The organism is Streptomyces sp. NPDC002088 (assembly GCF_040296605.1).
GTDB lineage: Bacteria > Actinomycetota > Actinomycetes > Streptomycetales > Streptomycetaceae > Streptomyces.
On sequence record NZ_JBEOXO010000006.1, the window covers coordinates 342,896 to 450,590 of the forward strand.

The 107,695-nt window shown below is 70.8% G+C and carries 93 protein-coding genes and 2 pseudogenes; 57 read left to right on the forward strand and 38 right to left on the reverse strand.

Annotation, left to right across the window (positions count from 1 at the left end; genetic code table 11):
* Positions 1-137: 137 nt before the first annotated feature.
* The 3 genes from ABT114_RS15960 to ABT114_RS15970 all read left to right on the forward strand — a co-directional run bounded on the left by ABT114_RS15960 (position 138) and on the right by ABT114_RS15970 (position 3,549).
* The gene (locus ABT114_RS15960) at positions 138-728 is read left to right on the forward strand and encodes a winged helix-turn-helix domain-containing protein (protein WP_351142816.1); all 591 of its coding nucleotides are present in this window, start codon (positions 138-140) and stop codon (positions 726-728) included.
* 69 nt (positions 729-797) lie between these two features.
* Entirely contained in the window at positions 798-1,790 is a 993-nt protein-coding gene (locus ABT114_RS15965) for an NAD-dependent epimerase/dehydratase family protein (protein WP_351142818.1), read from the forward strand.
* A gap of 226 nt (positions 1,791-2,016) precedes the next feature.
* Positions 2,017-3,549, forward strand: a complete 1,533-nt coding sequence (locus ABT114_RS15970) for a DUF1996 domain-containing protein (RefSeq protein WP_351142820.1) — start codon at positions 2,017-2,019, stop codon at positions 3,547-3,549.
* A gap of 84 nt (positions 3,550-3,633) precedes the next feature.
* Here the strand turns inward: ABT114_RS15970 and ABT114_RS15975 are convergent, their stop codons facing one another.
* Positions 3,634-4,041 carry a hypothetical protein gene (locus ABT114_RS15975; protein ID WP_351142821.1) on the reverse strand — a complete coding sequence of 136 codons (408 nt, stop codon included), beginning with the start codon at positions 4,039-4,041 and terminating at the stop codon, positions 3,634-3,636.
* A 151-nt stretch (positions 4,042-4,192) separates the two neighbouring features.
* On the opposite strand from ABT114_RS15975, the gene ABT114_RS15980 reads away from it, so the two are divergent.
* The 5 genes from ABT114_RS15980 to ABT114_RS16000 all read left to right on the forward strand — a co-directional run bounded on the left by ABT114_RS15980 (position 4,193) and on the right by ABT114_RS16000 (position 9,475).
* The gene (locus ABT114_RS15980; RefSeq protein ID WP_351142823.1) at positions 4,193-4,702 is read left to right on the forward strand and encodes a tetratricopeptide repeat protein; all 510 of its coding nucleotides are present in this window, start codon (positions 4,193-4,195) and stop codon (positions 4,700-4,702) included.
* A gap of 89 nt (positions 4,703-4,791) precedes the next feature.
* Entirely contained in the window at positions 4,792-6,705 is a 1,914-nt protein-coding gene (locus ABT114_RS15985; RefSeq protein WP_351142825.1) for a hypothetical protein, read from the forward strand.
* Positions 6,706-6,774: 69 nt separating this feature from the next.
* Entirely contained in the window at positions 6,775-7,680 is a 906-nt protein-coding gene (locus ABT114_RS15990) for a metal-dependent hydrolase (protein ID WP_351142827.1), read from the forward strand.
* Positions 7,680-8,729, forward strand: coding sequence for a PDR/VanB family oxidoreductase (locus ABT114_RS15995; RefSeq protein WP_351142829.1), 1,050 nt, complete (start codon positions 7,680-7,682; stop codon positions 8,727-8,729). The genes ABT114_RS15990 and ABT114_RS15995 overlap by 1 nt, the downstream gene beginning before the upstream one ends.
* Positions 8,730-8,785: 56 nt before the next feature.
* Positions 8,786-9,475, forward strand: coding sequence for a TetR/AcrR family transcriptional regulator (locus ABT114_RS16000; RefSeq protein ID WP_351142831.1), 690 nt, complete (start codon positions 8,786-8,788; stop codon positions 9,473-9,475).
* A gap of 9 nt (positions 9,476-9,484) precedes the next feature.
* Here the strand turns inward: ABT114_RS16000 and ABT114_RS16005 are convergent, their stop codons facing one another.
* From ABT114_RS16005 to pulA, 3 genes are all read right to left on the reverse strand, one after another.
* Positions 9,485-9,841: a 5-carboxymethyl-2-hydroxymuconate Delta-isomerase gene (locus ABT114_RS16005; protein WP_351142833.1), complete on the reverse strand. Its 357-nt coding sequence runs from the start codon at positions 9,839-9,841 to the stop codon at positions 9,485-9,487.
* A 27-nt stretch (positions 9,842-9,868) separates the two neighbouring features.
* Positions 9,869-11,491, reverse strand: coding sequence for a SpoIIE family protein phosphatase (locus tag ABT114_RS16010; protein ID WP_351142835.1), 1,623 nt, complete (start codon positions 11,489-11,491; stop codon positions 9,869-9,871).
* Positions 11,492-11,568: 77 nt separating this feature from the next.
* On the reverse strand, positions 11,569-16,992 hold the full coding sequence (pulA, locus tag ABT114_RS16015) for a pullulanase-type alpha-1,6-glucosidase (RefSeq protein ID WP_351142837.1): 5,424 nt from the start codon (positions 16,990-16,992) through the stop codon (positions 11,569-11,571).
* A gap of 273 nt (positions 16,993-17,265) precedes the next feature.
* Here pulA and ABT114_RS16020 point away from each other — a divergent pair.
* A pseudogene (locus tag ABT114_RS16020) lies at positions 17,266-17,469 on the forward strand (hypothetical protein); the annotation flags it as partial.
* 150 nt (positions 17,470-17,619) lie between these two features.
* Here the strand turns inward: ABT114_RS16020 and ABT114_RS16025 are convergent.
* Entirely contained in the window at positions 17,620-19,002 is a 1,383-nt protein-coding gene (locus ABT114_RS16025) for an alpha-amylase (protein WP_351142839.1), read from the reverse strand.
* Positions 19,003-19,405: 403 nt separating this feature from the next.
* Here ABT114_RS16025 and ABT114_RS16030 point away from each other — a divergent pair, with 403 nt between their 5' ends.
* From ABT114_RS16030 to ABT114_RS16070, 9 genes are all read left to right on the forward strand, one after another.
* A complete protein-coding gene (locus ABT114_RS16030) occupies positions 19,406-19,711 on the forward strand; it encodes a hypothetical protein (protein WP_351142841.1) in 306 nt (101 codons plus the stop codon).
* Positions 19,708-19,962, forward strand: coding sequence for a hypothetical protein (locus ABT114_RS16035; RefSeq protein WP_351142843.1), 255 nt, complete (start codon positions 19,708-19,710; stop codon positions 19,960-19,962). Before ABT114_RS16030 ends, ABT114_RS16035 begins: the two co-directional genes overlap by 4 nt.
* A gap of 21 nt (positions 19,963-19,983) precedes the next feature.
* Positions 19,984-20,202 carry a S26 family signal peptidase gene (locus ABT114_RS16040; RefSeq protein ID WP_351142845.1) on the forward strand — a complete coding sequence of 73 codons (219 nt, stop codon included), beginning with the start codon at positions 19,984-19,986 and terminating at the stop codon, positions 20,200-20,202.
* A 168-nt stretch (positions 20,203-20,370) separates the two neighbouring features.
* Positions 20,371-21,660 (forward strand): extracellular solute-binding protein, encoded by a 1,290-nt coding sequence (locus ABT114_RS16045; protein WP_351142847.1) that lies wholly within the window; start codon positions 20,371-20,373, stop codon positions 21,658-21,660.
* 198 nt (positions 21,661-21,858) lie between these two features.
* Positions 21,859-22,857 (forward strand): carbohydrate ABC transporter permease, encoded by a 999-nt coding sequence (locus ABT114_RS16050; protein ID WP_351142849.1) that lies wholly within the window; start codon positions 21,859-21,861, stop codon positions 22,855-22,857.
* A gap of 12 nt (positions 22,858-22,869) precedes the next feature.
* Positions 22,870-23,778 (forward strand): sugar ABC transporter permease, encoded by a 909-nt coding sequence (locus tag ABT114_RS16055; protein ID WP_351142851.1) that lies wholly within the window; start codon positions 22,870-22,872, stop codon positions 23,776-23,778.
* A 68-nt stretch (positions 23,779-23,846) separates the two neighbouring features.
* Positions 23,847-25,496 (forward strand): glycoside hydrolase family 13 protein, encoded by a 1,650-nt coding sequence (locus ABT114_RS16060; protein WP_351142853.1) that lies wholly within the window; start codon positions 23,847-23,849, stop codon positions 25,494-25,496.
* A 25-nt stretch (positions 25,497-25,521) separates the two neighbouring features.
* A complete protein-coding gene (locus ABT114_RS16065; protein WP_351142855.1) occupies positions 25,522-26,556 on the forward strand; it encodes a LacI family DNA-binding transcriptional regulator in 1,035 nt (344 codons plus the stop codon).
* A 132-nt stretch (positions 26,557-26,688) separates the two neighbouring features.
* On the forward strand, positions 26,689-27,543 hold the full coding sequence (locus ABT114_RS16070; protein ID WP_351142857.1) for a phosphatase PAP2 family protein: 855 nt from the start codon (positions 26,689-26,691) through the stop codon (positions 27,541-27,543).
* A gap of 93 nt (positions 27,544-27,636) precedes the next feature.
* On the opposite strand, the gene ABT114_RS16075 is transcribed toward ABT114_RS16070, so the two are convergent.
* Both ABT114_RS16075 and ABT114_RS16080 read right to left on the reverse strand, forming a co-directional pair.
* Positions 27,637-27,936: a hypothetical protein gene (locus ABT114_RS16075; protein WP_351142859.1), complete on the reverse strand. Its 300-nt coding sequence runs from the start codon at positions 27,934-27,936 to the stop codon at positions 27,637-27,639.
* Between the two features lie 105 nt (positions 27,937-28,041).
* Complete coding sequence (locus ABT114_RS16080) at positions 28,042-31,065, reverse strand: bifunctional [glutamine synthetase] adenylyltransferase/[glutamine synthetase]-adenylyl-L-tyrosine phosphorylase (RefSeq protein WP_351142861.1); 3,024 nt, start codon at positions 31,063-31,065, stop codon at positions 28,042-28,044.
* 158 nt (positions 31,066-31,223) lie between these two features.
* Between ABT114_RS16080 and ABT114_RS16085 the strand changes: the two genes are divergently transcribed.
* The 4 genes from ABT114_RS16085 (at position 31,224) to ABT114_RS16100 (ending at position 35,128) form a co-directional block, all read left to right on the forward strand.
* Positions 31,224-31,739: a pyridoxamine 5'-phosphate oxidase family protein gene (locus tag ABT114_RS16085; RefSeq protein ID WP_351142863.1), complete on the forward strand. Its 516-nt coding sequence runs from the start codon at positions 31,224-31,226 to the stop codon at positions 31,737-31,739.
* 203 nt (positions 31,740-31,942) lie between these two features.
* A complete protein-coding gene (locus ABT114_RS16090) occupies positions 31,943-32,833 on the forward strand; it encodes an alkaline phosphatase family protein (RefSeq protein WP_351142865.1) in 891 nt (296 codons plus the stop codon).
* Between the two features lies 1 nt (position 32,834).
* The gene (locus ABT114_RS16095; protein ID WP_351142867.1) at positions 32,835-34,112 is read left to right on the forward strand and encodes an MFS transporter; all 1,278 of its coding nucleotides are present in this window, start codon (positions 32,835-32,837) and stop codon (positions 34,110-34,112) included.
* On the forward strand, positions 34,109-35,128 hold the full coding sequence (locus tag ABT114_RS16100) for a TolB family protein (RefSeq protein ID WP_351142869.1): 1,020 nt from the start codon (positions 34,109-34,111) through the stop codon (positions 35,126-35,128). Before ABT114_RS16095 ends, ABT114_RS16100 begins: the two co-directional genes overlap by 4 nt.
* 10 nt (positions 35,129-35,138) lie before the next feature.
* On the opposite strand, the gene ABT114_RS16105 is transcribed toward ABT114_RS16100, so the two are convergent.
* The gene (locus ABT114_RS16105) at positions 35,139-36,161 is read right to left on the reverse strand and encodes an Lrp/AsnC family transcriptional regulator (protein WP_351142871.1); all 1,023 of its coding nucleotides are present in this window, start codon (positions 36,159-36,161) and stop codon (positions 35,139-35,141) included.
* A 153-nt stretch (positions 36,162-36,314) separates the two neighbouring features.
* Between ABT114_RS16105 and ABT114_RS16110 the strand changes: the two genes are divergently transcribed.
* Positions 36,315-37,532 carry a M20 metallopeptidase family protein gene (locus ABT114_RS16110; RefSeq protein WP_351142873.1) on the forward strand — a complete coding sequence of 406 codons (1,218 nt, stop codon included), beginning with the start codon at positions 36,315-36,317 and terminating at the stop codon, positions 37,530-37,532.
* Positions 37,529-38,956, forward strand: a complete 1,428-nt coding sequence (locus ABT114_RS16115) for an MFS transporter (protein ID WP_351142875.1) — start codon at positions 37,529-37,531, stop codon at positions 38,954-38,956. Before ABT114_RS16110 ends, ABT114_RS16115 begins: the two co-directional genes overlap by 4 nt.
* Before the next feature lie 149 nt (positions 38,957-39,105).
* On the opposite strand, the gene glnA2 is transcribed toward ABT114_RS16115, so the two are convergent.
* A complete protein-coding gene (glnA2, locus tag ABT114_RS16120; RefSeq protein ID WP_351142877.1) occupies positions 39,106-40,467 on the reverse strand; it encodes a gamma-glutamylpolyamine synthetase GlnA2 in 1,362 nt (453 codons plus the stop codon).
* Positions 40,468-40,784: 317 nt separating this feature from the next.
* Between glnA2 and ABT114_RS16125 the strand changes: the two genes are divergently transcribed.
* A complete protein-coding gene (locus ABT114_RS16125) occupies positions 40,785-41,972 on the forward strand; it encodes a globin domain-containing protein (protein WP_351142879.1) in 1,188 nt (395 codons plus the stop codon).
* Here ABT114_RS16125 and ABT114_RS16130 read toward each other — a convergent pair.
* Positions 41,969-42,415, reverse strand: a complete 447-nt coding sequence (locus ABT114_RS16130; protein ID WP_351142881.1) for an RrF2 family transcriptional regulator — start codon at positions 42,413-42,415, stop codon at positions 41,969-41,971. The genes ABT114_RS16125 and ABT114_RS16130 overlap by 4 nt on opposite strands.
* A gap of 169 nt (positions 42,416-42,584) precedes the next feature.
* On the opposite strand from ABT114_RS16130, the gene ABT114_RS16135 reads away from it, so the two are divergent.
* The 4 genes from ABT114_RS16135 to ABT114_RS16150 all read left to right on the forward strand — a co-directional run bounded on the left by ABT114_RS16135 (position 42,585) and on the right by ABT114_RS16150 (position 48,160).
* Positions 42,585-43,247, forward strand: a complete 663-nt coding sequence (locus tag ABT114_RS16135) for a thioredoxin-like domain-containing protein (protein ID WP_351142883.1) — start codon at positions 42,585-42,587, stop codon at positions 43,245-43,247.
* Entirely contained in the window at positions 43,244-43,867 is a 624-nt protein-coding gene (locus ABT114_RS16140; RefSeq protein WP_351142885.1) for a DUF305 domain-containing protein, read from the forward strand. Before ABT114_RS16135 ends, ABT114_RS16140 begins: the two co-directional genes overlap by 4 nt.
* Before the next feature lie 172 nt (positions 43,868-44,039).
* On the forward strand, positions 44,040-45,980 hold the full coding sequence (locus tag ABT114_RS16145; protein WP_351142887.1) for a S53 family peptidase: 1,941 nt from the start codon (positions 44,040-44,042) through the stop codon (positions 45,978-45,980).
* Positions 45,981-46,105: 125 nt separating this feature from the next.
* Positions 46,106-48,160 (forward strand): NAD(+) synthase, encoded by a 2,055-nt coding sequence (locus tag ABT114_RS16150; RefSeq protein ID WP_351142889.1) that lies wholly within the window; start codon positions 46,106-46,108, stop codon positions 48,158-48,160.
* Between the two features lie 28 nt (positions 48,161-48,188).
* Here ABT114_RS16150 and ABT114_RS16155 read toward each other — a convergent pair whose 3' ends face one another.
* The 4 genes from ABT114_RS16155 to ABT114_RS16170 form a co-directional block, all read right to left on the reverse strand.
* Positions 48,189-49,409, reverse strand: a complete 1,221-nt coding sequence (locus tag ABT114_RS16155; RefSeq protein WP_351142891.1) for an MFS transporter — start codon at positions 49,407-49,409, stop codon at positions 48,189-48,191.
* Positions 49,410-49,522: 113 nt separating this feature from the next.
* Positions 49,523-50,575, reverse strand: a complete 1,053-nt coding sequence (locus ABT114_RS16160; RefSeq protein ID WP_351142893.1) for an endonuclease/exonuclease/phosphatase family protein — start codon at positions 50,573-50,575, stop codon at positions 49,523-49,525.
* Between the two features lie 194 nt (positions 50,576-50,769).
* The gene (locus ABT114_RS16165; RefSeq protein ID WP_351142895.1) at positions 50,770-51,399 is read right to left on the reverse strand and encodes a TetR/AcrR family transcriptional regulator; all 630 of its coding nucleotides are present in this window, start codon (positions 51,397-51,399) and stop codon (positions 50,770-50,772) included.
* 80 nt (positions 51,400-51,479) lie between these two features.
* Positions 51,480-53,069, reverse strand: coding sequence for an MFS transporter (locus ABT114_RS16170; protein ID WP_351142896.1), 1,590 nt, complete (start codon positions 53,067-53,069; stop codon positions 51,480-51,482).
* 182 nt (positions 53,070-53,251) lie between these two features.
* Here ABT114_RS16170 and panB point away from each other — a divergent pair, with 182 nt between their 5' ends.
* The 3 genes from panB to ABT114_RS16185 all read left to right on the forward strand — a co-directional run bounded on the left by panB (position 53,252) and on the right by ABT114_RS16185 (position 56,119).
* Positions 53,252-54,118 (forward strand): 3-methyl-2-oxobutanoate hydroxymethyltransferase, encoded by an 867-nt coding sequence (gene panB, locus ABT114_RS16175; RefSeq protein ID WP_351142898.1) that lies wholly within the window; start codon positions 53,252-53,254, stop codon positions 54,116-54,118.
* 154 nt (positions 54,119-54,272) lie between these two features.
* On the forward strand, positions 54,273-55,298 hold the full coding sequence (locus ABT114_RS16180) for an ATP-binding cassette domain-containing protein (protein WP_351142900.1): 1,026 nt from the start codon (positions 54,273-54,275) through the stop codon (positions 55,296-55,298).
* On the forward strand, positions 55,295-56,119 hold the full coding sequence (locus tag ABT114_RS16185) for an ABC transporter permease (protein WP_351142902.1): 825 nt from the start codon (positions 55,295-55,297) through the stop codon (positions 56,117-56,119). The genes ABT114_RS16180 and ABT114_RS16185 overlap by 4 nt, the downstream gene beginning before the upstream one ends.
* Positions 56,120-56,216: 97 nt before the next feature.
* On the opposite strand, the gene ABT114_RS16190 is transcribed toward ABT114_RS16185, so the two are convergent.
* Positions 56,217-59,606, reverse strand: coding sequence for an AfsR/SARP family transcriptional regulator (locus ABT114_RS16190; protein WP_351142904.1), 3,390 nt, complete (start codon positions 59,604-59,606; stop codon positions 56,217-56,219).
* Positions 59,607-59,703: 97 nt separating this feature from the next.
* On the reverse strand, positions 59,704-60,402 hold the full coding sequence (locus tag ABT114_RS16195; protein ID WP_351142906.1) for a DUF6578 domain-containing protein: 699 nt from the start codon (positions 60,400-60,402) through the stop codon (positions 59,704-59,706).
* Positions 60,403-60,521: 119 nt separating this feature from the next.
* Here ABT114_RS16195 and ABT114_RS16200 point away from each other — a divergent pair, with 119 nt between their 5' ends.
* The gene (locus tag ABT114_RS16200) at positions 60,522-61,322 is read left to right on the forward strand and encodes a site-2 protease family protein (RefSeq protein WP_351142908.1); all 801 of its coding nucleotides are present in this window, start codon (positions 60,522-60,524) and stop codon (positions 61,320-61,322) included.
* Here ABT114_RS16200 and ABT114_RS16205 read toward each other — a convergent pair.
* The 3 genes and pseudogenes from ABT114_RS16205 to ABT114_RS16215 form a co-directional block, all read right to left on the reverse strand.
* Positions 61,312-61,500 (reverse strand): hypothetical protein, encoded by a 189-nt coding sequence (locus ABT114_RS16205; RefSeq protein WP_502988330.1) that lies wholly within the window; start codon positions 61,498-61,500, stop codon positions 61,312-61,314. The two genes, ABT114_RS16200 and ABT114_RS16205, sit on opposite strands and share 11 nt — an antisense overlap.
* Before the next feature lie 75 nt (positions 61,501-61,575).
* Complete coding sequence (gene npdG / locus ABT114_RS16210; RefSeq protein ID WP_351142912.1) at positions 61,576-62,280, reverse strand: NADPH-dependent F420 reductase; 705 nt, start codon at positions 62,278-62,280, stop codon at positions 61,576-61,578.
* A gap of 37 nt (positions 62,281-62,317) precedes the next feature.
* Positions 62,318-62,533, reverse strand: a pseudogene (locus ABT114_RS16215) (sialidase family protein); the annotation flags it as partial.
* Positions 62,534-62,624: 91 nt separating this feature from the next.
* Between ABT114_RS16215 and ABT114_RS16220 the strand changes: the two are divergent.
* Positions 62,625-63,227 (forward strand): hypothetical protein, encoded by a 603-nt coding sequence (locus ABT114_RS16220; RefSeq protein ID WP_351142913.1) that lies wholly within the window; start codon positions 62,625-62,627, stop codon positions 63,225-63,227.
* Between the two features lie 105 nt (positions 63,228-63,332).
* Positions 63,333-64,664 carry an MFS transporter gene (locus ABT114_RS16225; RefSeq protein ID WP_351142915.1) on the forward strand — a complete coding sequence of 444 codons (1,332 nt, stop codon included), beginning with the start codon at positions 63,333-63,335 and terminating at the stop codon, positions 64,662-64,664.
* On the opposite strand, the gene ABT114_RS16230 is transcribed toward ABT114_RS16225, so the two are convergent.
* Positions 64,665-64,898: a hypothetical protein gene (locus tag ABT114_RS16230; protein WP_351142917.1), complete on the reverse strand. Its 234-nt coding sequence runs from the start codon at positions 64,896-64,898 to the stop codon at positions 64,665-64,667.
* A 58-nt stretch (positions 64,899-64,956) separates the two neighbouring features.
* Between ABT114_RS16230 and map the strand changes: the two genes are divergently transcribed.
* A complete protein-coding gene (gene map, locus ABT114_RS16235) occupies positions 64,957-65,814 on the forward strand; it encodes a type I methionyl aminopeptidase (protein ID WP_351142919.1) in 858 nt (285 codons plus the stop codon).
* A gap of 150 nt (positions 65,815-65,964) precedes the next feature.
* Positions 65,965-66,612, forward strand: coding sequence for a biliverdin-producing heme oxygenase (locus ABT114_RS16240; RefSeq protein ID WP_351142921.1), 648 nt, complete (start codon positions 65,965-65,967; stop codon positions 66,610-66,612).
* A gap of 96 nt (positions 66,613-66,708) precedes the next feature.
* Here ABT114_RS16240 and ABT114_RS16245 read toward each other — a convergent pair whose 3' ends face one another.
* Positions 66,709-67,377 carry a PhzF family phenazine biosynthesis protein gene (locus ABT114_RS16245; protein WP_351142923.1) on the reverse strand — a complete coding sequence of 223 codons (669 nt, stop codon included), beginning with the start codon at positions 67,375-67,377 and terminating at the stop codon, positions 66,709-66,711.
* 631 nt (positions 67,378-68,008) lie between these two features.
* Here ABT114_RS16245 and efeO point away from each other — a divergent pair.
* Genes efeO through ABT114_RS16270 form a run of 4 tightly spaced genes read left to right on the forward strand, consistent with a single transcriptional unit; the run spans position 68,009 to position 72,303 of the window.
* Positions 68,009-69,145 carry an iron uptake system protein EfeO gene (gene efeO / locus ABT114_RS16255; protein WP_351142925.1) on the forward strand — a complete coding sequence of 379 codons (1,137 nt, stop codon included), beginning with the start codon at positions 68,009-68,011 and terminating at the stop codon, positions 69,143-69,145.
* Positions 69,146-69,158: 13 nt separating this feature from the next.
* The gene (gene efeB, locus ABT114_RS16260; protein ID WP_351142927.1) at positions 69,159-70,466 is read left to right on the forward strand and encodes an iron uptake transporter deferrochelatase/peroxidase subunit; all 1,308 of its coding nucleotides are present in this window, start codon (positions 69,159-69,161) and stop codon (positions 70,464-70,466) included.
* A 3-nt stretch (positions 70,467-70,469) separates the two neighbouring features.
* Positions 70,470-71,342, forward strand: a complete 873-nt coding sequence (efeU, locus tag ABT114_RS16265; protein ID WP_351142930.1) for an iron uptake transporter permease EfeU — start codon at positions 70,470-70,472, stop codon at positions 71,340-71,342.
* Positions 71,302-72,303, forward strand: coding sequence for an SCO2278 family lipoprotein (locus ABT114_RS16270; protein WP_351142932.1), 1,002 nt, complete (start codon positions 71,302-71,304; stop codon positions 72,301-72,303). The genes efeU and ABT114_RS16270 overlap by 41 nt, the downstream gene beginning before the upstream one ends.
* Before the next feature lie 31 nt (positions 72,304-72,334).
* On the opposite strand, the gene ABT114_RS16275 is transcribed toward ABT114_RS16270, so the two are convergent.
* The 5 genes from ABT114_RS16275 to ABT114_RS16295 all read right to left on the reverse strand — a co-directional run bounded on the left by ABT114_RS16275 (position 72,335) and on the right by ABT114_RS16295 (position 77,548).
* Complete coding sequence (locus ABT114_RS16275) at positions 72,335-73,072, reverse strand: bifunctional DNA primase/polymerase (protein WP_351142934.1); 738 nt, start codon at positions 73,070-73,072, stop codon at positions 72,335-72,337.
* A 182-nt stretch (positions 73,073-73,254) separates the two neighbouring features.
* The gene (locus ABT114_RS16280; protein WP_351142936.1) at positions 73,255-73,869 is read right to left on the reverse strand and encodes a TetR/AcrR family transcriptional regulator; all 615 of its coding nucleotides are present in this window, start codon (positions 73,867-73,869) and stop codon (positions 73,255-73,257) included.
* A 117-nt stretch (positions 73,870-73,986) separates the two neighbouring features.
* Entirely contained in the window at positions 73,987-74,982 is a 996-nt protein-coding gene (locus ABT114_RS16285; protein ID WP_351142938.1) for a small ribosomal subunit Rsm22 family protein, read from the reverse strand.
* A gap of 41 nt (positions 74,983-75,023) precedes the next feature.
* Positions 75,024-76,238 (reverse strand): serine hydrolase domain-containing protein, encoded by a 1,215-nt coding sequence (locus tag ABT114_RS16290; protein ID WP_502988333.1) that lies wholly within the window; start codon positions 76,236-76,238, stop codon positions 75,024-75,026.
* On the reverse strand, positions 76,199-77,548 hold the full coding sequence (locus ABT114_RS16295; RefSeq protein WP_351142940.1) for a multidrug effflux MFS transporter: 1,350 nt from the start codon (positions 77,546-77,548) through the stop codon (positions 76,199-76,201). Before ABT114_RS16295 ends, ABT114_RS16290 begins: the two co-directional genes overlap by 40 nt.
* Positions 77,549-77,656: 108 nt before the next feature.
* Between ABT114_RS16295 and ABT114_RS16300 the strand changes: the two genes are divergently transcribed.
* Complete coding sequence (locus ABT114_RS16300; protein WP_351143015.1) at positions 77,657-78,700, forward strand: Gfo/Idh/MocA family protein; 1,044 nt, start codon at positions 77,657-77,659, stop codon at positions 78,698-78,700.
* Here the strand turns inward: ABT114_RS16300 and ABT114_RS16305 are convergent.
* Positions 78,687-80,357: an alkaline phosphatase D family protein gene (locus tag ABT114_RS16305; protein ID WP_351142941.1), complete on the reverse strand. Its 1,671-nt coding sequence runs from the start codon at positions 80,355-80,357 to the stop codon at positions 78,687-78,689. The two genes, ABT114_RS16300 and ABT114_RS16305, sit on opposite strands and share 14 nt — an antisense overlap.
* Positions 80,358-80,513: 156 nt before the next feature.
* On the opposite strand from ABT114_RS16305, the gene ABT114_RS16310 reads away from it, so the two are divergent.
* The gene (locus tag ABT114_RS16310; protein WP_351142943.1) at positions 80,514-81,290 is read left to right on the forward strand and encodes an SDR family oxidoreductase; all 777 of its coding nucleotides are present in this window, start codon (positions 80,514-80,516) and stop codon (positions 81,288-81,290) included.
* Between the two features lie 273 nt (positions 81,291-81,563).
* Here the strand turns inward: ABT114_RS16310 and ABT114_RS16315 are convergent, their stop codons facing one another.
* Entirely contained in the window at positions 81,564-82,751 is a 1,188-nt protein-coding gene (locus ABT114_RS16315; protein WP_351142945.1) for a D-alanyl-D-alanine carboxypeptidase family protein, read from the reverse strand.
* Between the two features lie 270 nt (positions 82,752-83,021).
* On the opposite strand from ABT114_RS16315, the gene ABT114_RS16320 reads away from it, so the two are divergent.
* Both ABT114_RS16320 and ABT114_RS16325 read left to right on the forward strand, forming a co-directional pair.
* Positions 83,022-84,488, forward strand: coding sequence for an ABC transporter permease (locus tag ABT114_RS16320; protein ID WP_351142947.1), 1,467 nt, complete (start codon positions 83,022-83,024; stop codon positions 84,486-84,488).
* Between the two features lie 94 nt (positions 84,489-84,582).
* The gene (locus tag ABT114_RS16325; protein WP_351142949.1) at positions 84,583-85,305 is read left to right on the forward strand and encodes an ABC transporter ATP-binding protein; all 723 of its coding nucleotides are present in this window, start codon (positions 84,583-84,585) and stop codon (positions 85,303-85,305) included.
* Positions 85,306-85,333: 28 nt separating this feature from the next.
* On the opposite strand, the gene ABT114_RS16330 is transcribed toward ABT114_RS16325, so the two are convergent.
* On the reverse strand, positions 85,334-86,320 hold the full coding sequence (locus ABT114_RS16330) for an aldo/keto reductase (RefSeq protein ID WP_351142951.1): 987 nt from the start codon (positions 86,318-86,320) through the stop codon (positions 85,334-85,336).
* An 81-nt stretch (positions 86,321-86,401) separates the two neighbouring features.
* Positions 86,402-86,728: a nuclear transport factor 2 family protein gene (locus ABT114_RS16335; RefSeq protein ID WP_351142953.1), complete on the reverse strand. Its 327-nt coding sequence runs from the start codon at positions 86,726-86,728 to the stop codon at positions 86,402-86,404.
* A 140-nt stretch (positions 86,729-86,868) separates the two neighbouring features.
* Between ABT114_RS16335 and ABT114_RS16340 the strand changes: the two genes are divergently transcribed.
* Complete coding sequence (locus tag ABT114_RS16340) at positions 86,869-87,414, forward strand: DoxX family membrane protein (protein WP_351142955.1); 546 nt, start codon at positions 86,869-86,871, stop codon at positions 87,412-87,414.
* Between the two features lie 36 nt (positions 87,415-87,450).
* Positions 87,451-87,822 carry a MazG-like family protein gene (locus tag ABT114_RS16345; RefSeq protein ID WP_351142957.1) on the forward strand — a complete coding sequence of 124 codons (372 nt, stop codon included), beginning with the start codon at positions 87,451-87,453 and terminating at the stop codon, positions 87,820-87,822.
* A gap of 9 nt (positions 87,823-87,831) precedes the next feature.
* Here ABT114_RS16345 and ABT114_RS16350 read toward each other — a convergent pair whose 3' ends face one another.
* Complete coding sequence (locus tag ABT114_RS16350; protein WP_351142959.1) at positions 87,832-89,460, reverse strand: IS200/IS605 family accessory protein TnpB-related protein; 1,629 nt, start codon at positions 89,458-89,460, stop codon at positions 87,832-87,834.
* 282 nt (positions 89,461-89,742) lie between these two features.
* Here ABT114_RS16350 and ABT114_RS16355 point away from each other — a divergent pair, with 282 nt between their 5' ends.
* Positions 89,743-91,032, forward strand: coding sequence for a flavin-containing monooxygenase (locus ABT114_RS16355; RefSeq protein ID WP_351142961.1), 1,290 nt, complete (start codon positions 89,743-89,745; stop codon positions 91,030-91,032).
* A 70-nt stretch (positions 91,033-91,102) separates the two neighbouring features.
* Here ABT114_RS16355 and ABT114_RS16360 read toward each other — a convergent pair whose 3' ends face one another.
* From ABT114_RS16360 to ABT114_RS16385, 6 genes are all read right to left on the reverse strand, one after another.
* Entirely contained in the window at positions 91,103-92,305 is a 1,203-nt protein-coding gene (locus ABT114_RS16360; RefSeq protein ID WP_351142963.1) for a tryptophan dimethylallyltransferase family protein, read from the reverse strand.
* A gap of 246 nt (positions 92,306-92,551) precedes the next feature.
* Entirely contained in the window at positions 92,552-93,913 is a 1,362-nt protein-coding gene (locus ABT114_RS16365; RefSeq protein ID WP_351142964.1) for a cytochrome P450, read from the reverse strand.
* A gap of 8 nt (positions 93,914-93,921) precedes the next feature.
* Entirely contained in the window at positions 93,922-94,515 is a 594-nt protein-coding gene (locus ABT114_RS16370; RefSeq protein ID WP_351142966.1) for a GTP-binding protein, read from the reverse strand.
* The gene (locus ABT114_RS16375) at positions 94,490-94,867 is read right to left on the reverse strand and encodes a DUF742 domain-containing protein (RefSeq protein ID WP_351142968.1); all 378 of its coding nucleotides are present in this window, start codon (positions 94,865-94,867) and stop codon (positions 94,490-94,492) included. The genes ABT114_RS16370 and ABT114_RS16375 overlap by 26 nt, the downstream gene beginning before the upstream one ends.
* Positions 94,864-95,265, reverse strand: coding sequence for a roadblock/LC7 domain-containing protein (locus ABT114_RS16380; RefSeq protein WP_351142970.1), 402 nt, complete (start codon positions 95,263-95,265; stop codon positions 94,864-94,866). The genes ABT114_RS16375 and ABT114_RS16380 overlap by 4 nt, the downstream gene beginning before the upstream one ends.
* A complete protein-coding gene (locus ABT114_RS16385; protein ID WP_351142972.1) occupies positions 95,262-96,431 on the reverse strand; it encodes an ATP-binding protein in 1,170 nt (389 codons plus the stop codon). Before ABT114_RS16385 ends, ABT114_RS16380 begins: the two co-directional genes overlap by 4 nt.
* A 772-nt stretch (positions 96,432-97,203) precedes the next feature.
* Between ABT114_RS16385 and ABT114_RS16390 the strand changes: the two genes are divergently transcribed.
* The 9 genes from ABT114_RS16390 to ABT114_RS16430 are packed head-to-tail and all read left to right on the forward strand — an operon-like array spanning position 97,204 to position 107,234.
* On the forward strand, positions 97,204-98,112 hold the full coding sequence (locus tag ABT114_RS16390; protein WP_351142974.1) for an AfsA-related hotdog domain-containing protein: 909 nt from the start codon (positions 97,204-97,206) through the stop codon (positions 98,110-98,112).
* Complete coding sequence (locus ABT114_RS16395) at positions 98,109-100,820, forward strand: PEP/pyruvate-binding domain-containing protein (RefSeq protein ID WP_351142976.1); 2,712 nt, start codon at positions 98,109-98,111, stop codon at positions 100,818-100,820. Before ABT114_RS16390 ends, ABT114_RS16395 begins: the two co-directional genes overlap by 4 nt.
* Positions 100,817-101,701 carry a hypothetical protein gene (locus ABT114_RS16400; RefSeq protein ID WP_351142978.1) on the forward strand — a complete coding sequence of 295 codons (885 nt, stop codon included), beginning with the start codon at positions 100,817-100,819 and terminating at the stop codon, positions 101,699-101,701. Before ABT114_RS16395 ends, ABT114_RS16400 begins: the two co-directional genes overlap by 4 nt.
* Before the next feature lie 39 nt (positions 101,702-101,740).
* Positions 101,741-102,370, forward strand: a complete 630-nt coding sequence (locus ABT114_RS16405; RefSeq protein WP_351142981.1) for a dTMP kinase — start codon at positions 101,741-101,743, stop codon at positions 102,368-102,370.
* Positions 102,367-103,032, forward strand: a complete 666-nt coding sequence (locus tag ABT114_RS16410; protein WP_351142983.1) for a DUF6182 family protein — start codon at positions 102,367-102,369, stop codon at positions 103,030-103,032. The genes ABT114_RS16405 and ABT114_RS16410 overlap by 4 nt, the downstream gene beginning before the upstream one ends.
* Positions 103,033-103,046: 14 nt before the next feature.
* Positions 103,047-103,946, forward strand: a complete 900-nt coding sequence (locus ABT114_RS16415) for an HIT family protein (RefSeq protein WP_351142985.1) — start codon at positions 103,047-103,049, stop codon at positions 103,944-103,946.
* Positions 103,943-105,118, forward strand: coding sequence for a cytochrome P450 (locus tag ABT114_RS16420; protein WP_351142987.1), 1,176 nt, complete (start codon positions 103,943-103,945; stop codon positions 105,116-105,118). The genes ABT114_RS16415 and ABT114_RS16420 overlap by 4 nt, the downstream gene beginning before the upstream one ends.
* Positions 105,112-106,257: a hypothetical protein gene (locus ABT114_RS16425; protein ID WP_351142989.1), complete on the forward strand. Its 1,146-nt coding sequence runs from the start codon at positions 105,112-105,114 to the stop codon at positions 106,255-106,257. The genes ABT114_RS16420 and ABT114_RS16425 overlap by 7 nt, the downstream gene beginning before the upstream one ends.
* Positions 106,254-107,234 carry an NAD-dependent epimerase/dehydratase family protein gene (locus tag ABT114_RS16430; protein WP_351142991.1) on the forward strand — a complete coding sequence of 327 codons (981 nt, stop codon included), beginning with the start codon at positions 106,254-106,256 and terminating at the stop codon, positions 107,232-107,234. The genes ABT114_RS16425 and ABT114_RS16430 overlap by 4 nt, the downstream gene beginning before the upstream one ends.
* A gap of 143 nt (positions 107,235-107,377) precedes the next feature.
* Here the strand turns inward: ABT114_RS16430 and ABT114_RS16435 are convergent, their stop codons facing one another.
* Entirely contained in the window at positions 107,378-107,572 is a 195-nt protein-coding gene (locus ABT114_RS16435) for an acyl-CoA carboxylase subunit epsilon (RefSeq protein WP_351142993.1), read from the reverse strand.
* Positions 107,573-107,695 lie beyond the last annotated feature (123 nt).

A 107,695-nucleotide genomic window follows, 5' to 3' on the forward strand; every position in this document is an offset into this window, starting at 1 on the left:
TGGACGCGCGGGCCCTCTAAAGCCGTACACCCCGGCCTTCGGCCAGCGCGCACGACGTACGTCCTCGACGAGCCCGACCACGAATCGCGGCCGTCGTCCTTCCCGACGAACTCCTCGCGCGAAAGAGCTGACCTCTCATGGCGACCACTCGTTCTCTCTCCTCCGCCCCCACCCTCACCGCTCCCGCCCCGAACGGCTCCGCCCGCCACCGGCTGCGGGCCGTCGACCGGGACGAGGTGGTGGACGTCGCGGAATTCCTGCCGCCGGGTGCCACCTGGCTGCCCGCCCCGCAGCACACCCTGCCCACCCTGCCGGGCCAGCCGCCGATGATCGGCTACCTGGTGCTCGTCCCGGCCGACCAGCAGCCGCCGTTCCTGCCGGTGGCGGTGCCCGACCAGCCGGAGGCCGAGCAGTCGGCCGCCCCGGCCGCGGGCGAGCCGCTGGTGCGCATCGACACCGTGCAGCGCACCGCTGAGGTGAACGGGCGCGAACTCGACCTCACGTACCTGGAGTTCGAGCTGCTCGCACACCTGGTCGCGCACCCCAACCGGGTACACACCCGCGACCAGCTGGTCACCACGGTGTGGGGCTACGGCCACGTGGGCGACGGCCGTACCGTCGACGTCCACATCGCCCGGCTGCGCCGCAAGCTGGGCGTGGAGCACCGCAACGCGATCCAGACGGTCCGCCGCGTCGGCTACAAGTACTCCCCGCCGCTCGCGCACTGAGCATCTGCGTTCTCTGCCGACGGCAGATCATGGTTCCCTCCCGCGGCTCCATCGGGCACAGTCACCGGCATGAGACTTCTGGTGCTGGGTGGTACGGAGTTCGCGGGACGGGCCGTGGCCGAGGCGGCGCTCGGGCGCGGCTGGGACGTGACGGTGTTCAACCGGGGGCGGCACGCGGCCGTCCCCGGCGCCCGGTCCCTGCTCGGCGACCGCACCGCGCCCGACGGGCTCGCCGCCCTGACGGAGGGCGAGTGGGACGCCGTCGTCGACACCTGGTCGGCGGCGCCCCGCGCGGTGCGGGACACGGCACGGCTGCTGCGGGGCCGCGCACGGCGGTACGTCTACGTGTCGAGCCGCTCGGTGTACGCCTGGGCACCGCCCGCCGGGTACACCGAGAACGCGCCGCTGGTCGAGGGCGCCTCGGCCGACGCGGAGCAGACCGACTACGCGCGCGACAAGCGGGGCGGTGAGCTGGCGGCCGTGGCGGAGTTCGGGGCGGAGCATTCGGTGCTCGTGCGGGCCGGGCTGATCCTCGGGCCGTACGAGAACGTCGGGCGGCTGCCCTGGTGGCTGAACCGGATCGCGCGTGGCGGGCCCGTCCTCGCGCCGGGGCCGCGGGATCTGCCCCTGCAGTACGTCGACGTCCGCGACCTCGCCGAGTGGGTCCTCGGGGCGGTGGAGCGGGAGTTGAGCGGGCCGTACAACCTGACGAGCCAGCAGGGGCACGCCACGATGGGCGAGTTCCTCGACGCGTGCGTAGGGGTCACCGGCGCGGCGGCCGAGCTGCGGTGGACCGAACCGGAGGTCATCCTCGACGCGGGCATCGAGCCATGGACCGAACTGCCCGTGTGGGTGCCGCCGGGCACCGACCTGCACGACGCCCTGCACGCGGCCGACGTCTCCCGGGCGGTGGCGACGGGGCTGTCCTGCCGTCCCGTCGACGAGACCGTCGCCGACACCTGGAGCTGGCTCCGGTCGATCGGCGGCACCGCGCCCCAGCGTCCGGACCGCACCCGCAAGGGCCTGGACCCGGAGGTGGAGGCGAAGGTGCTCTCGAGATAGCCGCGGCCGTCGAGTCCGGCCCCGAGCCGGCACAGGGACCGCCGACCCACCGCATTCCACTGCAACTACAGGGAATGTTAGGGAGTTGGGGGCGAATTGTTCCTCGAACCTCTCATCAATTTCTGAGACGTTTGAACACCCGTGGGACCAACACCGTATGGATGGGAGCCGCTTCACTCCTGTCGGGCGCCTCGATGCTGCCCCGCAAGGAAGTCAGAGGAGTTCCATGGGACGCAACACACGTAAACGCCGTTCGTCGATGGCCAGCAAGGCCATAGCCGCATCGGCGGCCCTAGCGCTCGGTGGGGGCGGGCTGATCTGGGCGAACTTCTACGCTTCGGCGCACGAGTCGAACAACTCGGCGCAGAACCAGACCAAGGCCGCCACCGCGGCCGCGCAGGTCGCGACCATCTCCTGCCCGGACGTGGGGCAGAAGCTGACGAACGTGCCCAACGCGGCGCGCTCGGGTGTCGACAAGGAGCTGGCGAACCTCGACAAGCAGATCACCGAGGCCTACGCCCGTCTCGCCTCCACCCGCCAGGCCCAGGCGAACGACGCGAGCTTCGTCCAGAACGCGATCGTCGGCCCCCTCAAGGAGAAGCGGGCCGCGACGATCGACCGGATCAGGATCGACATCAAGCGCGTCGGCGGCCAGGCGACCGACCTGAGTTCGCTCGCGGCCTGCACCACGCAGGCGGCCAACGCGAACACCAACGCCGGCCAGGCGGGCAACGGCCAGCAGAACGACCAGAACAACAATCAGAACAACAACAACCAGGACAACGGAGGCCAGCAGAACAACAACGGCGGCCAGCAGCAGGCCGGCAACGGCGGCCAGGCCGGCAACGGCCCGAACGCGGCCGACTTCGTCGACATCACGAAGGTCCAGGCGAACGTCAAGGCGAAGCCGCAGAAGACCGGCAACGCCTCGACCGGTACGTTCACCACGAAGTGCGGCGTGAACGCCAACGGCAGCCACAACACCGACAACGTGATCGTGGCGCCCGGCGTGACCAACGGCGCGCACCACCTGCACGACTACGTCGGCAACCAGACGAACGACGCCTTCGCCAACAACAACACGTTCGCGACGGGCGAGTCCACCTGCCAGAACCAGCAGGACAAGTCGCTGTACTACTGGCCGGTGCTGCGTGTGCAGGACGGCACACAGGACTTCGACCAGAACAACGACGGCGGTGGCAAGGAAGGCAACGTCGGCAAGATCCTGGTCGCCAAGCAGGCCCAGATCAAGTTCGTCGGCAGCCCGACGAGCAAGGTCGTGGCGATGCCGCAGTTCCTGCGCATCATCACCGGTGACGCCAAGACCACCACCAACGGCCTGGCCAACGCCAACGCGCACTGGAGCTGCACCGGCTTCGAGAACAAGGTGCAGCTCACGGAGCAGTACCCGATCTGCCCGCAGGGCAGCAACGTGGTCCGTACGTTCGCCTTCCAGAGCTGCTGGGACGGCCAGAACATCGACAGCGCCAACCACCGCACGCACGTCGCCTTCGCCGACGCCAACGGCAACTGCGCCAACGGCTTCAAGGCGATCCCGCAGCTGACGATGCGCCTGGTGTACAGCGTGCCGCAGCCGGTCATCCAGAACGGTGTGGTGAAGAACGCCTACGCGGTGGACGGCTTCCCGGAGCAGCTCCACAAGCCGGCCACCGACCACGACGACTTCATCAACGTCATGTCGGCGAACCTGAACAACAAGGTGGCCAACTGCATCAACAGGGGCCAGAAGTGCCAGTGACGACACGGCGCTAGCCCGACGGGAAACCGGCGGTGGGAGAACCCACCGCCGGTTTTCGTGTGTCGTAGACGCTTGTAAATGCTCTCAGTGGCCGGAGTGCGAGGCCCCGTGGTCGGTGCCCTGCTCGATGTCCCCGCCGAGCGTGGTGCGCAGGGCCGACACCGTGCTGTCCTCGCCCACGGCCACCCATTTGCGGCCGACCAGGTAGTGACCGCCGTAGTCCTTGGCCGAGTTGATCCAATCGCGCTGGCCGCGGTCGGTGGCGAAGGTCGCGAGGATGAACTTGCCGTCGGAGTTCTTGCACACGGCCTGGCGGATCTCGTCGGCGTCCGTCTGCATGTCCGGCGTGCACTTCACCTCGGCGGCCAGGTGCTCCAGGCTGCCGGTCGCCGTCGCCGGCACCGCGTTCGCGCCTCCGTCGGAGACGCAGCCCGCCAGCGCCAGCACCGCCACGGCGCCGGCCGCCGCGAGCATCGGTCGAGTCACCATCATCTGTCCTCCCTGCAAGAGCCTCGTCCTGGATACGGCTCCGGTGCGCGGCGCACTCAAACGGTGCTCAAGGTGCTCCGAGCTCAAGGTGCTCCGAGTTCAAGATGCTCCAAATCGAGTGTCACTGTAGGCACACTCGTGCGAAGGTGTGCCGGTGAACCAGGACTGGGAAGATCGCGTGGCCGCCGCCTGGGCCACCATCGACGACTACACCGAGGCCACCGCGGCGGACTTCCGGGCAGTGATCGACGCGCTGGTCGCCGAACTGCCGGACGGCAGCCCGCTCGGCCCGTTCGAACAGGCATCCGCATGGGACTCGACCGGCCACTCGGACAAGGCGGTTCCGCTGTACCAGGAGGCGCTGGCGCTCGGGCTCAGCGAGGTCAGCGGCTACAAGGGCCGCCGCGCCAAGATCCAGCTGTCCAGCTCGCTGCGGAACACCGGCCGGGCGGAGGAGGGCGTCAAGCTGCTGACACCCGAACTCGACGGCCGGTCGGACGAGTTGGACGACGCGGTACGCGCCTGTCTCGCGCTGTGCCTGTCCAGCCTCGGGCGGGACCGCGAGGGACTCTCCCTCGTACTGGGCGCCCTTGCTCCCCACCTGCCGCGCTACCAGCGGTCGATGGCGAACTACGCGCGGGCGCTCGTCGAACCGGAGAACTGACTCGGCGGCCGACCCGGTGGAAGACCCGGCGGACGACTCGCCCGGGTGTGTGACGGTGACCATCCACGAATTCGCTCGTTCTGCTGAACGTGCAGTCACAGCATGTCGCCCCGCGCCCCACTCCTTCCGCCACCGACGTCGACATCGAGCAGGCCGAGGCCGCGCTCGTCGAGCACTACCCACGGCTCGTCCGGCTCGCCTACCTGGTGCTGCCGCCGGCTCTCGGCCGGGGCCGACGCGTCCTGACAGCGCACGCCCTCACCCAGCGTGCGCTGCCCAAAAAACGCGCGTCGGCGCCCGCCATCCCGGCCCAGTCGACGGGCCGGGACGGTGACCCGGGCTACGCATTTGTCCGCCTCCAGATCGTGCGTACGGCGCTGGAGGCCGGCCTGCCGCTGCGGCGCCGGGCCTGGCCGAAGCTTTCCCAGCTGCCGCCGCTGCTGCCCCAGGTATGGGGCCTGCGCCTGTTCCCGCGCTCGGGCGGCGCCGACGAACTCGCCCTGGACCAGCAGCTGTCGGCCCTGTCCGGACCAGCCCGCGCCGCCTATGTGCTGCGCGGCCTGGAGAAGCTCCCCGACGGCGATGTGCGCGAGGTGCTCTCGGCGGCGGACGTGGCCGACCCGGAGGCCGCGCTGCGCGAGGCCGACGCCGCGCCCGCGCAGTACGCGCTGCTCGACTCCCCCGAGTTCGATCCCTGCTCGCTGCAGGCCCGGCCCACCGATCTGAGGCGGCGCCGGCAGCGCTCCCGGGCCGCGCTGGCCGCGGCCGCCGCCCTCGCGGTGTGCGGCGCCCTGGTGGCCCTGCCGGGCGACGGCTGGGGTCCCGACGGCGCCGCCGCGCCGGCGTACGCGCAGAACCCGGCGGCCGAGGCCGCCCTCAACCCCGGCAAGCTGCTCCGGGTCGCGCCCCTGGCGTGGCAGTCGTCCGCGCGCACCGACTTCTCCGTGTGGCCCGCGCGCGGCGGCCTCACCCGCGACACCGCCCTGCTGCGCCGCGCGCTCGCGGTCTGGGCCCGCCCCGGCAGGACCGTCCACGTCTCCGCCACCCCCGGCACCCCGTCCGGCGGCCCGGCCGGCCCGCCCCAGCTGCTGTACGCGGGAAGCGTCGACAGCGCGCGCGTGGTGATCCTCTACGACGGTCTGCGTATCGCGCGTTACGCCGAACCGAAGGCCGGCACGCGAGGCGTCGCCCTCGACTTCGCTCGCGTCGACGGCGCGACGGCCGCCGACGCGAGCGCGTTGGTCCTCGACCGGGCCGACGGCAACGTGCGCTATCTGACCGCCCCCTGGGTGAAGCAGGCGTCCGAGCGGGACCTGATGAAGCCCGGCGCCGGGGCGATGCCCCTCGACGTCACCGGCGGGATCACCGCGCCGCTGGCCAGCCCGGTCACGCAGACCGGCCTCTGCACCTCGTGGAACGTGCTGCAACTGACCGACGGATCCGGGAAGCACGTGCTGACGGACCTCGGCGAGCTGGTGCCGGCCAGGCTGACCGAGGGCAGGCCGACCAAGCCCCATGAGGTGTCCGGGGCCAAGGCGCTGCGCACCTGGGCGCCGTTCGCCTGCTCGCTGAGCGACGCGCGCACCCAGGGCGTGCGGTCGGTGAACGCCTGGAAGTACGCCGAGCAGCAGCTGCCGGACGCGAACGGCACGGGCACCTGGGTGTGCACGCGGGCCGAGACCTGGCGGGGCGGCGGGCCACGGGTGCTGGCCCAGTTCAACACGCCGGGCGGGGCGTACGGCGCGGCCGTGGCGAAGGCGGAGAACGTGTCGGCGTGCGGTGCGCGCGATCCGCAGGTCCTGGCGGGCGTGCTGTGGAAGTCGGAGGCCGGCACCTGGTACCTGCTGGCCGCGGCCGGCTGGGGCACCGAGTCGATCAGTACGACGGGCGGGGTCCGGGCGACCTCGCAGAGCAGGATGCTGGCGGTACCCGCGAAGAAGGGGGCGCAGGCCGACCTCGAGGGGACGCTGGACGACGGCACGAAGATCACCGGCCTGCGCTGAAAGAAGCCACGGCGAAAGAAGTGCGCCGCGAGGGTTCCACCCGGGTCTACCCGTCAGTACATTGACGCCATGTCTAACAAGCAGGCCCGGGTGCCCCGTCCGGTCGAGGGCGAGCGAATACCGCTCAAGGCGCGCAAGGTGTCCTTCTCCTGGGAGGGCACCCCACTGCACTGGGTGCCGGGGGACCCGTTCACCACGCACACCATCAACGTGCTGCATCTGCTGCTGCCCGCCGGTGAGCGGTGGTTCGTGCACGTCTACAAGCAGGTGCTGCCCTACATCCGGGACGAGCGGCTGCGCGAGGACGTCGTCGGGTTCATCGGGCAGGAGGCGATGCACTCCCAGGCTCACGACGAGGTGCTGCCGCACCTGAAGGAGCTGGGGCTCGACCCGACGCCGTACACCGCGCAGGTCGACTGGTTCTTCGAGAAGCTGCTCGGCGACCGGACCCTGCCGCCGGGCAAGGCGCGCACGTGGTGGCTGATGGAGCGCGTCGCGATCATCGCGGCCATCGAGCACTACACGGCTTTCCTCGGCAACTGGGTGCTGAACGCCGAGGAGCTGGACCGGCGCGGCGCCGACCCGACCATGCTGGACCTGCTGCGCTGGCACGGCGCCGAGGAGGTCGAGCACCGGTCCGTCGCCTTCGAGCTGTTCCTGCACGTCGACGGCAGCTACCGGCGGCGCGCCCGAACCTGGGCGACCGCCTTCACGGCGCTGGTGTTCCTCTGGCAGCGCGGGGTCCGCTTCTTCATGGAGAACGACCCGACGCTCATGGACGGCAGGGCCACCTTCAAGGACTTGTACGCGCGCGGCCGCCAGGGCGTACTGCCCGCGACCGGCGAGATACTCAAGTCCGTCCCGCGCTATCTGAGCCGCGACTACCACCCCTCTCAGGAAGGCAACACCGCGCAGGCCGTCGCCTACCTGGCCTCCTCCCCCGCGGCACTGGCGGCGGACAAGGGTGCCGCGTGATGCCGAAGCTGCGGACCGTCGTGGTCGTCGCGGGCGCGGCGCTGCTCGCCAGGCGGGCGATGCGCCGCCGGATCCAGGCCTCGCCGCTGTGGCCGTTGCCCGCCCTGGAGCGGCCGATCTCCGGGCAGCCGCGGTCGCGGGCACTGCGACTGTCGGTGGCCTCGCACGAGACGGTCGCCGACGGCGTCGTACAACTGCGCCTGGAAGGACGGCACTTGCCGCGCTGGGAGCCCGGCGCACACCTCGATCTGGTGCTGCCGTCGGGGCTCGTGCGGCAGTACTCGCTGTGCGGCGACCCGGCGGACACCTCGTCGTACACCGTGGCGGCGCGGCTGGTCGAGGGCGGGCGGGGCGGCTCGCGCGAGGTGCACGAGCAGGTGCGGGAGGGGACGGAGCTCGAGGTGCGGGGGCCGCGCAACCGGTTCCCGCTGGTCGAGGCGGAGTCGTACGTCTTCGTCGTCGGCGGGATCGGGATCACCCCCGTCCTGCCGATGCTGCGGGCGCTCCCGCCGGGTGTGGAGTGGCGGTTGCTGTACGGCGGCCGTACGCGGGCCTCGATGCCGTTCCTGGAGGAGGTCGAGAAGCTGGGCGGGGACCGTGTCACCGTCGTCGCCGAGGACGAGGACGGACGGCCCGATCTCGACGCGCTGTTCGCGGACCTGCCGGAGGGCGCCGCCGTCTACTGCTGCGGGCCGGAAGGGCTGATGGAGGCGGTCTCCGCGCGCCTGCCGGCCGGGGTGACGCTCCACCTGGAGCGGTTCACGCCGCGCGGCTCCGCCGGGGGCGACGGCCCCTTCGAGGTCGAACTCCGCCGTAGCGGACGGACGTTGACGGTGCCGGCCGACTCCAGCCTGCTGACCGCCGTGCGCGCCGAGCTGCCGGACACCGCGTACTCGTGCGAGCAGGGCTTCTGCGGGACCTGCCAACAGCGGGTGCTGGAGGGTGAGATCGACCACCGGGACGAGCTGCTGACGGACGCGGAGCGCGCCGAATCGATGCTGATCTGTGTGTCGCGGGCGAGAAGTGAGCGTCTTGTGTTGGATTTGTGAACGCCTGGGACAGGACAGGTCCGTTCGGTTCCGCTTCCGATCGGTAAGGTATTCGCATGACTACCGGGGTCCGCCGCAGAATGGGAGTCGACGAGCGTCGGCAGCAGTTGATCGGCGTCGCCCTCGAACTGTTCAGCCGCCGCTCGCCCGACGAGGTCTCCATCGACGAGATAGCGTCGGCGGCGGGCATCTCGCGGCCGCTCGTCTACCACTACTTCCCCGGCAAACTCAGCCTCTACGAAGCCGCGTTGAAGCGTGCCTCGGAGGATCTGGCGGGCCGGTTCGCGGAACCGCACGAGGGCCCGCTGGGGGCGCGGCTGCTGCGGGTGATGCGCCGGTACTTCGACTTCGTGGACGAGCACGGCCCCGGATTCTCGGCCCTCATGCGCGGCGGCCCCGCCGTAGGCTCCTCGACGACCAACGCGCTCATCGACTCCGTACGGCAGGCCGCCTACGAGCAGATCCTCGCGCATCTGGGGATCACGGACCCGCCGGCGCGGCTGGAGTTGGTGATCCGCTCCTGGATCTCGCTCGCCGAGTCGACCGCGCTGATCTGGCTGGACGGCCGGCGCATCCCGCGCGCCGAGCTGGAGGTCCAGCTCGTGCACGACTTCGCCGCGCTGACGGCCGTGAGCGCGGCGTACGACGACGAGATGCGCGCGCTGCTGCGCCCGATGCTCGAGGACGAGCCGGCCGACGGCCCCTTCAGCGACCTGGCGGCCCGGCTGATCGCCCTGGCGTCCTGAGGAGCTTTCTCAGCTCTCGAACTTCCGGTACGAGGGGTCGAGGTCGCGCACCTCCGCGGAGGCGTGCAGGGCCAGCCCCGCGCCGGGCTTCACGTACTGGCGCAGCAGCTCGAGCGCGGCCTCGGTGAGCCGGGCCTTCGTCTCCTCGGTGCGGCCGGCCAGCAGGCCGATGTGGACATGCACGACGGCGTGCCCCTCGGTGTCCGGGCCGACCACGGTGTCCTCGGTCCGGCGGAACTGCGTCTTGCACGCCGGCGGCTTCGCGGCCGCGATCTCGACCGTGGCGGTGTGCAGCGCCTGCGCGAATCCGGGCCGGTCGAAGTCGTCCGCGAGCCGTTCCGAGTAGTCGACGGTGATCTGCGGCATGGGCACTCCTGTTCTAGGCGACAGGGCTCAGCCTAGTCCCAGCGCCAGCATCGCGATGTCGTCCTCGCGGTCGTGGCCGAAGCAGTCCAGCAGCAGGTCGCACAGGGCGTCGAGGCCGGGCGGGGCGTCGGCCGCGGCCGTGCGCAGATGACGCAGGGAGGTCCCGAGGTCGGTGCCGCGGGTCTCGATGAGGCCGTCGGTGACCATGAGGAGCCGGTCGGCGGGGCGCAGCACCATCTCCGTGGGGTCGGGGCGGTCCAGGCCGAGCCCGAGCAGCGGTCCGGCGACGTCGACGTACTCGGCGCCGCCCGCGCCGCGCAGGACCAGCGGCGGGATGTGGCCCGCGTTGGCGATGCGCAGCCGCCCGCTGTCCGGGGCGACGAGGACCAAACAGACGGTGGCGGTGACGTCCGGATGGTAGTGCTGGAGCATCCGGTCGAGCCGTCCGGCCAGTACGGCGGGGTCGCCGTCCTCGACGCAGTAGGCGCGCAGCGCGTGCCGAATCTCCACCATGACCGTGGCCGCGTCCAGCGAGTGGCCGACGACGTCACCGACCGCGGTCAGCACCCCCGCCCCGGTGCGCAGGGCCGCGTAGAAGTCGCCGCCGATCTCGGTGTCGTGGGACGCGGGCACGTAGCGGACCACCAGGTCGACGCCGGGCAGCTCGGGCAGGCTGTCCGGGCGGGGCAGGAAGCTGTGCTGGAGGGTGAGGGCGACATGGCGCTCCACCTGGTACATGAGCAGCGGTTCGGCGGCGAGCGCGACGGCCTGGGCGAGACGGGCGAGCAGCCCGTCGTGCGCGGGATCCGTGCGGTGGGCGGGGCGCGCGGGCGTGGCGACGCAGACCGGCGAGCGCTGGCCCCGGGTCAGGGTCAGCACGAGCCGGGCGTCGTCCCGCACGCCGGGCCGGAAGAAGCCGGCCGGCCACAGCGGTGCGGGCACGATGACGCTCTGCACCCCGCTGCGCCCGTCCGCGAACCGCGGGAGCAGCCGCGCCACGGCCTCCTCCGCGTCCGCGCCCGGCAGCCCGAGGACACCCAGGTCCCGGGACGTCCCCCGGTACAGCTCTCCGTCCGGTCCGGCGACGAACACCACGGCCGGGGTGCCGGTCAGCCGGGCCGCGCCCTCGGCGGCCGCACCGGCCAGCTCCTCGGGGCAGCGCGCGGCCTGCACGGTGACGATCGCCTCGGACAGCAGCGTCAGCCGGTGGACCAGCGTCTCGGCGCCCGTGCCCCGGCTCGCCCCGCGCAGCGCGGCCCGTACGACCGCCTGGATCTCCTGCGGGTCTGCGGGCACCGTCAGATAGGCCTCCCCGCCCGCGTCCAGTCCCCGGCACCGGTCGCCGGGCGCCACGGAGGCGGCGGAGAAGTGCACGACGGGCAGCGCGGCCATGGGCGGCCGGGCCTTGACCCGGCGGCACAGTTCGAAGCCGCTCATGTCCGGCAGGCCCACGTCCACCAGCGCCACGTCGGGCAGGGTGCCCGACCGCAGCCGTACGTCGAGTTCGACGAGCGCCTCTCTCCCACTGGCCACCGGCACCACCCGGTGGCCCGCCCGGCGCAGTACCGCGCCCATGGCGTAGCGGCTGGCCGCCACGTCGTCGACGACCAGTACGGTCGTGTCCGTCTGCTGCTTGCCGTAGCCGTTCATGTTCCAACGCCCCTCAAGGGCATGTGCCGGTGGGGGCGGGCCCGCGCCGGGCCCGCCCCCACCACGCTAGTGCGCCGTCAGGCGGTACGGGAGAACACCGCGACGGTACGCCCCGGAATGGCGAACGTGCCCGATTCCCGCTCGTAGGACGCGGACTTGACGGTAGGGTCCGCGCCCGACGCCTGCACCGGGTGGAGCCGGTAACCCGCCCCGGCGAGCGCGCCGACGGTCTGCCGCTGGGTCGTCGGCGTCGCGTTGAACACGACGACCAGGTCACCCAGCTCCATGGTGATCACACCGGGCGTCTCGTCCTTCCCGGACAGCGGGAAGGAGAGCTTCGACTGCACCTGCTCGGTGCTGCCGAGGGAGAACGCCTGCTCGGTCGTACGGATCTTCAGCAGGTCCTGGTACGCGGCCGAGGCGCCGGTGATCTGTGCGCAGCCCACACTGACGGAGCTCAACAGGGGCTTGGCGTACGGCCACTTGGAAGCGTTGTCGGCCGCGATCGGCAGCCCGCTCCCGAAGCCGTTGCCGTCGGCGCAGTTCCAGTGGATGGCGTTGAACCAGTCGCCGCTGTCGTAGGAGTTGCGGTCCAGGGACTTGGAGCGCAGCAGGTCCGAGCCGGCCTGGGACAGGGCCGGGCCCTGGGAGAGGGCGGCCGTGGCCATCGCGAGGACCTGCATCCGGGCCCGGTCGGACGCGGAGGTGTCCTTGGGCAGCTTGTAGGTCAGGGCGTCGAACAGCGACTCGTTGTCGTGCGCGTCCACGTAGGCGAGGGCGTCGCCGGGGGCGTCCGCGTAGCCGGCGGGCGCGCCGTTGTAGTCGACCTCGGCGCCGGTGACGTCCTTGCCGTCGGTGTCGGTGAAACGGTACTTGGCGAGGTTGCCGGTCAGGCCGACCTTGATCAGGTCCTGGTAGTGCAGAAGGCGGGCCTTCTGCTCGGCTTCCGTCCCGTTGCTCGTGGAGGAGTTGGGGTCGGTGTACAGCCCGGACGCGAAGCCCTGGACGCCGGGGTCGGAGTCGAAGGGGCCGCCGCCGCGCACCGCGTCACGGGCACGGTCGGAGAAGGTCGCGATACCCGTGCCGGCCATGTTCTTCTGCGTGGCCTGCACGAAGCGGGCGTCGTCGGCGACCTCGCCGAAGTTCCAGCCCTCGCCGTAGAGGATGATCTTCTTGCCGTCCACGCCGTCCTTCGCCAGGGTCAGCGCGTCCAGCGCCTTGCGTACGGCGAGGATGTTGGCCTTCGGGTGGTGGCCCATGAGGTCGAAGCGGAAGCCGTCGACCTTGTACTCCTTGGCCCAGGTGACGACGGAGTCGACGACCAGCTTGCCCATCATGGCGTTCTCGGTCGCGGTGTTGGCACAGCAGGTGCTGTTGGCGACCGATCCGTCGGCGAGGAGCCGCTGGTAGTAGCCCGGCACGACCTTGTCGAGCACGGAGGTGTCCGCCTGGCCACTGGCCGCGGTGTGGTTGTAGACCACGTCCATCACGACCCGCAGGCCGTCCTCGTTCAGCGCCTTGACCATCTTGCGGAACTCGACCGTACGGGCGGTGCCGTCCGGGTCGGTGGCGTACGAGCCCTCGGGGACCGTGTAGTGGTACGGGTCGTAGCCCCAGTTGTAGGCGTCCTTCGCGGCGATCGCCGCGACGCACTCCTGCTGCTTCTCGGAGTCGGCCGCGTACGAGGCGAGGTCGCAGTCGGTGGTCGCCTGGTCGGACGTCTTCTCGGGGATGGTGGCGATGTCGAAGGCCGGCAGCAGGTGCACGTACGACGTGCCCGACTTGGCCAGCTCGCGCAGGTGCTTGGAGCCGTCGCTGTCCTTGTCGGTGAAGGCGAGGTAGGTGCCGGGGTTCGTGGCCGTCTTGTCCGCGACGGAGAAGTCGCGGACGTGCAGCTCCTGGATCTGCGCGTCCTTCAGCGCTACGGCCTTGGGCTTGGTCAGGGTCGACCAGCCGCCGGGCGCGAGGGACTTGTCGTCGAGGTCGACGACGAGGCTGCGCTCGGAGTTCGCGGTGAGGGCGACGGAGTAGGGGTCGGTGACCTTGTTGGTGACGATCTCCCGGACGCTGGGCGCCCAGACCTTCACGACGTAGCGGTAGGGCTTGTTCTTCCAGGACGCGGGCCCGGTGACCGACCACACGCCGGTGGTGTCGTTCCGCTTCATGGCGACGGTGGTGCCGTCGAGGTCGAGGCTCACCGACCGGGCCGTCGGTGCCCAGACGGACAGCGTCGGCTTCCCGTCGTGGAAGACGGGGCCGAGCTGTGCCTTCGTCGCGTCGTACAGGTCATCGAGCACGCCCGCGATCTGGACGCCCGTCGCGGACAGCACCGCGCCGTTCGCGGCCCGCTGGGAGGCGACGAGCTGGCCGCGCAGGGCCTCCCGCACCCGGTCGCGGTCGCGCGGGTCGACGGACCAGGCGCTGTAGTCCTTCAGGTGCGGGAACTTCGCCTTCTGGGCGTCGGTGAGCGTGGTCTTCGTCAGCCGCAGCCAGCGCTCGTCGTCGCTGGTGAGGGCGCCGTCCTGGACGGCGATCGAGCCGTCGCGCGAGTAGAGCAGCTGGGTGGAGGCGGCCGCGTCGGAGCCGTTGAAGGCGACGGTGTTCCGGTCGATCCAGACCGCCTTGGAAGTGGTCAGGTCGAGGGCGGCCGCGGAGCCCGCGGGCTGCGGCAGCAGGTACTTCTCCTGACCGTTCAACAGCCACACCTCGTGGCCGTTGGCGGTGAGGTCCAGGGACTGGTCGGTGGCGAGGTCCTTCTCGTCGCCGTTGTGGATGATGTAGCTGAGGCTGGTGGCACCCTCGGTGAGCGGTACCTCGAAGACCGCGCCATAGGCATCAGTCTTCACCGGCTTCAGGGGGCTCGACCAGTCGGTGGGGTTCGCGGCACCCGTCCAGACGTGCAGTCCCCAGCCGTCGTAGTTCCCGTCGGCGCGGTGGTAGTGGAGAACGGCCTTGGTCTTGTCCTGGGCGGGGTAGTCGGCGGTCGGCTTCTCGGTGAGGACGGTCTCCTTGCCCTGCTCGATCCAGATCTCACCCGTCTGGGTGACGTCGATCGTGCGGTCGGCGGAGACGTCCTTGTTGCCGTCCTTGTCGATGACGAGGAAGCCGACGTTGGACGCGCCGGGCTTCAGCTTGACGTAGGCGAAGGCTCCGTAGGCGTCGCGGCCGGTGAAGGGGTGGCTGGCGGGCCAGTTCGTGGCCTCGCCGTCGGCGAGGTCGCCCCAGGCGTACAGGCCCCAGTCGGCGTAGTCGCCGTCGGTGCGCTTGTAGTGCACGATCGCGTAGTCGCGGGAGGAGGCGGTAGGTGTCTCCTCGGCAGGAGGGGTACCGGTGGCGGAGGCCGCGGTGGCGCTCGCCGTGCGGCCGGCCGAGTCGATGACGACGGCCTTGTAGCGCAGGGCGGTGCCGGCCGGTACGTCCTTGCCGATGGTCTGGGTGACCTTGTACGGGGCGTGGTCGGCGGAGCCGAGGGTCTGCCACTTTCCGTCGCCGGTCTGGGCGGCGAACACGACGCGGTTGAGCCGGCCTCCGTCGACGTCGGCGGTGAGCTCGACCGTGCCGGTGGCGCCCGCGTCCGGGGCCTTGAGGGTGATCGTCGGCTTGGACGTCGGCTCGGCGAGCTGTCCGGCCGCCTTGAGGACGATCGCCGAGCCGGCCGGGACGGTGACGGTGATCTTCTTGTCGGCGTCGGAGCGGACGGTGGCGTCGGTGCCGTAGATGCCGCGGAAGGTCATGTCGGCGGAGCCGGTGGCGAAGGTCGCCGTCTTCGCCTCGTCGGCGTTGTTGAAGGCGACGACGTACTCGGTCGTGTCCTTGCCGGTTCCGGTGCCGGTTCCGGTTCGGGAGAAGGCGTAGATACCGGCGCCGTCGGCCGCGTAGCGCTGTTCCTGGACTCCGTCGGTGAGGGCCGGGTTGGCCTTGCGGAGCTTGGCGAGAGCAGTGATCTGCTGGTAGAGCGGTGCGCTCGTGTCGTAGGCGGCGGTGGCGTGGGTGCGGTCGGTGCCGAGTTCGTCGTCGTCGAGGTAGTCGGCGACCTGGGAGGCGAACATCGTCTGGCGGGCGTCCTTGTCGCCGCCGGAGCCGGTGAAGCCCTGCTCGTCGCCGTAGTAGACGACCGGGTTGCCGCGGCTGAGGAACATCAGCTCGTTGGCGAGCTTGTCCTTCCGCACGAGCTGGGCATCGGTGGCGTTCGGGTTGTCCTGCTTCAGGAAGTACCCGATGCGGCCCATGTCGTGGTTGCCGAGGAAGGTGACCTGCTCGTACGCGTTGGCCTTGTCGGTCGTGTACTTGTAGTCGTCGCCGAAGACGGACGCCAGCTTCTGGGCGCTGCCGCCCTGGGAGGCGTAGGAGCGGGCCGCGTCCTGGAAGGGGAAGTCGAGCGTGGCGTCGAGGCGGCCCTGGGTGACGTACGGGGACGTGATCGAGGTGTCGGCGGAGTAGACCTCGCCGAACATGAAGAAGTCGTCGCGGCCCTGCTTGGCCGCGTACGCGTCGAGGGCCGTGGCCCACTGGGTCCAGAACTCCGTGTTCACGTGCTTCACGGTGTCGACCCGGAAGCCGTCGACGTCGAAGTCCCTGACCCAGCGCTGGTAGATCTTCTCCATGCCCTCGACTACCTCGGGACGCTCGGTCCACAGGTCGTCCAGGCCGGAGAAGTCGCCGTAGGTGGTCGACTCGCCGGCGTACGTCGAGTCGCCCCGGTTGCTGTACATCGTCGGGTCGTTGAGCCAGGACGGGACCTTGGTGTTCGTCTTCGCCGCGGAGACCGTCGGGGTGCGCGGGAAGGAGTCGGCGTCGACGGCGGGGAACTCCGTCTTCCCGTCGGCGTAGTCGGCGTCGTCGAAGGGCTCGCCGTCCTTGGTCAGGTACGGGAAGGCGCCCTTGGAGAGGTAGTCGTAGGACTTCTCCTCGTAGTCGACGACGTCGGCCGTGTGGTTGGTGATGACGTCGAAGAAGACCTTCATGCCCTTGGCGTGCGCCTTGGAGATGAGGGACTCGAGGTCCTTGTTGCTGCCGAAGTGCGGGTCGACCTGGGTGAAGTCGGTGATCCAGTAACCGTGGTAACCGGCGGAGGCGTCGCTGCCGGTGCCCTGCACGGGCTGGTTCTTGAAGATCGGGGCCATCCAGATGGCGGTGGTGCCGAGGCCCTTGATGTAGTCGAGCCGGTTGGTCAGGCCCTTGAGGTCGCCACCCTGGTAGAAGCCCTTGTCGGTGGGGTCGTAGCCGGTACTGAGCCGTGAACCGGTCAGTCCGCCCTGGTCGTTGGACGTGTCCCCGTTGGCGAAACGGTCCGGCATGACGAAGTAGAACTGCTCACGGGTGTCGTCGTGCCGGGCGGGCGCCGCGGCGAGCTTCGCGTCGGAGGGGGGCGCGGGCGGGGCGTCCGCGTGCGCGGCGAGCGGCTGGACCAGGGCTGCGGCGAGCGCGGCCACGGTGACGGCCGCGATCCGTCTGGCATGCGCGGTGCGGCGCGTCCGGGGCGCCGGCCATCTCGGTATCACAGGCGTGAACTCCTAGCGATTACGGCTCAGTTGGGACAGGCCCCTGCGCCACGGCCACGAGCGTCGTCGGCTGTGTCTCCGGGCGCCGGGCGCGACCGTATCGCCAACGAAAGCTTTACAGCAAGAGGCTTGCAACTCACAGCAAGAACTTTCACTCGCTCCCTTGACGTGCCCTTCTCAACTCCCCCACGTTCACCCCTTGTTGAACCCAGAACCTCCTTCCCGAACCCCATCTTTCGGAGCCGCACATGAGCAGCAGGCCCCACCCGCGAGCAGGAGGAAGTCCTGACCGGGTGGGATCATTCGGCTCGGCCTCTGTGGAATCTGGCGCTGGAACAGCGCCAGTACGTCTACAAGCAGCGCGGCGTGACGCTGCGCCCCGGCCCGAGCCCGCCGGACGGGTGGCTCGGTCAACAACAGCACGCGCAGACGCTCTACGGCGTCGAGTCCCGGCGAAGACCGGAGGCGGTTGCGTGAAGCCCGCCTGCTCCCTTCCGGTAGCAGCGGGAATCGTGGCCTTTGACGGCGACGAGAATCGTCAAAAGTTCGTCACGAAGGATCCCCTTCACCCCGAGAAGGCCGCCCGACACACTGCCAATGAGCGTCGGGCGGCTTACCGGAAAGAGTTCAGCAGCTCGACTTGCCGGCGTAGATCGCCAGCGCCGTGTTCGAACTCAAGGTGGCGGTGAACTGCCCACTGGAGTTCACCGTCACCGTCGTGTTGTTCTGCACATTGCAGTACGTGCCCGCCGCCAGCGACGTCTGGTAGGTGCGGCTCAGGGAGCTCGTCTCGTGGTTGATCGCCACGTACCCCTTGCTGCCCCGGCCGAAGGCGATCGCGTCTGCGCCGTTGTCCCACCAGTTCGTCATCGACTCGCCGCGGGTGGCGTTGCGGAAGGCGACCATGGACTTGATCTCCGGCCAGGCGTGCTGGCACTTCCAGCCGTCCTGCCAGCAGGCGGTCACCGAGCCGCCGTTGGGTGGGCCGGCGTCCGCGTCGGACCACTCGTAGCCGGAGTTGATGTCGGGGGCGCCGTAGGGGTAGGCGAGCATGAAGACGTTGGCGAGGGTGTAGTTCGCGCCGTCCTTGTAGTTCAGCGTCGACCCATTGCGCTCGGTGTCGTGGTTGTCGACGAAGACGCCCGCGACAGAGCTGCTCATATAACCCCAGCCCTCGCCGTAGTTCTTCAGATAGGCGAGGTTCTCGCTGTTGAAGACCCGCTTGAGGTCGTAGGCGTAGCGGAACTCCTGGACGTCGCCGTTGCCCGTGTACTCGGTGGGCTGGACGGCCTCTCCGCTGCCGTAGATGACCTCCTGCTTCCAGTACACGGACGTGTTGCTCAGCCGGGACTTGATGTTGGCGAGGTCGGCCGTGTCGATGTGCTTGGCCGCGTCGATGCGGAAGCCGTCGACGCCGAGGGTGAGCAGGTCGTTCATGTAGCCGGCTATCGCGCCGCGGACGTAGTCCTCGCCCGTGTCGAGGTCGGCGAGGCCCACCAGTTCGCAGTGCTGGACGTTCCAGCGGTCGGAGTAGTTGGAGACCTGTGAGGTGCAGTCGTCGAAGTCGTAGGAGGAGTAGAGGCCGGGGTAGTCGTACTTGGTGTACGTCGAGCCGCCGGTGCCGGTGCCGCTGCCTGCCGACATGTGGTTGATGACCGTGTCGACGACGACCTTCACGCCTGCCGCGTGGCAGGTGTTCACCATGTTCTGGAACGCCGTACGGTCGCCGAGGCGGCCCGCGATCTTGTAGCTGACGGGCTGGTACGACGTCCACCACTGCGAGCCCTGTATGTGCTCGGCGGGCGGGGAGACCTGGACGTAGCCGTAGCCCGCGGGGCCGAGGGTGTTGGTGCACTCCTTCGCGACCGAGGCGAAGTTCCACTCGAAGAGGACGGCGGTGACGTCCTTGGTGCCGGGCGGGGACGCCTCGGCGATGCCCGTGGGGAGGGTGAGCGAGAGCGCCATGCCGGCCGCGAGGGCGACCGAGGCGGCAAGAGTCTTCCTGGCCATGTGTACTCCTGCACTTCATCGTGCGGGTGGGGGGATGGGGCAGTGCGCCGGCGTACGAAGACCGGCGGTCGTCCGTCCGGAGACGATTGCGTGATCAACGAACCCGGATGTGTGCGGGAACGTACCCCCGCTGTCGTGTTTCAGCAAGATGCAGAAAGAACTTCCAACAGGTGTCTTGACGCGGCGAGTTCACCCGTCACAGGGTCTTCGACTGTTGCTGGTTCGGCTGCGGCTTCCTGCGTGAATGGGGCGGTGTCGCCGGGGCATGTCTTTGTGTGATGGTCGGTCGTCAGGTCGATCGGATGCGGGGTGCGTGTTCGGTTCGCGGTGGTGCGGGAGGGGTGGCGGGTGTGGGCCCCTTCGGCGACGGCGAGGAGGACGGCGTCGAGCTGTCCGGCGGTCAGTGGCAGCGGGTGGCGCCGGCCCGCGCGCCGCTGCGCGAGGATCCCGATCTGCCGATCCTGGACGAGCCGACCTCGGGACTGGACCCGAGGCCGAGCATGAGGTCCACGAGGCGCTGCGGCGCCACCGCCGGGGCCGGACGAGCCTGCCGATCTCCCACCGGCTCGGCACGGCGCGCGAGGCGGACCTGATCGTGGTGCTGCGGGACGGGGCGGTCGCCGAGTCGGGCGGGCATGCCGAGCTGATCGCGGCGGGCGGACGGTACGCGGGGCTGTTCCGGCGGCAGGCGGCGGGGTACGCGCGGTGATCGCGGTGCTCTGCGCCCTGAGCGGGCTCTCGCTCGTGCTGGTGCTCGCGCTCGCGCTCGGGTGGATCCGCCGCCGCATGGTCGTGATCACCGCGAAGGGAGTGAGCATGCGGCCCACGCCAGGCGCAGGTGACGTCCTGATCGGCCGCCGCCTGCGGACCTCCCGTCTGCGGACCTCCCGTCTGCGCTCCGGCCAGATCGTCGTGCTCCAGGAGCCGAACCCGGGCGCCGACCGGACGACGTGGACGTGACCCGAGCGGCCGGGGCACTTCGTGATCAAGCGCCTGGCGGCCCTGCCCGGCGATCCCGTCCCGGCCGCCGCCCGGGCCTGCCTCGGCAGCGGGGCCGTACCGCCCGGGTCGGTGGTGGTCCTGGGGGACAACCTGCAAGAGAGTGTCGACTCCCGGGAGATCGGTTACGTCCCGCTGGAACGCGTGGTGGGCGTCGCGCTGCGCACGTATCGCCGCAGCCCACTCGACATCCGCCGGTAACGGGAACGTCACGCTTGTGGCTTCTTGCAGAAATTTCCTTGCAACGTCTTTCGCAAGGGCTTGCAGCGCTGTTAGTTTCCTCCCGCGCCCGGCGGCCGTCGAAGGGACAGACGGCACCCGCGGTCCTCCCAAGGGAAGATCCGGGCACCTCTTCTTCTAGGAGTTCATATGCGACGTGGCATATCGATCGCCGCCGCGGTGACCGTCATCGCGCTGTCCGCGACCGCCTGCGGTGGTTCCGACGACACCTCGTCGAGCAAGCCGAAGGACGCCAAGGACATCTCCGGTTCGATCACGTACTGGGACACCTCGGACGCGGCGACCGAAGCTCCGACGTACAAGGCCCTGATCAAGGAGTTCGAGGCCAAGTACCCGAAGATCAAGGTGAACTACGAGGCCATCCCGTTCACCGATGTCGAGCAGAAGTTCAAGTCCGCCGCGAAGAGCGGCAAGGGCGCCCCGGACGTCGTCCGCACCGACGTGGGCCTGATGGCCGAGTACGCCTCCCTCGGTTACATCGCCCCGCTCGACGGCACCACCGCGCTGAAGAACGCCTCGGACTTCAACTCGGGCCCGATGAACACCGCCAAGTACAACGGCAAGACGTACGGCGTCCCGTCGGTCACCGACACCCTGGGTCTGCTCTACAACAAGGAGCTGCTCAAGAAGGCCGGCATCGCGGAGCCGCCCGCCACGTGGGACGAGTTCATCGCCGACTCGAAGACCATCAAGGCGAAGACCGGGGCCTACGGCACCTACCTCAACCCCGACTCCTACTTCCTGCTCCCGCTGCTCTACAGCAACGGCGCGGACATGGCCGACACCTCGTCGAAGAAGATCACCATCAGCGACGACGCCGCCGTCACCGCGCTGACCACGGCGAAGAAGATCAACGACGAGGCGTCGATGAAGGTCGACTTCGCGAACGCCTACCAGAACATGCAGACGGCCTTCAAGGACGGCAAGGTCGCCATGCTGATCCAGGGCCCCTGGTCGGTCAGCGACGACGTGACCGGCAAGGCGTTCAAGGGCAACGAGGACAACCTCGGCTACGCGCCCGTCCCGGCCGGTGAGGGCGGCAAGGCCCAGGCCCCGACCGGCGGCCACAACCTCGCGGTCTACCAGGGCTCGAAGAACCTGGACGCCAGCTACCTCTTCACCGAGTTCATGACGTCCACCGAGAGCCAGGTCACCATCGCGGAGAAGACCGGCACGCTGCCGACCCGCAAGTCGGCGTACACGTCCGAGGTCACCGCGAACGCCAAGATCGCCGGCTTCAAGCCGATCCTGGAGCAGACCGCCCGCCCGCGCGTCGCGCTCCCGCAGGTCGGCTCGCTCTTCACGCCGCTCGCCCAGAACTACGTGAAGATCCTGCAGGGCGACTCGTCGGTCAAGGCCGGCCTGGACGACACCGCCAAGGAGTTCCAGAAGCTCCTGCCCGGCTACTCCATCGGCTGATCTCCCGCCCGTAGCCGCCGGGTCCTGTCGTCGCACGACAGGGCCTCGGTAACCAAGGACACGCAGCCCCGGGGAAGGACTTTCCCCGCTGCCGCCCCGACCGGGGCTCCCCGGGGCTGCGGAACCACCCGGACCCGGCGGTTCCACCAGGAACCGCCGGGCTTCCACCAGACTTCCGCCGCGAAAGAGCCGATGAGGATGACGACCGCAGCGAGCACCGAGAAGACCGGCAAGACAGCGCGAGGCAACAAGGCCTCGCGCCCCCCACGCGTTTCGGCGCTCCGACGGTCCTGGGACAAGTACTGGTACGCCTGGGCCATGGTGGCCCCGGTCGCCATCGTCCTGGCCGTCCTCGTCCTCTATCCCCTCGGATACGGCATCTACCAGTCGCTGACCGACGCCAACGAAGCGAACGTCGCGACCACCATCGGCGCCTTCCACCGCCCGGCCACCTACAAGTTCGTCGGCCTCGACAACTACTGGCACGTCCTGTCCGGCGCCGACAGCGACTTCTACCCGCGCCTGCTCTGGACGGTCATCTGGACCGTGGGCGGCGTGTCGCTGATGGTCGGCCTCGGTATGGCCCTCGCGGTGCTGCTCAACCGCAAGATGCGCCTGCGCGGCTTCTACCGGGCGATGCTGATCCTGCCGTGGGCGGTCCCGTCGTTCATCGGCGTCTTCGCCTGGCGGCTGATGCTCAACTCCCAGTACGGCGTCTTCAACGAGATCATCACCGCGTTCGGCCTGCCCGCGCAGGACTGGCTCGGCACCCCGCTCGCCCAGAAGGTCGCCGTCATCATGGTGAACGTCTGGGTCGGCATCCCCTTCAACATGGTCGCGCTCCTCGGCGGACTCCAGTCCATCCCCAAGGAGCTCTACGAGGCCGCCGAGATGGACGGCGCCTCGCCCTGGCAGCGCTTCGTGAACGTCACCCTGCCCGGCCTGCGTCCCGTGACGAACACGGTGGTCCTGCTCGGCTGCATCTGGACGTTCAACATGTTCAACATCATCTACCTGCTGCTGGGCAACAACACGAGCGGCGACGCCGACATCCTTGTCACCTTCGCCTTCCGCAAGGCCTTCACCGGCGTCTCGGACTACGCGGGCGCGGCGACGTACGGAATCATCATTCTCGCCCTCCTGATGGCCTTCTCGACCTTCTACCGCCGCAGCACCCTGAAGTCCGAGCAGGCGTAAGGAGCCCTCGCCATGACCGCAGCAACCCACGAGACCTCCGCCGCCGCTCCCGCCGCCTCCCGGTCCACCGCCACCGCCCCCCGCAAGGTGCGCGGCCGTGAGGAACGCAGCCTCGGCTCGTCGATCGTCCTGCACGGCACCCTGATCCTGGCCACGGTGATCGCGGCCTTCCCGGTGGTGTGGATCCTCTTCATCTCGCTCGGGCCCAAGGACGCCTGGCAGGATCCGGGCAAGGTGCTCAGCAACCTCAGCCTCCACAACTACAGCGACGTACTGTCCCATTCGGATCTGCCGAAGTGGTTCCTGAACACCGTCATCGTCGCAGGCGGCACCACGGTGCTCGGTGTCTTCCTCGCCTCGACCGCCGGCTACGCGGTGTCGCGGATGAAGTTCCCGGGCGGCAAGCAGCTGATGTGGACGTTCCTGGTCACCCAGATGTTCCCCAGTATCGTGCTGATCGTGCCGCTGTACCTCCTTATGTCCGAGCTGAATCTGCTGGACAACTACCTCGGGCTGATCCTGGCGTACGCGACGACGGCGGTGCCGTTCTGCGCCTGGATGATGAAGGGGTACTTCGACACCATCCCCAAGGAGATCGACGAGGCGGGCCGGGTGGACGGCCTCACCCCGTTCGGCACGTTCTGGCGGCTGATCGTGCCGCTGGCGAAGCCGGGTCTCGCGGTGACCGCGTTCTACAGCTTCCTCACCGCCTGGGGCGAGGTCGCGTACGCCACGCAGTTCATGCAGTCCGACCACTACACGCTCGCGGTCGGTATCCGCACCTTCGCGCAGGACCAGCGGCCCGACTGGGCCTGGACCTCGGCCACGGCGATCATCATCACCATCCCCGCGGCCATCGTCTTCATGCTGGTGCAGCGCAGCCTGGTCTCCGGGCTGACAGCCGGCGGCACGAAGTCCTGACGGCTCTCCCTCACTTCGCAAGCCACGCAAGCGCCTCCGTCGTTCCCCCCGCACCCCTAAGGGAATCCATGACCCAGAACGTCACCGACGCACTCCCCACCGACGCCTCCTCCGCCGCCTCCGGGCGCCGGGAGTGGTGGCGCGACGCGGTCATCTACCAGGTCTATCCGCGCAGTTTCGCCGACGGCAACGGCGACGGCATGGGCGACCTGCCCGGCGTCCGGGCCCGGCTGCCGTACCTCAAGGAGCTCGGCGTCGACGCGGTGTGGCTCTCCCCGTTCTACGCCTCCCCGCAGGCGGACGCCGGCTATGACGTCGCCGACTACCGTGCCGTGGACCCGATGTTCGGCACGCTGACGGACGCCGACGACCTGGTCCGCGACGCGCACCGGCTGGGCCTTCGGGTCATCGTCGACCTGGTGCCCAACCACTGCTCCGACCAGCACGAGTGGTTCAAGCAGGCGCTGCGCGAGGGGCCGGGCTCGCCGCTGCGGGAGCGCTTCCACTTCCGGGTGGGCAAGGGCGCCGACGGCGAACTGCCGCCCAACGACTGGGAGTCCATCTTCGGCGGCCCGGCGTGGACCCGGGTCGAGGACGGCGAGTGGTACCTCCACCTGTTCGCGCCCGAGCAGCCCGACTTCAACTGGGACCACCCGGCGGTGCACGACGAGTTCCGCTCCGTCCTGCGGTTCTGGCTGGACCTGGGCATCGACGGCTTCCGCATCGACGTCGCCCACGGCCTGGTCAAGGCGCCGGGTCTGCCCGACATCGGGCACGACGAGCAGGTCAAGCTGCTGGGCACCGAGGCCGTGCCGTACTTCGACCAGGACGGCGTGCACGAGATCTACCGCAGCTGGCGGCGCGTCCTGGAGGAGTACGCGGGTGAGCGCATCGCCGTCGCGGAGGCGTGGACGCCGACCGTGGAGCGCAGCGCCCTGTATCTGCGCCCGGACGAGCTGCACCAGGCCTTCAACTTCTCCTATCTGACCACGGGTTGGAACGCGGCCGATCTGCGTGATGTCATCGACCGCTCGCTCAGCGCCATGAACGCCGTGCACGCGCCCGCCACCTGGGTGCTCTCCAACCATGACGTGGTCCGGCACTCCACGCGTCTCGCGGAAGGGGACGAGGCGCGTGGTCTGCGCCGGGCCAAGGCGGCGACCCTGCTGATGCTGGCGCTGCCCGGCTCGGCGTACCTCTACCAGGGCGAGGAGCTCGGCCTGCCCGAGGTCGTCGACCTGCCCGACGAGGTCCGCCAGGACCCGGCGTTCTTCCGCAGCGCGGGCCAGGACGGTACCCGTGACGGCTGCCGGGTGCCGCTGCCGTGGTCGGGCGAGCTGCCGCCGTTCGGCTTCGGTCCCGTCGAGGGCGGGCCGAGCTGGCTGCCGCAGCCGGCGGCGTGGAAGAGCCTCACGGTCGAGGCGCAGGAGGGCGACCCCACCTCGACGCTGGAGTTCTACCGCAGCGCGCTGGCCGTGCGCCGCGATCACCCGGCGCTGGGCGCGGGCCGCCAGGTCACCTGGGTGCCGGCCCCGGAGGGTGTGCTGGCGTTCCGCCGCGACACCGAGGACGGCTCCTTCGTCTGCACGGTGAATCTCACGGCGTCCCCGTTGGAGGTGCCGACGCCGGGCACCGTTCTGCTGGCCAGCGCGGACGTCGAGGCGGGCGCCGAAACGACCGCACTGCCCGCAGATTCGACGGTCTGGTGGGCAGCCTGACATGCGACCGGTACAGTCCAATCCTGTGACCACACGGCTTGCCGACATCGCAGCTCAGGCGGGGGTCAGCGAAGCGACTGTCAGCCGCGTCCTGAACGGGAAACCAGGCGTCGCCGCTACCACCCGCCAGTCCGTGCTGGCCGCACTCGACGTGCTGGGCTACGAGCGCCCGGTGCGGCTGCGGCAACGCAGCGAGGGTCTGGTGGGCCTGATCACCCCGGAGCTGGAGAATCCGATATTCCCGGCCCTGGCGCAGGTCATCGGTCAGGCGCTGACCCGGCAGGGCTACACCCCGGTGCTCGCCACCCAGACCCCGGGCGGCTCCACCGAGGACGAGCTGACGGAAATGCTGGTGGACCGCGGTGTCGCGGGCATCATCTTCGTCTCCGGGCTGCACGCGGACACGTCCGCGGACATGCAGCGCTACGAGCAGCTGCGCGCGCAGGGCGTCCCGTTCGTCCTCGTCGACGGCTTCTCGCCGAAGGTGCAGGCGCCGTTCATATCGCCCGACGACCGGGCGGCGATGGCGCTCGCCGTCACGCATCTCGTCTCGCTGGGGCACACCAGCATAGGACTCGCCCTGGGTCCCAAGCGGTTCGTGCCGGTCCAGCGCAAGATCGAGGGCTTCGTCCGCGCGATGCAGGAGCAGCTGGGCCTGAGCCCCGCCGACATCGAGGAGCGGCTGGTCCAGCACTCGTTGTACACCCTGGAGGGCGGTCAGGCGGCCGCCTCCGCCCTCATGGACCGGGGCTGCACGGCCGTGGTGTGCGCGAGCGACATGATGGCGCTCGGCGCGATACGGGCGGCCCGGCAGCGAGGCCTGGAGGTGCCGAAGGACATCTCGGTCGTCGGCTTCGACGACTCGCCCCTGATCGCCTTCACCGACCCGCCGCTGACGACGGTCCGCAAGCCGGTTCCGGCGATGGGGCAGGCGGCGGTGCGTACGTTGCTGGAGGAGATCGGCGGGACGCCCGCGCCGCACAGTGAGTTCGTGTTCATGCCGGAGCTGGTGGTGCGGGGTTCGACCGCTTCGGCCCCTGGGGACCGAAATCGTCCGTAGGGCGGAGTATCCGGGGGGTTTCGCCGTGCGCTGGTAGGAGCGGGCGGGTGTCTTCTGGCAGTAGGACATGCGGCCCGTACCCGACCAGGGGATGATCGGTGGCGGAACGCTTTTCTGGCAGACTCTGTGCCTATGGGTGACTCGACCGTGACGACGCAGGAAGGCCGCGAGCAGGCGGCCGTTCCGCACCCCGTCGCGGACCAGCCGAGGCCGGGCCCGTTGCGCCGACTGCGCACCCCGCGCCGGCCCCGGTTGTGGTTCGAGATACTGCTGATCGGGGTGAGCTACTGGACGTACTCACTGATCCGCAACGCCGTTCCGGAACAGCGGGGCGAGGCGCTGCGCAACGCCGACTGGATCTGGCGGGCCGAGCACCGGCTGGGCATCGGCGTCGAGGAGTCGGTCAACCATGCCGTGAACTCGGTGACTTGGCTGATCGTCGGCATGAACTACTACTACGCGACGCTGCACTTCGTGGTGACGCTGAGTGTGCTGGTGTGGCTGTACCGCTGGCATCCCGGCCGGTACGCCGCGACGCGTCTTGCGCTGTTCGCGACGACGAGTGTGGCGTTGGTCGGCTACTACCTGTTTCCGCTGGCGCCTCCGCGATTGATGAACGGCGGGAACTTCGTCGACACGGTCATGGTGCACCACACGTGGGGTTCGATGGCGTCCGGCGACCTGAAGCACATGTCGAACCTGTACGCCGCGATGCCGTCGATGCACATCGGCTGGTCCTTGTGGTGCGGGCTGACGATCTTCGCGCTGGCGCGTGTGCCGTGGGTGCGGGTGCTGGGGCTGCTCTACCCGGCGGCGACCCTCGTGGTCATCGTCGCCACGGCCAACCACTTCTGGCTGGACGCGGTGGGGGGTGCGCTGTGCCTGTCGTTCGGTTTCGCGGTGACGCGGGTCTGGTACGGGCCCCTGTCGTACGCTCCGCGGGCCGAGCGGTTGCTGCCCGCCCACCTTCCCGGCTCGGCCGGCTGAGAGCCCCTGGGGCTCCGCCGGAGGCGCTGCCGGGCCTACGGGCCCTGCCTACCCACCCGACTCGGTCGGCTGAGGAGTTCCCTCACCGCGAGGCTATGCCCCTGCCCCCGGCGGGGACGGCGTCCCCTGCACCCCGCCTTCAGCCCTGAAGCACACGCCCTCGCGCTGCTCGCGGCCGCCGCGCGTTACGCCGTCGCGTTCGCCTCCATGGCGCGGCGGCTCACCGACCGCCGGGCGCCGCTCGCGATGCCGGTCGCGCGGCTCCTCGCCGCCACCGGCTGGAGCGCCCTCGCCCTTCCGGTCGCCGGACCGCTGCGCGCCGACCTCACCGGCCTGCCGGCCGTCACCGCCCTCGGGGTGCTCGCCACCGGCGTCACCTTCTGCCTCAACCACCGCCTGATCACCGACGAGGGCCCGACCGGCGCGGCCACGGTCGGCTGTCTGCTGCCGGTGGTGTCGGAGGACCGAGGGGCTCCATGCCCGGGGCCGTCGCCCCGGCTACCGTTCGCCCGCGGCCCCGTAGAACAGCTCCTCGACCACCGCCCGCGCCCTGCGCGTCGTACGCCGGTACGCGTCGAGCATGTCGCCCACATGGCCGGGGCTGTAGCCCAGGTACCGGCCCACGGCGGCCAGTTCGCGGGGGGCGGAGGGGAAGGTGTCACCGGCCCGGCCGCGTACCAGCATCACCGCGTTGCGGACGCGGGTCGCCAGGACCCATGCCTCGTCGAGGGTCGCGGCGTCCTCGCCGGAGAGCAGGTCGGCGGCGCGGGCGGCGGCCAGTGCCTCGCGGGTGCGGGTGGTGCGCAGGCCCGGCTCCGCCCAGCCGTGCCGCAGTTGGAGCAGCTGCACGGTCCACTCGACGTCGGACAGGCCGCCGGGGCCGAGCTTGGTGTGCAGCTTGGGGTCGGCGCCGCGCGGGAGCCGCTCGGACTCCATGCGGGCCTTCAGGCGGCGGATCTCGCGCACCGCCTCGTCGCCGAGCCCCTCCGCCGGGTAGCGCAGCGGGTCGACGAGGTCGATGAAGCGGCGGCCCAGCTCCTCGTCCCCGGCGACCGGTTCGGCACGCAGCAGCGCCTGCGACTCCCAGACCAGGGACCAGCGGCGGTAGTAGGCCTCGTAGGACTTCAACGTGCGGACCAGCGGGCCGGACTTGCCCTCCGGGCGCAGGTCGGCGTCGATGAGGAGGGGCGGGTCGGCGCTGGGGATCTGGAGCAGCCGGCGCATCTCGGAGACAACCTTGTTGGCCGCGTCCGCGGCCTCCCGCTCGCCGACGCCCTCGCGCGGCTCGTGCACGAACAGGACGTCGGCGTCGGAGCCGTAGCCCAGTTCGTGGCCGCCGAAGCGGCCCATGCCGATGACCGCGAAGTGGGTGGGGAGGGTGTCGCCCCAGCCGTCGCGGACGACCGCACGCAGCGTGCCCGCCAACGTCGCCGCCGTCAGGTCCGACACCGCGCCGCCGACCCGGTCCACCAGCGCGCCCTGGTCGGCCTCGGCCGGCTGGGTCTCGGTGCCGTAGGAGCCGACGATGTCCGCGGCGCACGTACGGAACAGTTCGCGGCGGCGGACACCGCGGGCGGCCGTGACCCCCTGTACGGCGTTCTCGGCGCGGCCGACGGCGGCGAGGGTCTCCTGTTCCAGGTGCGCGCGGGGGCGGGGGTCCAGTCCGCCGCCGTCGCCGTCGCCGAGCAGGGCCACGGCCTCGGGTGCGCGCATGAGGAGGTCGGGGGCGAGACGGCCCGCCGAGAGTACGCGCGCGAGGTTCTCGGCGGCGGCGCCCTCGTCCCGCAACAGCCGCAGGTACCAGGGCGTCTTGCCCAGCGCGTCGGACACCTTGCGGAAGTTGAGCAGGCCCGCGTCCGGGTCGGCGGAGTCCGCGAACCAGCCCAGCAGGACGGGCAGCAGGGTACGTTGGATGGCGGCCTTGCGGGTGACGCCGGAGGCGAGGGCCTCCAGGTGGCGCAGGGCGGCGGCCGGGTCGGCGTAGCCGAGGGCGACCAGGCGTTCACGGGCCGCCTCGGCGCTCAACCGGGCCTCGCCGGGAGCGAGCTGAGCGACCGCGTCGAGCAGCGGGCGGTAGAAGAGCTTCTCGTGCAGGCGGCGTACGACGCTGGTGTGCCGCTTCCATTCGCGGGTCAACTCGGCGACCGGGTCGGCGCGCAGACCGAGGGAGCGGCCGATGCGGCGCAGGTCGGTCTCGTCCTCGGGAACGAGGTGGGTGCGGCGCAGCCGGTAGAGCTGGATGCGGTGCTCCATGGAGCGCAGGAAGCGGTAGGCGTCGTCGAGCTGGACGGCGTCGGCGCGGCCGACGTAGCCGCCGGCGGCCAGGGCGTGGAGGGCGTCGAGGGTGGTGCCACTGCGGAGCGAGATGTCCGCCCGCCCGTGCACCAGCTGGAGCAGTTGCACGGCGAACTCGACGTCCCTGAGGCCGCCCGGGCCGAGCTTCAGTTCGCGGTCGACCTCGGCCACGGGGATGTTCTCGACGACCCGGCGGCGCATCTTCTGCACGTCGGCGACGAAGTTCTCGCGCTCGGCGGCCTTCCAGACGAGGGGTTCGAGGGCGGCGACGTACTCCTCGCCGAGCTCGATGTCCCCGGCGACCGGGCGGGCCTTGAGCAGCGCCTGGAACTCCCAGGTCTTGGCCCAGCGCTGGTAGTAGGCGAGGTGGCTGGCGAGGGTGCGCACCAGCGGACCGTTTCTGCCCTCGGGGCGCAGATTGGCGTCGACGGGCCAGATGGAGCCCTCGACGGTGGTTTCGGAGCAGATCCGCATCATGTGCGAGGCGAGCTTCGTCGCGGACCTGATGGCCTTGCCCTCGTCGGCCCCGTCGACGGCGTCGCCGGCGGCCTCGCCGACGAAGATGACGTCGACGTCGGAGACGTAGTTCAGCTCGTGGCCGCCGCACTTGCCCATCGCGATCACGGCGAGCCGGCACAGGGCGGCGTCGTCGGGCGCGGCGGCGCGGGCGATACGGAGGGCGGCGCGCAGGGTCGCGGTGGCCAGGTCGGCGAGCTCGGCGGCGGTCTCGGCGAGGTCGGTGGTGCCACACACGTCACGGGCGGCGATGGACAGCAGGCAGCGGCGGTAGGCGACGCGCAGGGAGACGGGGTCGTCGGCCTCCGCCAGGCCCCGTTCGAACTCCTCCACCCCGGGATGGAGGTCGCGCGGTTCGTAGGTGACGAGCGCCTCCCAGTCCCGCGGGTGCCGGATGAGATGGTCGGCGAGGGCGGCGGAGGCGCCGAGCACGCCGAGCAGACGGTCGCGCAGCGGCTTGGCCGCTATCAGCGTGTCCAGCAGCTCGCGGCGGGCCGTGGCGGGGCCTGGCTGCGCCTCCAGCAGCCGGACGAGGCCGTGCAGCGCCAGGTCCGGGTCGGCGGTCGCGCCCAGCGCCTCCAGCAGCACCGGGTCGTCGCGGACGGGGGCGAGTTCCGTGCTGTCCAGGAGCCGCTCGGCGGCCGAGGGGTCGGTGAAGCCGTGCCGCAGCAGCCTCGTGAAGGTACTGCTCCTGCGCCCCGGCGCCGTCATCCCCGGCCTCCCGTCGGATCAAGCCATCGGATCAAGGTCGTACGCGCCCGAGCCTAACCGGAGTCCCCGGCCGAAGCGCCGGGGCCGGTGCCGATGAGTTACGCCGCCGTGCGAGGTCGGTCCTGGTGGGGGAAGATCATGTCTCGGGAGGTCGGCTCATGACGGACCAGGAACCGCAGACCAGTCTCGACCCGCGTTACAGCAGCCCTGACGCGATCCCGACGCCCTGGCCGCGGGCCGCCGGGCAGCTGGCGGCAGCCGAGGTCTACTGGCTGTCGACCGTGCGCCCGGACGGGCGGCCGCACGTGACGCCGCTCATCGGCGTCTGGCAGGAGGGCGCGCTGCATTTCGCCACCGGCGCGCAGGAGCGCAAGGCGCTCAACCTCGCCACGAATCCGCATGTCGTTCTCACCACGGGCAGCAACGCCTGGGCCGAGGGCCACGACATCGTGGTCGAGGGCGAGGCGGTGCGCGTCACCGACGACGCGCGGCTGCGGGAACTCGCCAGGGCGTGGGAGGAGAAGTACGGCCCCGTGTGGCACTTCGACGTACGCGAGGACGGCGCGTTCCAGGCCAAGCACGGGCCCGCGTTCGTCTTCGCCGTGACGCCCCGCACCGCTTTCGGTTTCGGCAAGGGGGAGTCGTTCAGCCAGACGCGCTGGCGATTCGGATGACACGGGGACAACGGCCCCGGCATGACGCTCGGACAAGGACCCCATGCCGCCCGAGCCGGCAGCGCGGCAGTAGCAGTTCATCCGAGCGGCAGTAGTTCATCCGATCTTCATCCCCCGGGTCGGATGGTGTGGGTCGCAGGAATCTTGGCGTGCGCATGCTCTGTCCGCACCGCCGCCCTGCCCTTCCCCAACCGGAGGTAGATGTGTCCGGCAGTTCCGTGTACCGCCGCAGTCGTACAGCCGTGGCGTCCGGGCTGGCCCTCGCGGCCGCCGCGGTCGGCCTGTGGACCGGACTGGGCGGTTCCTCGACCGCGCAGGCCGCGGCCGGGGTCCCGACCCCGGACCACGTGGTGGTCGTCGTCTTCGAGAACCACGCCTACAGCCAGGTCATCGACTCCTCCAGCGCCCCCTACATCAACTCGCTCAAGACCGGCGGCGCCAACCTCAGCCAGTCCTACGCCGAGACCCACCCGAGCCAGCCGAACTACTTCGCCCTGTTCTCCGGCTCCACCCAGGGCATCACGGACGACAGCTGCTACACGCCCGGCTTCTCCTCGGCCGCGAACCTGGCCTCCGAGCTGATCGCCGCGGGCCGCACCTGGGCCAGCTACAACGAGACGCTGCCCAGCCAGGGCTCGACCACGTGCAGCAGCGGCAACTACGCCCGCAAGCACAACCCGTGGTTCGGCTTCAGCAACGTCCCCACGTCGACGGCGAAGACCTTCGCCCAGTTCCCGACCGACTACACCACCCTGCCGGACGTCTCCTTCGTCGTCCCCAACCTGTGCAGCGACATGCACGACTGCTCGGTGTCGACCGGTGACACCTGGCTGAAGAACAACCTGAGCGCGTACGCCACCTGGGCCCAGACCCACAACAGCCTCCTCGTCGTCACCTTCGACGAGGACAACCGGCTGTCCGGCAACCGCATCCCGACGGTCCTGTACGGGCAGCCGGTGACGGCGGGGTCGAGCAGCTCCACCACGTACAACCACTACAACCTGCTGCGCACCCTCGAGGACTCGCAGGGCCTTTCCACCCACGCGGGCAACGCGGCCTCCGCGACCGACATCACGGGGATCTGGGCCTCCTGACATGTACGTAGCGGACAGCCGCGCAAGCACACCTGATGCGCCGGCGTCCGCGGACGGCGCCGTCCGGCCCCCCGCCGGGCGGCGCCGCGTCGCGGTCGCCCCCACGGTCCTCGCGCTCGGCACGGTCAGCCTGATCACCGACGTGTCGTCGGAGATGGTGACGGCCGTCCTCCCCCTGTACCTGGTGGCGGGCCTCGGCCTGTCCCCGCTGGGCTTCGGGTTCCTGGACGGGATCTACAACGGCTTCTCGGCGCTCGTACGCCTCGTGGGCGGCCATCTCGCGGACCGGGGCGGGGGCCGCCACAAGTGGGTGGCGGGGCTGGGCTACGGCATCTCGGCGGCCTGCAAGCCGCTGCTGCTGCTCGCGCACTCGCTCACCCCCATCGGCCTGATCCTGGCCGCCGACCGCACCGGCAAGGGCCTGCGCACGGCCCCGCGCGACGCGCTGATCTCCCTGTCGTCCACACCGGACACGCGCGGGCGTGCCTTCGGAGTGCACCGCGCGATGGACACCGCGGGCGCGCTGCTCGGCCCGCTGGTGGCGTTCCTGATCCTGCGGACGACGGTGGACGGCTACGACGCCGTGTTCACGGTGAGTTTCTGCGTGGCCGTGGTCGGGGTACTGGTGCTGGTGCTGTTCGTGCCGGGTTCGTCCTCGGCACCGGCGATCGAGAAGGCGGTACGCCCCACCCTGCGCGCCGCCCTCGGCCTCCTCCGCCACCGCGACCTGCGCCGCATCACGATCTGCGCGTTGCTGCTGGGCCTGGCGACGGTCAGCGACTCCTTCGTCTTCCTGCTGCTGCAACGGCGCCTCGACGTCCCCGACCGCTGGTTCGCGCTGCTCCCGCTGGGCACGGCGGCGGCGTTCCTGCTGCTGGCGGTGCCGCTGGGACGGCTGGCGGACCGGGTGGGCGCCCGCCGGGTGTTCCTCGCCGGACACGGCGCGCTGCTCCTGGCGTACGGCATCCTCCTCTCCTCCTGGCACGGCACGGCCCTGCCGTACGCCGTCCTCCTCCTGCACGGCGGCTTCTACGCGGCCACCGACGGAGTGCTGATGGCGGAGGCGTCGGACAGCGTGCCGGAGGCCCTGCGCTCGTCCGGTCTGGCCCTGGTGCAGACGGGCCAGGCACTCGCCCGTTTCGCCTGCTCACTGGGGTTCGGGGCGGCCTGGACGCTGTGGGGCGACCGTACGGCGCTGCTGGCGTCGACGGTGGCGCTGGCGGTGTGCGCGGGCTGCTGCTCCCTGGCCCTGAGTCCCGCCCGGGAGGGCACCTCATGACCGTACGCAACCGCATCCTGGTCCTCGTCTCGGCCGTCGCCGTCCTGGCGGCGGTCGCGGTGGGCTCCGTCCTGCACGCCTCGGCGCGGGCGGAGCGCCGCAACCAGACGCAGGCGGGCGGCCCTCGCGTGACATCGGGGACGGTCACCCTCACGACCCCCGGCCGCATGGTCTTCCGCAACATGGCCTGGGGCCCGCACCGCGACGAACTGACGACGGTCCCCGCCGCCGACCCGTCCGGCCCCCGCACCGCCTCGGGCGTCAAGTGCCTGCGTTTCTACGCCGCCGCCGGCACCGGGGTGTGCCTCCAGGCCGTGCACGGCGCGGTCTCGGACACCTACCGCGCGCTGATCCTGGACGCCCGCCTGAAGGAGAAGGCCCGCTACGACGTCCCCGGCATCCCCTCCCGCGCCCGTGTCTCCCCCACCGGCCACTTCGCCGCCTGGACGGCGTTCGTCGGCGGCGACTCCTACGCCGGCACGAACTTCTCCACCCGGGCGGCGATCGTGGACACCCGTACGGGCAAGCTGATCCCGTCCCTGGAGGAGTTCCGGATCGTCAAGGACGGCCACCGCTACCAGGCGGCGGACGTGAACTTCTGGGGCGTGACCTTCGCGGCGGACGACCGCACGTTCTACGCGACGCTGGCGACGAAGGGGAAGACCTACCTGGTGCGCGGCGACCTGCGCACGCGTACGGTCACGACGCTGCGGACGAACGTCGAGTGCCCGTCCCTCTCCCCCGACGGCACCCGCATCGCCTTCAAGAAGCGCGTCCCGGGCCTCCCCGCCGACGCCCCCTGGCGCCTGTACGTCCTCGACCTGCGCACGATGCACGAGACCCCGCTCGCGGAGACGCGGAGCGTGGACGACCAGGCGGTGTGGCGCGACGACGACACCCTCGTCTACGCCATGGCGGGCGACTACGGGGCGGACCTCTACGAGATCCCGGCCGACGGGACGGGAAAACCCAGGCGGATCAGCACGGCGGCGGTGTCACCCGCGTACATCGGCTGAGTCGGACGCGTCAGGCGCGGCCCGACACCGCTGCTTCATTCCACAGCGCGAGCGGTGTCGCACCGATCCGGTAGCCGTCCTCGTCCAGCAGATGGCCGCTGAGTTTCATGGGCCCCAGGGTGACCGCGCGGTCGGTGACGTGCAGGTCCGGGGCCTGTTCGGCAAGACGGATCTCGAAGCGCTGCGCGTCGTCGAGGGAACGTACCCAGGCGACGACATGCAGGTTGTGCCGGCTGATGACGCTGGCGCACAGACGTACTTCGCGCATGCCGGTGATCCGCTGGGCGACCTCCTGCAGCCGCGCGGCCGGGACACGGCCCCAGAGGGTCACCCCGACCGGCCAGTCCGACAGGGGGCGGGCCACTTCGCAGCGGGCGTGCAGCAGGTCCGCCGCGAAGAGCCGCCGGACGTGACGGCGGACGGTGTCCGGGTTCGCGTCGCACCGCTCGGCCAGCGCGCGGTAGGTGGCCCGGCCGTCCACGGAGAGGGCTGTGATCAGCCGATGGTCCAGTGCGGTGAGGGGGAAGGCGGGCGCGGCCGTACGACGTGCGGGCTCGTCCGCGGTGAGCACCGCGACCTGTTCCCGGCTCAGGGCGCGCAGGCGCCAGCGGCTGGCCTCCGCGTGGACCCGCCCGGCCAGGTGGGTGCGGACGGCCCGTACCCCCTCCAGCGCGGCGAGTTCGCCGGTCGTCCACCGGGTGAGGGAGGCCAGGTCGCGGGCCATGACGTTCAGCAGCAGGTCGCGGTCCCCGCTGACCTGCGAGAGCGCCGCGACATGCGGTGCGGCGGCCAGCACGCGCGCCACCTCGGACAGGCGGCCGGGAGCGCAGTCGACCTCGACGAAGGCCAGACACCCCTGCCCGGAGCCGGCCAGCGCGGGGGCGGGGTGGCAGCTGATCCAGGCGGCGCCGGCCTCGGTCAGCCGCTGCCAGCGTCGGGCCACCGTCACGGCGTCCAGGTCGAGCGCGGCACCGATCCGCGCCCAGCTCACCCGCGGGGCGACCTGGAGGGCGTGCACCAGTGCCTGGTCCACATCACCCAGAGAATGACGCGAATCCTGCGCCACTTCGCACCTCCCCGCATGTTTCCTGCACTTTCGGCCCGCCAACCGGCCAGAGCTTCAATCTGAACCCGGTACGCCCGGACCGTACCAGTCAGTCACGAAGCACCAGGAGGTCGATCCGGCATGTCGGTCGTGGAACGCGCCAAGGAACTGCAGCCCGAGCTCGTACAGCTGCGTCGCTCGCTGCACCGGGAACCGGAGCTGGGCCTCCATCTCCCGCGCACCCAGGAGAAGGTGCTCGCGGCCCTCGACGGACTCCCGCTGGAGATCACCCTCGGCAAAAAACTCACCTCCGTCACCGCCGTGCTGCGCGGCGGGAAACCCGGCGGCGCGGTCCTGTTGCGCGGCGACATGGACGCCCTGCCCGTCACCGAGGAGAGCGGGTTGGCGTACGCCTCCGGGGTTCCCGGCCGGATGCACGCCTGTGGGCACGATCTGCACACGGCCGGGCTCGTCGGTGCGGCCAGACTGCTGGCCGAGCGGCGCGAGCACCTGCACGGCGACGTGGTGTTCATGTTCCAGCCCGGCGAGGAGGGCCACGACGGGGCCGGCGCGATGATCGAGGAGGGCGTGCTGGAAGCGGCAGGCCGGCCGCTCGACGCGGCGTACGCGCTGCACGTGGCGGCCAACCGGGTGCCCGGCGGTGTCGTGATCACCCGTTCCGGCACCATCACCTCCGCCGCCGACCGGCTGGTCGTGACCGTGCGGGGCAAGGGCGGCCACGGCTCGGATCCGGCCACCGCCAAGGATCCGATCCCGGTCGCCTGCGAGATGGTCACGGCGCTGCAGACCTGGGTGACGCGGACGTTCAACATCTTCGACCCGGTCGTCGTCACCGTCGGCACCTTCCACGCCGGCACCAAGTCCAACGTCATCCCGGACCATGCCGAGTTCGAGGCCACCGTGCGCAGCTACTCCGAGAGCGCACAGGAGCGGCTCGCCGAAGGACTGCCCCGGCTGATGATGTCCATCGCCGCCGCCCACGGCCTGGACGCGGAGGCCGTCTACAAGTTCGACTACCCCGTCACCGTCAACGACGCCGACGAGACCGCCTTCGCCCTCGCCGCCGCCCGCGACCTGTTCGACCCGCGCGAGGTCTGGGAGTCCCCGCAGCCCAGCAACGGCTCCGAGGACTTCGCCCTCGTCCTGAAGCGTGTCCCCGGCGCGATGCTGATGGTGGGTGCCGCACCCGAGGGCGCCGACTGGCAGGGCGCGCCGATGAACCACTCTCCGCGCGCGGTCTTCGACGACCGCGTGCTGTACCGGCAGGCGGCGCTGCTGTCCGGGCTCGCCGAGCGCCGTCTGGCGGACACGGGAACGTCCGCGGGGACGGCCGCGTGACGACGTCAGCGGGGGCGGGGGAACTTCCTGTCCGTGTCCGCGCCGTCGTCGGAGTCCTGGTCGTCTTCGAGCTGTTCAGCGGGTTCGTCCAGGGCGCGGACGCCCCCCTGCTGCCCGCGGTGCAGGACACGTGGCACGTCGGCGCCGCCGACGCCCAGTGGTTCATGACCATGAATTACCTCGCGGCGGCGGTCACAGTGCCCGCCCTGGGACGCCTCGGCGACCTTTACGGCCACCGGCGTGTGCTGCGCATCGCGCTGCTGTGCGTCACGGCCGGCACTCTCCTGGTCGCCCTCGCCGGCAGCTATCCGATGATGCTCGCCGGCCGGGTCCTGATGGGAGCCCTCGCCTCCCTGCTGCCCCTGGAGATCGGCCTCGTGCGCGGCAGGCTGGACGCACCGGGGGCGCGCCGTGCGATCGGCCTGCTGGTCGCGGCTCTGACTCTGGGCTCCCTGCTCGGCCATGCCCTTTCGGGTGCGCTGCTGGGGATCTTCGGCGGGGTACGAGTGGCGTTCGCGGCGCTGGCGGTGCTCTCACTGCTCTGCACGGTCCTGGCCTGGTGCGCCGTACCGGAGTCCGGCCACCGCTCCCAGGGGCGTATGGACTGGGCGGGCGCCGTCCTGCTGGGACTCACCCTTGTCGTCCTGCTCGGTGCCCTCTCCCGCGCCACGGCCTGGGGCTGGGCTTCGCTCCCCATGTCCGGGGCGCTTGTGCTGACGGCCGCGCTCGGCTGGGCCTGGCTGCGCACCCAACTCGCCCGTCCGGACGCCCTCGTCGATGTCCGCGCGATGGCCCGGCGCGTACTCGCCCCGCACTACGCGGCCGGGTTCGTGCTCGGCGCGGTCCTGCTCGCCGGGCAGTCCGTCGCCGTCACCTACCTGGCCGCCGACCCGGCCGAGGGCGGCTACGGCTTCGGCCTGACCATCTTGCAGATCGGCCTGTGGAGCGTGATCCCCAGCGTCCTCGGCATGGCCGCCTCCGTTCTGGTCCCGTTCATCGGCGCCCGCACCGGATACCGCCGGATGCTGGTGCTCGCCTCGATCCTGACGGCTGTCGGCAACGCGGGTCTGATCCTCACCCGCACCGATCTGCCCCTGTTCATCGCGGCCTACTCCGTGGCGGGCTTCGGCATGGGCCTGTCCCAGGGCGGCCTGCCCACGGTGATCGCCGAAGGCAGCGCCCACGACCGCGCCGCGAGCGGCACCGCCGTCTACAACAACCTCAAGACACTGGGCGGCAGCATCGCGGGCGCGTGCTCCTCCGTCGTCCTCGGCTCGCTGGTCGTCGGTGCGTCGGACATTCCCTCCGGCACCGCCTATGTCGTGCTCTGGGGCCTCGGCTGCACCGCGTGCGCCGCCGCGGCCGCGCTTCAGGCTTTCAGCGGGCGCGCGGCCCCGGACCGGGCGCGGGCCCTTGCGACCTGATTCAAGACAGCACGCCCGGTGCATTCGCTGTCGGGCTGGGGACCGTCAAGACGGGATCACCCAGGAACAGTGAGACGCCGCGGGGCCGACGGTCCACGACCGTCGGCCCCGCGGCGTCGAATCAGCGAGAAATCCGCTGTGACCTGCCCTTACAGCACCGGCAGGTTCTTCCGCAGCTCGAACGCGGTGACCTCGCTGCGGTACTCCTCCCACTCCTGGCGCTTGTTGCGCAGGAAGAAGTCAAAAACGTGCTCGCCGAGGGTCTCGGCGAGGAGGTCGCTGCGCTCCATGAGGCTCAGGGCCTCGCCGAGGTTCTGCGGGAGGGGCTCGATGCCCATCGCGCGGCGCTCGGCGTCGGACAGGGCCCAGACGTCGTCCTCGGCGCCGGGCGGCAGCTCGTAGCCCTCTTCGATGCCCTTGAGGCCGGCGGCGAGGAGGACGGCGTAGGCCAGGTAGGGGTTCGTGCCGGAGTCGAGGGAGCGGACCTCCACGCGGGCCGAGCCGGTCTTGCCGGGCTTGTACATCGGGACGCGGACCAGGGCGGAGCGGTTGTTGTGGCCCCAGCAGATGTACGAGGGGGCCTCGCCACCGGCGCCGGCGGTGCGCTCGGAGCCGCCCCAGATGCGCTTGTACGAGTTCACCCACTGGTTGGTGACCGCCGCGATCTCCGCCGCGTGCCGCAGCAGGCCCGCGATGAAGGAGCGGCCGACCTTGGAGAGCTGGAACTCGGCGCCCGACTCGTAGAACGCGTTGCGGTCGCCCTCGAAGAGGGAGAGGTGCGTGTGCATACCGCTGCCCGGGTACTCGGAGAACGGCTTCGGCATGAAGGTCGCCTGGACGCCCTGTTCCAGCGCCACCTGCTTCATGACCAGGCGGAACGTCATGATGTTGTCGGCCGTGGAGAGGGCGTCGGCGTAGCGGAGGTCGATCTCCTGCTGACCGGGGGCGCCCTCGTGGTGGGAGAACTCGACCGAGATGCCCATCGACTCCAGCATGGTGATCGCCTGGCGGCGGAAGTCCATGCCGACGTTCTGCGGGGTGTGGTCGAAGTAGCCGGAGTTGTCGGCGGGGGTCGGGCGGGAGCCGTCGAGAGGCTTGTCCTTCAGCAGGAAGAACTCGATCTCGGGGTGCGTGTAGAAGGTGAAGCCCAGGTCGGAGGCGCGGGCCAGGGCGCGCTTGAGGACGTAGCGCGGGTCGGCGAAGGACGGGGAGCCGTCCGGCATGAGGATGTCGCAGAACATGCGGGCGGTGCCGGGGGCCTCCGCGCGCCACGGCAGGACCTGGAAGGTGGACGGGTCCGGCTTGGCGATCATGTCGGACTCATAGACCCGGGCGAAGCCCTCGATCGCGGAGCCGTCGAAGCCGATGCCCTCGTCGAAGGCCTGCTCCAGCTCGGCCGGGGCCACGGCGACGGACTTGAGGAAGCCCAGCACGTCCGTGAACCACAGCCGAACGAACCGGATGTCGCGCTCCTCCAAGGTCCGGAGCACGAACTCCTGCTGCTTGTCCATCTTCCGCTTCCCCATCCTTGCTGGTCAGGCCGCCTGTCTCCCGCACCACGGGTGGCGGTCGGGCACCTGAGCATCCCACCACAACACCATTTCATGCGCGTTGCGGACCTTGATCGCCCGGGAGTCATCGGCCTGAACGCCTCGCGTACGGCAGGTGTACTGCTCTGCCGCCCATCTTGCCTGCTCGGAGCGACATCCGTAATGGCTGCCCCCTGCCAGTCTCTCCTCATCTCTTTAATTTGCATCTCAGATGCAAGTTTTACTACCGTGCCCGGCAGTCGAGCGTCGTTCCCGTCGAGCCCCAAGGAGCCGTCCCGATGCTGTCCGAGCAGTCCGCCACCACCGTCCGCGCCACCCTTCCCGCCGTGGGCGCGTCCCTCGGCGAGATCACCGAGCGCTTCTACGCCGGGCTGTTCGCCGCCCACCCCGAGCTGCTGCGCGACCTGTTCAACCGCGGCAACCAGGCCGCCGGCACCCAGCGCCAGGCCCTGGCCGGCTCCATCGCCGCCTTCGCGACGCACCTGCTGGCCCACCCGGACCGGCGGCCGGACGCGCTGCTGGGCCGCATCGCCCACAAGCACGCCTCGCTGGGCGTCACGCCCGAGCAGTACGCGGTCGTCCACGAGCACCTCTTCGCCGCCATCGTCGACGTGCTCGGCGAGGCCGTCACCCCGGAGGTCGCGGCCGCCTGGGACGAGGTCTACTGGCTGATGGCGAACGCGCTGATCGCGATCGAGAAGCGGCTGTACGAGGAGGCCCGTGAGCCCGGCCGACGGGACTGGGAGGTCGTCGAGCGGGTCACGGAGACCGCCGACGTCGTCACCTTCCGGCTGCGCCCCGTCGACGGCGGGCCGGTGCCCGGCTTCCGCGCGGGCCAGTACGTCTCCGTGCAGGTCGAACTTCCCGACGGCGCCCGCCAGATACGGCAGTACAGCCTCTCCGGGGCGCCGGACGCGACGCTGCGGCAGATCAGCGTCAAGCGGGTGCGCGACGACGCGGGACCCGAGGGCGAGGTCTCGAACCACCTCCACGCGCGCGTGGAGGTGGGCAGCGTCCTTCCGCTGTCGGCGCCGTACGGCGATCTCGCCCTCGACGACGCCGCCGGCACACCCCTGCTGCTCGCCTCCGCGGGCATCGGCGTGACCCCGATGATCTCGATGCTGGCGCAGCTCGCGGAGGCCGGGCACCCGGCCCCGGTCACCGTCGTGCACGGCGACCGCTCCCCCGCCGACCACGCCCTGCGCGACGACCACGAGGCGTACGCGGCGAAGCTGCCGGACGCGTCGGTCCACTTCTGGTACGAGGAGAACGCCACCGGGGCCGGGCGCCCGGGCCTGGTCGACCTCACCGGCGTCGCCGTTGCGTCCGGCACGCGCGCGTACCTGTGCGGTCCGCTGCCGTTCATGCGCGCGGTGCGGACCCAGCTGATCGAGAAGGGCGTGGCACCGGCCGACATCCACTACGAGGTGTTCGGACCGGACCTGTGGCAGGCACAGGAGGGCTAGGACCGGCCCTGGGGAGCCCGGCCGATCTCCAGCAGCAGCGGTCCGGTGGGGGCGGCGACCATGTCGCCGACGGTCAGCGGGTCCAGCGAGGCGTAGAACGCCTCCTGGGCCCGGCGCAGGGCTCCGCGCAGCCGGCAGGCGGTATTGAGGGGGCAGGGCGTGGCGCCCTCGCACTCGACGACGTCACCCTCCCCCTCGAAGCTGCGGACGACGGCGCCCACGGACGCCGTACGGCCCTTGCCGGTGAGCGAGAGTCCGCCGCCCCGGCCACGGCGGGCGTCGAGCAGCCCCATGTGCTGGAGTTCGGCGACGACCTTCGCGGCATGGGTGTACGGCACGTCCATGCCCTCCGCGACCTCGCGGGTCGTGGGGCTGGACCCCTCGGCGACGGCGAGCCGCATGAGGACGCGCAGTGCCAGGTCGGTGGAGCGCAACAGCCGCATACCCGCAGGGTAAATAATGCGCATCTGCGCTTCAAATTATCTGGCCGGATCGTATCGATCCGGCCTTTCCTGTGACCTCCCTACGAGAGGTCACGTCCGTCCCATTACGATCAGCGGACCCGATCGACCCCCGTCCCTCCCCCGCCCCTTTCCCCCAGAAGGACATCCCATGGCTTCCGGCAAGAAGAGCAGCGGCGCGGCGCGCCAGGCCCGTATAGCGGAGATGCGGCGTGCCGAGCAGGCCCGCGAGCGCCGCAACCGGATCCTCACGATCGCGGCCAGCGTGGTGGTCGTCGCGGGGCTCGTGGTCGGCGGTGTCTTCGTGGTGCGGTCGCAGTCCGACGACGACACCACGGCGAGCGACGGGAAGTCCTCGGGGCACTTCGTCACCGGCAAGGACGGCGTGAAGACGTGGAAGGGGACGCTGGGCCGGACCCACGTCACCAAGACGGTCAAGTACCCGACCGAGCCGCCGGTCGGCGGGAACCACAACCAGGTCTGGATGAACTGCAACGGTGACGTCTACACCAAGGCGCTGAACAACATGAACGCCGTGCACTCGCTGGAGCACGGCGCGGTGTGGGTGACGTACAACAGCAAGGCATCCAAGGCCGACGTCGACGCGCTCGCGGCGAAGGTGAAGAAGACTCCGTACACGCTGATGAGCCCCGACGACGACCAGGCGGACCCGATCATGCTGACGGCGTGGGCGCACCAGCGCACGGTGACGAGCGGGAGCGACCCGAACGTGGACGCGTTCTTCGAGAAGTTCGTCCAGGGCGACCAGACTCCCGAGCCCGGTGCCGCGTGCACGGGAGGGCTCTCGCAGTGAGGCACGTCGGACTGATCGCGGGAGCCGCGGCGGCGGTGCTCGTCGCCGCCGGCGCGATCACCTATGCCGTCGCCGAGGACGGTGGGTCCGGCAACGGCACGCCCTCCGCGGACTCCGCGGACGCCGGGTTCGCGCGCGACATGGCGGTGCACCACCAGCAGGCCGTCGAGATGTCATACATCGTGCGCGACCGCACGAAGGACGCCGAAGTGCGGCGGCTCGCCTACGACATCGCGCAGACGCAGGCCAACCAGCGCGGCATGCTGCTGGGCTGGCTCGATCTGTGGGCGCTGCCGAAGGTGTCCTCCGACGCGCCGATGACCTGGATGGGCATGGGCGACATGGCCTCCGGCAAGGACGGCGCGCTGATGCCGGGCATGGCGACCAACACCGAGATGAAGAAGCTCGGCACGCTCAGCGGGAAGCAGGCCGAGGTCTTCTACCTCCAGCTCATGACGGACCATCACAAGGGCGGTATCCACATGGCCGAGGGCTGTGTCGCCAAGTGCACGGTCGGGGTGGAGAAGCGGCTCGCGCAGGGCATGGTCGACGCGCAGCAGTCGGAGATCGACCTGATGGCGGACATGCTCAAGGAGCGTGGCGCGAAGGCGCGTTCATAGCGCGTGGGGTCCGGCCGCCGCAACACCGCCGAAAGGATCTAAGCCCCAAATCTCCCCGGACAGCGCTTCCTTGGGGTCTTTTTGGGCTTTCCATTCCCCTGGCATGAACGGTTCATCGACAGAGTGGCCACGGTCGAGTGATCCACTCGCGACGAACCGCACAGGGGGTTCCATGAGATCCAACCGCGCCAAGGTGCGCGCCGGAGTGAGCCTGGCAGCGACACTGCCGATGCTCGCGGGCGCGCTGGCGCTCGGCATACCCGCGGCGCACGCCGCGGACAACCCGGGCCGCGACACACTCGCGGGCACCAAGCCCGCCTGGGCCACGGCCAAGGCCGACAAGGGCGCGACCTCGGACGCCACCCAGGTCTCCGCCCGCGTCTACCTCGCCGGCCGGGACGCCGCCGGCCTCGCCGCGTACGCGAAGGCCGTGTCCGACCCGGCCTCCGCCGCCTACGGCAAGTACCTGAGCGCCGACCAGGCCCAGGCCCGCTTCGGCGCGACCAAGGCCCAGGTCGCGGCGGTGAAGTCCTGGCTGGCGTCGGCCGGTCTGAAGGTCACGGGCGTGACGCAGCACTACGTCTCCGTCACCGGTGACGTGGCCGCCGCCGAGAAGGCGTTCGGCACCCAGCTGCACAACTACGCCAAGGGCTCGAAGACGTACCGCGCGCCGCAGAAGACGGCCTCGGCACCGGAGAGCCTGAACGGCGCCGTCCTGACCGTCACCGGCCTGGACAACGCCCCGCACAAGGCGAGCTCCAAGGAGCAACTGCCGCCGCCGGACTCCGTGTTCAAGAACGCCGGGCCGTTCTCCTCGTACTACGGCTCGAACATCGCGACCACGCTGCCGGACGCGTACGGCGCGAAGATCCCGTACGCCGTCGAGGGCTACACCGGCAAGCAGCTGCGTGCCGCCTACGGCGCGGGGAGCTACACGGGCAAGGGGGTGCGCATCGCCATCACCGACGCGTACGCCTCGCCGACCATCGCCTACGACGCGGCCACCTACGCGAAGAGCCACGGCGACGCCACCTGGACGACCGGACAGCTGCGCCAGGTGCTGCCCAAGAACTACACGAAGACCAAGGAGTGCGGGGCCGCCGGCTGGTACGGCGAGGAGACCCTCGACATCGAGGCCGTGCACGCGGTCGCGCCGGACGCCCAGGTCACGTACGTGGGCGGGGCGTCCTGCTACGACGACGACCTGCTCGACTCGCTCAGCAAGATCGTCGACGGCCACCTGGCCGACATCGTCTCCAACTCGTGGGGCGACATCGAGGCCAACCAGACGCCGGACCTCGCGGCCGCCTACGACCAGGTCTTCCAGTTCGGCGCGGTCGAGGGCATCGGCTTCTACTTCTCCTCCGGCGACAACGGCGACGAGGTCGCCAACACCGGTACGAAGCAGGTCGACACCCCGGCCAACTCGGCGTGGGTGACGGCGGTCGGCGGTACCTCGCTGGCGGTCGGCAAGGACGACAAGTACCTGTGGGAGACCGGCTGGGGCACCGAGAAGGCCACGCTGTCCGCGGACGGCACGAGCTGGACGGACTTCCCCGGCGCGTTCACCTCGGGTGCGGGCGGCGGCACCAGCGCGACGGTGGCGGAGCCCTTCTACCAGAAGGGTGTCGTCCCGGACGCGCTCGCCACGGCCAACAGCGCCGCCGGCAACCGCGTCGTCCCGGACATCTCCGCGATCGCCGACCCGAACACCGGCTTCAAGGTCGGCCAGACGCAGACCCAGGCGGACGGGACCGAGGCGTACAGCGAGTACCGCATCGGCGGCACCTCGCTGGCCGCTCCGGTCATCGCGGCCGTGCAGGCGCTGGCCCAGGAGGCCGGCGGCGGCAAGGCGATCGGCTTCGCCAACCCGTCGATCTACGCGAAGTACGGCACGAAGGCGTACCACGACGTCACGGACAACCCGACCGGCTCCGGCCTGGCGGTCGCCCGCGTGGACTTCGCCAACGGCTACGACGCCACCGACGGCCTGCTGACCTCGGTCCGCAGCCTCGGCAAGGACAGCTCGCTGTCGGCCGTGAAGGGCTACGACGACGTGACCGGCGTGGGCACGCCCGCAAGCGGCTACGTCCAGTCGTACGGCCGCCGCTGAGGCACCGCCGGTAACGGCACCTTGAGGGGGCGCGGGGTGTGATCACCCCGCGCCCCTTCGCCTCGCGTGGGCCCCGTCCACACCCACGCCCCCCATCGCGTCGCTCTGACGATTACACTGGGCCCGTGCCTCCCTTGAACTTCTGGTCGATCTATCAGCACGGCTTCACACGCGTCGCCGCGTGTACGGGCCACACCGTCATCGCGGACCCCCACGCCAACGCCGAAGCGGTCCTGCGCCACGCGCGCCGGTGCGCCGAGGAGAGCGTCGCCGTCGCCGTCTTCCCGGAGATGGTGCTGTGCGGCTACTCGATCGAGGACCTGCTGTTGCAGGACGCGCTGCTCGACCAGGTCGAGGAGGCACTCCAAGAGGTGGTGACCGGGTCGGCTCAGCTGCTGCCGGTGCTGGTCGTCGGTGCCCCGCTGCGCCATCGCAACCGGATCTACAACTGCGCGGTGATCGTGCACCGCGGCCGCGTCCTCGGTGTCGTACCCAAGTCGTACCCGCCGAACTACCGGGAGTTCTACGAGCGCCGGCAGATCGCCGACGGTGCCGACGAGCGCGGCGGGTCGATCCGCGTCGGCGGCGAGGCCGTACCGTTCGGCGTGGACCTGCTGTTCGCGGCGGAGGACGTCCCCTCTCTCGTGCTGCACGCGGAGATCTGCGAGGACATGTGGGTACCGGTGCCGCCCAGCGCGGAGGCGGCCCTCGCCGGTGCGACCCTCCTCGTCAATCTCTCCGGCAGCCCGATCACGGTCGGGCGGGCCGAGGACCGCAAGCTGCTGTGCCGCTCGGCGTCCGCCCGCTGCCTCGCCGCGTACGTCTACGCGGCGGCCGGGCTCGGCGAGTCGACCACCGACCTGTCCTGGGACGGCCAGGCCATGATCTACGAGAACGGCGTGCTGCTGGCCGAGACCGAGCGGTTCCCGCTCGGCGACCAGTACGCGGTGGCCGACGTGGACCTCGACCTGCTGCGCCAGGAGCGACAGCGGATGGGCACGTTCGACGACAACCGCCGTACGCACAGCGCGCGGACCGGCGACTTCCGGACGGTCACGTTCGAGCTCGATCCGCCGCTCACCGACCTGGGGCTGCGCCGTCGCGTGGAGCGCCTCCCGTTCGTGCCGGCTGACCCCGACCGCCTCGCCCTGGACTGCTACGAGGCGTACAACATCCAGGTCGAGGGCCTCCAGCAGCGGTTGGCGGCGATCGGCGGCGCGAAGGTGGTCATCGGGGTGTCCGGCGGCCTCGACTCCACGCACGCGCTGATCGTCGCCGCGCGCGCGATGGACCGCGCGGGCCGCCCGCGCAGCGACATCCTGGCCTGGACGCTGCCCGGATTCGCCACCAGCGACCACACCAAGGACAACGCCCACAAGCTGATGAACTCGCTCGGCGTCACCGCGGCCGAGCTGGACATCACGCCGACCGCACGGCTGATGCTGAAGGAGATGGGCCACCCGTTCGCGTCCGGCGAGCCGGTATACGACGTCACCTTCGAGAACGTGCAGGCCGGACTGCGCACCGACTACCTGTTCCGGCTCGCCAACCAGCGCGGCGGCATCGTGCTCGGGACCGGCGACCTGTCGGAGCTGGCGCTCGGCTGGTCCACGTACGGCGTGGGCGACCAGATGAGCCACTACAACGTCAACTCGGGCGTGCCGAAGACGCTGATCCAGCACCTGATCCGCTGGGTCATCAGCAGCGGCCAGTTCGACGACGAAACCGGCAAGACCCTTGCAGCGATCCTCGACACCGAGATCAGCCCGGAACTCGTACCGGGCGAGGAGATGCAGTCCACCGAATCCAAGATCGGCCCGTACGCGCTGCACGACTTCACGCTCTTCCACGTACTGCGCTACGGCTTCCGGCCGTCGAAGATCGCCTTCCTGGCCTGGCACGCCTGGCACGACCAGGACGCCGGTGCCTGGCCTCCGGGCTTCCCCGAAGCAAAGCGGGTGGCGTACGACCTGCCGGAGATCCGGCACTGGCTGGAGGTCTTCTGCCGTCGCTTCTTCGCGTTCGCGCAGTTCAAACGATCGGCCATGCCCAACGGGCCGAAGGTCTCGGCCGGCGGTTCGCTCTCACCGCGCGGCGACTGGCGCGCGCCGTCCGACAGCACGGCCCGGTCCTGGCTGCGTGACCTCGCCCGCTTCGATCCTCCGGAGCCGGGCCGCTGACCGGCCCCGCGGGCGGGGCCGTGGCCGCTCAGTGGTGAAGGGCACCAGGGCGGTCGAGTGCGTGCGCGGCGACCACGCGCTCCCGCCCGGCCGACGGGGTCTTGTGGCGGACGTCCACCGCGTAGGAGACGGCCGCCACCGCGAGGCCCAGCACCGCCAGCCCCGCGCCCGCGACCGCCGGTGACGTCACGCCGAAGCCCGCGGCGAGGGCCAGCCCGCCGATCCACGCGCCGCCGGCGTTCGCCAGGTTGAAGGCGGCCTGGTTGGCGGAGGACGCCAGGGACGGGGCCGCCGAGGCCTTTTCCATGACCATCAGCTGGAGCGGCGACCCGGTGACGAAGGCGGCGACACCGAGCAGTACCACCGCCAGCCCCGCGCTCCACTCCGTACGCATCAGCAGCGGGAAGGCGGCCAGCACGACGACCAGCGAGGCCAGGCCGCCGAACAGCGTGCGGCGCATCGCGTGGTCCGCCAAGCGCCCGCCGAGCAGGTTGCCCACGGTCGCGCCCACCCCGAACAGCGCCAGCAGCAGCGTCACGCTGGAGTCGGCGTACCCGGCGGCGTCGGTGAGCATCGGCGTGATGTAGCTGTAGGCCGAGAACAGCGCACCGAAGCCCGCCACCGTCGTACCGAGGGCCAGCCACACCGACACCGACTTCAACGCGGCCAGCTCGCCGCGCAGCCCGGTCGCGGGCGCGTGCGTGTGGTCGTGCGGGATCAGCAGCGCCAGCGAGGCGATCGCCACCAGGCCGATCGCGCTCACACCGAGGAAGGTCGCCCGCCAGCCGAGGTGCTGACCCATGAGGGTGGCGACCGGGACGCCGGCGATGTTGGCGACGGTCAGGCCGAGGAACATCAGGGAGACGGAACGGGCCTTGCGCTCCGGGGCCACCATGGTGGTCGCGACGACCGCGCCCACGCCGAAGAAGGCGCCGTGCGGGAGGCCGCTGAGGAAGCGGGCAGCCAGCAGGTAGTGATAGTCGGGGGCGAACGCCGACAGCGCGTTGCCGGCCACGAACAGGCCCATCAGGCCGATGAGGACCGTACGGCGGGACATCCGCGCGGTGACCGCGGCCAGCAGCGGGGCGCCGATGACGACGCCGAGCGCGTAGGCGGAGACCAGATGTCCGGCGCTGGGGATCGAGATGTGCAGGTCGTCCGCGACCTCGGGGAGCAGCCCCATCATCACGAACTCGGTCGTGCCGATGCCGAAGGCGCCGACGGCCAGAGCGAGCAGGGCCAGGGGCATGAGGGGCCTTTCAGAGTTGCAGAGGGGAGTTCCGCCCATCGTATGTTCAAGTACGGAACAAAGCCTCTCAGGCCCAGTATTCCAACTGGTGAAGACGAGGTTGCGGCGGCCTCTCAGGAGTCGCTTGTGGCGAGACTCACACGCGCCGCCACCGGCAGATGGTCACTGCCGGTCTCCGGCAGCGTCCACGAGCTCAACGGCTCGACGCCCTGCACCATGATCTGGTCGATCCGCGCCATCGGGAACGACGCCGGCCAGCTGAACCCGAAGCCGCTGCCCACCGCGCCCTGTGTGGAGCGCATCTGGGAGGTGACGGCGTTGAGCGCGCGGTCGTTCATGGTGCCGTTCAGGTCGCCGAGCAGGATCTTCCGGCCCAGCCTCTCCTCGGCGATGGCCTCGCCCAGCGCGTCGGCGCTCTTGTCGCGCTGGCGGGCAGTGAACCCGGCCTTCATCTTCACCCGCACCGACGGCAGGTGGGCGACGTACACCGCTACGTCGCCGGCCTGCGTCGCCACCGTCGCCCGCATCGCCCGCGTCCAGCCCAGCTTGATGTCGACGGCCGCGACACCGCTCAGCGGGTACTTGCTCCACAGCCCGACGGTGCCCTGCACCGAGTGGTACTTGTACGTCGACGCCAGCGCCCTCTCGTACGTCGGGACCGCGGACGCCTTCAGCTCCTCCAGGGCCAGTACGTCCGCGCCGGACGCGGCGACCGCGCGGGCGGTGCCGGAGGGGTCCGCGTTGTCGGCGTTGACGTTGTGGGTGGCCACCGTGAGGTCGCCGCCGGTGCCCGCCTTGTCCGTGAGCAGACCGCCGAAGAGGTTCAGCCACACGACCGCCGGCAGCAGCACCGCGATCAGCGCGGTCGCCGACCTGCGCACCAGCGCGAGGACGAGCAGCACGGGCACGAGGACGCCGAGCCAGGGCAGGAACGTCTCCGTGAGGCTGCCGAGGTTGCCGATGGTGTTCGGGATGCGCGAGTGCAGCAGCATCACCAGGGCCAGGAGCAGCGCGATGACCGCGAGGACGATGCCGCGCCGCCAGATCCGCGGGTCGCCCCGCCAGCCGTCGACCAGGCGCTCGACCAGGCGCCGGAACCGGGGGCCCCGGCGCTCGTCCCCCGAGCCACCGTCGTCCGTCTCCGTCACGTACGCCTGCTGCGCCATACCGTCGCCTCACTACCTGCCGAGCACACCGTCGTCCCATCGCGTCCCTAAGACCCTAGGGGATGATCGGCTCCGATCTCAGCCGCCCCATGACGGCCGTACGGGCACGAGGACGCCCGGGGCGGCGTCAGGAGTTCCGCTTGCGGACGGGACCGCGTCGTCTGTGACGAAACGCTCACATTCGGGCTACAGGGCTAGGGATTGGGCGAACTGACGGGGCGTAGTCCTTCGAGCAGCGTGTCGACCACCCGCTCCGCGAGGTCCTCGGGGAGGGCGCCTTCCGGGCGCATGACGGAGCGGACGAGTACGGGGCCGACGAAGATGTCGTTGACCAGCTCGAGGTCGATGTCGGTGCGCAGTTCGCCGTTCTCCTGGCCGCGGCGCAGGATCTCGACGCCGAGCCGGCGCCGGGGGGCGATGACGAGGCTGTCATAGACGGCCCAGATCTTCGGGTTGCTCTTCATCTGGACGTGGACGTTGTGCAGGATCGCCGAGGTGCGGTTGGCCAGGCCGCGTCGGCGCAGCCACTCCAGCAGGACGACCAGGTCGTCGCGCATCGAGGTGCCGGGGAGTTCGGGGTCGGGGGGCTCGGCGGCGCGCAGCACGTCGACGAACAGCTCCTCCTTGCCCCTCCAGCGGCGGTAGATGGTGGCCTTGCCGACGCCGGCGGTGCGGGCGATGCGCTCTATGGAGAGCTCTGCGAGCGGCACGCCGTCCTCCAGGAGCTTCATCGCGCCCTCGATGATGGCGCGCTCCACGGCCTCGCTGCGGGGGCGCCCCCTGACGGGTGCCCCTGAAGCGGCGTTGGTGTCGGCGAGGCTCACTGTGTCGTCCGTCCCTTCGTTGCGCCGGGGTGGTTCCCGGGTCCGCTGTTCCTCTTGGCCTCCCCCCGGTCCCAAGCCCCCTACTCCGCCGCCGTCACCAACTCCGCTTCCTCCTCGTTCTCCTGACCGGACTTCGGCTTGCCCGGCAGGAACAGTGCCACGACGACGGCTCCTATGACGGCGATGACGGCGCCGCACAGCGCGGTGACGTGCATCGCGTGCAGGAACGCGTTGTTGGCGGGTGTGACCAGGGCCTCGCCCCGGGCGCCCAGCTTCGCGGCGACACCCAGCGTGGCCTCGATGGACTCCCCCGCAGTGTCCCGCAGCCCCGCCGGCAACGAGCCGAGGCTGTCCTCGACGCCGCTGCGGTACGACGCCGACAGGACCGAGCCGAGGACGGCGATGCCGAGCGCGCCACCGACCTGCCGGAAGGTGTTGCTGAGCGCGGACGCGGAGCCGGCCTTCTCGCGGGGCAGGGCCTGCATGATGACGACGCTGGTCGGCGTCATGATGTGCGCCATGCCGGTGCCCATGAGGAAGAAGACGACCTCCAGCAGCCAGATCGGCGTGTCCGCCTCGAACGAGGCGAACGCGGCCAGCGTCGCGGCGATCAGGAGCATGGCGCCCGTGGTGGTGGCCTTAATGCCGAAGCGGTCGACGACCAGCCGGGCCCGCGGCGCGAAGATCATCTGGGCGGCGGCGAGCGGCAGCATCAGCAGACCGGTCTGCAGCGGCGAGTAGCCGCGCACGCTCTGGGTGTAGAAGACGGAGAAGAAGGTCACGCCCATCAGAGCGAAGAAGACCAGCGCGATGACGCCGATCGCGGCCGAGAAGACCTTGTTCTTGAAGTACGTGATGTCGATGGACGGGTGGTCGCTGCGCTTCTCGAACACGACGAAGCCGGCGAGAACGGCGACACCGGCGGCGATGGTCGCCAGCACCTTGGCGTCCGTGAAGTCGGCGAGCTGGCCGCCCTTGATGATGCCGTAGACGAGCAGGACCAGGCCGACGACGGACAGGACCACTCCGACGGGGTCGATGCGGCCGGGGTTCGGGTCGCGGGAGTCCGGCACCAGCCACACCATCAGCGCGAACGCGAGCACCACGATCGGCACGTTGACGAGGAAGACGGAGCCCCACCAGAAGTGGTCGAGCAGCAGGCCGCCGGTGATCGGGCCGATGGCGATGGCGAGGCCGACACCGCCGGCCCAGATGCCGATGGCCTTCGGCTGTTCGTCCCGCTCGAAGACGTTCATGAGGACGGCGAGCGTCGCGGGCATCACGAAGGCGGCACCCAGGCCCATCACCGCCCGGAAGACGATCAGCTCGGTCGCCGAGCCGGACTCGGCGGCGAGGGCCGAGCCGATACCGAAGACGGCGAGCCCGCCGAGGAGGACCAGCTTGCGGCCCAGGCGGTCGCCGAGCAGACCGGCGGTGAACAGCAGGCCCGCGAAGACGAGGGTGTAGGCGTTGATCGCCCACTCCAGCTCGCTCTGCGTGGCGCCCAGGCCGGTCGGGGCCGGGGTCGAGATCGTCTTGATCGCGACGTTCAGGATGGAGTTGTCGAGGACGACGATCAGCAGGCTGAGCATCAGCACGCCGAGGATCGCCCAGCGGCGCCGATGCACCTCTTCCGGTATTCGGGGGGCAGAGACGGCAGGATTAGTCATGGATCCGAGGCTAGGTTAGTTCCGATACGAGACCGTCTCGTATCGGAAATCCTTTACCGAGGCCTTACGCGGGATGGAACCTCACAGGGGGTCCCCTGGCCCTCCGTGGCACGAGGTGCCACCATGGAGGCGGTCCGGGGACGCCGTAAGGGCGCCTCGAGATGACGTAAGGAGCCGTTGCAATGACGCAGCTTTCGGCTGCCCAGACGAAGCCCTCCGACGGCAGCAAGGCGCTGTACGGGGGCAAGGGCACGCGCCGTATCACCGTTCGCGACATCGCCACCGCCAAGGAGCGCGGCGAGAAGTGGCCCATGCTCACCGCGTACGACGCGATGACGGCGTCCGTCTTCGACGAGGCCGGGATCCCGGTCATGCTCGTCGGCGACTCCGCGGGCAACTGCCACCTCGGGTACGAGTCCACCGTGCCCGTCACCCTCGACGAGATGACCATGCTGTCGGCCGCGGTCGTACGCGGCACCCAGCGTGCCCTGATCGTCGCCGACCTGCCCTTCGGCTCCTACCAGGAGGGCCCGGTGCAGGCGCTGCGCTCGGCGACCCGGCTGGTGAAGGAGGCGGGGGTCGGTGCCGTCAAGCTGGAGGGCGGCGAGCGCTCGCACGAGCAGATCCGGCTGCTGGTGGAGTCCGGCATCCCGGTGATGGCCCACATCGGCCTCACCCCGCAGTCCGTCAACGCCATGGGCTACCGCGTCCAGGGGCGCGGCGAGGAGGCCGCCCAGCAGCTGCTGCGCGACGCGAAGGCCGTACAGGACGCGGGCGCGTTCGCGGTCGTCCTGGAGCTGGTCCCGGCGGAGCTGGCGGCCGAGGTGACCCGGGTCCTGCACATCCCGACGGTCGGCATCGGCGCGGGGCCGGAGACGGACGCGCAGGTGCTGGTGTGGACCGACATGATGGGGCTGACCGGCGGCCGGGTACCGAAGTTCGTCAAGAAGTACGCCGCCCTGCGTGAGGTCATGGGCAGCGCGGCGAAGGCGTTCGCCGAGGACGTCGTCGGCGGAACGTTCCCGCTGGAGGAGCACTCCGTCCACTGAGCCATTGCCGCACCACACAGCCCCGCCGATCTTCCCCCGTCGGCGGGGCTGTGGTGTGTCGTGGGCAGGACTGTCGGTGAGCTGTAGGCACCGGCAGGGGTCCTGTCGGTGACCTGTCGGTGGTTTGTCGGTGGGCGCTGGCACCATCATCGGCATGACGCGAATCGACAAGAACCCCGACGGCGGAGGCGCCGCCGTCACCGTGCGGGGTCTGGTGAAGCACTACGGCGAGACGAAGGCGCTGGACGGCGTCGACCTGGACGTGCGGGAGGGCACCGTCATGGGGGTGCTCGGGCCGAACGGCGCCGGGAAGACCACCCTCGTCCGCATCCTGTCCACCCTGCTCGCCCCCGATGCGGGGCAGGCCACCGTCGCCGGATACGACGTCGTGCGGCAGCCCCGGCAGCTGCGCCGGGTGATCGGACTGACCGGGCAGTACGCCTCCGTGGACGAGAAGCTCCCCGGCTGGGAGAACCTCTACATGATCGGGCGGCTGCTCGACCTGCCCCGCAAGGAGGCCCGGGCCCGCGCCGACGAGCTGCTGGAGCGGTTCTCGCTCACGGACGCCGCCAAGCGGCCGGCGAGCACGTACTCCGGCGGTATGCGGCGGCGGCTCGACCTCGCCGCCTCGATGATCGGGCGCCCGGAGGTGCTGTTCCTCGACGAGCCCACCACCGGTCTCGACCCGCGCACCCGCAACGAGGTGTGGGACGAGGTCAAGACCATGGTCGGGGACGGGGTGACCGTCCTGCTGACCACCCAGTACATGGAGGAGGCCGAGCAGCTCGCCTCCGAGCTGACCGTCGTCGACCGGGGCAAGGTCATCGCGAACGGCGCCATCGACGAGCTGAAGGCCCGGGTCGGGGGGCGTACGCTCCGCGTCCGGCCGCTCGATCCGCTGGAGCTGCGTCCGCTCGCCCGGATGCTCGACGAACTGGGCATCACCGGGCTTGCCACGACGACCGTGGACACGGACGGCGGCGATCTGCTCGTGCCCATCCTGAGCGACGAGCAGCTGACCGCCGTGGTCGGCGCGGTCACCGCGCGCGGCATCACGATCAGCTCCATCAGCACCGAACTTCCCAGCCTGGACGAGGTGTTCCTGTCCCTCACCGGCCACCGTGCCAGTGCCCCGCAGGACACCGCGCCCGCCGACACCCGCGAGGAGGTCGCCGTATGAGCGCCGCAACCGCCACCGCCGCTACCACCCACACCGCCGACGCGCGCATCCCGCTGCGCGGCCACCTGCGCCACACCGGCGCCCTCATCCGCCGCAACCTGCTGTGGATCCGGCAGGACCCCGAGTCGATGTTCGACGCGCTGCTGATGCCGGTCGTCTTCACCCTGCTGTTCGTGTACGTCTTCGGCGGCTCGATCGGGCAGGCCCTGGGCGGCGGGCAGGACGGGTACGTGCAGTACGTGATCCCGGGCATGATCTCGATGATGAGCATGACGCTGTCCCAGAGCGTCGGCACCGGCTTCAGCCAGGACTTCAACTCCGGTGTCATGGACCGCTTCCGGTCCCTGCCGATCGGGCGTGGCTCGGTGCTGTTCGCGAAGATCTCGGTGGAGCTGGCGCGGATGCTGTTCGCGACCGTCGTGCTGATGATCGTCGCCGTCCTGGTCGGCTTCGACATCAACCACTGGGGCGGACTGTTCGCGGCCGTCGGCCTGTCCGCGGTGTTCGCCTCGTCCATCATGTGGGTGTTCCTCACCCTGGGCGTGATCCTGAAGAACGCGCAGTCCGTGCAGGCGATGGGCTTCCTGGTGCTGTTCCCGCTGCAGTTCGGCTCGTCGATCTTCGCGCCGACGAACTCGATGCCGGGCTGGCTGCAGGCCTTCACCGACTACAACCCGCTGTCCACGCTCGCGGACGCGGCGCGCGGACTGATGGTGGGCGGGCCCGTCGCGCACGACCTGTGGGTGACGCTGGGCTGGTCGGTGGCCATCACGGCGGTGATGGCGCCGGTCGCGATCCACAAGTTCCGCACGAAGAGCTGACGCCACATCGGTACACGTCACGCCAGGGCGGCGGCCTCCCCGGGGGAGAGGCCGCCGCCCTGCGCGTAGGCGCCGTACCCGCTCAACACGTCCCCCCTCACACCAGAGCCGCGGCCTCCTCGAAGGAGAGCTCGCCACCCACCGCGTACGCCGCCTCGTACTCGTCCTCGCCCAGCGCGGCCCGGGTGCGGTCCACCGCCAGGGTCAGCACCGTGCGCTCCAGGGTGGTCGCGACGTGGCCCGGCGGCAGAAATGTGACGGCGGCGCCCAGGCAGCGGGCCGCGTCGTGGGCGCGGCCGCCGTCGTCGACCCCGGTGAGGGCGACCGCGGCGATGGTCAGGTAGGCGGCGCGCATATGGGGGGCGATGGTCTGCGAGAGGCGGTCGGAGGCATGTTCCAGTGCCCGCCGAATGGCGGCGAGGGACTCCTCATAGCGGCCGTCGAGCGCGTCCAGCCAGGCCTCCGAGCCCAGGAGGAAGGCCTCGAAGACGAAGAAGTGGGACAGCCCGAACTCCTCGCGCAACCGCTGGAGTTGCTCCCGTGCCTCCGCCGTGCGGCCGGTCATGCCGAGCCAGCCGGACAGGAAGAGCCGGGCGAAGGCTTTCGACTCGTGGGCCGGGCCGTCCTGCCGGCCGACCACCTCGCGCAGCAGGCGCTCGCCGTGCTCGTGCTGCCCCGCCTCCAGCAGAGCGCTGCCGAGCCGGGCGGTGAGGATCGCCACCTGGGCGCGGGCGCCGAGCCGCTCGGCGTGTTCGATGGCGGCCTCGTAGTCGGCGGCGGCCGGCAGGTACGCGCCGGTGCGCTCATGGGCCTCGCCGCGGGCGGAGAGCGCCTCGGCGGTGCCCCAGGCGTCCCCGAGGCGCTGGAAGATCTCCAGCGACTCGTCGGCGTCTCGGGCCGCGTCGGCCGCCCACTCGGCGCGGTTGGCCCGCAGGTTGGCGCGCAACTGCAGGCTGCCCGCGAGCTCCCACTCGAAGCCCGGTGTGTCACGGCAGGTGCGCACGGCGGCGTCGGCGATGACGTCGATGCGGTCCATGTCGCTGGTGAGCACCACGGCGAAGAACCAGAGCATGCCCGGGGCACGGCAGATCTGCGGCATCCCGGGCTCGTACGTCGCGGCGATGACCCGCAGTTTGGCCTGGGCCTGCGGGGTCTGCCAGGAGTCCAGCTCGGTGTCCATGCAGGCGAGATGGGCGAGGTGGAGGCCGCGCCGGGCCTCGGCGAGGACCTCGCCGGTCATGGGCGGCGGGGCGTCCGTGCACCGCTGCCACACCGGGGCGGCCGGCCGGGCGGGTTCGGTGAACGGGTCGGGGCCGAGGGTCATGGCCTCGGCGCACCAGCTGCGGGCCTCGATGCGCAGGTCACGCATCTGCCAGTACCAGACGAGCGACAGGACGAGGCACAGGGCCTCCTGTTCGTCGCGGGCGGCGACGGCGTGGCGCAGGGCGGTGCGCAGGTTCTCGTACTCCGTCTGGAACCGTTCGATGGCGGCGCGCTGGCCGAGGCCGCGCAGCAACGGGTCGGTGGTGCGGGCGAGTTCGCGGTAGTACGTCAGATGCGCGCGCTCCGCCTCGGTGCGCTGCCCGGCCTCGTCGAGCCGCTCGCCCGCGTACTCGGCGACGGTCTCCAGGAGGCGGTAGCGCATCCCGCCGTCCGAGCTGTGCCCGGTGCCCTGCTCGGCGCTCTGCTCAGAGCCCTGCTCCGATCCCTGTTCCGAGCTCTGCTCCGACGCGGGGGACGAAGGCGCGGCCACCACAAGGGACTTGTCGACGAGCGAGCCCAGCGCCTCCAGCGCGGCCGGACCGCACACGGCCTCGGCGGCGGCGAGGTCGCAGCCGCCCGCGAAGACCGACAGGCGCCGCAGGACGTCCCGTTCGTCCTCGTCGAGCAGGTCCCAGGACCAGTCGACGACCGCGCGCAGGGTCTGCTGGCGGGGCAGGACGGTGCGGCTGCCGGAGGTGAGCAGCCGGAAGCGGTCGTCGAGCCGGTCGGCGATCTGGCGTGGCGTCAGCATCCGCAGCCGGGCGGCCGCGAGTTCGATGGCGAGGGGCAGTCCGTCGAGCCGCCGGCAGATCTCGGCGCAGGCCCCGGCATCGTCCCCGACGCGGAAGCCGGGCCGGGCGGCCGCGCCTCGCTCGGCCAGCAGCCGCAGCGCGACCGGCTCGGGCAGCGGCTCCACCGGCCGCAGCAGCTCCCCCGGTACGCCGAGGGGTTCGCGGCTGGTGGCGAGCACCGTCAGCTCCGGGCAGCGTTCCAGCAGCTCCTCGACGAGCCGGGCGGCCGCCTCGACGACGTGCTCGCAGTTGTCGAGGACGATCAGCATGCGGCGCCTGGCGCAGTGCTCGACGAGCCGCTCCACGGGGTCGTCGTACCGGTCGGCGACGGCCGCCCGTATGTTCTCGGCGCCGGCGCCGTGCAGCACGGTCTCGCGGGCGCCGATGGCGGTGAGCACGGCCTCCGGTACGGCGGCGGCGTCGTCGACGGGGGCGAGCTCGGCCAGCCACACCCCGTCCCGCGCCGCGTACCGCACGCCCTCGGCGGCCTCCTGCGACAACCGCGTCTTCCCGGCCCCGCCCGGCCCGAGCAGCGTGACGAGCCGGGCGCTCGCGAGGTCGCCGCGGATGGTCTCGATGTCGGCCTCCCGGCCGACGAAGGAGGTGAGGCGGGCGCGGAGGTTGCCGAGCCGCGGGGCGCGGGAGCCGTCGGTCCCGGCAGCCGGGCTCGCACCGGGAACCTCCGGCGCGGGCCGGGCCACTGCCCGCGGGTTCAGCAACTCGGCGTGCAGCGCCCGCAGTTCCGGTCCCGGATCGGAGCCGAGGCGGCCCGCCAGCAGCCGTCGTACGTCCTCGTAGGCGGCCAGCGCCTCCGCGGTGCGGCCGGCGTCGCGCAGGGCGCGCAGGCGCAGCGTCTGGAGGGGCTCGTCCAGGGGGTGGGTGTCGCACAGGGCGGTCAGTTCGGGCAGGGACTGTTCGCCGTGGCCGAGGGCGAGCGCGGCCGTGTGCCGGGCGCGCAGCGCGTCGAGGCGCCGGGTCTCCCAGCGGGCTGCCTCGGCGGTGCGGTCGGGGAGGTCGGCGAGGACGGGGCCGCGCCACAGGGCGAGGGCGTCGTCGAGGACGACGACGGCCTTCGCGGGGTCCCCGTCGGCCAGGGCGCGCAGGCCGTCGGCGGACAGCCGCTCGAAGCGGTGCAGGTCGATGTCGTCGGGTGCGGCGGTGAGCCGGTAGCCGCCTTCGACGGAGGCCACGGCGTCCGCCCCGAGCGCCCGGCGCAGCCGGCCGACCAGTGCCTGGAGCGCGCCCGGCGCGTCGGCGGGCGGGTCGCCCTCCCACACCTCGTCGACCAGCAGGCTCGCGGGCGTGGTACGGCCGGGCCGCAGGGCCAGCACGGTCAGCAGGGCGCGCAGCCGCGCCCCGCCGACGGCGACGGGCGTGCCGTCGGGGCGGAGTGCCTGGGTGGTGCCGAGGATGCGATAGCGCACGGGGTTCATTGTCTCCGGTGGCGTCGGTGCCGGTCACGGGGTTCGGTCGGCGGGGCGTGCCGTGCGGGGGCGCGGCGGTGGCGGTGGCAGCGCCAGGGAAGGCACCTCATGAAGGCTGCCCTCCCGCATCCGCCGTGTCGGCCTCGGACACGGTGCGGGGCGTCTCCGCCGTGTCGGCCCCGGACACGGTGCGGGGAGTTCCCGCCGTGTCGGCCCCGGACACGGTGCCGGGAGTCTCCGACGGCGCGGGCGGTACGTCGAATACCTCGAGGGTCACCACGGCCCCTTCCTCGCTGCGGCGTCGGCCCCGCCCGTCCGCCCCGGTGCGCACGTCACCGGGGGCGAACCACTTCGGGCAGCTCCGCACCGGCCGCAGTGACCGCTCCCCGGGGACGGGCCACCACGAGCGCGAACCGGGCGCGCTCTCGGCGAAGCCCTGGGTCAGGACCTGAACGGCACGTACGCGGCCGGTGACCTCGGGCCACGAACCCCCGTGCCGCTCGACCGTGAGCAGCCCGGCCGCACGGATCCGGTCCCCCTGCCGCGCCTCCCTCGGCCCCGCGTCTCCCAGCGCCACGACCAGGCCCTCATCCTCCCCCACGACCCGCACAGTCCCCTCGCCGTCCGACACCTCCCGCACCGGGCCGACGACATGGGTGAGCCGCTCGTCCCAGCCTCCGCCGAGAAAGTCGTCCGCGTCCGTCAGCAGCAGCAGCAGCGGCCAGCTCACCTCCTCGCCCACCGCGAAGGGCGTGCCGCAGCACTCCATCTGCCAGTCCGCGTAGAACACGTGCCAAAGTCCCATCCCCCTACCTTCTTGGGAACCGGCGACCGATCGCGAGACGTTTTCCCCGTACGCCCGGTACGGTCGGGCTTTCCAGCCGCCCGCGCCGTACCCGAACGCAGTAAACAGGAGCCCGTCTCATGACCACCGCCACCACCCGCCACAGCGACCGGCGGATCAGTCCCGTCTTCGTCGGGATCCTGGCCGTCACCGCGGTCACGGGCTGGGCGACCTGGACCGGCTTCGCCGAACAGCCGGGCGTGGCCGTGTTCCTGTTCGTGACGGCTGCGTGGATCGTCTCGCTCTGTCTGCACGAGTACGCGCACGCGCGCACCGCCCTGCACAGCGGCGACATCTCGGTGGGCGCGAAAGGGTATCTGACCCTCAATCCCCTCAAATACACCCACGCCCTGCTCAGCATCGTACTGCCCGTGCTGTTCGTGATCATGGGCGGGATCGGGCTCCCCGGCGGTGCCGTCTTCATCGAGCGCGGGCGCATCCGGGGCCGCTGGCGGCACAGTCTCATCTCCGCCGCGGGACCGCTGACGAACGTGCTGTTCGCGGCCGTGTGCACCGCCCCGTTCTGGCTGGACGCGCTGGACGGCGTGCCCCGCGACTTCCGGTACGCGCTCGCCTTCCTCGCCCTGCTCCAGGTCACTGCGGCGATCCTGAACTTCCTGCCGGTGCCGGGCCTGGACGGCTACGGCGTCATAGAGCCCTGGCTGTCGTACAACATCAAGCGACAGGTGGAGCCGTTCGCGCCGTTCGGGCTGCTGTTCGTGTTCGCGCTGCTGTGGGTTCCGTCGATCAACAGCGTCTTCTTCGACGTGATCCACTCGATCCTGCGCGGCCTGGGGATCAGCGGCAACGACACGTACTGCGGCCAGGAGTTCTACCGCTTCTGGCAGGGCACGAACGAGTTCTGCGCGGTCAGCCCGTGACGGACTTGCCCGGGGCGGCGGCCTTGCCGCGCTTCAGGTAGTACCAGCACATGTTGGACGACAGCCCCGCCAGCAGCACCCACACGATCCCCAGCCAGCTGCCCTGGACGAACGAGACGACGGCTGCGGCTACCGCGAGCACACAGACGACGAGGGCATAGAGGGCGAGGCGGGGCATGGGGGTGGCTCCTGTCGGGGGACACTGTTTGCGCCGTCCAGTGTCCCCCATGGAGCCGCCGGTCCGGGAACGGCCTCACACGTCGGTGATACGGAGCCCCGCGTGCGCCTTGTAGCGCCGGTTGACGGAGATCAGGTTGGCGACCAGCGACTCCACCTGGTGGGCGTTGCGCAGCCGGCCCGCGAAGATGCCGCGCATACCGGGGATGCGCCCGGCCAGCGCCTGGACGATCTCCACGTCGGCGCGCTCCTCGCCGAGGACCATGACGTCCGTGTCGATCTCGTCGATCTCGGGGTCCTGCAACAGCACCGCGGACAGGTGATGGAACGCGGCCGCCACCCGCGAGTCCGGCAGCAGGGCGGCGGCCTGCTCGGCGGCGCTGCCCTCCTCCGGCTTCAGGGCGTAGGCGCCCTGCTTGTCGAAGCCGAGCGGGTTGACGCAGTCGACGACGAGCTTGCCGGCCAGTTCCTCGCGCAGCGACTCCAACGTCTTGCCGTGGCCCTCCCAGGGCACGGCGACGATCACGATGTCGCTGCGGCGCGAGGTCTCGGCGTTGTCGAAGCCCTCGATGCCGTGTCCGAGCTCGTCGGCGGCGGCCTGGGCGCGTTCGGCGGCCCGGGAGCCGATGATCACCTTCTGGCCGGCCCTGGCGAGCCGGTAGGCGAGTCCCTTGCCCTGCGGCCCGGTCCCGCCGAGCACGCCGACGACGAGTCCGGAGACGTCGGGCAGGTCCCAGGGGTCCTTGGCGGGGGCCTTCTGTGCACTGTCGGTAGAGGTCATGCGCCGACTTTACGTGCGCACCGGCCCGCCCACTTGGTCAGGTGAGCTCAGTCACCGGCACTCTGCACAACGCGACCGTCTCGTAGGCGCCGAAGTCCCCGGTCTCGTAGCGCAGTCCGACGGTGGCCGCGTCGATCCGTACCAGCTCGGAGTACGCGGCGGGCAGGCCGTTCACCGTGTACACGGGCCGCCAGGTGACGCCGCCGTCGGTGGAGGCGCGCAGGGTCATGAGGGCGCGGGCGGCGGGGACGGCGGTCTCGGTCATGGGGACTCCTTCCCCAGGCCGGGCGAATTCAGGGTGAACTCCCGGTCACGAGTGGCCGGTTGCGGCAGTATGCGGCCGTATGGATGCCGTACGGGTCGCGCTGCTGCGCGAAGTGCTCGCCGGGACCGAGTGGCTGGGGGCCACCCGGCGGTTCGCGGGGGTGCTGCGCGGGTCCGTGGTGTCGCACGGGGGCGGGCTGCTGCTCGTGGGGACGCCTGCGTACGAGCCCTGGCATCTGGCCGCCCACCTGGCGGATGAATCCGCGTGGTCGGGGACGCCGGAGCTGGCCCCCACGCTCGTACGGCATGACGCGCGCGCCTCGGATCCGGCGCACCTGGCGGTCGGCCTCGGCCGGATCGAGGCGGCGCGGCGCGGCGAGACCCTGCTGGTGGTGGCGCCCGAGGGCCCCGGCGACCCGCTTCTGGAGCGGGTGCACGACGCCCGCCGGGCCGGGGCGACGGTCCTCTCCCTGGGTTCCGGGGACCGTGACCTGGTTTCCCTGGCGCACGAGTCGCTCGCCGTACCGGAGGGCACCGACCTGGACCTGGACACCGTGCAGCACCTGGTCAGTGCGGGGGCCGGGGAGAACGCGCTGCCGACGCCCCGGGGCCGCCGACGGCTGCGGGACCGGCTGTCACGGCTGGCGGACCAGCTGACGGCGCCGCCACCGGCGCCGTGGTGAAAGGGGCCGCGGGGAAGGTATCTGTGCGAAAGGCGACTGCGGTGAAAGCGATCATGGTGAAAAGCGGTTGCCGCCCGCGGCGACGGGGGCGGACCATGGCCGGTCGTGACCGCCGACGCCCCCGCCTCCCCCGCTGAATCTCCCTCCGGCCTGCGCGGCCTGCTGCCCGATCTCGCCCCTTGGCGGGCCTCCGTCGACTTCCGGAGGCTGTGGCTGTCGGGGCTGATCTCCAACTTCGGGAGCTTTCTGACCTTCGTCGCGCTGCCGGTGCAGTTGAAGGACCTCACCGGGTCGGCGGCAGCGGTGGGCGCGATCGGTGCGGTGGAGCTGGTGCCGCTGATCGTGTTCGGGCTCTACGGCGGGGCGCTCGCCGACGCCCTGGACAAGCGGAAGCTGATCGTCTGGACGGAGGCCGGCCAAGGGCTCCTCTCCGCCGCGCTGTTGCTCAACGCCTTGCTGCCGGAGTCCGCCGTCTGGCCGCTGTACGTCGTCGCCGCGCTGTCCTCCGCACTCGTCTCGGTGCAGCGGCCCGCGCTCGACTCGCTCTGGCCGCGGATCGTCGCCCACGACGACCTCCCGGCGGCAGCCTCGCTCAACTCCTTCCGCTGGACGGTCGGCGGCGTGGCGGGCCCGGCGCTCGCGGGCGTGGTCGTGGCGTACGCGGGGCTCGGCTCGGCGTACGCGGCCGACCTCGTCACCTTCGCCGTCTCCGTCCTCCTCGTCCTGCGCATCGCCCCCTCCCCCGCCTCGCACGAGGCCGCCAGGCCGTCCCTGAAGTCGATCGTCGAGGGCGCCCGCTACGCCTGGAGCCGCAAGGAACTGCTCGGCACCTACGCCGTCGACCTCGCGGCGATGTTCCTGGCGATGCCGCTCGCCGTACTGCCGTTCCTCGCCGACGAACTGGGCGCGGAGTGGTCCCTGGGCCTGATGTACGCCACCGTCCCGGCCGGCTCCCTGCTGGTGAGCCTGACCAGCGGCTGGACCTCACGGATCCACCGGCACGGGCGGATGGTGGTGCTGTCGGCCGCGCTGTGGGGGCTGGCGATCGCCGCCGCCGGTCTCGTCGGCAACGTATGGCTGGTGCTGCTGTTCCTCACCGTCGTCGGCGGCTGCGACATGGTGAGCGGCATTTTCCGCGGGGCCATGTGGAACCAGACGATCCCGGACGAGCTGCGTGGCCGGCTCGCCGGGATCGAACTGCTGTCCTACTCGGTGGGGCCGACGCTGGGCCAGGTCCGCACGGGCGGGGTCGCCGCCTGGCTGGGCGTGCGGACGTCGGTGTGGTCCGGCGGGCTCATGTGCGCGGGAGCGGTGGGGCTGCTCGCCCTGTGCCTGCCGAAGCTGATGACGTACGACGTACGGACGAACGAGCACGCGCTGCGACTGCGCGACCAGCGCGCGGCCGCGGCTCCCGCTCCGGATCCGGCAGAGGCGTGATCAGTCGTCGTCCCCGGTACCGGGCGCCTGGGCGTCGTGCCACCGGGGGTCGTTCTCCCATTCGAGGTTGCGTTCGCGGGCGATGTCCATCGCGTGCTGGGCCTCCTCGCGGCTGGTGTACGGGCCGAAGCGGTCCTTGCCCGGGCAGTCCGGCCCCTCCTCGACCTTCTTGTGTTCCAGGCAGTAGTACCACTCACCCGGCTTGCCGACGGTGCGCTTCTTGAACAGGGGCATGAACAGCTCCTCTCGCCACCGACATGTTCCCCCATCCCCGCTGGTTAGACTCGCTGGCATGTCTGGCCAGTCGCTGCTCGTACCAGGGGAGCTCTCTCCCGCCCGTTCCGTACCCGGAAACATCCGCCGCCCCGAGTACGTCGGCAAGCCCGGGCCCACGCCGTACACCGGACCGGAGGTGCAGACGCCCGAGACGATCGAGGCCATGCGCCGGGCGGGCCGGATCGCCGCACAGGCGATGGCCGAGGCCGCGAAGATCATCGCGCCGGGCGTGACGACGGACGAGCTCGACAAGGTGGCGCACGCCTACATGTGCGACCACGGCGCCTACCCGTCCACCCTCGGCTACCGCGGCTTCCCCAAGTCCCTGTGCACGAGCGTCAACGAGGTCATCTGCCACGGCATCCCCGACTCGACGGTGCTGCGCGACGGCGACATCGTCAACCTGGACGTGACGGCGTACATCGGCGGGGTGCACGGCGACAACAACGCCACCTACCTCGTCGGTGATGTCGACGAGGAGTCGCGGCTGCTGGTGGAGCGGACCCGGGAGTCCCTCAACCGCGCGATCAAGGCGGTCAAGCCGGGCCGGCAGGTCAACATCATCGGCCGGGTCATCGAGTCGTACGCCAAGCGGTTCGGGTACGGGGTGGTCCGGGACTTCACGGGTCACGGGATCAACTCCTCGTTCCACTCCGGGCTGATCATCCCGCACTACGACAGCCCGCACGCGACGACGGTGATCCAGCCGGGGATGACCTTCACGATCGAGCCGATGCTGACGCTCGGGACGCACGAGTACGACATGTGGGACGACGGCTGGACGGTCGTCACGAAGGACCGCAGGCGGACGGCGCAGTTCGAGCACACGCTGGTGGTGACGGAGACGGGGGCGGAGATCCTGACGCTGCCGTAGCTCCGCGCGTTTCCGCGGCCCGCTCTCTTCGGAGGGCGGGCCTTTCGTGTGGGTCACGTGTCCTTGATCGGAACCCGGGGTATTTCTTTTACCGACAGGACGTCGGCAAGATGTTGACTTAGGTAAGGCTTACCTTAAATGATGCGAACCATGGACTCCTTCTCGACAGTGATCCGCACCGCGTCACACGAACAGCACGTGGACGCGGAGACCTCGACGTTCATGAGCGACCTGCTCGGCGGCCGCCTGGGCGTGGACGCGTACGCGCGGTACACCGAGCAGCTGTGGTTCGTGTACGAGGCGCTGGAGGCCGGGGCCGAGCGGCTGGCCGCGGACCAGGTGGCCGGGCCCTTCATCCAGCAGGAGCTGTTGCGGCTGACCGCGCTGGAGCGGGACCTGGCGCATCTGCGGGGTGCCGACTGGCGGGCGGGCCTGACCGCTCTCCCCGCGACCCGCGCATACGCCGACCGGGTGCGGGAGTGCGCCGAGCAGTGGCCCGCCGGATACATCGCCCACCACTACACCCGCTACCTCGGCGACCTCTCCGGTGGCCAGATCATCCGCGACAAGGCGGAGCGGACGTGGGGCTTCGAACGCAAGGGCGACGGGGTGCGCTTCTACGTCTTCGACGGGATCTCCAACCCGGCCGCGTTCAAGCGGGGTTATCGCGAACTGCTGGACGCGGTCCGGGCCGACGACCTGGAGAAGCAGCGGATCGTGACGGAGTGCAAGCGGGCGTTCGCGCTGAACACGGCGGTGTTCCACGCGCTGGGCGAGGAGTTCCCGCTGAGCGCCTGAGCGCTCCGCGGGAAGTGCGGTCACTGGAAGTGCCCTTGACGAAGTCCGGTGCGGTATCGCGCCCGCGGGTTCGCCATCGCGCTTCCAGCGGAGCGCTCAGCGCTCCGGCTGACGCTCCGGCTGGCGTTCCAGGAACACCCGCCCTCCGATCTCCACCCACCCGTACGGCTGCGGTGCCGTCAGGATCTGGGAGCCCGCACCCTGGGTGATGTTGAGCGCCCGGCCCAGCTGTTCGGTGAGCAGCAGTGCCGCCGCGCCCGTCGCCTCGTCCTCCTCGATGCCGTCGTCGCGGCCCGGGAAGGCGCGGGCACGGACGCGGCCGGCGGGCTCGTCCTCCCAGGCCCAGGCGTAGATCCACTCGCCGGGCGGGGGGACGGGCAGGCCCTCGACCTCGGCGGCTGTGGCGTACTGGCGGAGCGTGCGCGGCGGAGCCCACTCGGCCCGCGCCTCGATCCAGCTGAACTCGCCGTCCTGCCGCGCCCCGACCACTCCGGCCGGCGTGACCAGTTCGGGGACGTCCAGGAGCCATGCCGTGCCGACACAGGGGTGACCGGCGAAGGGCAGCCGCAGCGTGGGCGTGTAGATGTCGATGACGCCACGCTCGGGGTCGTCCACGAACACCGTCTCGCTGAAGCCGAGCTTCCCCGCCAGCGCTTGCCGGTCGTCCCGGTCCGGCAGCACGGAGCCGTCGCGGACGACACCCAGCTCGTTGCCGTACCCGCCGTTCGCCGCGCAGAACACACGCAGCACGTCGTAATCAGTCACTCGGGAATTGAAACATCGTCCGGGCCGCGAGGTCGTCCCAGGCGGCGGGGCCGCCGGGGAGGGGCCAGGAGAGGGTGCGGGCGCCGCGTCGTACGGCAGCTCGGCCATGGTGTCGCCGTACACCCTTTCCTGGACGGCCCGTTGACGCTCCACGGCCGCCGAGGGGATCGTACGGATCCACGGTCGCCCGCCGACCGAGCGGGCCACGCGTGACGGCGCGCGCCGGTGACACGGTGGTCGTGGCGTTGCACGACCCGGGGCCCACCGCGGTATGCGCGCACCGGGGCGCGCTCCTGTGCGCCGGTCGTGTCGCGGGGGACGGGCCACCGGCCGAGGTGTTCTCGACGCCTCCGCTCTCGCAGGTCTACGACCAGCACGTTGAGGCGCTGCCGCACCCGCGCACGGGCGCACTCCCGGCGACCCCCGAAGCGGAACCTTTGAATCTCCTATGACCGAATCTTTGCGTCCGGTTTGGACGATCGTGATCACCCCGTGCTCATACAGCGTCGATGAGAGGTGAATCACGGCACGCAGGGGTATCAGGCAGGTAAGCCTCGGTTAAGTTAGGGCAGCCTCACCAATCTTTGTGAGCACCGTCACGCCGTTTTTCAGCCACCCTCGGGGAGCCCGCATGCGAGCCGTCAGACTGTCCGTCGTCACCGCCGCCGCCACCGCGGCCGCCCTGACCGCCGTCACGGGCTGCACGGAGAAGAGCGACGCCGACGGTGCCGGGGCGATCCAGGTGACCGCCGCGGACTCCACGTGCAAGACGTCCACCAAGTCGGTGCCGGCCGGCCAGGTCACGCTGAAGATCGAGAACAAGGGCTCCAAGGCCACCGAGGTCGAGATCCTCTTCCCCGACGACCGGATCGTCTCCGAGAAGGAGAACATCGGGCCGGGCACGAAGTACACGCTCACCGCCGAGGTGAAGGCCGGGTCGTACGAGATCGCCTGCCGCCCCGGCATGAAGGGCCGCGGCGTCCGGCAGAAGCTCACCGTCACCGGCGGCTCGGTCGCCAAGCGCGACCCCAAGCTGGACAAGGCCGTCGCCGACTACCGCGAGTACGCGCAGGAGCAGGCCGACGCGACGCTGCCGCTCGTCAAGACCTTCGTCGCGGCGGTCAAGGCCGGTGACATCGACGCCGCGAAGAAGGCCTTCGCGCCCTCCCGCCTCGGCTGGGAGCGCACGGAGCCGGTCGCCGAGTCCTTCGGCGACATCGACCCGAAGGTCGACGTCCGCGAGGACGGCCTGGAGGACGGCCAGAAGTGGACCGGCTGGCACCGCCTGGAGAAGGCCCTCTGGCAGGACAAGAAGATCGGCGCCGAGGAGAAGACCCTCGCCGACCAGCTGGTGACGGACCTGACCGACTGGCAGAAGCGGGTCGGCAAGGCCGAGATCACCCCGACCTCCATGGCCAACGGCGCCAAGGAGCTGCTCGACGAGGTCGCCACCGGCAAGGTCACCGGCGAGGAGGACCGCTACTCGCACACCGACCTGAGTGACTTCAAGGGCAACGTCGAGGGCGCCCAGAAGGCGTACGAGCTGCTCAAGCCGGTCGCGCAGAAGAACGACGCGGCGCTGACCACCGAGCTCGACAAGCAGTTCGCCGCGCTCGACACGCTGCTGGACAAGTACCGCGCGGACAAGGCCTCGTACGACTTCGTGTCCTACGACAAGGTCACCGAGGACCAGCGCAAGGAGCTCTCGGACGCGGTGAACGCGCTCGCGGAGCCGCTGTCCAAGCTCGCCGCAGCCGTCGTGAAGTAAGAGGAGCCCATCCATGACGGACACTCAGTCGGACACCCGGTCGAATACGCAGGAAGCCAACGACGAGGCCGGCCCCGGCTCCGCTCCCTCCCGGCGCTCGCTGATCGGCTGGGGCGGCGCGGGCCTCGCGCTCGGTGCCGCCGCGGCGGGCGGCGCGGTGGCGATGACCCGGGTCGGTAACGACGTGGACCCGGCCGCCGCCGAGACGGGGGCCGCGGTCGCCTTCCACGGCGTGAACCAGGCGGGCATCGCCACGCCGGTCCAGGACCGGCTGCACTTCGCCGCGTTCGACGTGAAGACCGACGACCGCGCCGAGTTCGTGCAGCTGCTGAAGGACTGGACCGAGGCCGCCCGGCGGATGACCGCCGGGAAGGCGGTCGGCGAGGGCGCGTACGGCGGGCTCGCCGAGGCGCCGCCGGACGACACCGGTGAGGCGCTGGGCCTGAAGCCGTCGCGGCTGACCCTCACCATCGGCTTCGGCCCGTCGTTCTTCGAGCGGTTCGGGCTGGCGGACCGGCGCCCGGAGGCGCTGGTCGACCTGCCCAAGTTCCCGGGCGACAACCTCGACAGGACCCGCACCGGCGGCGACCTGTGCATCCAGGCCTGCGCGGACGACCCGCAGGTCGCCGTGCACGCGATCCGCAACCTGGCCCGCATCGGCTTCGGCAAGGTCGCCATCCGCTGGTCGCAGCTCGGCTTCGGCAAGACCTCGTCGACGACCCCCGACGCCCAGACCCCGCGCAACCTCATGGGGTTCAAGGACGGCACCCGCAACATCGCGGGGACGGAGACGGACCGGCTGAAGAAGTTCGTCTGGGTCGGTGACGGCGACACCCAGGACAAGTCGGCCTGGATGACCGGGGGGTCGTACCTCGTCGCCCGGCGCATCCGCATGAACATCGAGACCTGGGACCGGACCTCGCTCCAGGAGCAGGAGGACGTCTTCGGCCGCGACAAGGGCGAGGGCGCACCGGTAGGCAAGGCCAAGGAGCACGACGCGCCGTTCCTTAAGGCGATGAAGCCCGACGCGCACGTCCGCCTCGCGCACCCCGACTCCAACGACGGGATCACCATCCTGCGCCGGGGCTACTCCTTCACCGACGGCACCGACGGCCTCGGCCGGCTCGACGCGGGCCTGTTCTTCCTGGCCTACATGCGTGACGTGCGCAAGGGGTTCATCCCGCTGCAGCGCAAGCTGTCGGCGTCCGACGCGCTCAACGAGTACATCCAGCACGTGGGTTCGGCGGTCTTCGCCGTCCCGCCCGGCGTCCGCGACAAGGACGACTGGTGGGGCCGGACGCTGTTCTCCAAGGAGGCGTAGCCCGTGTTCTCCAACTACCTGATCGGTCTGCGCGAGGGACTGGAAGCCAGCCTCGTCGTCTGCATCCTGATCGCCTACCTGGTCAAGACGGGCCGCCGGGACGCCCTGAAGCCGATCTGGATCGGCATCGGCATCGCGGTCGCCATCGCGATGGGCTTCGGCTGCGTCCTCGAATTCGGCTCGCAGGAGCTGACGTTCGAGGCGCAGGAGGCGCTCGGCGGCTCCCTGTCGATCGTCGCGGTCGGCCTGGTGACGTGGATGGTCTTCTGGATGCGGCGCACCGCCCGGCATCTGAAGTCGGAGCTGCACGGCAAGCTGGACGCGGCCCTGGCGATGGGCACGGGCGCGCTGGTCGCCACCGCGTTCCTGGCCGTGGGCCGCGAGGGCCTGGAGACCGCCCTGTTCGTGTGGGCGTCGGTCCACGCGGCCAGCGACGGCACGCCCCGCCCGCTGGTCGGCGTCGCGCTGGGCCTGGCGACGGCGGTCCTCCTCGGCTGGCTGTTCTACCGGGGGGCGGTGCGCATCAACCTCGCCAAGTTCTTCACCTGGACCGGCGGCATGCTGGTCGTGGTCGCGGCGGGCGTGCTGGCGTACGGCGTGCACGACCTGCAGGAGGCCAACTGGCTCCCGGGCATCCAGAACTTGGCCTTCGACATCAGTGACACCATCGACCCGAGCAGCTGGTACGGCACGCTCCTCAAGGGCGTCTTCAACTTCCAGCCCGACCCGACCGTGTTCCAGGTCACGGTGTGGCTGCTGTACCTGATCCCGACGCTCGCGGTGTTCCTCGCCCCGGTAGGGTTCGCCTCCGGGAAGGGGAAGGTGACAGCACCTGATGACCAGGGTTCGCGGCCCTCGAAGGCCGAGCAGTCTTGAGCGGAGCGCGCTGATCGCGGCCTCGGTGACGGCTTTGTCGCTGACGGCGAGCGGTTGCGTGGTGGTGCACGGTGAGCGCGAGGTGCTCCCGGCCACCACGCGCGCCGAGGCCGCCAAGGCGCTCCAACAGTTCACGGCCGCGTACAACAAGGCCGACAAGGCGTACGACAGTTCCCTGGACGCGGACTACGTCACCGGCGCCCTCGGGGACATCGACGGGGCGCGGCTGAAGGCGGGCCACGCCAACAGTCCGGGCGGCAACTCGGCGCACACCCCTCTGACGTTCACGGACGCGCAGTACACCATCCCCAAGAAGGCGGGCTGGCCGCGCTGGTTCGTCGCCGACGCCAAGGCCAACAAGGGCGGCACGGCACACTGGCTGCTGGTGTTCAGGCGGGACGGCCTGTCCGAGCCGTGGCAGGTGCCGTATCTGACGCTGGTGGCCCCGGGCGCCGTACCGGAGTTCAAGAAGGACAAGGACGGCTGGGCCGAGGCCGTACCGGCGGACTCGGCGGAACTGGCCGTCGCGCCCAGGGACTTGAGCCAGGATTACGCGACCTACCTCAAGAACGGCGGGAAGGTCTTCGCGGACGGCGCGTACACCAGCACCCTGCGCGCGGACCGCGCGAAGAGCGCCGCCAAGCCGGGTCTGGCCACGCAGTACATAGACGAGCCGCTGACCCGGGACGACTACGCCCCGCTGGCGCTGCGCACCGCGGACGGCGGGGCGCTGGTGTTCTTCACCACGCACCACTACGTGAAGCAGACGGCCGCGGCCGGGGCCTCCGTCCCCACACCCAACAAGAGCGTGCTGGCGCTGACCAAGGGCGAGATCAAGCAGTCCCTCACGATGGAGTTCGTCTCCAACCAGGTGGTCCTCGACCCCAAGCAGGGCTCGGGGGCCGGGCAGGTGTCGCTGGTCGGCAAGATCCAGGGGCTGACGGCGGCGCAGGGCGAGTAGCGCCTGCGTACGTCAGTGGCGCCGACGTATGTCAGTGGCGCAGGGGCCAGGCCGAGGCCGCGTGGTCGGGCTCCGCGCCGACGTGGCGGGCGCAGGCGTCCGTGAGCGCCTCCAGCAGGGTCAGCGGGTCCGGCAGCGGGTGCTCCGGGCCGCGCAGCCAGCGCACCTGCCGCCCGTCGTCACCGGGCAGCCGGGCCGGCGGTACGAGGACGTAGGAGCCCCGGCAGTGCCAGCGCATGCCCGGGTGCTCGTCCGCTGTCTCGGGGTGGCAGTCCAGCTCGCACGGCCACCACTCGTCCTCGTCCTCGGGCGTGCCGCGGGTGAGGGTGAAGAACAGCATGCGGCCGTCATCGCTCTCGGCGACCGGCCCGACCTCGACGCCGGCGGACAGCAGGCGCTCCAGGGCCTCGCGGCCGGCCTCCAGGGGTACGTCGAGGACGTCGTGCACCATGCCGGTCGCGGTGATGAAGTTGGCCTGCGGCTGGTGCCGGGCCCAGCGCTCGATCTGGGCGCGGTCGGTCGTGGACTGCGTCTGCCACGCGAACGACACGGGGTGCCGGGCGGGCGTGGGACAGCCGACGCGGTCGCAGGAACACCGGTAGCCCGGCGCCGGGTACGCGGCGGGCGCGAGGGGCAGTCCCGCTCCGGCGGCGGCGAGCAGCAGAGCCTCACGGCCGCCGGTGTCGGCGGCCTCCTTCGGGCGGCGTCCGCGCAGCCACTGGGAGAGTTTGCCCTGCCTGCCGTTGCGGCCACCGGTCTCCGCGCTCATCTATCGCCTCGCCTCGCTGTTGTGCGGACAGCATGCCTCATGGTCCCACCATCCTGCGCATCGGGGGGCCGGAGCCACCAATCGGGGCAGGTGGGACGAGGGGTTACGAGGAGTTACCAGAGGTACACCGGGCCTCGATCGGGGCTTATCGCCCACTGTGCCGACATTTGGTGGCGGCGGGCTCAGCGCGGGGCGAGGCCGTTGAGTGCGTAGTCGACGAGGGTGTCGGTGTACTCGTACGAGATCGGGCCCGTGTACTGGAGCCAGCGCTGGGCGAGCGGGGAGATGAAGAACTCGAGGGCGATGCGCAGGTCGATCCCGGGGCGGACCTGGCCGGCCTCCTGCGCGGAACGCAGCCGGTCGACGTACAGCTGGAGGGCCGGTTCCATGAGCTTGGTCATGAACTCCCGGCCGACCTGTTCGTTGACCACACCCTCGGCGGCCAGGGCCCGGGAGGGCGCCTCGAACCTGGGGTCCTTCAGTTGGTCGACGGTGGCCCGCAGCACGGCCTTGATGTCGGCGGCGAGGTCGCCGGTGTCCGGGATGGCGTACGGCTCCGCGCCCGCCTCCCGCGCCGCCTGTGCGCTGAGGTCGAGGAACGCCTCCAGCAGGACGTCCGCCTTCGACCCCCACCACCGGTAGATCGTCTGCTTGCCGACACCGGCGCGGGCCGCGATGCCCTCGACGGTGGTCTTCGGGTAGCCGACCTCCGCGACGAGGGCGAGGGCGGCGTCGTAGATCGCGCGCCGGGACTTCTCGCTGCGGCGGGTGGCGTCGGGGGCCGGCTTCTTGACCATGGGGCGACGCTATCAAGGGAGTGAGACGGGGCGTCTCGCGTCTTCTGGCGAGCGGGATCAGCCCTCCAGGAGAGTGGCGGGCGGGATCAGCCCTCGCATGTCGTACGGCGGGCGGGATCAGTCCTCCGCGTCGTACGGCGGCCAGGCGTCGCCCCAGTCCACGTCCCGCGCCGCCTTGTACAGGTCGCCGTGGCGTTTGGTCACCGTCGTACGGCGCAGTTGCTCGTCGGCCTCGCACAGGTCGAGGAGGACCTGGCCCTTGCGGATCTGCGGGCGCCGGACCACCCGGGAGGGGGCGGGAGTCACCGGGAGGCGGGTGGCGGCGACGTAGCTGAACTTCTCGTCCTCGTAGGCGAGGGAGCCGCCCTTGACCTGGCGGTGCAGCGAGGAACGGCTGACCCGGGCCGAGAAGTGGCACCAGTCCGTGCCGGGGGCGATGGGGCAGGCGGCGCTGTGCGGGCAGGGCGCGGCGACGTGGAAACCGGCGGCGACGAGGCGGTCGCGGGCCGCGAGGACGCGGGCGTAGCCGTCGGGGGTGCCGGGCTCGATGATCACGACGGCCTGGGCGGCGCTCGCGGCGGCGTCGACGACGGAGGCCCGGTCGGCCTCGGTGAGCTCACCGAGCACGTACGAGACCGTGACGAGATCGGTGCTCTCGATGGTGAGCGCCGCCCCGATACGAGAGCGCTGCCAGCGGGTGTCCCGCAGCGCGGGGTTGGCGGCGGCGATCTCCCGGCCGAGGGCGAGCGCGGGTTCGGCCCAGTCCAGCACGGTCACCGGCCGCGCCCCGTCCCAGGTCGCGCTGACCGCCCAGGTCGCCGCTCCCGTACCCCCGCCGACGTCGACATGGCTGCCGGGCGTCCACCCGGGCACGGCGTCCGCGAACGCCTCGAGCGCCGCCCGCACCGCCTCGAAGGTCGCCGGCATCCGGTACGCGGCATACGCGGCCACGTCCGCGCGGTCACGCAGGATCGGCGCGTCGGTCGGGGTGGCCCCCCGGTAGTTGGCGATGAGCCGCTCCACGGCTCCCGCGGCCTGCCTGGGCGGGAGCCCGTCGAGGAGGCCGGCGAGGGCGGTACGGAGGGTCTCGGCCGGGGATACGGGGACGTTCACCCGGCGATTCTCTCAAACCCGGGAACCTCCTGACGCCCCCCTCACGCCCCTCTCACGCCCCCGGGCCAGGGGCTCCGCCCACCCCCGCGGCTACGCCCCCGCACCGCCCGCGCCACCCGCGTCCCCGCCGCTGCCCTCGGCCTGCTGTCCGGCGGGCGTCTCCTCGGGTGCACGGTGTTCGCCAGCAGGACCAGGAAGGTGTCCGTGGCCGGGTCCAGCACCAGTGACGTGCCCGTGAAGCCGGTGTGGCCCGCCGCTCCCCGTCCCGCCAGCTCCCCCATGAACCACGGTTGGTCCAGGGCGAAGCCGAGCCCCGGTGGGGTCAGCAGGAGTTCGACGAAGTCGGGGCCGAGGATGCGGGCGGGCCCGTACGAACCGCCCGCGAGGAGGGTCCGGCAGAACACCGCCAGGTCCCGCCCCGTCGAGAACAGGCCCGCGTGGCCGGCCACCCCGCCCAGCGCCCAGGCGTTCTCGTCGTGGACCGCGCCCCGCAGCATCCCCCGGTCCGCCTTGGCCCAGGGGCGGCGCTGGTCCTCGGTCGCCGCCGCGTCCGGGCAGGGGCCGAAGTCGGTGGCCGTCATACCGAGCGGGCGGGTGATGCCCTCGTGGACGAGGACGTCGAGGGTGCGGCCGGTGACGCGTTCCAGGACGTGCTGGAGCAGCAGCATGTTCAGGTCGGAGTAGCAGTGCGTGCCAGGCACGCCCACCGGCGCCTCCGCCCGCAGCCGCGCCAGCCGCGCCACGTCGTCCGCGCAGTCGTACAGCGGGAGTTCGGGGCGCAGCCCGGAGGTGTGGGTGAGCAGCTGCCGCACGGTGATGCCGTGCTCCGCGGCGGCGCGGAAGTCCGGCAGGTACGCACCCACGAGGGCGTCGATGCCGAGCGTGCCCCGCTCGATCTGCTGCACCGCGGCGACCGAGGTGAACAGCTTGGTGAGGGAGGCCAGGTCGAAGGGGGTGTCGACGGTCATCGGCACCCGGTTCTCGGGCGGCAGTTCCACGCCCGTGTCCGTCTCCGGGTCGTAGGACGCGTACCGCAGCGCCCAGCCGGCCGCCTCCGCCACGGCGATCACCGGGCCGCGCCCGGCGACCACGACGGTGCCCGCCGCCCAGGGGCGCTCCCCCGTGGTGAGGTCGTGGACCTCGCGGACGAGGTCGCGCAGTTCCCCGGCGTCGAGCCCGGCGCGTTCCGGTGTGTCGCTGCGCAGTCTCGGCGCGCTCAGTTCCCCTCCTCCAGACTCTCGGCCTCGTTCGGGCAGGGGGGACCCCCGCCCTCCGCGGCCTCGTAGGCTCCCGTACGTGCGTTCCAGGGACGGCACATTCCCACGAAGCAGGCCAGCGCCACCAGGGCGGCCACCAGTTGGACGAGTGCCATGGGGACGGCGGTGTGCTCCCCGGCGACGCCGACGAGCGGGGAGGCGATCGCCCCGATGAGGAAGGAGGACGTACCGAGCAGGGCGGAGGCGGATCCGGCGCCGTGGTGGACGCGCATCAGGGCGAGGGTCTGGGCGTTGGGCAGCGTCACCCCCATCGCGGACATCAGCACGAACAGCGCCGCGGAGACGGGCACGAGCCCCACCTCGCCGAAGGCGCCGGTCGCCATCAGCAGCAGCGCCGTCGCGGCCAGGACGACCACCGCCAAGCCGGCGCCCAGCACCTTGTCCAGCCGGAACCGGCCGACCAGCACCTTGCCGTTGATCTGCCCGACGACGACCAGACCGACGGAGTTGAGGCCGAACAGCAGGCTGAACGTCTGCGGGGAGGCGCCGTAGATCTCCTGGGTCACGTAGGGCGAGGCGGAGATGTACGCGAACAGCGCGGCGAAGGCGAAGCCGCCCGCAAGCATGAAGCCGGTGAAGGGCAGGTCGGCGAGCAGTCCGCGCATCGCGCCCAGCGCCTCGCCGACACCGCCGGAGTGGCGCTCGGCCGGCGCGAGCGTCTCGGGGAGCCTGGCCCACACCACCCCGGCCAGCAGCGCCCCCACCACCGTCAGGACCATGAACACGCCCCGCCAGTCCGTCACCCGCAGGATCTGTCCGCCGATGAGGGGCGCGACGATGGGCGCGACCCCGGAGATGAGCATCAGGGTGGAGAAGAAGCGGGCCATGGCCACACCGTCGTACAGGTCGCGTACGACCGCCCGCGCGATCACGATGCCGGCCGCGCCCGCGAGCCCCTGCGCCAGCCGGAAGGCGACCAGGAACTCCACATTGGGCGCCAGCGCGCACAGGGCGGTGGCGACGACGTAGACGGCGAGACCGATGAGCAGCGGGCGTCTGCGTCCCCATCGGTCGCTCATCGGGCCCACGACGAGCTGCCCGAGCGCCATGCCGGCCAGGCAGGTGGTGAGGGTGAGCTGGACGGTCGCGGCGGGCGCGTGCAGGGCCTCGGTGACCTCGGGCAGGGACGGGAGGTACATGTCCATCGCCAGCGGGGGTGTGGCGCTCAGGCCGGCGAGGACGAGGGTGACCAGGAGTCCGGTGCGGCGCGGGGAAGCACGGTCGGCCGGCTCCGTCGCCCTCGTGGTCTTCTGCTCCGGGCCCGGTATCGCAGCCCCCCGCTCGGACATACGCCTCTCCCTCTCCGAGTGATCCGCCGCCTATGCTCTCAGCTCGTACGGAGTGAGCTCGTACAGAATGCCGAAGGCCACATGAGCGAGGGTGGGGGCCGCATGACGATGACGGAAGACAGTGTGCGCTGGGGAGTCCTGGCGACCGGCGGGATCGCGGCGGCGTTCACGGCGGACCTGGTGGACCTGCCGGACGCGCAGGTGGTGGCGGTGGCCTCACGGACGCGGGCGTCGGCGGAGGCGTTCGCGGAGCGGTTCGGGATACCCCGGGCGTACGGCGACTGGGAGTCGCTCGCGCAGGACGCGGACATCGATGTCGTGTACGTCGCCACCCCGCACTCGGCGCACCGGGCGGCCGCCGGTCTGTGCCTGGAGGCCGGGCGGAACGTGCTGTGCGAGAAGGCGTTCACGCTGAACGTGCGCGAGGCGGAGGAACTGGTCGCGCTGGCGCGGGAGCGCGGGAGCTTCCTGATGGAAGCGATGTGGATGTACTGCAATCCACTGGTGCGGCGGCTGAAGGCGCTGGTGGACGACGGCGCGATCGGCGAGGTGCGCAGTGTGCACGCCGACTTCGGGCTGGCGGGTCCCTTCCCGCCTTCGCACCGGCTGCGGGATCCGGCACAGGGCGGGGGCGCACTGCTGGACCTCGGCGTGTACCCGGTGTCGTTCGCGCACCTGCTGCTCGGGGAACCGTCGGACATCACGGCGAGAGCGGTGCTCTCGGACGAGGGCGTCGATCTCCAGACGGGAGCACTGCTCTCATGGGAGAGCGGCGCTCTCGCCTCGGTGCACTGCTCCCTCGTCGGCGGTACGGCCGTCACGGCCTCGGTCACCGGCTCCGCCGGCCGCATCGACATCCCCAACGGCTTCTTCCACCCGGACCGCTTCGTCCTGCACCGTGACGGCCGCGACCCCGAGGAGTTCGCCGCCGGCCCGGCCGACGGCCCCCGCACCAGCCTCAAGCACGAGGCCAGGGAGGTCATGCGCGCCCTGCGGGCCGGCGAGACCGAGTCCCCGCTCGTCCCGCTCGACGGCACCCTCGCCGTGATGCGCACGCTCGACACGATCCGCGACCGCGTCGGCGTCCGCTACCCCGGCGAGACCACCGAGGAACCCGGGGGCGCCAACGAGCCCGCCCTCACGCCGGCTTGAGCCCCGGCTCCCCCACCTCCGTCACGAAGGACCCGGCCGTCGTGACCGGCGCCCCCGGCGTCGTCACGTACGGCACGGCCCTGAAGTCGGCGCGGGCCAGCTCCTGCCCCAGCTCGACCCGGACATAGCCGCGCCGCCCGTCGTAGAACTTCAGGTGCGGGTTGGCGGTCATGAACGTGGCCCAGTTCCCGGGCCGCTGGGAGCCGTCCTTGCCGCTGGCGATCGACGTGGCCACGATCTCGGTGCCGAGGGTGCGGGAGGCCGGGTCGTCGAAGTCGTCCTTGATGTCGAAGGCGTAGCCGACGTGCACGTCACCGGTCAGCACCATCAGGTTCTCGACGCCGGCCGCCTTCGCGCCGTCGAGGATGCGGCGGCGCGAGGCCGGGTAGCCGTCCCAGGCGTCCATGGAGACCTTCGCGACCGGGTCGAGGTCCATCCGCCGCCGGGAGAAGCAGACCTGCTGCGGCACGACGTTCCACAGCGCGGTCGAGTCGCGCCAGCCGTCGAGGAGCCACCGCTCCTGGGCCGCGCCGGTCATCGTGCGCGCCGGGTCCTCGCTCTCCGGGCCGGGGACGTGCGGTGCGTCGCCGTAGGCCTGGTCGGAGCGGTACTGGCGGGTGTCCAGCACGTCGAACTGGGCGAGCGGGCCCCATTGCAGCCGCCGGTAGAGCCGCATGTCCGGGCCCGTGGGCAGCTGCGCCGGGCGCAGCGGCTGGTTTTCCCAGTACGCCCGGTAGGCGGCGGCGCGGCGCAGCAGGAACTCCTCCGGCGGGACGGCGTTCTCGGGAACGGCGCCCGCGTAGTTGTTCTCGGTCTCGTGGTCGTCCCAGGTGACGACGAAGGGGTGCGCGGCATGCGCGGCCCGCAGGTCGGGGTCGGTCTTGTAGAGGGCGTAGCGCAGCCGGTAGTCCTCCAGCGACACGGTCTCGTGGTTGAACAGCGCGGGGAGCCGGCGGTCGGTGTAGGCGCGGGCGCCGCCGGCCGCGTCGACCGCGTACTCGTAGAGGTAGTCGCCGAGGTGGAAGACCAGGTCGACGTCGTCCTCGGCGAGGTGGCGGTGGGCGGTGAAGTACCCGTCCTGGTAGGCCTGGCAGGCGACGGCGGCGAAGGTGAGTGACGACACCGAGCCGGTGGCGGCGGGCGCGGTGCGGGTGCGGCCGGTCTCGCTGAGCCAGGCGCCCGCGCGGAAGCGGTAGTAGTACACGCGGCCGGGTTCGAGGCCGTCGGCCTCGACGTGGACGGTGTGCTGGAACTCGGGGTGCGCGGTGGCGGTTCCGCGCCTGACGACGGTGGCGAACGCCTCGTCGCGGGCCACCTCCCAGTCGACGTCGACCCGTTCGGCGGGCAGTCCGCCGTCGGGCTGGTACGGGGCGGGCGCCAGCCGGGTCCACAGGAGCACCGAGCCGGACAGCGGGTCGCCCGAGGCCACGCCGAGGGTGAAGGGGTCGGTGGCGATGCGCGCCACATCCAGCTCCGCCGCGGCCGCCACCCCGGGCCTGGGGAGGTCCACGGCGAAGGCGAGCGCCATGGCCGCGCCGGTGACGCCGAGGAAACGGCGGCGGCCGATGTGGCGGGCGGCGGCCCGGAGTTCGGGCGTGTGCCGCGAGGAGACCCCATACGACGGGACCCGATACGACTGGAATGCTGTGATTGTCATTCATTCCTCCCCGGACAGTTGAGGGAGGAGACGGGGAGGCGGCCGCGCACGACACGCTCCACCGCGCACGCATCGCTCGGATGGCGGACAGCAGCTTCCGTATCGCGGACTACCGGACTGCCGGACCACGAGGACCGCCCTCTACGCTGCGAGCCCATGAATGCCAATGTCAGGGAAACTGCCAAGCAGTCGAGGATCGCGGTGGTGACCGGCGCGGGCTCCGGCGTCGGCCGTGCGGTGGCCGTGGAGTTGCTGCGCGCGGGCTGGTCGGTGGCGCTGGCGGGCCGGCGTCAGGGGCCGCTGGAGGAGACGGCGGGGCTGGTGCCGGAGGGCGCCTCCGTCGCCGTACGGACGGATGTGTCGCGCCCGGACGACGTGGCCGCGCTGTTCGCCGCCACCGTGGACCGGTTCGGGCGGGTCGACCTGCTGTTCAACAACGCGGGGACGTTCGGGCCGGGCGGAGTGCCGGTCGAGGAGCTGTCCTACGACGCGTGGCGGCACGTGGTGGACACCAACCTCAACGGGGCGTTCCTGTGCGCGCAGGCGGCGTACCGGCGGATGAAGGAGCAGGCCCCGCAGGGCGGCCGGATCATCAACAACGGCTCGATCTCGGCCCACACACCCCGGCCGCACTCGGCCGCCTACACCGCGACCAAGCACGCGCTGACGGGCCTGACCAAGTCCCTGTCGCTGGACGGGCGGCCGTACGGAATCGCGGTCGGGCAGATCGACATCGGCAACGCGGCCACCGACATGACGGCCCGTATGCAGACGGGCGCCCTCCAGGCGAACGGGGAGATGGTCCCCGAGCCGGTGATGGACGTGGCCGACGTGGCACGCACCGTGCGGCACATGGCGGAGCTGCCGCTGGAGGCGAACGTGCAGTTCGCGACGGTACTGGCGACGACGATGCCGTACGTGGGGCGCGGCTGAGCGCCCCCCACGGATCGTCAACTCGTCAACCTACACAAAGGGAATTTACCCCTCCGCACCATTGCGGCCGATAGCGGCCTTATGCTCAAATCGCCTACACAAGAGCTTCACATTTGGAGTAGTGGGGTTCCGCAGGCCATACCGAGGGGGGAGGCGGCGGCCGTTCCACGGCGTCGGGTGGGGGGTGGACCGCGCGTGGGACCGCGGGTACGCACCGATCCGTGGAACGGCTGCCGCGTACGTCACCCCGAGAGTGCCGGCCTCCCGCGTACGTCACCCCGTGTGCCGGCCCCCGCGGCCCGCCAGGCGCCTGCGCAGCGCGTACGCCCCGCCCGCCGCCAGCGCGACCGCCCCCGCGCCCCCTTCCAGCAGCCGCCACGGCGAGGTGCCGTCCGCCGCCGCGGCCGGCGATCCGGCCGCCGCCCGCACCGCCTTCCGCGACGGCGACGCGCTCGCCCCGCCCTCGCTCAGCGGCTCGACCAGCGTGCCCACCGCCTGCGCCGAACCCGCCTTCGCGAACCCCCAGTCGAGCAGCGCGGCCGTCTCCTCGTAGACGGCGTTGTAGCCGCTCTCGGGGTGCATCACGGTGACGAGCAAGGTGCGGCCGCCCCGGGTGGCGGCGCCGGTGAAGGTGTTGCCGGCGTTGCTGGTGTAGCCGTTCTTCACCCCTATCAGGCCCTTGTACGTCTTCACCCCGTACGCGCCCGACAGCAACCGGTCGGTGTTCTGGATCTGAAACGTCTTCTTGCCGCCCGCCGGGAAGTCGGCCGTCCTCGTCGCGCAGTACGCGCGGAAGTCGGCGTCCTGCAGCCCGTGCCGGGCGAAGAGCGTGAGGTCGTACGCCGACGACAGCTGCCCCTTGTGGTCGAAGCCGTCCGGGCTGACCACATGCGTGTCCAGGGCCTGCAGGTCCGCGGCCTTGGCCTGCATCTCGGCGACCGTCCGCGCCAGCCCGCCGTTCATCCGGGCGAGCACATGCACCGCGTCGTTGCCGGAGCGCAGGAAGACGCCCTGCCACAACTGCTCGACGGTGTACGTGATCCCCGCCTTCACGCCGACCAAACTGGACCCCGCCGGTATCCCGGCCAGGTCCGCGTCGGTGACCGTGTACCGCTCGGTCCGCTCGAACTTCTCCAGGACCGTGGCGGCGAACAGCATCTTCAGCGTGGACGCCGGCGCCAGGCGCTGGTGCGCGCGGTAGGAGGCGAGCACCTCGCCCGTGTCGTGGTCGGCGACCAGCCAGGCACGGGCGGAGAGCTTCTTGGGCAGCCCGGTGGCACCCCGCACCTGGACCCCGGCACGGGCCAGCCGCTCGCCGCCGATCACGCCGGTCACGTCCGTCGCGGCGGAGGCAGCGGCGGAGGCAGACTCAGAGGCAGACGCGGGCACGGCAGCGGCCAGCGGGACGGCCGCGGTGAGGGCGAGCAGGGAACGCCGGCTCAGCCGGGAGGATTCGCGCACCCTGGGACCGTACAAAGCGAGTCTGTGACGCCGTGCAGCGGGTCCGTGAAGTCTGTGAAGGGGCCCCGAAGGAAGCCGACGGCCAGCCATTGAACAGGGCTTTCCTGGCAATGACCCCATCACAGCTTAGGAATCAGCTGTCTTACGGAAATTTGATTCCGGGCCTCATATTCTCAGCCCTCACACATCCTTTACTCAGTAGGACTCAAAGGTTTCTTCCTAGCTTGTGGCCGCGCCCACAGCGGGCGCCAAGAACCTTCGAGGAACGGGATGTTTGGCATCTATCTCAAGCGCGAGCTGAGCCGGCGCAAGAAGGCGGCTCTGGTCATCGCACTGGGTCTGGCGCTCGGAATCGCCCTGGTCATCACCGTCAACTCGGTGTCGGCCGGCATGAATCAGGCCCAGGACAAGGTCCTGAAGTCGCTCTACGGCCTCGGCACCGACATGACGGTCACCAAGGCCCGCACGGCGCCCACCAGCAACAGCTCACAGCGACCGAACTTCCAGTTCGACGCGAAGTCCGAGGACGACGACGACTCGACGCAGAGCTCCGACCGGGTGATGACGCAGGGCGGTCAGGCACTTGCCGCCTCCCTCGTCACGAAGGTCTCCTCGCAGAAGGGCGTGTCCAGTGCGGTCGGCGCGCTCAGCCTGAACGTCACCAAGGTCGACGGCTCCTTCACCCAGGGCAAGGCCCAGAGCTCGACCAGCGGCCAGAGCAGCCAGGGTGGCCCCGGCGGCGGCAGCAGCAGCGGTCAGCCGCAGGTGCAGGGCGGTGGCGCCTCGTTCGACGTGAACTCCTACTCGGTCGTCGGCGTCGACGTCACCAACCAGAACCTGGGCCCGCTGTCCTCGTCGAAGATCACCTCCGGCAAGACCTTCACGGCCGCGCAGACCAACGCCAAGGTCGCCGTGCTCAGCAAGTCGTACGCCAAGGAGAACAAGTACAAGGTCGGCTCGACCTTCAAGATCTCCGGCACCAAGTACACGGTCATCGGCATCGCGACGCCCGACAGCAGTGACTCCACCACGGACGTCTACCTGCCGCTGAAGCAGGCGCAGACGCTGGGCGACTCGAAGAACAAGGTCACCACGATCTACGTCAAGGCGACCGACTCCAAGCAGATCGACACCGTCAAGGCGACGATCCAGAAGAACATCTCGGGTACGACGGTCACCACCTCCGCCGACCTCGCGGACACCGTCTCCGGCTCGCTGTCCACCGCCTCCGACCTGGCGACCAACGTCGGCAAGTGGCTGTCCATCGCGGTGCTGGTCGCCGCCTTCCTGGTGGCCGCGCTGCTGACCTCCTCGGCCGTGTCCCGCCGGGTGCGGGAGTTCGGCACCCTCAAGGCGCTCGGCTGGCCGAGCCGCCGGGTGACCCGTCAGGTCGTCGGCGAGTCCATGGTCAACGGTCTGCTCGGCGGTGCCCTCGGCATCGCCCTGGGCCTGGCCGCCGCGTACACGGTCACCGCGATCAGCCCGAAGCTGACCGCACAGCTCGGCAGCACCGGCGGCGGTGCCGGTGGCGGCATGGGCGGCGGCCCGGGCGGCGGCGGCATGGGCCAGCAGGCGACCCAGAACACCATGGAGATCGCCCTGTCGGCCCCGGTCTCGGTGACCACCATCGCGCTCTCCGTGGGCCTCGCGGTCGCCGGCGGTCTGATCGCCGGTGCCATGGGCGGCTGGCGCGCCTCCCGGATGCGCCCGGCCGACGCCCTGCGCAGCGTCTCGTAACACCCCCCGTGCTGGGGCGCCGCCTCACCTTCCCCCCGGGAGGCGGCGCCCCTCCCCCACTTCCTCCCCTTCCTCCTCAACTCACGGAGCACCCATGTACAGACTGACCAGCGTCACCAAGCGCTACACGCGGGGCAAGGAGACGGTGGAGGCGCTGCGCGGCATCGACCTCACGATCGAGGACGGCGACCAGCTCGTCATCCAGGGCCCCACCGGCGGCGGCAAGTCGACGCTGCTGCAGATGATCGGCGGCCTGGACCGTCCCTCCGAGGGCAGTGTCGAGCTGGACGGCGTCGACCTCGCGCGCATCAGCGAGGCCAAGCTGACCCGGCTGCGCGCCGAGAAGATCGGCATCATCTTCCAGGCGTTCAACCTCATCCCGACGCTGACCGCCCAGGAGAACGTCGAGACCGCCCTCGTGCCGCTCGGCGTCAAGCCCGCCGAGCGCCGCGAGCGTGCGGCCGAGGCGCTGCGCTCGGTCGGCCTCGGCGAGCGGCTCGGCCACGTCCCGACCGAGCTGTCCGGCGGCCAGCAGCAGCGTGTCGCCATCGCCCGCGCGCTGGTCAAGAAGCCGAAGGTGCTGCTCGCCGACGAGCCCACCGGCAACCTCGACGAGGGCACCCGTGACGACATCATGGGCCTGCTGGAAGGCCTGTGGCACGAGTACGGGCTGACCTTCATCATGGTCACCCACGACTCGTCCATCGCCCGCCGCGCCCCGCGCCTGGCCACCATCAAGGCCGGCAAGATCACGCTGACCGAGCAGGGCGGCGGCCGGCAGTACGCGCAGCAGGCGCACGGCGGCCAGAACCACTGAGCGTCCTCGCTGGTCCCGCCGGGGCCGTTCACCTCCCGAGTATGTGGTCGACCTCGGCCAACTGCCCGGCGGTGAGCGGCCCCTTCGCGATGGCGCCCGCGTTCTCCTCGGCCTGCGCGACCGACCGGAAGCCCGGGATCGGCACGGTGCGCGGGCTGCGCGCCCAGATCCAGGCGAGGGCGCCCTGGGCGAGCGTACGGCCGCCGCTGGTGAGGATGTCCCGCAGCGCGTCCACGCGGGCCAGCCACTGCGGATCGGCGCCGGAACCGTCGCCGAAGCCCGGGAGCCAGGCCGGCGGCCGGCTGCGGATGTCCCCCGCTTCGAGGGCCACGCGCCCCGAGTGCCTGCCGGTGAGCAGCCCCATCGCGAGCGGGCTGCGGTTGACGCTCGCCAGGTCCGACGCCTCGCACAGCGCCAGCATGCCGGGCGCGTCCTGGAGCACGTTGAGCGTGTGCTGCACGGCCGTGCAGTGCTCCCCCTCGGCGAAGACCGCGGCCCGCGCCGGGTCGTCGGTGCTCCACGCGTACGCCCGTACGAGCCCGTCCCGTACGAACTCCTCGCACACCTCGCGCAGTCGTGCCGCATGGTCGGGGTCGGCGTCGGAGATGTGCAGCTGGTAGAGGTCGACGTAGTCGGTGCCCAGGCGGGTGAGCGACGCGGTGAGGGCGCTGCGCGCGTGCTCCGGGGAGGCGTCCTGGCCGTCGGCGGTCCGGGTGCGCTCGTCGAAGAGGTTGCCCCACTTGGTGGCGACGACGACATCGGCCCGCCGCTTGCCCAGCGCCCGGCCGAGTAGGCGCTCGCTGTGTCCGGTGCCGTAGGTGTCCGCGGTGTCGAAGAAGGTGACGCCGAGGTCGAGGGCGCGCCGGACCGCCCGTACGGACTCGTCGTCGTCGACCTTCCCCCAGCCCAGGGGCTGTCCGTCGGGGGTCTGCCACTCGCCGCCGATGGCCCAGCAGCCGAAGCCGAGGGCGCTGACCTGGATGCCGCTGCGTCCCAGTGTCCTGCTGGTCTCCATGCCTGCGGACGCTAGGAGTTGAAGTGCACTTCAGCGCAAGGGGTCGTAACGACTCAGCGCAAGGGGTCGTGCGGCGGCTGCTTACGCCTGCCCGGTCTCGAACCGCGAGATCCTGCCGTCGTCCTCTACCGTGAACCTCCACCGGGTGCGCATCTCGCCCCAGGTGTCGTTGCTGTAGTGGGCGAGGAGGGCGCGGCCGCCCGCCGACTCCCGGTCGACGTCCAGGTGACCGTGGGAGCTGAAGATCTCCCGGTCGATCCACTCCGTGAGGTCGCGGTCGGCACCGTCGTCCGCCACGGTCGCGTCGGGCGTGAGCAGCGCCAGCAAGCCCTCGCGGTCGTGGGCGTTGACGGCGGTGACGAAGGCGCGGACGGCCGGGTCGCTGAGTCTCGCTGTCTGAATCGTCATGCGGTCCACGCTCGCACCGGCCCCGGAGCCCCGCCACCCGAACGGCGTCCCGGGCAGGACCGCCGGGCGTCAGGAGTGCGACGGTGGAGCCGTGGAAACCCGGGGGGACCTGTTCCTGCTGACGACTCTGGGGAGTCCTCGTGACCTGTTACGACCGACGTGATCTGGGCCTGCTGCTGCTCCGACTGGGTACCGGCGGAGTGCTGGCCGCGCACGGCACGCAGAAGCTGTTCGGCTGGTTCGGCGGCCATGGGCTCGAGGGGACCGGCCAGTGGATGGAGTCCATCGGGTACGCGCCCGGGAAGGCGAGCGCGGTGGCGGCGGGCCTTGCGGAGACGGGCGGCGGCGCGCTGCTGGCGCTGGGGCTCGCGACTCCGGCGGCGGGCGCCGCAGCGGCCGGCGCCATGGCCGGAGCGGCTGCTGTTCACGCTCCCGCCGGGTTCTTCGCTCAGGAGGGTGGCTACGAGTACGCGGCGACCCTGGCGCTGGCCGCCACCGGGCTCGCGGTCGCGGGGCCGGGGCGCCTCTCCCTCGACCATGCGCTCTGGCACGTGTTCGACCGGGGGTGGATGGTCCCGGCGGCGCTCGGGGCAACCGCCGCGGTCACCACCCTGGTCGTGGGCCTGCGCAACAAGCGGCTGCGGGAGAGAGCGGAGGGCGCGCAGGAGGCGCTCTTCGAGGAGTAGGTCTTCGGCGCCGGGGGGTCGTGGCAGGCTGCGTGCATGAGTGATCAAGACGCGTCCCCCGCCGCCTCGGGAGCCCCGGCAGCCCCGACCGCCCCCATGGACCTCTGGGCCTGCGTCGACGACCTGTGGGCCTGGCTGGACGCCGGCCGGCCGCACGACGGCCGGGAAGGTCTCCTGCTGCGCATGCTGAAGCTGTCGGAGGAGGTCGGCGAGGTCGCCCAGGCGGTGATCGGCGTGACCGGGCACAACCCGCGCAAGGGCACCACCCACACATGGGAGGACGTCGAGGCGGAACTGTGCGACGTCGTCATCACCGCGCTGGTGGCGTTGCGCACGCTGACGCCCGACGCCCGCGAGGTCTTCACCCGGCATCTGGCGAGGGTCACGGAGCGCTCACTGCCGCGCTGACAACCATTCCTAACCAGTGTGCATAAGTGAGTCTTGGACCCACTGCTGCGTACTGGGCGCATCCCGAACGGTGTTGGATGCGCTGGGTTCCCGCTTTCGCTTCCCGTTCGGCGACGGCTCTCCGGGGAGCCGGTCCGTGGTGGGTGGGCGGGTTCCCTCACGCCCCCGGGTGCCCGGTCCGGCCTGGACGGTCCGATGCCCCGCACGATCACTCCGGTCGTATGGGGGCGGTGCCGTCCGACGCCGGATCGGGTGGCCGAGGGCGCGTCGTCCGATCGCGATACCGGCGGCATCGTGACGGGACATCTTTCTGTGCGGGGTGGCCAGCGGTTTCTGCCAGTGCTGGGCACCCCACATGCTGGTGTAGGCCGGGTCGACCGCGACGATCGCGAGGCCCTGTTCGGCGGCCATGGAGACGAGCCGGGCCTTGAGCTTGCCGGTCGGGATGCCGGAGATGAGCTGCCGGAACCTCTTGCGGCGGCCGTGTTTCTCCCGGGTCTTCTCGGCGGTGAAGTCGAGGTCTTCGATGCCGATAGCGGCGACACCGACCCGCCTGGCCCAGTTGATCAGACGGGTCAGGGCGTGGCGGATCTGGGCGTCGCGGTGATCTGTGGTGCCGGACAGGTCGTAGAAGAAGCGGTGCGGGTCACCAACCGGGTTGCCGTGCGGGTCGAGCCGGTAGGCGGCGAAGTGGTCGGCGTTGGTGTCGACGCCGATCATGCCCCGGGCGCGGGCGGTGGTGAGCGGGATGGTCTGGACGAGGGGGCGTTGCCAGGACGCGGTGAGGTACCAGCGTCCGCGCTCCGTATCGAGGTGGATGCGGTAGGCGACGGCCCGGTTCGCGGTGATGCGGTCGGCCCACTCCGCGCCCCGGTGCGCGAACGCGATGCGGGCGGTGAGGACGTACCGGCCGTGCCGGGCGTTGGCCAGGTGCGCGAGCGGGGCGGGCAGTTTGACCGACACCTCGCCGTCCGGGGTGACGCGGATCGTCTCGTTCCCGAACCGCTTCCCTGACTCGCCGTCGGCAGCGATGAACCAGCGTTCCGCTTCCCAGCGTTCCCGCCACTGTTCCTCGGTGAGCTCGGCCTGGGCGAGATGGTGGCGGGTGTTGAGGAGCCGTTTGCCGCCCCGTACCACGCGGACCCGTCCGGCCTGCCAGTCACGGACCGCAGCGGCGTGCCGCTCTTCCAGCATCGCGAGGCGGCGGGACTTACGGAACCACTCGTTCTTCGACCGGTAACCGCCCGCAGCCCGCTTCGTTCCGGGCTCCCCGACCGGGAGGGACAGCCGGTGCCGCAGCGTTTTGATCCCGTCTGCCAGCGTCTGGATGTGCGCGGCCTGGCAGCGGCGCGCGAGCGCCCACTGATCATGCGTGGCTTTGGTGATCGCCCCCGCGATCCGCGACGACGACACCCCCGTCAGGCCTCTCTTGCGCGCCGCCCAGGTGTCCGCGCTGTGCTCCAGGCCGTCCGCACAGCGAGCCTTGAGATCACGGGAGGCCAGCACACCCTGGTGCGCACCGACCGCACGCAGCACCTTCTCGTCCAGGGGCGTGAGGTGCTTGAGACGGTCCCGGACCGCCACACCGGCAGGCCCAGGGACCACGAAGGACGCGGTCAGCTGCCGCAAACCGCCCACCACATCCCCCCTTAAAGCCGGACATCTGTCTGCCACCCAGCTCAACGAGCAGCAGCCGCGAAGGTCACCCATTCGGCCCCAGAACTCCCGTTCCCACCCCCGTGAACACGCCGACAGGACTCTTCCGCTCGCCGCAACTCACTTCAATGCAGCAAACCGACAGCAGCTCGCAACCCCCTTGACTGTGGTCTTCGTTACGGTTGTGGCGCGTGTGTTCGACAGATTCGATGGGCAGTCAATGCCCGTACGTAAAGGAATCGAGTCTGTTCCGCAGGGGGAACCGTGACTGTGTGCGTGATCGGTGCAGGTCTGTCCGGTCTGGCGGCAGCACACGCTCTCGCGGAGCGGGGGGTCGACTTCGTCTGTCTGGAGAAGGCCCCGGATGTCGGAGGAATCTGGCGGCAGCCGCAGGCCGGGGAACGTGGGCCGGCCTACCTGTCGCTGCATCTGAACAGCGTCAAGCGGCTGACCGGTTACACCGACTTCCCGATGCCCGACTCCTACCCGCTCTACCCGCGGCACAGCGACATCGCCGCCTATCTGCGCTCCTTCGCCGAGTGGGCCGGGGTGCGGGACCGGGTCGAGCTGAGCACCGAAGTGGTGTCCGTGGAACAGGGGTTGGACGACACCTGGACGGTCGTCAGCCGGGATGCGGACGGAGTGGAGACGTCACGGCGGTTCACGCACGTGGTCGTCGCCTCCGGTCACAACACCGAGCCGGCCATGCCGCATTCGCTGCCACCCGGCTCCGAGTCCTTCACCGGCACGATTCTCCACTCCATCGACTACCGCGACGGCAGCGACTTCGCCGGACAGCGGGTCATCGTCGTAGGACTGGGCGCGTCTGCCGTGGACATCGCCGCGGACCTGTCCCGGCACGCCGCGCGCACCCTGCTGTCGGTCCGGCGCGGGCTGCACATCATGCCCAAGCAGCTGTTCGGCATACCGCTGGACGAGATGGCCGAGGTCCCGTGGTTCACGGAGATGCCCTTCGCCGAGCAGCGCACCTTCGTCGAGAAGGCGCTGCACACCGCCCGGGGCAAGCTGTCGGACTACGGGCTTCCCGAGCCCGACCACCCGGTGTTCTCCTCGGCGGTGACCCTGTCGGACGAGATCTTCAGCCGGATACGGCACGGCGGGGTGACGCCCAGGCCGGCGATCGAGTCCATCGACGGCAGCCTGGTCCGCTTCATCGACGGCACCGCGGAGGAAGCCGACGCGATCGTCTACTGCACCGGGTTCCGCATGGCGTTCCCCTTCCTGCCCGAGGGCTGCCCGGTGGGCCCGCAGGGGTCGGTCGAGCTGTACAAGCGGGTCATCGCGCCCGACCACCCGGGCCTGCACTTCGTCGGCCTGGTACGTCCACTGGGCTCCATCACACGGCTCGTGGAGGCGCAGTCGCGCTGGATCGCGCAGATCGTCAAGGGCGAGGCCGTGCTGCCGGCCGCGGAGGTCATGCGCAAGGAGGTCACCGCGTACCTGACCGGCATCGCCGAGCGGTACGGGAAAGCGAAGGAGTCCTCGATCCTGGTCGACGTGGCTCCTTACCTACGGGAGCTGCGTGAGGAATGACCCTCCCCGAAGGCGAATGACGAGCAAGGCGTCGGGCCACGGCAGGCCCGACGCTTTAATCATGCACCTGTCAATCCACTGTCAGTGCGCTTTCCATGCGTTCTCGATGCACTGACCCACTGACCGCACCGGCAGGCAGCAGGACGGCCGGTGGCCGGACCCGGTACGCCTCCGAGGAGATGTACGCGGTGACGCGCGGCGGCTTCCCCCGCTGGTCGGCGAGCGCCAGATAGGCGATGAGCCCCGTCCCGTCCTGCGGCCGCCGTGAGGTGACGGCGGCCAGCGCCGCGGCCAGCGGGGCGGCGTCCACGCCCTGGCGGCGCAGCACGGCCACCGCCCGCTCCAGGGCGTCCCCGTCGTGGCGGACGTAGTCCCGGACCGGGACGTAGAGGGTGAAGCCGCTCGGCAGTCCGCTCGCCGTCTCGGTGAAGGCGTGGCAGGACTGGACGGGCCGGCGGCCGAGTCGTACGTCGTGCCCGTCCGCCTCCCCGTCCCCGATACCGAGGTCGGCGTCGTACCCCGCCGCGGCACGGAAGAACGCCTGGATCTCCGCCTGTCCGGGTCCGCCGCCCGTGCGGGACAGGCCGCCTGCCTCCGCGGCCGACAGGTCCTGGTGCGCGAGGTAGACCTTCACCCTGGGTTCCTCCCAGTCGCCCAGGTCCAGGGCGAAGAACAGGTGACGGTCGGCCTGGGGCAGCGCTGTGAACGCCTGCCGGTGGCCGAGCCGGCGCAGCGCCTCGCGCACCGTTTCGGCGGAACGTTCCTGTCCGGACGCGGCGGGGTTCAGGTACACCTTGACCTTGGGGACACCGCCGGGACGCAGCTCCAGTGCGCACCACAGTGCGAACGCGCCCTGCGGGGACGGCGGGAAGAACAGGTCCTCCAGCTCGTCCAGCCGGTCGGTGGCGAAATCCCAGCGGCGCGCCATCGCACGCAGGAAGCGCAGTCCGGTGCGGCCGCTCTCCGCCAGGCTGCCTGCGCCGGCCCCTGGCTCCACCAGCACCCGCAGCGTCGGGGGCGCGTCCGGCTGGAAGGCGAGCGAGAACTCCACCGGGGTGTGGTCGTCGGAGAGGAAGCTGTCGGAGGGCGGCGGAAGGTCCAGCGGCCGATCGGCGACGGGCCCCAGCGCCTCGGCGAGTACGCGCGCGTAGAGCTCCGCGTCGGAGGCGTCCAGACCGGCGACGTCGCACAGCCGTACCAACTGGCCTGTGGTGAAGGCACCGAGCGTCGGGGCGCCGGGGGCCGTCCGGCCGAGAAAGCGGGGCTGCGTCACCGGACCTCCCCGGAGACAAGAAGATACCCGCCCGTAGGGGCGGGTATCTTGCCTTCCTGCCTGCGGGGCAGGACCCGTATGAGGGGGTCGAGCAACACCGTGGAGAGCTGATGTGAAGTGGCGTCGGTGGATATGAGGTCCACGACACCTCCCTTGTCTCGTGACCAACACGTTATGCCGCGTTGGTCACTACCCTCATGGTTGAAGCGTCATGCAAAGCTGTGAAGCTCATGGATGTTGTGTGAATCACCTTGTCAGCCAGGTCAGGAACTGGCTCCACATTCCGGAGCGTTCCGGCTTGCGGCCCGCGGCGCCGGCCTGGGGCCCCGGCGGGGGCGCCGTCGCCGGGGTAGTGGCGGCGGCAGCGGCTGGACGTCGTATCGGCCGCACGGGCGTGAAGCGGGCGGGGAGCGTGGCCAGGGCTCGGTTGAAGGGGCCCGGACGCCACGTCAGGCTGTCTTCGGGCACCGCGAGTTCGACGTCGGGCAGCTGGTTGAGCAGGTTCTCGATGGCCGTCACGGTGATCTGCCGGGCGGGATCCTTGGACGGGCAGGCGTGCGGCCCCGCGCTCCACGCCAGGTGGGCGCGGTTGCTGCCGGCCTGACGCGCGGCCGTCAGCGCCGGGCCCGTGTTGGCGGCCGCGAAACTGACGAGCACCAGATCACCCGCCTGCAGCTTCTGCCCGGCGAACTCCATGTCGGCCGCCGGGTAGTGCGGCGCGAGGTTCTGCATGGGCGGGTTCTCCCACAACGTGTCGTCGATCGCCTCGTCGATCAGACCGCCCTGGTTGGCGTACGCGTCGTGGGTGAGCAGCCGGTGCAGGGTGTTACCGATGAGGTTCCGGAGCGGTTCGTTGCCCGCCACCAGCAGGAGCGCGAGCTGATGGACCATCTCCTCATCGGTCAGCGCCGCCTGGTGCTGCATCAGCCACGAGGTGACGTCGTCGCCGGGCTTGGCCCGCTTGAGCGCCACCAGTTCGCCGACCGCCCCGAACAGCACCTCGACGGCCTTCTCGGCGTTGACACCGTCGAACATCCCGGTGATACCGAAGACGACGCGGTCGCCGATGCCGGCGGGGCAGCCGAAGAGCTCGTTGAACACGAACAGCGGCAGCTGCTTGGCGTAGTCGCCGAGCAGATCGGCCGAGCCGCGCGAACCGAACTGGGAGATCAGGTAGTTGGAGACCTGCTCGGTGCTCTGGCTCACCTTGCGCGAGTCGACGCGGGCCATGCTGTCCGTGACCGCCTGGCGCAGCCTCAGGTGTTCGGCGCCGTCGCTGAACATGCAGTTGGGCCGGTAAGCGAGGACGGGTGTGATCGGGCTGTCCGGGGGAATCTTGCCCTCGTTGAGATGGCGCCAGCGCCGGGCGTCCTTGCGGAAGGAGCCGGAGTCCTGGAGCAGTTGCAGCGCCGCCGCGTAGTCCGTGACGAGGGTCGCCTCCACTCCCGGGGCGAGTTCGACGGGCGCGGTCGGTCCGTAGTGGCGCATGTAGTCGTAGTACGCCTGCGGATCGGCCGCGAACTCCGGCCCGTGCAGCGGCACCCGGCCGCCGGAGTTGTGTGCCGGGCACCCGGGCGGGGGCACCGGAACGGGGGACTGAGCGTCCATCTCTGCTCCTAGTGGGCACGTTCCTGCAAGTGGCGGACGAGGGTGATCAGCGCTTGCGCCGACGATCGCTCGTCCCGGGCGTCGCAGGTGACGACGGGGGTGTCGTCGAGCAGGTCGAGTGCCTCGCGCAGCGCCTGCTCCTCGCGCAGCGGCGAACCGTCGAAGTGGTTGACGGCAATGGCGTAGTCGAGTCCGTACTGCTCGATCAGGTCGATGACGGCGAACGAGTCCGCCAGCCGCTCGGGGTCTACGAGGACCAGCGCGCCGAGGGCGCCGCGGGCCATGTCCTCCCACATCTGCACGAAGCGCTGCTGGCCGGGCGTGCCGAACAGGTACAGCACGACCTGGTCGCTGATGGTCAGACGGCCGAAGTCCATGGCGACCGTGGTGGTGGTCTTGCCGTCCACGCCCTTGAGGTCGTCGACCGCCTCGGCGGCCCGCGTCATCGTCTCCTCGGTGGACAGCGGGGCGATCTCGGAGATCGCCCCGATGAACGTGGTCTTGCCCACCGCGAAGTGACCGACGACGAGGATCTTCACGGCGGTCTGCGTCGCGCCGCCGCGCACGTAGTCCCGCTCATCCAAACTTGGCCCTGAGCCCATTCAGCACCTCCTCCAGGATCTGTTTGTCGGCGAGGGCGGCACGTGCCACCGGCGGGCGGGTGACGAGGTGGCCGCTCTCGGTGAGGGCGGACAGGAGGATCTTCACCACGCCCAGGGGCAGCCGGGTGTGCCCGGCGATCTCGGCGACCGAGAGGTAGCCGGCGTCGCACAGGTCCAGCAGGTTCTGCTCCTCGGGAGACAGCCGGGTGGGGCGCCGCTGGTCGTCGGCGGCCGCCGTGACGAGGGTGATCAGCGACAGCTGCTCCTCGTCGGGCAGGCCGCGGCCCTTGGTGATGACGTACGGACGTACTAACTCCGCTGTCTCCGGCTCCAGTTCGTCGCGGTACGTCATGAGCGTGCGCCGAGGTTCTCGCGCGGCGGCGTGGTCAACGCCTTGCCGAGCTGGCCGACGAGCTGCTGCATACGGAAGCTGATGTCCTGCATGTCGACGTCAGGAGAGGCGGAGACCCCGAGGTAGGCGCCCTCCCCGGCGGAGATCAGGAAGACCCAGCCGCCGTCGAACTCCACCAGCGTCTGCTGCCACTGGAGATGGTTTCCGTCGCAGAAGAAGGCGAGCGAACGGCTGAGCGACTGCACGCCGCTCATCGCGGCGGCGACCCGGTCGGCGTTGTCCTTGTCGAAGTCCTTCGTCCGGGCCATCAGCAGCCCGTCGGCGGAGATCAGGACCGCGTGCAGGGCCCCGGGAATCTCCAGAGCGCTGTCGAGCATCCATGACAGATCGTCGTTCACGAGTACTCATGCCCTTCGCTGCCAGCACCACGGGTGCTGCTCGTCTGATCCCCGGGGTCCGCCTGCGTGGCCCGACCCGACTGCGTGCCACGCTGGAAGGCGCCCATGATCGCCGCCGTCTCCGCACCGGAGCGCTGCGACGAGCGCGAGGTGGGCGCGCTGCCCGGCACGATGGCCATCGGCCGCTTGCGACGCCGCCTCGGCAGTCCGTCGGAGGTCGCGGACGCGCTCAGCGCGGGTTCGGGCGCACTCGTGCCCGGCATGGCGCCGGCGGGCACGGCGGGAGCCGGGACCTTCTGCTCGGGCATGCCGGTGAGCAGGTCGTGCGGCAGGAGGACGACCGCGCGGACGCCGCCGTACGGTGAGGAGGAGTCCACGGACACCTCGAAGCCGAAGCGCTCGGCGAGCACACCGATCACGGCGAAGCCGAACTGGGGCGGGTTGCCGAGCCCGGAGACACCGGAGACCCGGTCGCTGGACAGGAGCTTCTCCGCCCTGGCCCGTTCCTCGTCGTTCATACCGACACCGGCGTCGTCGACGACGATGCAAATACCCTTGGGCACGGTGCGGATATTGATTTCGACGACGGTGTCCGGGCTGGAATAGCTGGTGGCGTTGTCGAGCAGCTCGGCGAGTGCGAGTGCCACGGGTTCGACGGCCCGGCTGGTGATACCGAAGTCGACCTGTGACAGAATTTCCACCCGGCGGAAATGCCGGATGCGACCCTGGGCGCTGCGTACCACATCATAAATGGAGGCGATGTCTCGCTGCCGCCCCAGCCAGCCCTCGCACAGCACGGCGATGGACTGGGCGCGCCGGCCGAACTGCGAGTTGGTGTGGTCGATTTCAAGCAGATCTTGAAGAATGACCGACTCGCCGTACTTGTTCTGGAGCCGCGAGATGACCAACTGCTGCTCGGCAGCAAGGCCCTGAAGTGTCCGCATCGCGGACTTCAGGACTGTCTTGGTCGCTTCTTCGGCTTGCTCCTGAGCTGCCTGGACGGATTGCGAGTAATGGTTCTCCAGGTCGGAGTAATGGCTTCTCAGCCCGTCGATCTCCTGCCGTAAAGCACGCGCTGCCCGACGCTGACGAACAATCAAGGCAATTGCGACAAGGGTGACGACGAGGAGAGCCCAGAGCACTGGGTTCTGTATGTATTCCGTCATAAGACTCTCTTCAGGCGACTGACGGCCAGCTGCTGAATTCCCGTCAATGCGGGTGGACCGGCGGACCGCCCGCACCGGGGTTACCGCCCGGACCGTCCCCAAAGTCGGGGATGTCGTCTTGCGCCCATCCGCCCGCTCCGCAAGTGTGGAGATCGTATCACCGTACGAACACATGACTGATCGTCAATATGGGTGTTTTGCAGGTCTATTGACGGAGCATCAGAAGGCTGTCGCGAACGCCGGTTCCAGAGCCGTGCCGAACCGCGCCCACGGCGGCTCGGCCGCGCAGGCGGCCCGGACGGCACCTCGACCAGGCAGTGCGGGACCGTCGCACTGGATCTACCTAAGCGGTGCGCATCTCGCGGACATTACCTACGTGACATGCGCGGACCGGGTCCGGATCCCGGCGACCGGCTCCACGGCGACACAGTGATCATCGTCACAGTCGTGCGCCGTTGACACCCGCAGCGGCGGTCCGGAACGCGCCCCACACCCGCCCTTCCCTCGGATATCCGGCCAAATCCACCGTCCTCCATCGAGAATCCGGGCGGCGATGAGTCGCCATTCTGGTCGCCCGGGTTTACGTACGTAGTTCCTCCGATGTGTTTCCACAGGCCGTGGGTGAGAGTGATGACGCGGAGCGCGGTCGCGCTGCACAAGGAATTGACCTCATAGGCCCTGCGCCACACACCTGCGGAGCCATTCGCTCTGCCACGCGTACTTCGCCCTGCCTGCCCAGAAACACCGATGTACCCAGAAATCATCACGCCGAATGGAAGGACTCTGCGTGTACGGAATCCGGACGGAGAAGCGGGGCGGAACGAGGGAGAAAGAGGTCCTGGCGGGACGGTCTCGAGCCCCCGGAAGAACAACTGCACAACTCCTGGTCGACAGGGACGACTCGTTCTTCTTCGATCACACTCTGGACCACGTGCCCGGCATTCTCGTCGTCGCGGGCCTTGCGGATCTGGTCCGGGAGGAGAGCGAGGGACTGCGACCGGACCGGCGGGTCAAGCTTTCATTGGACTTCCACAGATTCTGCGGTCTCGACGACGACATCACTCTGGCGGTCTCCCCCCTGCCGTCCGGAGCCGAGAACGAGGCCGGCTGGGAACTGCGCGCCGAGATCGGCCCGGACGTCGCCTGCAGCGGAACGGCGGTGCTGCACCAGAAGTCGTCGATGCGCTTCCTGCCGGCCGCCCCCGTCCCTGCGGGAGACTCCCTCCCGGCGGCCGGACTGGCACATCGCACCCGACCCGAGAACTGCCTCATCGCCACGGCCTGGTGGCACGACGACCGACTCCTGGCCCGTGCGCAGCGGCCTCCCCTCGACCATCTGCTGTGGGACCGCCCCCTGGAACAGCTCATCGAAGCAGCCCGCCAGTTCGCGACGCTGATCGGGCATGCCGGTTACGAGAAACCGATCGACTCCAAGTTCATCCTGCGGACGCTGGAAGCAGACCTTCCGCTGACCCCTCCCCCCGGCGACGTGTACCTGGAGTGGACACGTCGGCCCGTCAACGGCCGCGCGTTCGACCTCACGATGCGACTGTACCGACCGACCGGCGACGGTTTCGACGAGGAAGTGGGCAGCGCGAATTTCGACACATTGATCGTGAATCCGCGCCAGTACCAGACCATTCGCTTTCGCGAGCACCGTGCCAGGGAGCGTGCCCTATGACGCAGGGGGTCATATTCTCCGACACCGCACCGGAATCGACCGATGCACTCCTGGTCGGTCACAAGTTTGCGCGGCAGGCACAACTTCGCGCGGCCGGATACCAGGTTCCGGAATTCGTCTGCGCCTCGGCCGCGGCCTTCGACCGGATGATGGAAACGGCCAAGGGTGACATTCCCGAACTGGCCGATGGCAGCAGCCCCGGCGAACTGGCCGACTGGTCGGAGAAGGCCGGTGCGGCGGTGCTGCGCAGCGGCGTACCCGAAGAGCTCATCGAATCGCTGCTGCGCCACTTCGACCGGCTGGCCGGAGACGCGGGTGCCGTGGCGGTCCGTTCCTGCGCCGTTCCGGCCGCAGGCGACGGCGACCGCGGCGGAGAGGACTCCGCAGCGGATCCCTTCGCCGGCCTGGGACGTAGTTTCCTGGCGGTCCGCCGTGCCGAACTCATCGACAGGGTGGCCGAATGCTGGGCTTCGGCCTTCACGGCGGAGGGAGTGCTCTACCGCGCCACACGAGGCGGCGACCCCACGGCCACGCGGATGGCAGTGGGAATTCAACGCCTGGTACCCGCCGCCCGGTCCTTCGTGGCATTCAGCCGCGACCCCCGTGGCGCTCACGGGGCGGAGCGGTCCCTCATCGCGGCGGCCTACGGGCTGGGCGAAGGAGTCGTCCAGGAACAGGCCGACGTCGACCATTTCCTCGTGGACTCGACAACCGGGCAGGTGGAGCCGCAACTCGTCCACAAGAAGCGTCGCGTCCTGCCGTGTGCATCCGGTGGCACGACCATCGAAGAGGTCCCCGACGAGCTGGCGGACCACCCCGTTCTGGATGATCACGCGGCCCGGCGCATCGCGGAACTGGCCATGGCGCTGGAACGCCACTTCGGTATCCCCCAGGACATCGAGGGAGCCATCACCGACGACGGAGAAATCCATCTCGTACAGGCGCGCCCGGCGGTCGTCTCCGCGCCCGGAGAGGTGCCGCACGAGCTGCACTGGAGCAATGGCAACATCTCCGAGAGCTTTGCCGGGTTCACATCGGTACTGACCTATTCGGTCGCCTCCGAGCTCTACGCGGTCGGGTTCGAGGAGCTCTACCGTCGCATGGGCGTCCCCGAGAAGGCGCTCCGGCGTCATCGGTACGAGCTCCGGCGGATGCTCGGCTATCTCGACGGTCGCGTCTACATGCGGCTGGAATCCTGGTACCGGCTGCACAGCCACATGCGGTCGTTTCTCAGCATCAAGCACAAATGGGAGCAGGCCGTGGTGACGGTCGACTCCTCTGTGGCCGTACCCTCGCCGGGGCGGTTGCGACGCTGGGCGATGAGGGCGTACGAGATGCCCGCCTCCGGTGTGCGGCGCGCTCTCGCCGCTCACCGGATGCGCCGTTTCTTCGCGTGGTGGGACGAGCGCCGCGCGGCGATGCCCGATCCGCAGACGCGTTCGCCCAGTCAGATCGTGCAGGACTATCGAGACCTGTGGGCGGATGTCGCCCTGCGCTGGGGCCGCACGCTCGTCACCGGCTCCCATGTCATCACCGAACTCGACCTGGCCGAACGGCTGATGCGCCGTTGGGCACCGCAAGCGGATCGCGGCGTGCTCAACGGCATGCTGTGCGATGGCCCGCTCAACCGCTCCGTCATGGCACTGCGTTCGCTGCTGACCGTCGCGGAGGCGATCGGGAACCGGCCGCAGGCGCGGACGACCGTACTCGAGGACAAGGACTCGGCCGGCGTCTGGCGCCGCCTGTCCGGCGGCGAGTTCGGCGAGGACATCGCAGAGCTGGTACAGGCCCATGTGAAGCGGTACGGCGACCGCGGGCTGCACGACCTCAAGCTGGAGACCGCGGTGGTCTCGCACCGCCCCGAGCTGCTGGTCGACCAGCTGAGACCGGTCATCGCGACCGGCCGCACGGTCGCGGTCAGCGTCGAGGAGGAACGCCGAGCACGCCGGCAGGCCGAGAGCGAGCTGCGGACCCACTGCGCGGGCCCGCTGCGCCACGGCGCCCTGCGCCTGCTCTTCTGGTCGCTGCGCCGGAATCTGCTCATCCGCGAGAACGCGCGTTTCTGCCGCACCGAACTGATCGGCGCCTCTCGCAGGATGGTGCACGCGCTCGCCCACCACTTGGTTTCCGCTGGGCAGTTGGACGCCGTCACCGACGTCCACGACCTGACGATCGAAGAGATCCTGGGCGCCTACGAGGGCGGCAGGGCGGGTGTCGAACTCCGCGAACTGGCACGGATCCGCGCGGCCGCCCGGGTTGCCTCCGTACAGCGCAAGGATCCGCCGAACGTCTTCGCCACCGACGCGGACGTGCCCGTGGCCGTGGCGCTGGCATCAGCCGGCTCCGCCCGGAGAGAGACCGGGTCCACACTCTCCGGTCTCGCCTCCAGCGGTGGCGTGGTACGCGGCCGGGCGCGGGTCGTCACCGATCCGAACGTGGACCCCGAGTCGTGCCGCGACCGGATTCTGGTCGCCCGGGAGACCGACCCCGGCTGGCTGTTCCTCATGCTGGTGGCCAAGGGGCTGGTGGCCGAGCGAGGGACCGTTCTGTCGCACATGGCCATCACCGGCCGGATCTTCGGAGTTCCCACGGTGGTCGCGGTGAGCGGAGTCGCGGACCGCATCTCCGACGGGGCCTGGATCGAGGTGGACGGCGACCGGGGAACGGTCACCGTGCTCGACGGGTCCGGAGCCGAGGGCGAGTCGTGATCACCCGGCTCACCCGGTACGCCCTGGCCTATCCGCTCTGGTTCTACGCGGCCGCGGGTCTCGGCTGGTCCTACGGCCTGACCGCCGTGTACCAGGCGGCCCACCGGTCCGGTCGGGCACCGACGGCCTCCGGCCTCGCCGTGACGGCGGCGACCATCGCGGTCACGCTCCTGCTGTTCCGTGCCGTGGACGACGTACGCGATCTCGACTACGACCGGGTCCAGAATCCTCGCCGGCCCCTGGTCACCGGTGCGGTCCGGGTCAGGGACCTGCTGCTGCTGTTCTTCCTGGGCATGGTCGTGCTGCTGCTGTTCAACGCGCCGCGCGGCATACCCGCGGCGGGCTACGGCGCGGTCTGCGGGTACGTGTGTCTGATCGTGTTCCTCGACTGGCGGTGGAAGTGGCCGAGCGCGGACCGGCTGCTGCTCCAGCTGCTGGTCAACATCCCGCTGCAGACGCTCATCTGCGGCTATGTCTACCTCGGTGCCACGCGCGGGTACGACACCCTGCCCAGCGGCCCGGACGTCGCTGCCGCCCTCGGCTTCGTCCTGTCGCTCACGCATCTCGAGTTCGCCCGACGGCTGGTACGCGCCCCGGAGCCGCACACGCGCACCTATGTGCACGCCCTGGGAGTCGACGGCACGGTGCGGGCCACGCTGGCCTGCGCCTTCGCGGCGGCCGGTCTGGAACTCGTGGCCACCCGACCCTGGTCCCCCGGCCAGGCGGCGGGCTGGCTGGTGCTGATCGCCCTGCCCGTTCCCGTGATCGCGGCAGTCCGCTTCCACCAGGGGGCACCGCGCTGGTCCACCGGTCTCGCCGTGCTGTATTTGCTGCTGTCCTTCTCCTCATTCGCGGCCATCGGGCTGCTCAACACGCTGTGACAGGGCTCAACTGGAAAGAGAAAGAGGAGGGATGTTCCCTTGACCGGATTCTGGACACTGCTCGGGCCGGACTTCTCGGGAAAGTCGACGGTCCTGACCCGGCTGCACATCGACCACGGCTGGCACGTGGTCTCCTACGACGACCGCTACCTCGAGTCGTTTCCCCTGATCCGACAGCTGCGCGAGAGCTGGGTGGACGAGGCGTTCGTCGGGAGCGGCCGGCAGTACTCGCCGGAACTGGTCCTCGCGGCGCTGCATCCGATCGTGCTGCACCTGCGGGACGAGCTGGCGCGGGCCGCGGACCGGGAGCGGGTCATCGTCGACTCGTACTACTACAAGCTGCTGGCCAAGTGCACCTTGCTGGGGCTGGAGGACAGCGAGCTGTTCGCCTACTGGCGGGCTTTCCCGCAGCCCCAGGGCGTTCTCTATCTGGACGTGGCCTCCGACGTGGCGTGGGCCCGCAGCGGCGGGGGCAGCCGGCTCAACCCGTTCGAGTACTTCGGCGCCGAACCTGCCGAACCGGGGTTCACCCGTCTGCAGGACGAGCTACGCGGTGCGCTGCTCAAGGAGGTCTCCGAGATGCCGCTGACGGTGATCGACGCCGGCCTGCCGCCGGAGTCCGTGCTCGCCGAGGTGCTCGCCACGCTCGAACCGGGGGCGGTCCGATGACATCGGCACCGCCGGTGGCCGTCCCCGCCCAGGACCGCCTGGCCGCTCTCTTCGACGAGCGCGCCCGCCTGGTGGCCGAGTCCACCACGGACACCACGCCCGTCACCACCCTCGTCCTGCTCCGCAGCCTGGACGTCGCGGACTTCGTGCAGGGCGCCCGGTTGTTCGCGGCAAGCCTCTCCGAGGCGGAGGCCCGGACCTGGATGCGCTCGTGGACCCGTACCCGCTTCCTGTTCGGCAATCCGGAGAATCTGACGGACCGCAGTCCGGCCCGGATCACGGCGCCGGCCGGCACGGCCGCCTGGCTCGGCCCCTGTCCGTCGGAGCATCTGCCGGGTGTGAGCCGACTGCTCAAACCGCTGACCGGATCGCTGCCGCTGCTCCCCGACACCCTCGACCTACCGGACCGCACCGAGCGGCCGCGACGCGAACTGCAGCTGGCCACGCGCGAGGTGACGCTCGTCAAGTACCTCGTCCATCTGCACCACACGGTCGCCGAGGCCACCCTGCTCGGCCGGCTCGGCACCTCGGAGCCGCTACGGATCACGCACCGGCCCTGTCTGGATGCCCGGTCCGCCCATGACAGCCCCGGCTACGCCCGGGTGCACTACGACGCCGATGACTCGCCCGTGCTCCGCCTGTACGCCTCGCTGGCTCCCTGACATAGGAGGAAACGATGCCGGCTCACTTCTCCGAGTCCGATCTGGCCCGACTGATCCTGTCGACGCGGCTCAGAGATCTGTCCGACGAGCTCCGCACAGCGGTTGCCGAGCCCGACAGCCCCGTCGCGGGCGGCGCACGGCCCGGCCCCGGCAGCACGCTGGCCGAGCGGATCTGGCAACTCCTGGACGGCGAGATCCCCGCGCTCCAGGACGCGCTGGTCGGCTATCTGCGCGCACGCGAGACGCCCTGGTCCTGGATCGCCGAACGCACCGGGACCAGTGAGGACGACGTCCGGGCGCGCTGGGGCCGGATCGACGTCACCCCCTTGGCAGACCCTCAGGCCAGTGCCGCGGCGCTGGACGAGTGGTACGTGCGCCAGGCCCAGGTGGAGCCCCTGGCCCAAGTCGCCGACCCGGTCAGCCGGTTGCTCGGCGACAGCGTCCCGCAACAGGAACGCTGCCTGATCTGTGCCAAGTACGCGGGGGAGCCGGTGCCCGCCTGGGCCGGCCGTCCCGTGCCGCCCGGCGGTCACCTCGTCGACGACGGAACCTGGCGGGTCGGGCACGGGCCGACCGGGTTCTGGCCGCGCGGCACCCTGCTCATCGAGTCCCGCCGGCACTTTCTCGACCACACCGAGATCTCACCCGACGAAGCCGTTTCGCTCGGACTGCTGGTGCGACGGCTGACCGATCCGATCAAGGAGGCCACCGGCGCGCCACGCGTCCACGTCTGGTCGTGCATGGAGGGAACACCACACTTCCACACCTGGCTGGTGCCGCGCGTCGGCGAGGTGCAGAGCGGACGGGCCTTCATCGGCCGTCCCGGCCACTGCACGGAGGCGGAGGCAACGGAGGCCGTACACGCGATACGGAAGGCTCTCGAAAGCCGCGAACCGACGGAGGCCGGCGCGTGAGCCCGGCACAGCTGTTTCCCTTTCCCGAGCACTGTGGCGCCGAGCCTGCCCCGGAGTTCCGCACCCTCGCCCGGCTGGGGCGGCTGGTGCCCGTGACCCTGCGCAGCGGGGTGTCCGCGCTGCTGGTACACCGGCACGAGGACGTCTGCCAGGTGCTCACCGACCCCGCCTTCGCCCGCTCCCCCGCTGCGCGGTTCGGCCTCAGCGCCCGCTCCGCCGAATCGCTCGCGCTGAACTCGGTGGACCCGCCCGACCACACCCGGCGGCGCCGTCTCGTGTCCCATGCCTTCACCGGTCAGCAGGCCGCCCGGCTGCGCCCGGAGGTGACGCGCCTCGCCGAGGAACTGCTGTCGAGGATGCTCGAGCGAGGCGGACCCGCCGACCTGCTGGCGGACTTCGCGGTGCCGCTCACGGTAGGCGTGATCAGCCGGATCTTCGGTCTCGCCGAGTCCGCGGTGAGGCGGCTGCTGCCGCTGGTGGAACGGATGATGTCGACCACGGCGTTCAGCAGGGCCGAGGTGGAGTCCGCGCACCGTGCCATGTTCGAGGAGTTCGAGAACTTCCTCGCCGGCCCGCACGAGGATCCGGACGGCCTGTTCGGCCGGCTCGCGCGGGCGCGCGCCGACGAGCAGCTGACACCGAACGAGGCGGTGCACCTGGCGTACGGGTTGCTGATCGCCGCTCATGAGACGACGGCCAACCAGCTCGGCCTGTGCTTCCTGCTGCTCCAGCGCGACCGGTCGCTGCTGGAGCAGCTGCGCACGCGGCCGGAACTGCTGCCCACCGCAGTGGCTGAGCTGCTCAGGTTCACGTCCCTCAACGCCACCGGCGGTGTCCCGCATGTCGTGCAGCGGCCGGTCCGGCTCGGCGGGTCCCTCCTCGAACCCGGGACCGTGGTACTGCCGGTGACCGACGGCGCCAATCGTGACCCCGACGTGTTCCCCGAGCCGGACTCGCTATGCCTGGACAGGCCGGCCAACCCGCACATGTCCTTCGGACACGGCCGGCACCGGTGTCTGGGGGCGCCCCTGGCGCAGATGGAGCTGGAGGTCGCTCTGGGTGCCCTGCTGCGCCTGCTGCCGGGTCTGAAGCCGGCCCTACCGGAGGAGGAGCTGGAGTGGCGGACCGGAATGTACATCCGCGGCGTGCGAAGGCTTCCGGTCTCGTGGTAGCCGATGCCACGTCGAGCGTCCGGCGCAGCAGGGTCCTGCTCGCCCCCATCACGGTGAGCCCCACCAAGCCGCTGACGCCCACCCATGTGAAGTACCTGCTGTCCCTGGACATGATCAAGCGGTCCACCTCCGCCCTCTCCGATGTCGACGTCGCCTATCACCACGCGGTCTACACGGGCAGTCGTCAGGTGGCGGGGTTCTGGGACTACCTCGACCGCTGCCACCCGGGGCTCGACGCCGGCGCGCTCAGCGAGGAGGACATCGGTCATCTCTACGTCGCCCACCATCGGAGCGGAACCGCCCCCTTCGCGTCGATCCGGCCGATGGTGCGGCGCGCCGAGGAAGGCTGGGTCCACCCCGTCAGCGCCCGGTTGCTCGATCTGTGGGAGGACCACTATCGCCGCCTGGGCATGGCCGATCCGCACCTCGGCCGCGGCCGTCCCGCCTTGGCCTCGATCGACGAGGTGGTCGACCTGTTGGTACGCCACGACGTGTGTGTCGATGGGCGTCCACTCGGTGCCCCCGTCTATCTGGACGCCACCCGCACGGGTCTGCCGCTGCGGCCTGTCCTGAGCGAGGAAGGACAGTCGAACTACCTGCTCTACCTCCTTCGCGAGCTGATACCGGTGCTGCCGCAGTACGACCTGGTGGTGCTGGCCCACGACGTCGAACTGCGCTCCGACTACCGGACCGTGGCCCGCGTTCTGGAGACGCTCGGCGCTGCGTCTGTGGTGCGGTTCGAAGTGCCGCGAGTCCCGCTCGACGGGATCACCCGCTCGGCACGGGCCGGCGGGTGGGAGGAGTACACACTCGACGCGTTCCAAGGACCGCTGATCGAAGAGCACGGCCTGGCGGCATTCCGGCTGGGCCTGCGCCTGTATCTGGTGGCCGGTCTGGGGCGTACGGCCGCTCAGTCGTTCTCCCTGCGTCAGCTCGGGCGCTGGGTGCGGCGGGCCCGGCGGCTCCTGACGGACCACACCGACGGCGGCCCCGAGGCCACGCGCTACCTGGCCGGGCTCACCGGCAGGCAAGGCTATGCAGACCCGTATCGTGTGGCCACCGCCCTGTTGAGCCGTGACAGCGAGGTGCCGGTCGCGGGCCTGCTCCGCATGATGACCGGCGGAATGGAGGAGCAGTGAACCAATTCGCCTCCGGCCCCGTCCTGTTGACGGGCGGGTCCGGCTTCATCGGATCCCATGTGCGCCGGCTGCTGCAGTCCCGCGGCACGCCGGTGCGCGTGCTCGCGCATCACGCCGATGCCGACTCGGACGAGGTGGTCTGGGGCAACCTGGCCGATCCCGCCTCGCTCCGCGGCATCTGCGCGGGTGTCACCACTGTCGTCCACACCGCCTCCGTGATCAACGGCAGCGAGGAGGCGTGCCGGACCGTCAACGAGCGGGGCACGGCGGCCCTGGTCGCCGAGGCCCGGCGCGCGGGAGTGCGCCGCCTCGTCTACGTCAGCACCGCGGCCGTGTACGGCGACGGCGTCCACCAGGGAATCGCCGAGAACGCAGTCGCACCGGCACCGGTGTCGCCGACCAGCCGTTCCCGCCTCATGGCTGAAAGCAGCGTCCTGGCCGCGGGGGGAACGGTGCTGCGGCCGATGTTCGTGTACGGCGCGGGCGACCGTTGGTTCGTGCCGGCGGTCGCGGAGCTGGCGCGACGCCTGTCCGCCCGTCTGGCCGGTGGCAGGGCGAGGCTGTCCCTCATCTCCGTCCACGCGCTGGCCGAAGCGGTATGCGCGGTGGCCCAGTTGCCGACAGCCCGGCTCGAGGGGGCGACGCTGCACGCGGCACACCCCGCGCCCACCACGCTCGCGGAGATCCTCGACGTACTCGTCGAAGAGGCCCTGGTGCCCACCCTCGCCGACGAGATCGGCTATGAGCAGGCCGTGGCGGAGCTGGGCCAGGGGATGTCCCGTCGGCTCGGTCTGCTCGGCTTCGACCACTACTACGACAGTGCGCGGCTGTGGCAGGCCGTGGACGTGTCTGCCGGGCCCGGTTTCCTCGAGACCTACCCGCACTGCGCGCAGTGGTACCGGGAGGTCATCTCAGCTGCGCTGCCCAAGCCCGCGAGCGGGCCGCACGCGGTTCACCGGCCGGGTCCTGTGCGCTGACCGGTCCGGGGCCGGGTGCTCGTGGCCCCGGCCATGGTTCACCGCCCGCTCGCCGGGCGCGGCCGGGGCGTCTGCCGGTACCTGACGATCGACCAGCCGGTCACGCTGCCGCCGGTCGTCCGGCGCGCGCCGGAAAAGCTTGCTCAACTCCGCCAGCTGTACGGGGCGTTATAACTGGTCGTGCGCTCCAGGCGGTGCCAGCCGGCCTTCGTACGGCCGTGGTGGACGGGGGCTGCGGACGGCTGGGCGGCGGCGCGGGTCAGCAGGATCGCGGTGATGGCCGCGACCTCCTCGGGCTCTGCGTGGCCCTTCTCGACGCGGATGTCAGACGTGGACATACGGCATATCTCCTAAGCCAGTGACCGCTACTGCGGGGGGTTGCCGTGCTTGCGGGAGGGCAGGTCGGCGTGCTTGGTGTGCAGCATCGCCAGGGACCTGATGAGGACCTCACGCGTCTCTGC

Bases quoted from the DNA above. Each gene is read 5' to 3' on its own strand.
- ABT114_RS15960 (WP_351142816.1), top strand. From the start codon at position 138: ATGGCGACCACTCGTTCTCTCTCCTCCGCCCCCACCCTCACCGCTCCC.
- ABT114_RS15965 (WP_351142818.1), top strand. From the start codon at position 798: ATGAGACTTCTGGTGCTGGGTGGTACGGAGTTCGCGGGACGGGCCGTG.
- ABT114_RS15970 (WP_351142820.1), top strand. From the start codon at position 2,017: ATGGGACGCAACACACGTAAACGCCGTTCGTCGATGGCCAGCAAGGCC.
- ABT114_RS15975 (WP_351142821.1), bottom strand. From the start codon at position 4,041: ATGATGGTGACTCGACCGATGCTCGCGGCGGCCGGCGCCGTGGCGGTG.
- ABT114_RS15990 (WP_351142827.1), top strand. From the start codon at position 6,775: ATGTCTAACAAGCAGGCCCGGGTGCCCCGTCCGGTCGAGGGCGAGCGA.
- ABT114_RS15995 (WP_351142829.1), top strand. From the start codon at position 7,680: ATGCCGAAGCTGCGGACCGTCGTGGTCGTCGCGGGCGCGGCGCTGCTC.
- ABT114_RS16000 (WP_351142831.1), top strand. From the start codon at position 8,786: ATGACTACCGGGGTCCGCCGCAGAATGGGAGTCGACGAGCGTCGGCAG.
- ABT114_RS16005 (WP_351142833.1), bottom strand. From the start codon at position 9,841: ATGCCGCAGATCACCGTCGACTACTCGGAACGGCTCGCGGACGACTTC.
- ABT114_RS16010 (WP_351142835.1), bottom strand. From the start codon at position 11,491: ATGAACGGCTACGGCAAGCAGCAGACGGACACGACCGTACTGGTCGTC.
- ABT114_RS16025 (WP_351142839.1), bottom strand. From the start codon at position 19,002: ATGGCCAGGAAGACTCTTGCCGCCTCGGTCGCCCTCGCGGCCGGCATG.
- ABT114_RS16045 (WP_351142847.1), top strand. From the start codon at position 20,371: ATGCGACGTGGCATATCGATCGCCGCCGCGGTGACCGTCATCGCGCTG.
- ABT114_RS16050 (WP_351142849.1), top strand. From the start codon at position 21,859: ATGACGACCGCAGCGAGCACCGAGAAGACCGGCAAGACAGCGCGAGGC.
- ABT114_RS16055 (WP_351142851.1), top strand. From the start codon at position 22,870: ATGACCGCAGCAACCCACGAGACCTCCGCCGCCGCTCCCGCCGCCTCC.
- ABT114_RS16060 (WP_351142853.1), top strand. From the start codon at position 23,847: ATGACCCAGAACGTCACCGACGCACTCCCCACCGACGCCTCCTCCGCC.
- ABT114_RS16070 (WP_351142857.1), top strand. From the start codon at position 26,689: ATGGGTGACTCGACCGTGACGACGCAGGAAGGCCGCGAGCAGGCGGCC.
- ABT114_RS16080 (WP_351142861.1), bottom strand. From the start codon at position 31,065: ATGACGGCGCCGGGGCGCAGGAGCAGTACCTTCACGAGGCTGCTGCGG.
- ABT114_RS16085 (WP_351142863.1), top strand. From the start codon at position 31,224: ATGACGGACCAGGAACCGCAGACCAGTCTCGACCCGCGTTACAGCAGC.
- ABT114_RS16095 (WP_351142867.1), top strand. From the start codon at position 32,835: ATGTACGTAGCGGACAGCCGCGCAAGCACACCTGATGCGCCGGCGTCC.
- ABT114_RS16100 (WP_351142869.1), top strand. From the start codon at position 34,109: ATGACCGTACGCAACCGCATCCTGGTCCTCGTCTCGGCCGTCGCCGTC.
- ABT114_RS16110 (WP_351142873.1), top strand. From the start codon at position 36,315: ATGTCGGTCGTGGAACGCGCCAAGGAACTGCAGCCCGAGCTCGTACAG.
- glnA2 (WP_351142877.1), bottom strand. From the start codon at position 40,467: ATGGACAAGCAGCAGGAGTTCGTGCTCCGGACCTTGGAGGAGCGCGAC.
- ABT114_RS16125 (WP_351142879.1), top strand. From the start codon at position 40,785: ATGCTGTCCGAGCAGTCCGCCACCACCGTCCGCGCCACCCTTCCCGCC.
- ABT114_RS16130 (WP_351142881.1), bottom strand. From the start codon at position 42,415: ATGCGGCTGTTGCGCTCCACCGACCTGGCACTGCGCGTCCTCATGCGG.
- ABT114_RS16135 (WP_351142883.1), top strand. From the start codon at position 42,585: ATGGCTTCCGGCAAGAAGAGCAGCGGCGCGGCGCGCCAGGCCCGTATA.
- ABT114_RS16145 (WP_351142887.1), top strand. From the start codon at position 44,040: ATGAGATCCAACCGCGCCAAGGTGCGCGCCGGAGTGAGCCTGGCAGCG.
- ABT114_RS16155 (WP_351142891.1), bottom strand. From the start codon at position 49,409: ATGCCCCTGGCCCTGCTCGCTCTGGCCGTCGGCGCCTTCGGCATCGGC.
- ABT114_RS16160 (WP_351142893.1), bottom strand. From the start codon at position 50,575: ATGGCGCAGCAGGCGTACGTGACGGAGACGGACGACGGTGGCTCGGGG.
- ABT114_RS16170 (WP_351142896.1), bottom strand. From the start codon at position 53,069: ATGACTAATCCTGCCGTCTCTGCCCCCCGAATACCGGAAGAGGTGCAT.
- panB (WP_351142898.1), top strand. From the start codon at position 53,252: ATGACGCAGCTTTCGGCTGCCCAGACGAAGCCCTCCGACGGCAGCAAG.
- ABT114_RS16180 (WP_351142900.1), top strand. From the start codon at position 54,273: ATGACGCGAATCGACAAGAACCCCGACGGCGGAGGCGCCGCCGTCACC.
- ABT114_RS16185 (WP_351142902.1), top strand. From the start codon at position 55,295: ATGAGCGCCGCAACCGCCACCGCCGCTACCACCCACACCGCCGACGCG.
- ABT114_RS16190 (WP_351142904.1), bottom strand. From the start codon at position 59,606: ATGAACCCCGTGCGCTATCGCATCCTCGGCACCACCCAGGCACTCCGC.
- ABT114_RS16195 (WP_351142906.1), bottom strand. From the start codon at position 60,402: ATGGGACTTTGGCACGTGTTCTACGCGGACTGGCAGATGGAGTGCTGC.
- ABT114_RS16200 (WP_351142908.1), top strand. From the start codon at position 60,522: ATGACCACCGCCACCACCCGCCACAGCGACCGGCGGATCAGTCCCGTC.
- ABT114_RS16205 (WP_502988330.1), bottom strand. From the start codon at position 61,500: ATGCCCCGCCTCGCCCTCTATGCCCTCGTCGTCTGTGTGCTCGCGGTA.
- npdG (WP_351142912.1), bottom strand. From the start codon at position 62,280: ATGACCTCTACCGACAGTGCACAGAAGGCCCCCGCCAAGGACCCCTGG.
- ABT114_RS16220 (WP_351142913.1), top strand. From the start codon at position 62,625: ATGGATGCCGTACGGGTCGCGCTGCTGCGCGAAGTGCTCGCCGGGACC.
- ABT114_RS16230 (WP_351142917.1), bottom strand. From the start codon at position 64,898: ATGCCCCTGTTCAAGAAGCGCACCGTCGGCAAGCCGGGTGAGTGGTAC.
- map (WP_351142919.1), top strand. From the start codon at position 64,957: ATGTCTGGCCAGTCGCTGCTCGTACCAGGGGAGCTCTCTCCCGCCCGT.
- ABT114_RS16240 (WP_351142921.1), top strand. From the start codon at position 65,965: ATGGACTCCTTCTCGACAGTGATCCGCACCGCGTCACACGAACAGCAC.
- efeO (WP_351142925.1), top strand. From the start codon at position 68,009: ATGCGAGCCGTCAGACTGTCCGTCGTCACCGCCGCCGCCACCGCGGCC.
- efeB (WP_351142927.1), top strand. From the start codon at position 69,159: ATGACGGACACTCAGTCGGACACCCGGTCGAATACGCAGGAAGCCAAC.
- ABT114_RS16270 (WP_351142932.1), top strand. From the start codon at position 71,302: ATGACCAGGGTTCGCGGCCCTCGAAGGCCGAGCAGTCTTGAGCGGAGC.
- ABT114_RS16275 (WP_351142934.1), bottom strand. From the start codon at position 73,072: ATGAGCGCGGAGACCGGTGGCCGCAACGGCAGGCAGGGCAAACTCTCC.
- ABT114_RS16280 (WP_351142936.1), bottom strand. From the start codon at position 73,869: ATGGTCAAGAAGCCGGCCCCCGACGCCACCCGCCGCAGCGAGAAGTCC.
- ABT114_RS16295 (WP_351142940.1), bottom strand. From the start codon at position 77,548: ATGTCCGAGCGGGGGGCTGCGATACCGGGCCCGGAGCAGAAGACCACG.
- ABT114_RS16300 (WP_351143015.1), top strand. From the start codon at position 77,657: ATGACGGAAGACAGTGTGCGCTGGGGAGTCCTGGCGACCGGCGGGATC.
- ABT114_RS16305 (WP_351142941.1), bottom strand. From the start codon at position 80,357: ATGACAATCACAGCATTCCAGTCGTATCGGGTCCCGTCGTATGGGGTC.
- ABT114_RS16310 (WP_351142943.1), top strand. From the start codon at position 80,514: ATGAATGCCAATGTCAGGGAAACTGCCAAGCAGTCGAGGATCGCGGTG.
- ABT114_RS16320 (WP_351142947.1), top strand. From the start codon at position 83,022: ATGTTTGGCATCTATCTCAAGCGCGAGCTGAGCCGGCGCAAGAAGGCG.
- ABT114_RS16325 (WP_351142949.1), top strand. From the start codon at position 84,583: ATGTACAGACTGACCAGCGTCACCAAGCGCTACACGCGGGGCAAGGAG.
- ABT114_RS16330 (WP_351142951.1), bottom strand. From the start codon at position 86,320: ATGGAGACCAGCAGGACACTGGGACGCAGCGGCATCCAGGTCAGCGCC.
- ABT114_RS16335 (WP_351142953.1), bottom strand. From the start codon at position 86,728: ATGACGATTCAGACAGCGAGACTCAGCGACCCGGCCGTCCGCGCCTTC.
- ABT114_RS16345 (WP_351142957.1), top strand. From the start codon at position 87,451: ATGAGTGATCAAGACGCGTCCCCCGCCGCCTCGGGAGCCCCGGCAGCC.
- ABT114_RS16365 (WP_351142964.1), bottom strand. From the start codon at position 93,913: ATGGACGCTCAGTCCCCCGTTCCGGTGCCCCCGCCCGGGTGCCCGGCA.
- ABT114_RS16370 (WP_351142966.1), bottom strand. From the start codon at position 94,515: ATGGGCTCAGGGCCAAGTTTGGATGAGCGGGACTACGTGCGCGGCGGC.
- ABT114_RS16375 (WP_351142968.1), bottom strand. From the start codon at position 94,867: ATGACGTACCGCGACGAACTGGAGCCGGAGACAGCGGAGTTAGTACGT.
- ABT114_RS16385 (WP_351142972.1), bottom strand. From the start codon at position 96,431: ATGACGGAATACATACAGAACCCAGTGCTCTGGGCTCTCCTCGTCGTC.
- ABT114_RS16390 (WP_351142974.1), top strand. From the start codon at position 97,204: ATGGAAGGACTCTGCGTGTACGGAATCCGGACGGAGAAGCGGGGCGGA.
- ABT114_RS16395 (WP_351142976.1), top strand. From the start codon at position 98,109: ATGACGCAGGGGGTCATATTCTCCGACACCGCACCGGAATCGACCGAT.
- ABT114_RS16410 (WP_351142983.1), top strand. From the start codon at position 102,367: ATGACATCGGCACCGCCGGTGGCCGTCCCCGCCCAGGACCGCCTGGCC.
- ABT114_RS16415 (WP_351142985.1), top strand. From the start codon at position 103,047: ATGCCGGCTCACTTCTCCGAGTCCGATCTGGCCCGACTGATCCTGTCG.
- ABT114_RS16435 (WP_351142993.1), bottom strand. From the start codon at position 107,572: ATGTCCACGTCTGACATCCGCGTCGAGAAGGGCCACGCAGAGCCCGAG.